This window comes from Ancylobacter polymorphus (genome assembly GCF_030813495.1).
Taxonomy (GTDB): domain Bacteria; phylum Pseudomonadota; class Alphaproteobacteria; order Rhizobiales; family Xanthobacteraceae; genus Ancylobacter; species Ancylobacter polymorphus.
Genome location: NZ_JAUSUI010000001.1, coordinates 382,009 through 493,889 on the forward strand (window position 1 = coordinate 382,009; position 111,881 = coordinate 493,889).

Sequence of the window (111,881 nt, forward strand, 5' to 3'; positions counted from 1 at the left end):
TCGTCCTGCGGCGCGCGCCCATCAAGGGCCGGCTGCGTTGCGAATTCATCGGGGATGCCGAGCGGCGCCGGTGCCGGGTGTGGGCGATCCTCGACGACGGCACGGACGAGATCGTCGAATACACCTCGCCCGACATCGGAAGGATCCCGGTCAAGAACTCGCCCCTGTGGAAGGGCGACCCTGACCAGCAGCTCTTCTACTACTCCAGCCGCGCGTTCGCTCGACGCCATTTCCCCGATGTCATCCTCGGCATCTACACGCAGGACGAACTCTACGACCGCAATGACGTGCGCACGCAAGCCCCGGCTGCGCGCCCGGACATGGTCGAGACGCTCGACCTCCTTGCGGCGCAAGGCCCGGCCGACGAAGCGGTTGAGCTCGCCGCGAAGCCGTCCGAACCTGAGAAGCCCAAGCGCGAGCGCCGCCAGCGCAGTGCGGCCCGCGAAGACGCCGATGCCAGCGTGCCGGCTGTTGCTGCTGAGGCCTCCGGCGTTGTCGATGTGGTCGAGACGACCACTTCCGGCAGCGTTGCCAATGTATCCGGAACGCCGGCCGTTGCCGAGGCGGACGTCGTCGACGACGACCCCTTCGCCGAAGGGGCTGAGGAAGTGGCGGCTGAGGCGCCGTCCGCTGACGACGAGGCCGAACGGATCTTCACGAGGATGGAGAACCTCGATGTCGCACCGCGCGGTATCGACCAGAGCGACGTCGAGCAGTGCAGGCTCTTCCTGGAAGGTCACGATGCCGCCCATGCGAAGCATCCGCGCACCGTTCCGCCTGACCTGAAGCGGCGCTGGATCGAGGATAAGGACGAGCGCGCCCGCACCCTCGGCATCTGCTGGATGAAGGGCCACGACAGCGTGACGGGGTTCACGCCTCCGCCGCCGGCCTCGAAGGCATGACGCAATGTCGGCAGATCTTCACGCCGCCATCAGGACCGCCGTCCGCGACCATGTGGTTGCGGGCGGGATGTCCACCGAGGCCGGGATCGTCTTCGACGCAACCGAGGTCGCTGACGCCCTGATCGAGGTGCTGGCCGAGGTGATCGTCTCGGGCCCGCCGGACCATCGCTGGAGCTTCGTCGCTTCGATCCACTCCGCTCTCGACCAGGCTGTCGTCACCAAGGCGTCCATCAGTCAGGTCGCCTATCCCGTCCTTCCGTCATGAGCGCCGAGATCCTCAAGGCCCGTATCGACCATGCCGTCGCGCAGTGGATCGAGGAATTCGGGGACGGGCCCAACCTAGCGGTGCCGGCCGACCTCGTGCTCGGGGCCGCGGTGCAATCGCTGGCGGACCTCCTGCTCGCCATCGAAGACACGGCTCTGCGCACGGCTCTGGCGCGCGGCACGCACACCTTTCTCGACCTCTGCCTCGCCGCCGGCGAGCCCGTCGATTTCGCCGCGTCGGCGACCGTCATTCCTCTGAGGGCAAGATGATCATTCGCTGTGTCGACTTCGAAACGACGGGCACGCCGACCGAAGATCAGCGGCACGCCCTCTGCGAAGTCGGGTGGTGCGACGTCGCGTTCGAGGAGACGGACCTGGCCGATGGCTTCGCGGTGCCGATCCTCAGCGAGCCGAAGGGATTTTTGGTGAACCCCGGCCGGCCGATCCCGCCGGAGGCGAGGGCAGTGCATCACATCTCTGACGCGGATGTCGCCGGCGCGCCGGGGCCGGATCGTGCGTGCATGACACTCGCAGCCGGCGGCGCCGCCTACTACGCCGCGCACAATTCCGAGTTTGAGGCGAGCTTCTTCGGCAGCGAGGTGACGTGGATCTGCACGTACAAGGTGGCGCTCCGGCTCTGGCCGGACCTTCCTTCCCACGGGCTGCAGTATCTCCGTTACGCCCTGCCGCTGGATCTCGACCAAGCCCTCGGACTTCCGGCGCATCGTGCCGTTCCGGACGCCTATGTCGGTGCCGTGCTGCTGGCCCGGATCATCGAAGAGGGGCGGGCCTCCCTTGCCGAGATGGTCCGTTGGTCGAGCGGAAGGGCGCTTCTGCCCCGGTGCCCCCTCAAGAAATACCGCGACAAGCTTTGGGCCGACGTGCCCACCGACTATCTGGTCTGGATCGTCGAGAACATCAAAGACAACCCCGATGTCGTCGCCAACGCCAAGCATCATCTGAAGCAACGTGACGCGTTGAGGTAGATTGTCTCACCCAGAGTTCGGGCTTCACGAATGTCAAATGAGTTACCTCTTAACCACTACATCCGTCGATTAATGGACTAAAGCAAGTACCCCGTTACGTAAAACCAACTTGACGTCGTAGACTTGGATTTTGCACCTCTTCAATTCGTCTGATGGGAACGAATACATGCCAAACTCAAGAATGCGACAGGACGAAAGCAACGTCTGCAACGAAACGCTCGGACAGGCCGCACGGGACGACATTCGCGCCAAGGCCAAGGCCCGGGCGCTGCTCAAGATGACCGAAGTCGAATGGGAAGCACATCGCATCGCGACCGGGGACCCCGTGCGCGCCGATGTCCTCATGGCCTTCGGCGAAGACAGTACGGAGAACGAAGAATGAGCATCAACCGCGTCACACTTCTCGGCCGCTTGGGTGCCGACCCCGAAATTCGCCGGCTTAACAACGGCAAACTGGTCGCGAACCTACGCTTGGCCTGCGAGGAACGGTGGAAGGACAAGTCCACTGGCAATTGGGAAAAGCGCACCGAGTGGATGCCGGTGGTCATTTGGGTCGAGCACCTGGTCGAGCTCGTCGAGCAGTACGTGAAGAAGGGGGACGCCCTCTATGTGGAGGGTAAGTTCCAGACCCGGAAATGGCAGGACCAGAGCGGCGCCGACAAGTACGTCACCGAAGTCGTTCTGCAGGGCTTCGACGGCAAGATCGAGTTGTGCGGCCCAGGCCGAAAGGGCGGCTCGCGTGACGACGGCGACCGCGACGATCGACGCGGCGGCGGGGGTGACGACCGTGGATCTGGCGGCCGGTCCTTCGGCGGCGGATCCGGTGGCGGTTCCCGTGGTCCTCGCAGCATGACGGACGATCTGGACGACGAGATTCCGTTCGCTCCGGAGTTCCGCTGATGAGTTGGTCGCCCCAGCAGGAAGGCGCGCGCCGAGAGGTTGCCGCTTGGCTCCGCGATCAGGCCGGGGCGCAGGTCTACTACCTCGCCGGCTATGCCGGCACCGGGAAGACCACCCTCGCCAGAGATCTGGCCGGCGACGCCCGTGGCGAGGTGCTCTATGGTGCCTTCACCGGCAAGGCCGCGCTGGTTCTCCAACGGAAGGGCTGCATCGGCGCGTCGACCATCCACTCGATGATCTACAAGCCCCGCCGCAAGGCCGGCGGCGTAGTGGAGTTCGTCCTCAACCCTGAGAGCGCGGTTAAGAAAGCGGGCCTCGTGGTGATCGACGAGTGCTCGATGGTCGACGAGGCGCTCGGCAAGGATCTCCTGTCATTCGGCACCAAGGTGCTGGTCCTCGGGGATCCCGCGCAGCTTCCGCCCGTGCGCGGTGAAGGGTTCTTCACCAGCCGGCGCCCGGACACGATGCTCACCGAGGTGCATCGCCAGGCACAGGACAGCCCGATCATCCGGATGTCCATGGACGTGCGGGAGGGCAGGGGGCTCGCCTACGGCGCCTACGGCTCCAGCAAGGTCATTCCTCCGTCCCAGCTCGAGCAGGCCGAGGTGCTGGAAGCCGAGCAGATCCTCATCGGCCTTAACAAGACGCGGCGCCGCTACAACGGCCGCATGCGGGAACTGCGAGGGTTCACGGGTGACCGGCCAAACATCGGCGAGCGCCTCGTCTGCCTCAAGAACCGCCACAGCAAGGGGCTGCTGAACGGTGGGCTCTGGAGCGTCATCGACCACATGCGGTCGGATGACCCCGACTATGTCGAGATGGTCGTTGAACCGTCCGACGCCGGCGCCGCGCGGATGCCGGTCGACGTCAGGGTCCACCGCTTCTATTTCGCCGGGCGCGAAAGCGAGCTCGAGTTCCATCAGCTCAAGGGCACAGAGCAGTTCGACTACGGCTACGCCCTGACCGTCCACAAGAGCCAGGGCTCGCAATGGGACAGCGTCATCGTCTTCGATGAGAGCGACGCCTTCCGCGAGTCCTCCGCCAAGCACCTCTACACCGCCATCACCCGCGCCGCAGAGCGCTTGACCATCGTGAGGAGCCAATGAGCAAGATCGTGAAGCGGTCGATCGTGATCGCCGGACACAAGACCAGTATTTCGCTGGAGGCCGAATTCTTCGCGGCATTCAAGGCCATTGCCGCCCGCCGGTCGAAGACGCTTTCGGCGCTGACTGCCGAGATCGACGGTGCGCGATCGGGCGGCAATCTGTCGTCGGCAATCCGGTTGGCCGTGCTGGCGGACCTCCAGGCCCGCGCTGGTCGCGCCAATGGATGAGCACAAGTGCCCGGTCTGCCTGGTCGCGCTCGAGCCCAGCGACGTGTGCGCCACGGACTATGAGATGGGCATCTGCCACGCCGCATGCCTGGCAGATGCGCCCATCGTGGATCTTGAGACGGGGCTGCCGGCGCCCGTCGGCGCCGAAGTGGACACCTACCTGTTCAGCGAGGTGTGCGACGACTGCCGGTCGCGAAGCCCGAAGGAAAGGGAGCGCGATGGCTATCACTGAGAGCGCCGAATATCTCTCCGCCCAGGACATCGCCACGATCACCGGCGTGCATGTCGCGACCGTCTGGGAGTGGGCGAAGCAGCCGGAGTTCCCGGCGGCGTTCCGGCTGAGCGCGAAGGCCACGCGATGGCGACGCACCGAGTTGGAAAGCTGGTTGGAGACAAAGAGGGCGCGTTAGGCGCCCTTTTTCTTGTGGTACGATGCGTCGTCCGATTGGAATGGAGAACGGCTGTGTATTTCGAGAAGCTTGTGACAAATCACAAGATCGACATGAAGCGCCTGAAAGCCGCCTTCTTCGCCGAAGACGACATCGGTGCGGTTATTCGCTGCCATTACGAAGCAGAGCGTGCGCTAATTCACGCCCTCGATAAGCTCACCAGCGGTCGAGCTACGAAAGATAAAAAGAAGAACAAATATTTTGCAGATTCGCTGAACATTCTTTTTATATTGGGAGTGGCGGATCAAATCATCAAGCCTATGGAAATATTGAATAATGTCCGCAATGGCTTTGCCCACAAAGGACACGAAACAATAGACGATAAGGCCATCACTGAACTCCAAGCAGCCGTTGCGACATTCACGGATACGCCGCTGGAGACGTTTATTATAAAATTTGAGGGGGGAAAGACTTTCGAAGAGAGCTACGATAAGCTCTCAAAGCGTCAGAAATTTGTGGTCTGCGCAACAATCGCCACCGGCATGCTCGCGGCCTCTCCTGATGCCTATAAACAAGCAAGTGATAAGCTCACCACGCCGAATACGTAGGCCCGAGAGTGAGTTGCAGAAATAAATAATGTGGGGTCATGGAGGTGGCTATCGACGCAACAGCGCAAAATATCCACTTCTTTCTCAAGTAGTTAGAGGGCGTCTTCTATAGACACCCCTTCCGCCATTTCAGTCCCGAACTGGGCACGCCGAGCCTAGCCGTTTTCCCTTCTGAGACGGCAGCAAGCGTTCGAAGCCGGTCGCCTTTCGATCCGATGCTGCGGACTTCCCTCGCTCCGGCCTCCACGCATTGAGCCAGGGCGCGCGAATGATCGCGCCACCGCCGCCGCCTTCCATACGCATGCGCTTGCGGGCGATGTCGGCGAAATGCGCGGCCATAGCCGGTGTGACGGCGTCTTCGCCTGAGGTCGTGAGCGATGTTTGGGCGCGGGCGGCATCGGCTTGGTCGCGGATCGCCCTGAACCCCTCTGTCCGCTCCTTTGATCGCCGGCTCCCATATGCTTTGCGCGAAGCCGCATAAGGCCGTTGTGTGGAGGACGGGCCGGAGATGAACTAGCTTGAACCTGTGTTTGACGGGTGCCTGACGCGCCGGCGGGAACTCAGCCGCGGTGCGAAACGCTCTTCGCCGGGGAAAGAATGCCGTGCGCCGACTCTTCTTGGCGCTTCAGCGAGCCCTTCGCGAGCCGGGCAGCCGGATATGCGTCCATCCACCCAGGCGCGGGAAACGGAACATGCGTATGAGCTGCTCTTTCACAGGTATCGGCCTCGCCGCTGCGCTCTCGACCTATCTGGCGGGTGGGGCAATCGCCTCCGCCTGCAGCCTCATTCTCTGGAACACCAACCCCCAGGCGGTGGTCGCCGCCCGCACCATGGATCTCTATATCGACGACCAGCCCCGCCTCGTCTTCCTGCCGCGGGGTATCGCCCGGCGCGGGCTCTCGGACGGCAATGCCGTTCAGTGGAGGTCGACATACGCCAGCACGGTCCTGACCGCCCTGGATTTCGCAACCAGCGACGGCATGAATGAGATGGGCCTCAGCGCCCACCTGCTCTATCTGCACGACGCCGAGCACGAGCCGGCCGACCAGCGCCCGGGCCTGTCCAACCTGCTCTGGCCGCAATTTGTGCTCGATAACTTCGCCACCGTCGCGGAGGCGCTGGAGGGCCTGAAGAAAGTCCGCATTGTTTCCGTGCCGGCCCACGGGCGCGAGTGGCCACTGCACCTGTCGATTGCGGATGCGAGCGGAGACAGTGCGGTCATCGAGTTCGTAAAGGGCAAAACCGTGATCCACCACGGCAAGGACGTGACCGTGATGACAAACGAGCCTCCATTGGAGGAGCAACTCGCAAATCTGAAGCGCTATAAGCTGTTCGGCGGCACGCTTGCGATGCCCGGCGACATCGATCCGATGAGCCGCTTCGTGCGCGCCTCCTCCTATCTGAAGACGTTGCCGACGCCCGTCGACACTGCGGAGGCCATCGGTCATCTGGCCGGCGTGGTGCGCAACGTCGCCGTGCCCTTCGGGGCGGTCGATACGTCGGGAGGGGACTCGGCCGATGCCTGGCCGACGCGCTGGGCCTCGGTGTCAGACCACAGCCATAAGGTGTATTATGTGATGCCGGTGAACAGCCCGAACGTGTTCTGGCTGGAGTTTTCCAAACTGAATCCGGAGGGAACCGAGATTCTCGCCTTGACGCCCTCCGAAGCCGGGCTGAGCGGAGACGTCTCGGCGAAGCTGACGCCGCTCGGTCCTGTTGGCGAGGCCTTTCCACCCACGCTGTGAGCGCAGGACAAGGCTGGCCTGAGGCGCCTCGGAGATCCGCCGGCGCCCGGTGTCCACCCCGGTCTTCTTCGGCATGATCGGCGCCTCGACCTTCGGCATCCTGGTCATTCCCATGCTCTATGTGCCCAGTCCGCCCGCGAATGGGTCAAGACGAGGGGCCGGAAGCCAGGCTGAAACCCAGGCGGGCGCCCCTCATCCCGCTCAATCGGCTGGAGTGCGCGCGTCCGGGGCGCCGGTCGGCGGATGGCCGAAACAGCGTGCGAAGGCGAGCGAGAAGTTGCTGGCATGGGCATAACCCAGCCGGTGCGCCACCTGCTTCACGCTGAGATCTCCGCTGCGGAGCCACTGGCGGGCCAGATCGAGCCGCCATCGCACCAGACACTGCAGCGGAGACGCACCGAACACCTCCTGGAACACTTCGTTCAGCCGTCTTTGCGACACCCCGACTTCACTGGCGACATCCTCGATGCGCGGAGGTCTGGCGGGGTCCGCGAGCATGATCTCGCGGGCCGCAAACGCATGGCGGCGCGCCCGCGCACCAGGGTTTGGAGGGGCCTCGTGATGGAAGACGGACAGGCATTCCGCGAGCATCTCGAAGGCCTTGCCTTCAAGAAATACCGCCTCCATCGGCCCCTCATAGGGGTTGCGGGCAATCTGCGCCGCGATGGTCCGCATCGCTTGGGTGGGCGAGGATGAGCGGATCGACGGGTCGAACGCGCCCGTGACGAAGGCCGATATGAACCTTTCGGGCAGCTCGCCCTGCAACATCTCGTCGAGCCGCGCAGGCGTCACCGCCATACCCGACACTCGATGGTGTCCTCCCACATAATGAAAGGTGCTCAGCGGGTCGCGCAGCATGGCGAAATGGCTGCTGGCGGGAACAATTTCACCCTCCAGCCCCCCGTCATGCACATAGGAACTGCTGCCGGAGATGTTGAGCGCGAGCCAGAGATAGGGCTCACCGGACAGCACTTCATAAGTCAGGTTGACCGGCGACCTGATCTTGGCATCGAAGGTGTAGACTTCCAGTCCCGGCCGGAGGGAAAACTGCGGGTAGGTGAGTTCCGCCACGCTATCGGGCAGGGTGCGCTGATCTGGCGGGAGTTCGAGGCTGTCGAAGCCATTGGGAAGAAGCCATCGGCTCTGCGATGCGATACCCAAGGTCGCCGCGCTTGCGGCTTGAGATGGATCCGACACGCGAGCCCCCACCTGCGATCGGCAAACGATAGCATGAATTTGACGGCGCGCCCCGCATTTCGAGCCCGATGAGTCCAGCCTCGCCGCAAGTGCCATCTCCAGAGAGACCGCGGGGCCCATCGGATGTGAAAGTGCCGCTCGTGGTCATGGCGACATCCCCGTCGGGGCGATCCCGCCGTTGCGGCAATGATCGGCGACCCCGCCCGCATCCGATGGATCGCCCGCACAGCCAGCCACCGAGCCCAACTGGCGCTCGCCCGTGCAGGGCTTGGCAGTGCTGTCGTTCAAGTTCCTACGGTCGCGACACTGGCGCAAGCCTGCGCCACCTCTGTCGGGCCGGTCATTCCCCGGCTCCCGCAAACAGAAAGCCCGGAACCGTTTCCGGTGCCGGGCTCTGCTCTCGGGCCGTGCCTCTCCGGACGCTGGCCGCATCGTCGAGGGGTGCCGTCCGGGAGGCCCCGCCGCGTCAGGCGGCGCGGCTGATCGCCAGATTGACCTCGCCGCGCACCTCGACCTCGATTTCGAGGATCGACATCGGCGTCCCGCGCTCCAGGCGGACCTTCACATTGTCCTGCTCGCAGGGCACATGCCGTGCCACGACGGCGAGGATGTCCTCGCGCAGGCGGGAGAGTAGATCGTCGCCGCCCAGAACCTGGCGCTCATGCGAGAGGAGGATCTGCAGCCGCTCCCGTGCCTGCGGGGCGCTGCCATGCGAGAACAGGCGCTTCCACAAGGTCATGCTGCCCTCCGCAGGAGCTTGCTGAACAGGCCGCCGCGCGCACGCGGCGTTTCCATGGCGATGTTCTCGCCCTTCAGCCGCAGCGCCGCGTCGTGATAGGCGCGGGCCGGGGCGCTGTTGGGATCATGGATGGAGACCGGAACGCCCATATTCGACGCCTTCAGCACGTCCGGGCTCTCCGGCACGATGCCCAGCAGCGGCAGGGACAGGATTTCCAGCACGTCCTCGGTCTTCAGCATGTCGCCACGCGCCGCGCGGACGGGGTCGTAGCGCGTCAGCAACAGGCGCTTGTCGACGGTCTCGCCGCGCTCGGCCCGCAGGGTCTTGGCGTCGAGAATGCCGACGATGCGGTCGCTGTCGCGCACCGAGGAGACTTCCGGGTTGGTGACCACGATGGCGATCTCGGCATGGCGCATGGCCAGCGTCGCACCGCGCTCGATACCGGCGGGGCTGTCGCAGATCACCCAGTCGAAATGCTGCGACAGCATGCCGATGACGCGGTCGACGCCTTCCTCGGTCAGCGCGTCCTTGTCGCGGGTCTGCGAGGCCGGCAGCAGGAACAGCGATTCCAGCCGCTTGTCCTTGATCAGCGCCTGCGGCAGGCGGGCATCGCCCTGGATGACGTTGACGAAATCGTACACGACCCGCCGCTCCGCCCCCATGATGAGGTCGAGATTGCGCAGCCCGACGTCAAAATCGACGACGACGACCTTATCGCCGGTGCGGGCCAGGGCCGCGCCGATGGCGGCGGTCGTCGTCGTCTTGCCGACCCCGCCCTTGCCCGACGTGACGGTGATGATCTTGGCCATGACTTGCTTCGCTCCTAAAGCGCGGTAATTCGCAGGGTCTCGTCTTCGGTCGACACGCGCACCGCCGTGCCGCGAAAGGCGTCGTCAATGTCCTCGGCCGTGCGGTAGATGCCGTCCACGGCCAGCAGCTCGGCTTCCAGCTTGCTGCAGAAGATCTGCGCGGCGGAGCCGAAGGTCGCGCCGGCGATCGCCCGGCCGGCGAGCGTGCCATAGACATGGATCGAGCCGCCGGCGATGATTTCGGCGCCAGCGCCGACCGAGCCGATGATGGTCACGTCGCCTTCGAGGCAGACGATGGACTGGCCGGAGCGCACGCGCCGCTCGACGATCAGGTTCACCGGTTCGACCGGCTTGCGGGGTTCCGGGGCCGGTTCCGGCGCGGCCACGTCGTTGATGGCGAGCGTGGCGTCGCGGCCGCCGCGCAGGATGGGCGGCATGGCGGCGTCGACAAGGCTGGGGCGCACGCCCTCCAGCCCGACCAGCCGAACGCCGCGCGTCGCGAGTTCGCTGATCCAGCCTTCGACCTCGGCCTTGCTCTGCGCCGTGCCGGCGAGATCGAGCACGACGGTACGGCCGGTGAAGAAGCCGGGGGAACGCTGCAGCCAGACATCGAAATCGGCCAGCCAGGCCGACAGCGGCACGTCGGCCACCAGCGTCATCGCCATGAACGAGCGTCCACGGAAACGGATGGAGGGGCCGGTCTGACTGACTGCGTTCACGGGTCGAATCTCCCTAAGTGATGGATAGATTCAGTTAATTTTGGTTAACGAGTGGTTAATTCCGGCACGTTTGGCGCCGAGGGCAGGCGCCTTGTCCCCGGCCATGCACGCGCGCGGAAACTGCCCGCCGATTGGGCACGCCGAACGGGCGCGCCAGCGTCGCTCAGGGCTTCGAGCGGTTCCGGTATCAGAGGCTGGTGAGGAAGGCCGGGAGCAGTTCGCGCTCGCTGGTGATGTCCAGCTTGTCGTAGATGCGCAGCTTGTGGTTCTTCACCCCGCCGACCGTGATGTCGAGCTGGCGGGCGATGGAGGCGTTGTGGTGGCCATCGAGCGACAGCCGCACGATCTGCTTCTGACGCTCGGTCAGCCCGTAGAGCCGGGCCAGCCGGTCGAGGCGGCTGGCGAAGTCCTGCGCCTCTTTTCGCAGCACGAACACCTGTGCGTCGCGCAGAAGCGGGTCCGTGCCCTCGCTCGCCGGCCGCAGCAGGCACCAGCCGCCATTGCCGAGAATGACCCGGCGGTCGCCCCGCAGTACGTGATCTGGCACGCTCGGCCGGTCGAAGGCCTGACGCGCCGCCTCTCCCCAGCCTTCGGACTGGAACAGGCGGGTCCCATCGGCGCTGAGGATCAGGATCTCGGCCGGCGCGTCGCCCGCCAGGCTCGATGTGCGCGCGACCTGCCGCTCCACGGTGAGGGCCACGTGCTGGCGGTGCATTTCCAGCAGGATATCGAGCATTTCCGAGGCGAGGCGCAGTTCCCCGTCGTCGAACGCCTCCCGGTGCCGGTCGAGGCACAGGGCGAGGAAGCTGCGCTCGTTCAGCGGCAGCAGCAGCGCCAGTTCGTCGGCGATGCCGAGATCGACATCGAGATAGCGGGCATAGCTGCGGTCGAGCGGGCCATGCGCGCACAGGTTCCGCAGGCTGATGGCGCGGTGACCATCGGTGGCGAGCGGGGTGGAGGCCAGCGGATCGAACCGCCACAGCCTGTCCGCATAGGCGGATTTGGCGCGCGCGGCCATGCCGGATTCGGAGATGATGCAGGGCTTCGCCGCCTCCTCGTAGCGGGCCATGATCCAGAAATCGCACGGGATCAGCGGGGCGATGGCGTCGATGACGGTTTCATAGAAATCGTCGCGGCCCATGCGTGACAGCACGCGCGCCATGGTCTTGCCGAAGCCGGCCGGCAGATCGTGAACCCGTTGGTGGCGACCCATGCCGGCCTTGCTTTCCTGCTGCTCGATCGTCGCTCAAAGGCAAGAATCATGCCCTGTGCGCCCGGCGCGGCAGCGGTGCGGTGACTGCAGTCACTATCGGAGGACCGTCCCGCGCGGGGATATACATTTTGACATAAACAGCGGTGGTCGTCCTCCGCGCCAAGAGGGAATGGTCGCATGTCCGGATCGCGTTTTCTTACCCCGCCTCGCCCCAGCCGCCGCGACGTGCTGCGCTTCGGCGCGCAGGCGGCGATGTTCGCGACCATTGCCAGCCAGGTGGATTTCACGCGCCCCGCCTATGCGGGCGAGGCCAAGCTCACGGGTCCGCTCAATGTGCTGGCCTGGGCCGGCTATAACGACCCGGAGCTGATGCGCGGCTTCACCGAGCTGACCGGCGTCGAGCTCAACATCAAGGAAGCCGAGAGCAATGGCGCGCAGCTGAGCCTCGTGCAGGCCGGCACCACCAAGTTCGACGTAATCAACCCCGACGCGGTGTGGACCTCGAAATTCGCCGCCGCCGGCCTCACCTTGCCGATCGACACCGCCAAGCTGCCGTCGCTCGACGAGACGCTGCCGGCATTCCGCAACCGGCCGGAGACGATGTTCGACGGCAAGGTCTACGCCATCCCGACCCGCTTCGGCGTCAACGGCTTCGTCTACTGGCCGGACAAGATTTCCGCCGCCTCCGCCGCCGATGCCGAACTCGCCTGGGACCCGGCGCTGAAGAACCGGATCGAGATCATCGACTGGCCGGAGCTCTATCTCTGGATGACCGGCAAGTGGATCGGTCAGGCAAAGCCGGAAGACGCGACCGGCGAGGCGCTGCAGAAGATCCTCGACAAGATGATGGCCTTCCGCCCCAACATGCGGGCGCTGCAGGCCGATATGGGCACGGTGAAATCCGATCTCACCAACCGCGAGGCGTGGATGGTGTGGGGCTCGTCGAGCGACAATGTCCGCACCACGGCCCGCCTCGCCGGCGCCGATGTCGAGCTGTCCATTCCCAAGCAGGGCGGCGCCATGTGGATGGAGACGCTGCAGATCGTGCGCGGAACCGAGCATCTCGCCTCCGCCATGGCCTATCTCGACTACATGACCAGCGCCAAGGCGATGAAGCAGATGGCCTAGGGCGCGGACAAGTTCGCGGTGACCAATGCCAAGGTGAAGGACCTCCTCACGCCTGAGCAGGTAAAGGCGCTGGGCCTCGACAAGATGGAAGAATGGGTCGCCAACTGCCAGATGAGCCTGGCGCCGGTCGACGAGACCGCCTGGGCCGACGCCTGGCAAACCTTCAAGATGGGCTGAGGCGCGGGTCGATGCATATACGTGTGATCGTGCCGGTGCTGGATTCCAAGGAGCTGGTGGGCAAGGCCGAGGCCGAGTACCGCTCCTTCGCCGGCGAAGGCGTCGAGATTTCCGCCGTGCCGCTGCGGCGCGGCACCAACTCCATCGAGGCGGAGTTCGACTCCGCCCTCGCGGCGCCGGAGGTGATGCGACTCGCGCGCGAGGCCGAGGCGGATGGTGTGGATGCCTGCACCATCGCCTGCTTCACCGATCCGGGCCTGGCGGGCGCGCGCGAGCTGGTCTCCATCCCCATCGTCGGGGAAGGCGAGGCGGCGCTGCACATGGCGGCGATGCTCTCCAACCGCTTCACCGTGTTCATCACCGAGAAGCCGCTGTTCCCGCTCATCCGGCGCGTCGTGGCCCGGTATGGGCTGGAGCGGAACCTCGCCTCGGTACGGGCGGCCGGCGCGAGCGTGCTGGCGCTGGACGAGAGCTGCCTCGCCCATATCATTGCGGAGAGCATCGACGCGGTGGAGCGCGACGGGGCGGAAGCCTTCGTCATGGGCTGCACCGGTACCGGCTTCGACATGGCGCAGGCGGTGGAAGAGGCCCTGCACCGGCATTTCGGCGTCGCCATTCCGGTGATCGACCCCGGCAAGGTGGCGCTGCACTTTGCTCGCGCCATGGTGGCGACCGGACTGCGGCCGTCCAAGCTCGCCTATCCCACGCCGGCCTTCGCCCGCGACGAATATGCCTTCGCTTCATGAGCGCGGCGCATGACATCCCACGGCGCCGGCCGCTTCTTAGGGCGGCGCTGCCGGCGGCCGGGCTGCTGCCACTGGTGCTGTGGCAGATCGTGTTCTTCGTCGTGCCGGTGGCGTTGATCTTCGGGGTGAGCGTCTGGCGCACCCAGAGCTACCGCCTGATCCCCGCTTTCACCTTCGACAACTACATCGCCATCTTCGCGCGCCCGGCGATCTGGCGCGCGCTGCTGCTGTCGGTGGAGACGGCGGCCTTCGTCACGGTGGCCTGCGCGGTGCTGGCCTTCCCCGTCGCCTATTTCATCGCCAAAAAGGCGGGGCGCTGGCGCGGGCTGCTGCTGGTCGCGGTGATCGCGCCGTTCTGGATCAGCATCGTCATGCGGGTGGCGGCGTGGCGGCTGCTGCTGGGCGAGCGCGGCGTCATCAACCAGGTGGCGATGACGCTCGGCCTGACCGATGCGCCGATGAGCTTCCTGCTCTATTCGCCGGTCTCGACCGCCATCGGGCTGATCTACGCCTATCTGCCGCTTTATGTGCTGCCGCTCTACGCTGCCATCAGCAACATCCATGACAACTGGATCGAGGCGGCGCTGGACCTCAACGCCAGCCCGGCCCGCACCTTCTTCGAAGTGATCCTGCCGCTGTCGGCCCCCGGGCTGGTGGTGGGCGCGGTGTTCTGCTTCGTGTTCGGGCTTGGCGAATTCGTCACCCCCGCGCTGCTCGGCGGCGGCAAGCAGCTGATGTTCTCGCAGGTGATCCAGGACGAGTTCCAGCGCCGGCTGGACTGGCCGAGCGGGGCGGCGATGGCCGTGGTGCTGCTGGTCCTCGTCTTCGCCGCGCTGGCGCTGTCGATGAAATGGATCCGCCGCGCCAGCGGGGAGACGGGCCTATGAACCGCCTCTCCTTCGGCTGGACGCTGCCGGCCTATTCGGTGCTGCTTTACGCCTTCCTCTATCTGCCCATCGTGGTGATCGTGCTGTTCGCCTTCGACGCCAAGGCGATTCCGGGCCTACCCATCGACGCCTTCACCACCGACTGGTTCAGCGCGAGCCTCGGCGATACGCGCCTCGTCGGCTCGCTGCTCACCAGCATCCGCCTCGCGCTGATGGCGGCCGTGCTTTCCACCGCGCTCGCCATGCCGGCGGCGATGGTGCTGGCCTGGCGGCCGGTGCGGATGAAGTCGCTGGTGCTGTGCCTCGTTCTCGGGCCGGTGGTGCTGCCGCAGCTGGTGCTCGGTCTCGGGCTGGTGGTGCTGTTCCGCGCCGCGCCCGATCTGATCGGCGCTCCGGCCATCGTGCTGGCGCACACGACGATGACATCGAGCTACGCGACGCTGATGCTCTATTCGCGCTTCCTCGGTTTCCGGCGCAGCTATATCGAGGCGGCGATGAATCTCGGGGCGGATGAGTTCACCACCTTTCGCGAGGTGGTGCTGCCGCTGGTCGCGCCGTCGCTGATCGCCGTGCTGCTGCTCGCCTTCACCGATGCGTTCGGCGAGTTCGTCGTGGCGTGGTTCCTCGCCGGTTTTACCGAGACCCTGCCCATCGCCATCTGGACCTCGCTGCGGCAGGTCATCTCGCCCAAAATCTACGCGCTCTCCGCCCTGGTGATCCTGGTCACGCTGTTTGTCAGCGTTTCGGCGCAGGTCTGGATCCTCGGCCAGAGCCGCCGCGAATGTGAGTCCTGAGTGATGACCGAGCGATCCCCCAATGCCGTCGAACTGCGGGCCGTCAGCAAGGTCTATGGCGCGTCGGCGGCTGTGCGCGATGTATCGATGGAGATTGCGCGCGGGGCCTTCGTCACCATTCTCGGGCCGTCCGGCTGCGGCAAGTCCACTCTGCTGCGGATGATCTCGGGTTTCGTCACGCCCTCCTCGGGCGATGTGCTGATCGACGGCGTGTCGGTCCTCGGCGCCGCTCCTTATGAGCGCGACACGGCGATGGTCTTTCAGGACTACGCGCTGTTCCCGCATCGGACGGTGGCGCAGAACCTCGCCTTCGGGCTGCGCATGCGCAGGATAGCGAAGGACGAGATCGCCCGCCGGGTCGAGGCGATGCTGGAGCTGGTGAATCTCAGGGGCTTCGGCGACCGCCGGGTGAGCCAGATGTCGGGCGGGCAGGCGCAGCGCGTGGCGCTCGGCCGGGCGCTGATCGTGCGGCCGGCGGTGCTGCTGCTCGACGAGCCGCTGGGCGCACTCGACCTCAAGCTGCGCAAGCAGATGCAGGCGGAGCTGAAGACCATCCACCGCGACCTCGGGCTCACTTTCGTCGCCGTCACCCATGACCAGGAGGAGGCGCTGACGCTCTCCGACCGGATCGCCGTGATGAATGGCGGCGCGCTGGAGCAGTTCGACACGCCGGAGAATCTCTACCGCCGGCCGGCGACGCGCTTCGTCGCCGATTTCGTCGGCAATGCCAATCTGTTCGACGCTCGTATCGGCGGCGGGGGCCGCGTGGCGGCGGACTCGCTGCCTTTGACGCTGGACCTCAGCGCCGCGCAGCGCGGCGGGCGCGGCGAGGGGACCCGGGTGGCATTGGTCGTTCGCCCGGAAACGATCGCCGTGGGCGCGGCCGCTCCCGCGCACCATGATTGCCGCGTCGAGGCGCGGGTCGACGAGATCATGTTCTCCGGCGCGGTGCAGCAGATCACCGGCCACCTGCCGGACGGTACGCGCCTGACCGCGCATCAGAGTGCCGCGCTGCCAGCGCCGGAGCGCGGCGCCACCGCCATTTTCTCCTGGCCGGGCCAGTCGGTCTGGCTGGTCGACGGCTGAGGCCGTTCAAGGGCTTTTTCCATGCGTGAACTCGACTATGACGAACTGGAGGCGCTCGCCATCGGTGCGGGCGTGCTCGGCACGGGCGGGGGCAACCACCCCCATCTCGAACTGATGTGCGCGCAGGCGGACTACCGGCGCGGCCGGCGCATCCGCCTGATCGACCCAGACGAACTCGCCGACGACGCCCGCGTCGCCGTGGTGTGCATCATGGGCGCGCCGCTGGTGACCAAGGAACGCCTGCCGGAGCCGCAATCCATCTGCCGCGCCGTGCGCCGCATGGAGGCGCATACCGGCCAGCCCTTCGACGCCATCATGTCGATCGAGATCGGCGGCGAGAACGCCTTCTTCGCCATGCTGGTCGGCATGGAACTCGGCCTGCCGGTGGTGGACGCCGATACGATGGGCCGCGCCTTCCCCGAAGCGCAGATGGCGAGCTTCGCCATTCGCGGGCTGGAGGTCGCCCCCTTCGCCATTGCCGACATACGCGACAACGAGATCCTCATCGCTCGCGCCGAGAGCCCGACGCGGGTCGAGCGTATCGGCCGGCGCATCGTGGTCGAGCTCGGCTCCATCGCCGGCACCTGCACCGCCCCGCGCTCGGGCGCGGAGGTGAAGGCGCACGCGATCCTGCGCTCGGTCTCGCGCGCCATCGCCATCGGCCGCTCGATCCAGGCCGCCAAAGCCGTCGGCCGCGATCCCGTCGCGGCCGTGGTCGAGCGCGCGCTGGCGCGACTGGTGTTCACCGGAAAGGTCGAGGACGTGTCGCGCCGCACCGAAGGCGGCTTCGTGCGCGGCACTGTCCGCCTCACCGGCACGGGCGCCTGGCAGGGGCGGGAACTCGCCATCGCGTTCCAGAACGAGTTCGCGGTCGCCCACCGGGACGGGGCGCTCGTCGCCAGCGTGCCGGACCTCATCACCGTGCTCGACGAGGAAAGCGCCGAGGCGATCGGCGCCGAGGTCATCCGCTACGGCCAGCGCGTGGCGGTGATCGTGCTCGGCGCCGACCCGATCATGCGCAGCGCGGAGGGGCTCGCCGTCGTGGGGCCGCGCGCCTTCGGCTACGATTTCGACTACCGCCCCTTCGAGGAGCTGACCCCATGAAGCGCATCGGCATCGATGTCGGCGGCACCAATACGGACGCGGTTCTGCTCGACGGCAGCCGCATCCTGCGCGCGATCAAGAGCCCGACCACGGCGGATGTGACGAGCGGGGTGCGGGCCGCGCTCGCCCATGTGCTGGCCGACAGCGACGGGACGACGCCCGATGTGCGCGCGGTGATGATCGGCACGACCCATTTCACCAATGCGGTGATCGAGCGGCGCGGCCTGTCCAAGGTGGCGGTGATCCGCATCGGCCTCCCCGCCGCCTCCTCCATCGAACCCATGGCCGACTGGCCGGAGGACCTGCACCGCGCGGTGGCCGGGCCGGTCTTCCTGCTGCACGGCGGGCATGAGTTCGACGGCCGGCCCATCGCCGCCTTCGACCGCGACGCCATGCGCCGGGCGGCGGAAGCGATCCGCGACAGCGGCATCGCGGCGGCGGCCATCACCGCCGTGTTCTCCCCGCTCATCGCCGATTGCGAGCGGGAAGCCGCTGCCATCCTCGCCGAGGTGGCGCCCGGCGTGTCGGTCACCCTGTCCAGCGATCTCGGCCGCATCGGGCTGATCGAGCGCGAGAACGCCACCATCCTCAACAGCGCCCTGCACGGGCTGGCACGGCGCACGGTCGCCGCCTTCCGCCAGGCAATTGCCGAAACCGGCCTCGCGGGCCCGCTCTACCTCACCCAGAATGACGGCACGGTGATGCGGGCCGAGGAGGCCGAGCGCTTCCCGGTGCTGTGCTTCGCCTCGGGCCCGACAAACAGCATGCGCGGGGCGCATCTTCTGTCCGGTCTCGCCGACGCCGTCGTGCTCGATGTCGGCGGCACCACCACCGATGCCGGCATGCTGCAGGCCGGCTTCCCCCGGCAGGCCAATACGCAGGTGGATATTGGCGGCGTGCGCACCTTCTTCCGCATGCCGGACGTGGTGGCGATCGCGCTCGGCGGCGGCACCGTGGTGCGCGAGGCGCCCTTTTCCGTCGGGCCCGACAGCGTCGGCTTCCGGCTGCTGGAGAAGGCGCGCATCGCCGGCGGCGACACACTCACCCTGACCGATGTCGGCGTGCGGCTGGGCCTGCTGGAACTGGGGGATGCCCAGCGGCGGAACGCGATCCCGCTCGACCTCTCCGAGGCGGCGCAGAACTGGATCGGCCGCCGGCTCGCGGAACTCGTCGACCGGATGAAGACCAGCGGCGCCGATCTACCCGTCATCGCCGTGGGCGGCGGGGCGTTCCTGGTACCGGACCATCTGCCCGGCGTCTCTCAGGTCATCAAGGTGGAGAATGCCGGCGTCGCCAATGCCGTGGGCGCCGCCATGTCGCAGGTCAGTGGCGAGAGCGACCGCGTGTTCTACGGTGTGCCCCGCGAGGAGGCGATTGCCGAGACGCTGCGCGCGGCCCGCGAGCAGGCGGTTGCCGCCGGCGCGGCGCCGGATACGCTTGCCGTGCTCGATGTCGACGACACGCCCATGTCCTACATTCCCGGCGACCCGCTGCGGGTGAGGGTGCGCGTGATCGGCGATCTCGCGGGCTAGACACGGCGGCAGCATCGAACGGACCACATCAGGGGAAGGCGCATGGCCATCTCGGCGCAGCAATTCGCGAGCGACAATTATGCCGGCATCTGTCCGGAAGCCTGGGAGGCGATGGCGCGCGCCAATGCCGGGTCGTGTGTCGCCTATGGCGACGACGAATGGACCGCCCGCGCCGCCAATGCGTTTCGCGACCTGTTCGAGAGCGACTGCGAGGTGTTCTTCGTTTTCAACGGGACGGCGGCGAACTCGCTGGCGCTGGCTTCGCTCTGCCAGTCCTATCACAGCGTGATCTGCGCGGCCTCCGCCCATGTCGAGACGGATGAATGCGGCGCGCCGGAGTTCTTCTCCAATGGCTCGAAGCTGCTGGTCGCGCCGTCGAGTTCGACCAAGCTGACGCCGCAGACCATCCGCGCGCTGGCGACCAGCCGTTCCGACATCCACTTTCCCAAGGCGCGGGTGGTCACGCTCACCCAGCCGACCGAGACCGGGCTCGTCTACAGCCTCGACGAGATCGCCGCGATTTCGGCACTGTGCCGCGAACTCGGGCTCAAGCTGCACATGGACGGTGCCCGCTTCGCCCATGCCTGCGCCAGCTTGGGCTGCACGCCGGCCGAGATGACCTGGAAGAGCGGCGTCGACGTGCTGTGCTTCGGCGGCACCAAGAACGGCATGGCGGTGGGCGAGGCGGTGATCTTCTTCGATCGCGTGCTGGCAGCGGATTTCGACTATCGCTGCAAGCAGGCCGGTCAGCTCGCCTCCAAGATGCGCTTCCTCTCCGCCCCCTGGGTGGGGCTGCTGGAAAGCGGCGCCTGGCTCGCCAATGCCCGCCACGGCAATGGCTGCGCGGCGCGGCTTGCCAACGCGCTGAGCGGCTGTCCGGGCGTGGAGCTGCTGTTCCCGGTCGAGGCCAATTCCGTGTTCCTGAAGGCGCCGGAGCCGGTGCTGGAGGCGTTGCGGCGGCGCGGCTGGCGCTTCTACACCTTCATCGGCGGCGGCGCCCGGTTCATGTTCGCCTGGGACGCGAGGCTCGACCGGGTGGATGAACTCGCCGCCGACATAGGCGCGGCGGCGGCGCTTCACGCCGGAACGAACTAGACCCGCTACAGCAGCGGCTCCAGCCGGCGGGCGAGCGCGAGGAGCGCCGCGTCCGCGCCGGGTTTGCCCGTGAGCTGGAGCCCCACGGGCAGCCCGCTCTCCCGGCGGCAGGGCAGGGAGAGGCCCGGCGCGCCGGTGAGATTGGCGTGGGTCAGGGTGAGAATTTCGTCGTCGCCCTCGGCGCTGAGGGCGGGATCCGTGTCCGGCGCGACGAAGGGCACGGTCGGGCTGATGATGGCGTCGACCGCCTCGAACAGCGTCCCAAGCTCGGCGGTCCAGTGCTGCTGGTGCCGCTTGGCGTCGAGATAGCGCACGGCCGGCAGGACAGCCCCGGCCTCGATCTGCGCGGCGGTTCCCGGCGCATAGCCGGAGGCCGCGTCGCGATAGGTTTGCGCATGCACCAGGGCGGCCTCGGGCAGCAGGATATCGAGCAGCGCGGCAGTCATCCGCTCCGGTGAGGGCAGGGCGACATCCACCATCGTCACGCCGGCACTCTTGAGCCGGCCAAGGACGGCATTCCCGGCCAGCCGCACCTGCGGACGCAGCGCCGGCGAATCCCATTGGTTGCGGCAGACGCCGAGACGGATCGACGCCAACTCACCGACACCGGCGGCTGGCAAGGGCGCCAGCGCGGCAAGGCCCAGCGCCACATCCTCAACGCTGCGGCCGAGCAGGCCGAGATGATCGAGGCTCGGCGCCAGCGGATGGACGCCCTCCAGCGACAGCCGGCCGAAGCTCGGCTTCAATCCGACGATGCCGCAATAGGCCGCGGGCGCGCGCACCGAACCGCCCGTATCGGTTCCCAGCGCCAGAGGCACGATGCCGGCCGCCACCGCCGCCGCCGAGCCCCCGCTGGAGCCGCCGGCGGTGCGGGAGGGGTCGCACGGATTATTGGTCTGGCCGAAGGCGGGATGGGCGATGCCATAGGCGAATTCCAAGAGATTGGTCTTGCCGAAGAGGATGGCCCCCGCCTCCCGCAGGCGCCGCACGCAGTCCGCATCGCGGGCGGCGCGGCGCGGGGGCAGCGCCCGCGTGGCACAGCTCGTCTCCACGCCTGCCACGTCGATAATGTCCTTGATGGCGACGGGGATGCCGTGCAGCGGGCCCTTGTCCTCGCCCCGCGCCAGCGCGCGGCTGGCCTCGTCGGCCTGCCGCCTCACCTCGTCCGTCATCGGGTCGATGAAGGCGTTCAGCCTCGGCTCCCACTCGCTCAGCCGCGCCATCGCCTGCGCGCAGATATCGCGCGGGGTGAAGCGGCCGGCGCGGTAGCCTTCCGCCAGTGCGGTGACAGACAGGAAGGATAAAGCGTCGGCCATGTCGCGCACTCCGGCTGAATGCCGCCACAGCTAGGACCGTCCCGAACGGCACGCAATGAGGACCGCAGTCACCAGGGACCGGCGCCGCTTCGGGGCAGGGCGGCCGCCCAGATCACGAACGAACGACGTTGCACCGACATTGCTTAATATCGCCATGTCCGCCAGCATCGACACATGGATCAAGAACCGGCCCTGCGGGCTATGCCGCCATGGATGTCATCGTCTATCACAACCCGGAATGCGGCACGTCGCGTAACACGCTGGCGCTGATCCGCCATGCCGGCATCGAGCCGCATGTGATCGAGTACCTGAAATCGCCGCCGGCCTCCGCCCTGCTGGTGCAACTGGCGGAGCGCATGGGCTGGAAGCTGCAGGCGCTGCTCCGCGAGCGGGGGACACCCTTCCGCGACCTCGGGCTGGACGCGCCTGACGTGGATGACGCCCGGCGGCTGGAAGCCCTCGCCGCCCATCCGATCCTGCTCAACCGGCCGATCGTGGTGACGCCGCTCGGCGTGAAGCTGTGCCGCCCGTCGGAGACGGTGCTGGACCTGCTGCCCATCGTCCCGCGCGCCGATCTCGACAAGGACGATGGCAGTCCTTTCCTGCGCGACGAGCAGGTCGCCGCCGCCGAGCCGCGCCTCGCCAAGGCGCTGCGCGCGGCGGGCCTGCCAACCGATGACCTGCGAGCGTCACCCGGCCGCTTCTACAGCTACCGGACCCTTGGCGGCACGCTGGTCGGCTATGCCGGCTTCGAGCGGCATGGGGAAGACGCGCTGCTGCGCTCGGTGCTCGTCACACCCGCCGCGCGCGGCAGAGGGATAGGCCGCAACATCGCCCTGCTGCTGATGAGCCGCGCGTTCGACATGGGCGCGCGACGCGCCTGGCTGCTGACCGAAGGCGCTTGCGCCTTCTTCGAGCGCATCGGCTTCGCCGTCACGCCGCGCGAACAGGCGCCCGACGCCATTCGCCAATTGCCGCAGGCGACCGCGCTGTGCCCGTCCACCGCCTCTCTCCTCACCCGCCGCATCGCACTCTGAGGCACCCTGCCGACGTTCGAACGGGAAGGGCCGGTACTGCCTCACGCCTTGCGCGGAAAGCGGGTGCGGAATTCGTCGGCGGTGGCGTAGGAGCGTTGCGTGCCGCGCCGCGTGATCGAATCCGCCGCATAGGTCGCCGCCTCGCCCAGCGCCTCGAACACCGGCAGGCCCTGGGTGTGAAAATGGGCGAAGGCCCCGATGAAGGCGTCGCCCGCGCCGGTCGTGTCGACCGGCTCCACCTTGACCGGCGCGACGCGGCGTACCTCCTCGCCCGACACCAGCAGCGCGCCGCGCCCGCCCATCGTCACCACCACCGTGCCGATGCCGCGCGCGGTAAGCGTCTTCGCCGCCGCCTCCACCTGCGCCTCGGTCTCGACCGGCAGGCCGGTGAGGGTGGCGAGTTCGGTCTCGTTCGGGGTGAGGAAGGCGAGATCCGCCAGCCGCGCGACATCGAGATCCGGCAAGGCCGGCGCCGGGACCAGCAGGGTGGGCACGCCCCATTCTTTCGCCCGCTTCACCGTGTGGTAGACGGTGTCGACCGGGATTTCGAGCTGCATCAGGATCAGCGCGCAGCCCTTGAGCAGATCGGCGGCGGCGTCGACATCCGCCGGGGCGAGGTGTGCATTGGCGCCCTTGACGATGAGGATCGAATTCTCGCCCGAGGGCTCGACGAAGATCGGCGCCACGCCGGAGGGCGCGCCGGGCGTGCGCAGCACATGGGTGGTGTCGATGCCGTTGCGGGCGAAATTGGCGAGGGTAGCGTCGGCGAAAGTATCCTCGCCCACCCTCGTGACCATGACGACGGGGGAACCGAGCCGCGCGGCGGCAATGGCCTGGTTGGCGCCCTTGCCGCCATGGCCCATCTCGAAGCTCGGCGCCTCGACCGTCTCGCCGCGCAACGGCATGTGGTCGACATAGGTGATGAGGTCCATCATGTTGGACCCGACGACGGCGATCTTCGACATTTCAACCTCTCCCGCCGTCCCCTGCCGGAACGGTCATTTCCGTTTCAACCGCGCAGGCTCGGCGCGAGCGCGGCGCATTCGGCCGCGTCGAGATGGCCGAGCTCGACGCTGTAGCGCGCCGTGGCCCCGGCCGGCAGGCGGATGACATTGCCCTTGGCCTTCTCCGCCGTGTAACCCTCCGGCTCGCAGGTGGCGGGGAGGGCGAAGGCGCAGACCGACTGATCGTGCCCGGCCAGAATCCAGCGCACGGTCTTGGGAAATTCCGCCGGGCGGTAGCGGGCGAGGAAGGCGTCGCCCTCCGGGCGGCGCAGCAGCATCGTCGTCGCGCCCTGCGCATCGGCGGCGAGACCGGTGAGATAGAACACCTGCTCCGGGTCGAATCCGTCCGCCTGGCGGACGACGCGACTGCCGGAGGGATCGGTCGCGAGCGCCTCGATGCGTGCGAGATAGGTCGGGTTCGGTGCCACATGCGCCGGCACGGCGCGGCGCACCGCCGTATGGGTGGCGTCGTAGGGCGCCTGCTGCAGGATTTCGCCGCCTTCGACAAAGGCGTAGTTCACATGCGCCATATACATGAGGTCCATGGCGTCGCCGGCGGAGAGGTTGGTCACCTCCATTGCCATGTCAAAGCGGGCGTCAGTGGCGTGCAGCGTCACGCTCGGCCGGGCCATGTAATGGGCGCCGAAGCCCATCGCATATTCATAGGCGCCGAACAGCCGCATCCACGGCCCGCGCGCATCCGTGCCGAGTTCGATGCCGGCGCTGTCCATCGGCGCGCAGGGCATCTCGCCATGGGCGGGATGGGTATCGGTCGGGCCGGGCACGCCATTGCGCAGCAGGCCGGAATGAAAGGCGAAGCAGCCATAGGTCTCCGCGATGGTGCGCACCGGGCGGGGCGCCTTGAACATGCTGCGCATGGTCAGGTCGACGCCGTCGAAGGCGGCGGACCAGATCATCTGCCCGAGATAGGGCAGCACGACCAGCGCGCCGCGTGCATTGGCGAGCCGGACCGCCTCCACGCCGGTGGGGTAGCGGAACAGGCTGGCGGTCAGGCCCTCATGCTCCACGGCCAGCCGTTCCGTGTCGCCGAAGCTGCGGCGGTCGAGATGAATGCGGGTCATGCGCGATTCCTGAAAGCGTTCAGCACCATGACGAGCAGCAGGAAGCCGCCCCAGATGAAGTCGATCAGATGGTTGGAAAAGCGCATCATCTGGAAGCCCGAGGCCAGCAGCATCAGCGCGATCACCGCGATGGAAATGCCGAGCACCGTGCCCTTGCCGCCGGCCGGATTGGTGCCGCCGAGCACGCAGATGAGCACCGCCTGCAAGAGGTAGGACGTGCCGTAATCCGACTTCGCCGCATTGGTGCGGCCCGAGAGCATGATGCCCGCCAGCGCTGCCAGCGTGCCGCTCAACATGTAGGAGGCCAGCACCATGCGGTCGCTCTTCAGTCCCGCGAACACCGCCGCGCGCGGATTCGTGCCGATGAGGAACAGGTTGAGGCCGAAGGAGGTGCGCGTCAGCATCACCGCGATCACCATGGCGACAGCGACGAAGATCAGCAGCGGAACCGCGATGCCGAACAGCTTGCCATTGCCGATCAGCCCCCAGTAAGCGGGGAAGCCGACAATGGCGGGCCCGCCGGTGAGCACCATGCACAGGCCGGTGAACACCTGTCCCGTGCCGAGCGTGGCGAGGATGGGGGTGATCTTCGCCCGGGTGATCAGCAGCCCGTTCAGCGCGCCCGCGATCAGCCCGACGCCGAGTGCCAGCATCACCCCGGCGGCGACACGGGCGATTTCGCCCGCCGCGCCGGCCGTGGGATCGCCGGGGAACAGCTTGGTGAAGAACACGCCGGCGAGGATGCCGGCAAGGTTGGCGATGCCGATCACCGACAGGTCGATGCCGCCGGTGAGCATGGCCAGCATCATGGCGATGGCGACGATGCCGAGCTCGGGAAAGATGAAGCTGATCGACTCGAAATTGTAGTAGCGCAGGAACTTGGTGGGTTCGAGCCAGCTCATCACCGCAAAGATGACGACCGTGATCAGAACCAGTTGCAGGATGTTGTTGTCGCGGTTGATGAAGCGCGAAAGGTCGAGACGCTTTTCCATGGTGCCCATTCCCCTCACGCCAGCGTCTTGCGGTCGCGCCAGGCGGTGAGCGCGGTGGCGACGACGATGACGCCGCCGACGACCACGCCCTGCCAGGTATTGTCCACGCGCATGATGATGAGGCTGTTCTTGATCAGCACCAGCAGGAACACGCCGAGCAGCGTGCCCAGCACCGAGCCGCGTCCGCCGAAGATGGAGGCGCCGCCCAGCACGACGGCGGCGATCACGTCGAGCTCATAGCCGACGAAGTCGCGCGGATTGGCCAGCCAGATCATCGAGGCGTGCAGCAGGCCGGCGAAACCCGCCAGCGCGCCGGCGAGGCCATAGGCGACATAGACCGTGCGCCGGGTGTTGAAGCCAACGCGCTTGGCCGATTCCGCATCGTCGCCATAGGCGAAGATCGAGCGTCCGGTCAGGGTGCGGCTGAGGAACAGCCAGACCGCGCCGGCGATGGCGAGATAGACGAACACCATCACCGAGAGCTTGGCGCCGCCAATATCGAGGCTGGAGCGGCCGAAGGCGATCAGCGCCGGCGGCATGCGGTCGATATTGACGATCGACGTGCCGACCAGCCCGAGCAGGAGGCCACGCACCACCGAGGCGGAGCCCAGCGTGACGATCAGCGGGATCATGCGGAAGGTGTGAATGAAGAAGGCGTTGGCGAGGCCGCAGATGAGGCCGATCAGCGTCGCGCCGATGAAGGGCAGCATCACGCCCTCATGGCCATAGGCGTTCATCGCCAGCACGGTGAGATACATGGCGGCGGCGGCGAAGGCCGGGAACGACACGTCGATGCCGCCGGAGATCATCACCACCAGCACGCTGAGCGCCATAATGCCTATGATGACATTGGCGCGCAGCAGGTTGAACAGATTGTCCGCCTGCCAGAAAGCGGGATTGATCAGCCCGATCACCACCATGATCGCGGCGACGATGAGGAAAACCGCCGTTTCGGAGCGGCGCATCAGCTTGGCGAGGGTCATCATCAGCGCAGCGTCTTCAAGCGGGAATGGATGTCGTCCTCCTCAAGACCGCGCGGGTCGAGATCATCGAGGATCGCGCCGCGGTGCATGAGGAGAATACGGTTGCAGTTGTGCAGAAGCTCCGGCACGTCGTCCGAGATCATCAGCACCGCCAACCCGTCCTTAACCGCGAGTTCGCGGATGCGCCGGTGGATCTCCGCCTTGGAGCCGACATCGACGCCGACGGTGGGCCCGTTGAGGATCAGCACGCGCGGCCCGGTGAGCAGCCAGCGGCCGATGATGACGCGCTGCTGATTGCCGCCGGAGAGCTTGCCGACCTCCTTCTCCACATCGGTGGTGGCGATCTTCATATCGGCGACGGTGCGCTCAGCCAGCGCGGTCATCGCGTCGTCGGAGAGGAAAGGCCCGCGCGTCGCCCGCTCGATGGCGCTCGCCACCACATTGCGGGCGATGGACTGGCTCATGAACAGCCCTTCGGACAGGCGATCCTCCGGCACATAGGCGATGCCGGCCTCCACCGCCTCCGGCACGCTGGCGAGGCTGAGCGGCGTGCCGTCGAGCAGCACCGTGCCGCGATGCTCCGGTTCCATGCCGAACAAAGCGAGGGCGAGTTCGGTGCGGCCCGAGCCGAGCAGACCGGAAAGGCCGACAATCTCGCCGGCGCGCAGATCGAACGACACGTCCCGCACCGCCTCGCCGACGCTGAGGCCGCGCACGCGCAGGCGCGGTTCGGCCGCCGCGTCGCCCGTCCAGCCATAGCGCTCATGACCGAGGTCCTGCCCGGTCATGGCGCGGGTGATGCGGGCCTCGGTGAAATCGGTCGTCGGGCCTTCCTCGACCTTGCGGCCGTTGCGGAACACGCAGATGCGGTCGGAAATCTCCAGCATCTCCCGCATCTTGTGGCTGACGAACAGCACGGCGATGCCCCTGGCCCGGATTTCACGCACGAGGGTGAAGAGCCGCTCGACCTCGCGCCCGGTGAGTGCGGTGGTCGGCTCGTCCATGATCAGCAGGCGCGTCTCGCTCATCAGCGCCCTGGCGATGGCGACGATCTGCCGGTCGGCGGTGGAGAGATCGCCGACCCGCGCGTCGAGGTCGATGGCGACATCGAGCCGGGCGAGCGCCTGCGCGCCGAGGCGGCGGCATTCGGCAGGGCTGACGAGCCGGCGCCCCTCGCTGAGCAGCCGGCCCATGGCGAGGTTCTCCGCCACGGTCAGGCTCGGGAACAGCGAGAAATCCTGATAGATGACCTGGACACCGGCGGCGATGGCCGCGCGCGGTGAGAAGCCGGACACGGGTACGCCGTCGATCAGCAGCGTACCTTCGTCAAAGGCGTAGACGCCGGAGACGATCTTGATCAGCGTCGACTTGCCCGAACCGTTCTCGCCGGCGAGGCAGAGGATCTCCGCCGGGGCGATGGCGAAGTCGATGCCGTCCAGCGCCTTCATGCCGGGGAAGCGCTTGGTGACGCCGCGCAGTTCGATCAGGGGTACGGCCATGGGATGCGCCCGTCGGGAAGGGAAGGCCGGCACAAAGCGCCGCCCGCCCACGCCTTTGTCAGCGAAATGAGGGGACCTTCGCAAGCCGGGGAGGGGCGCCGGCGCCCCGCCACGGCTCGCCCTGCGGTGGCGGCGCGGGACCTCAAGGACCCCGCGCCAACCGCCGTCAGAACTTGTACTGGTCCATGTTTTCCTTGGTCACGCCGACCCAGCCCTGCCCGTAGAGCAGGTTCGGCGCGGCGCCGGCCGGGGTGGTGAGGTTCTCATAGCCCTTGAGGCCGAGATTGAGGCCAGCCTTGATCTGGTCCTTCTTGCCCGAGAGCGCCATCACGGCCAGCTCGTTCATGGCATAGCCGGCGACCGCCGGGTCCCAGAACTGGATGTACTGAATGTCGCCGTCCGCGAGGTACTTGCCGGCGACGGAGGGCAGGCCGGTGCCGGAGAAGAACACCTTGCCCTTCAGCCCGCGCTCGGCGATCAGACGGCCGGCGCCGGCCGAGGTCGGCATCGGGCCGCCGATGATGCCGTTCACGTCCGGATAGGTGGTCAGGGCTTCGGAGAGGCGGTTATAGTCGGTGTTGGCGTCGTCATAGGTCTCAAGGCGCTGGGTGGCGAGCGCCATGTCCGGAAAGTGCTTCTTCTGGTACTCGATCGCGCCGTCGATCCATTCATTCTGCGACTGCGAGGTCAGGCTGCCCACGGTGGCGAGGTACTTGCCCTTGCCGCCGGTGTATTTGCCGAGCACCTCCATCAGCTGCGCGCCATAGGCCTTGTTGTCGAAGGCTTCCAGGATGTAGTCGGCGTTCTTGAGGTTCGAGGCCTCATGGGCGATGACCACGATGCCGCGGTCGCGCGCCTTCTTCAGCACCGGCTCGACCGCTTCGACCGAGAACGGGACGATGCAGATGGCATCGACGCCCTGGGCGATGAGGTTCTCGATGAGCTGCACCTGGGCGGCGGCGTCCGCCTGGCTCGGGCCGACCTGCCACACATCCATCCCGGTGTCAGTGCCGAACTGCTTGACCCCGTCGCGCATGCGATCGAACCAGGCGATGCCGTCGACCTTCACTACGGTGGCGATGGAGAACTTCTTGCCGGTGGCGGCGGCGGTGATGTCCTTCGGCACCTGGCTGGTATCCACCACGCCATCGGCGAAGGCGGGGGCGGCCAGCAGCGACAGGCTCGCCGCGAGGGTCAGTAGCGTCTTTCTCATGGATGTCCTCCCAGACATTCGTTGATTTTGATGGCGTTGGCGAAGGGCAGAGGGTGCCCCGGTAGCAAACCGGCCGGAACGGCTCAGTAGCCGGCATTCGCCGCCGGGGCGGCGCCCGCGACGATGGCGATGCTGGCGCTGGCGCCGATGCGGGTGGCGCCGGCGTCGATCATCGCCCAGGCGGTAGCGGCATCGCGCACCCCGCCGGACGCCTTAACACCCATGTGCGGCCCGACGACCCGGCGCATCAGCGCGATGTCGGCCACGGTGGCACCGCCGGTCGAAAAGCCTGTCGAGGTCTTGACGAATTCGGCGCCGACCTTCTGCGCGAGGCGGCAGGCCTCTTCCTTCTGGGAATCGGTGAGCAGGCAGGTCTCCAGGATCACCTTGAGCACCGCGCCGCGGGTGGCTTCGCGGACACTGGCAAGGTCGGCGCGGCAGCGGGCAAGGTCGCCTTCGATCAGCGCGCCGATGTCGATCACCATGTCGATTTCCTGCGCCCCGGCGGCGATGGCCAGCCGTGCCTCGGCGGCCTTGGCCTCGGCCCCGCCGGCCCCCAGCGGGAAGCCGACCACCACGCAGGTCTTCACCGGCGTGCCGGCGAGTTCATCGGCGACAAAGCCGGCATGCACCGCGTTCACGCACACCGAGGCGAAGCCATGTTCGCGCGCTTCCGCGCAATAGCGGGCTACTTCGGCGCGCGAGGCTTCCGCCTTGAGAAGGGTGTGATCGATGAGCCCGGCCAAAGAGCGGGTATCGCGCAGAGCTGGTGCGGTTTCTGCCATGAGACGTTTTCACCCGGTCAGTTTTGTTATGATTATCACAAGATTTGTTGCGAACATTTCACGGCACACTTGACGAGTCAAGGCGGACCGCCAATGAAGGTGGGGGGATGGGGAGCGACGTGAAGAAACCCGAGCGAATCCGGCGGCTGGACGAGCGGCTGCGCGCCGTGGGCGTGCTGCACCTGCGCGACGCCGCCCAACATCTCGACGTGTCGGAAATGACGGTGCGTCGCGATCTCGCGAGCGCGCCGGAGCTGTTCAGCTATCTCGGCGGCTATATCCTGCCCGCCGGGAGCGAGCGCGCCTCAACCTACCGGCTCGATGCGGAATTCGACGCCCATGCCGAGGCCAAGGAGGCGGCCGGCCGCGCGGCGGCGCGTCTTGTCGAGCCGGACGACACCATCTTCATCGACTGCGGCACGACCACGCCGCGCATGATCGAGCATTTGCCGGTCACGGGCCGGCTCACCGTCATCACCTATGCCATGAACATCGCCGCGCGGCTCGCCGGGCGGCCGAACACCAGCCTCATCCTGCTTGGAGGGCTGTTCCACGCCTCGTCGCAGAGCTTTTCCGGCGAGGAGGCGCTGCGCAGCCTGGAACGGCTCGGCATCAGCAAGGCGTTCATTTCCGCCGGCGGCGTCCACGCCCAGCATGGCGTCACCTGTTCCAACTTCCATGAAGTGCCAGTGAAGCAGGCGGCGCTGGTGCGGGCGGCGGCGGCCTATCTCGTCGTCGACTCCAGCAAGCTCGACAAGATCAAGCCCGCCTTCTTCGCCCGGCGCGAGCAGTTCGCCCGCCTCATCACCGAGGCGGACGCGCAGAGCTGAAGTAGCCGCTAGAAGCGGTAGGTCGCGCCCAGAATGGGCCCCTGCATCAGCACGTCATAGAGAAACGCGCCGTTCTGGTAATCGACCGACAGCGCGCGATAGCCGGCGCGCAGGGCGAGATTCTCGTTCCACTGGTAGTTCACCGTGGCAATGGCCTGCCAGGTGAGCTTGGAGCCGACATCGAAACCGCCAATATCGCCCACCAGCGTCAGGCTCCACGGCCCGCCAAGCTGGGCGAGCACGCGGGCGGCGATGACCGGATCGATCCAGCTCTCGGCCTGGCTGTATTCGAGTCCCGCCGGCAACAGGCCGGGATCAACCGTGAGCCGGTTGTTGAGGTGCCAGTAGCGCAGGCCCGCGCCGGCATCGACATCCAGCGTGTCCGATTCGTAGAGGCGATAGAGCACGTCGCCCTGCAGCGTCAGGCTGCGCGAACGGATTTCGAAGCCGGCGTTGTAGGGACCGGGCAGGGTGCCGGAGGGCGTCACCTGCGTGAACATCAGATCGGCGAGAAAGCCCCACCGTCCCACCCGCATCTCGCCCGAGCCCATGACCGCGCCATTGAGGTCCTGCAACACGTCGCGGAAGCTGAGGTCGATATTGGCGGCGGGCAAAGGCGGCAGGGTGGAACTCGTGCCGTGCAGCGCACTGGCCCAGAGATACATCGTGGCGGAGAAGGTCGGTGCATCCGCATCGACGACGGGCGCGGGCAGGCTCACCGCCGGCGGCGTCGGTTCAAGATCGGCGGCACCGGCCGGCGCGCCGCCGACAAGGACCAGTAACGCCGCTGCAAAGAACGGTGCGGCGGCGGCGGAAGGGCCAAGGGCCCGCAGGCGGGGCTCGCGCATCAATCGTTCTCCAGGCCCATCTCGTAGAGCGCTTCGCCGGGCTGCGCCAGCGGCGCGGAAAGCGTAGCCTTCAGCGCCGCGCTGTAGAAGAGCGGCGGTGCCATGGTGCGGGCGAAATCCACCACACGCTGCTGCAACTGCGCCACCTTCTCGGGGTGAGCGGTGGAAAGGTCCGTCGTTTCAGACGGGTCCTTCGACAGGTCGAACAATTCGACCTTGGGCGGCAGCGCGACATGCCACACCAGCTTCCAGTCGCCCTCGCGCACCGCGCCCTGGGTCGGATCGACATTGTAGAGCAGTTCCGCGCGTCCGGGCTGACCGGCCGCCAGCACCTGCCAGACATCGCCGCCATCGAGCGGCTTCGCCTTGCCGAGGCTGGCGCCGGCGAGCTTCGCCAGGGTGGGGAGCATGTCCACCACATGCATCACGCCTTCCGCCGCGCCCGGCGCGATCCGGCCGGGCCAGTTGGCGAGGGCGACGACACGGGTGCCGCCCTCATAGAGCGTGCCCTTGCCTTCGCGCAGCGGCGCGTTGCTGGGCGGCAGGTCACCGGCCACGGCGCCCTCGCCGGCGAACATCTTGTTGCGCGTGCCGCCATTGTCGCTGTGGAACACGATCAGCGTGTTCTCGCGCAGCCCCCGCGCATCGAGCGCCGCCACCACCTTGCCGATCTGCTCGTCCATGGCGGTGATCATCGCCGCATAGGCCCGGCGCTGGGGATCGGCGATGCCCGCATAGGCATCGAGATAACGCTGCGGCGCCTGATAGGGCGTGTGCGGGGCGGTGAAGGCGAGATAGAGGAACAGCGGTGTCTTCGGATCGTGGCCGGCGATCTGCCGGATCGCGTCGGCACCGAACAGTTCGGTATCGTAGCCCTCTTCCTTCAGCTGCGTGTTGTCGCGGTACCAATCGGTGACGCCGTGCGCCTCATGCTTGAAGTGGTCGATCTCACCGACCAGCGGCCCGTAGAAGTAATCGAAACCGCGCTGGCGCGGCCAGTATTTGCGGTCGGCATGGCCGAGATGCCACTTGCCGACCAGCGCGGTGCGATAGCCCACCTCCTTCAGTGCCTGCGGCAGCAGGAACTCGTCGGTGGCGAGGCCGTAGCTTGCCCCGGAGGGGATGACGCCCACCTGCAGCCCGTAGCGCAAGGGATAGCGCCCGGTCAGGAGGGCCGCGCGGGTCGGCGTGCACATCGGCTGGGTGTAGAACTGGCTCAGCGTCGCCCCCGTCGCTGCCAGCGCGTCGAGATTCGGGGTGCGGATATCCGAGCCCCGGAAGCCGACATCGGCGAAACCGAGATCGTCGGCGACGATGTAGAGAATATGCGGGCGCGGCGCGGTCTCCGCCCGCGCACCGGAGGAGAGCAGCGACAGGCCGGAAACGGCGGCCAGGAAGCCGGCGCTGCCGGCCAGCACATCGCGGCGGCTGGGCGCGCGGGCGGGCGCGGCGGGGGGGAGGTCACGATCAGTCACGGCAGTTCCTCGGCTTCGGCTCGTCAGAGAGGGCGGGCATCAGGGGCGATACGGCGGATGCAGCGGAAACCGATATGCACCGAGGCCGTGTCGAGGGTCTGGGGTTGGCGGGCGGCCGGGCGGTAGCGCCGGCAATAGCTGGGCGCGCACAAATGCGAACCACCCTTCAGCACCTTGCGCGGCGCGAGTGCGCCCGCCTCGAGCGGATCGACGCTGTCCTCGCGCCGGGCACCGCGCGGGTTGCGCGAGACGCAACATGCCTTTGCCGAGGGGAGGGACGCGGCATGGGTGGCGGCGTACCAATCGTCGGTCCACTCCCAGACATTGCCGATCATGTCGAAGACGCCATAGCCATTGGCAGGATAGGCGCGGACCGGCGAGGTGCCGGCATAGCCGTCCTCGGCGCTGTTTTCCTGCGGGAACGCGCCCTGCCAGGTATTGGCGCGGTGGACGCCGCCCGGCACCAATGTGTCACCCCAGGCGAATTCAGCCCCCTCAAGCCCGCCGCGTGCGGCAAACTCCCATTCCGCCTCGCTCGGCAACTGCTTGTCGCACCAGCGCGCATAGGCGAGGGCGTCCTCATGCGCGACATGGACCACGGGATGATCCTCCAGCCCTTCAACAGTGCTGCCGGGCCCCTGCGGATGACGCCAGTCCGCGCCGGGCATGAAGCGCCACCACCGCGTCCAGTCCTCATGTGACACCGCATGCTCAGGCGCGATGAAGACGAGCGAGCCGGGCACGAGCAGGCGCGGATCGGCATCGGGGTAATCCGCGGGGCAGGGGTCCCTCTCCGCCAGCGTCCGGTAGCCGGTAGCGTCGACGAAGGCGGCGAAGGCGCGGTTGGTGACCGGAGTCGTGTCGATGAAGAACCCGTCGACGCCGACGCGGTGCGCCGGCGCTTCCTCGGGATAATGCCGATCCGAGCCCATGGTGAACGTACCGGCGGGGATCCACACCATGCCGGGCGCCGTCAGCGCCCCGGCATCGGCATGCCCCTCGGCCAGAACTGTCAGCTGCATCGCGGCTCCGCTGCCTTCCCGCCGGCCCCCTCCTCGCGGGGCCAAGCCGGCGTCGCGATCCGGAAAGACCGCGGATCAGGAACCTAGCACCGCCCCGTCGCCCCCCTCAATTGCCATTTCGCGCCAGATGGACCGGCGCCAATGGAGCGGCGCGGTGCCTTCCCAGCGATGGAAGGCGCGGATGAAATGGGCGGGATCGCTGTAGCCCAGCTGCCGGGCGATGGACGCGACGGGGAGCCGGCTCCCGGCGAGGCACTGCCGCGCCTGCCTCTGCCGCCACTGATCGACCAGAACCTCGAAACGCAGGCCGAGCGAGGCGAGACGCCGCTGCAGCGTGCGCGGCGACAGACCGAGGCTACGCGCGGCATCGATCAGGGACAGCGTGCCGGCGAGCGCCGAGGCGGTGATGATTCGTTCCAGCGCAGCGACCAGCGCGGCATCGTCGTGCCGCTGATACAGCACGACCGGCGTCGCGGCGCCGTCGAGTTGCACCCATGCGCCGCCGAACAGCGGGTTCGGGCGGTCGAGCCATGCCGCATCGAAACCGATGACGAGCCCCTGGCCGTTGCCGAAAGCGACATCGGCGGCCAGTGCGTCCTCATAGGCGCGGACCGGCGCGCGCGCCTGGTGCGGAAGGCTCACGCGCAGCGGGCCGGCCTCGGCGCCGGCAAGGGCGCGCAAGGCCCGGACCATAAAACCGGCCACCCCGTCATTGAGCACGGCGCTGTGGCCGGGATCGCTGTCCTCGAAACTATGACGCCAGAACGCGCGGCCGGCATCTTCATCAAGTTGGAGACGCACCCCGCCCTGAAGTGTCGGCATATGCCGGGCATGGGCGGCGAGGCTTTCGCGCAGCGTGCGGCCGGAGAACAGCGCCCGCCCGGAGAGGCCCAATCGTGCCGGCTGCGCGCTGGCGGCAAGGGCGAGACCCAGCGTCGGCTCGCCCGCCCGCCGCGCGGCCTCGTGCAGCACGGTCGCGATCTGGCCGCGCGCGACGATATCCTCGCCACCGAGGGCGCCCACTATGCCGGCCCGGTCAAGCAGCGGCGCGAGTTCCAGACCTTGCGCCTGCGCGACCTGCGGCAGCATGTGCAGCAGAGACAGACGGATCGGATGCCGGTCCCACATCAGCTCGGTTCCAACGCCCGTCCTTACCGGAGACGGGCTCCAGTTCCGCCACCCAGCGGCCGAAACTACCATCCCCATTAGCCGCTTGCCTAGCGCGGGGGGAGGGAGGGCGCCGCTCCCTCACCGGGGCGCGGTTTCGGAGTCGGGCCGTTCGGGAGAATTCACGGCCTCGACAGCTTGGTACCGGTGATCGGGTCCGGTTCGGGGCAGGTATCGACGGGCGAAAGCCGACTTGCGCGCGGCTTCAAGCGCCCCTGTCCGATACGTACGGTTCAAGAGCCGCGCTCATCCGTCTCGATTCCAGCCCGGACGCCGCCGCGCGCCACGGAGCGGGCGACGCAGCATGCGGTAGCTTGCCAGCCGCTATTTCGGCGCACCCGCCCGGCGCTCGTGACGGTTGAAGGCATTTCCTTCCGCCCATTCACCGTCGTCGAGATAGGGAAACTGGTCATGGATCGGGCGCCCCATCTCGACCTTCGGCTCGATCGGCGTGCGCGGGTCGAGAATGATGTCGAGCAGCCGGAGCCCTTCGGGGGCCAGCATCTCCGGGCGGATGTCGCTGGGCCGTTCGATGCGGTGGTAGTCGATGCCATAGGCGGCTGCGATACGGCCGAAATCCGGCTGACTGTACCCGGTGGCTGTCGCGTGATGGCGACCGGCGAGATAGGCGTCCTGAAACTGCTTGATGATGCCGTAGCCGGCATTGTTCATGACGATGATGGTCATGTCGGTGCCGTAATGCACCGCGGTCTGCAGTTCCTGCAGATTGACCTGGAAGCCTCCGTCGCCGGTCATGCAGACCACCTGCCGCTCCGGCGCCGTCAACTTGGCACCAATCGCGGCGGGTAGCGCGTAACCCATGGGCGAGTTGCCGCCCGCGGTGAACAGCGCCTGTCCGGTGCGATGGAACGCCTGGAATGCCCAGCAGACGGCGGCGCCGGTATCGTTCACCACCACCGCGTCGCGCGCGACAAGCGCATTGATCCGACGGATCGCCTCATAGGGCGACTGGCTACCGTTCGCCTCGGCGAATGTGCTGCGGCATTTGCCGACATAGCGCTCCTGCATCAACCCCACATGATCGAGCCAGGCGTTATTCGCCTCGGGCAAGGCGACCTGCCGCAGCACGGCCGGCAGGTGCTTGAAATCGAGCTGCTCGCAGACATAGCCGTCGGCCGCGTATTTCGCGAGCTCCTCGGCGTCGACGTCCAGCACGATCACCCGCGCGTCGGGGGCGAAGGTCGCCGGGTTCCCGGTGCGCTGACGGTTGTCGAGCCGGCTTCCGAGCACGAGCAGGGCGTCGCAATTCTGGATCAGGAAATTCCCGCCCCGATTGCCGTAGACCCCTACGGTGCCGCAGAAGCCGGGAAGATCGTGGTCGATAGAGGTGGCGCCCGCCCAGCTCGACACCACGGGAAGGCCGCTCGCGCGGACCCACGCCTCCACCTCCCGCTCGACCCCGGCCAATCCGACGCCGGCGCCCCAATAGAGAAGAGGGCGCCTGGCGCCTTCCAGCGCCCGCGTCACCGTCGCGGCGATGCGGGCCAGTTCCTCCTCATGTGGCGGAAGGGAAGGAGGTGATGGCAGGGGAGAAAAGGCACCCATCTCGGCCTGCTGCAGGTCCATCGGCACGTCGACGAGAACCGGCCCCATCCGCCCGGTCGTCGCCTCGCGATAGGCGACCTCCAGCTCGCGCCGAAGGTCCTCGGGGGTATGAACCTGCACCGCGTATTTGGTGACAGGCCGGGCCATCTCGACGATCTTCGTCTCCTGAAAGCCGACCTGACGGGGAGCCGCACTGCCGAGGCGCCGGCTCTCGCGCAGATTCACCTGCCCGGTGATGTGCAGCGACGGGATGGAATCGAAATAGGAGCAGGCGATGCCCGTCAGCAGATTGGTGGCGCCGGGGCCCGATGTGGCCATCGTCGCCCCCACCGTGCCGTTCACCCGCCACACCGCGTCCGCCGCCATGGCCGCCGCCTGCTCATGCTGCATGCAGACATAGTCGATGTCGTCGCGTCGCCCGATGGCGTCGATCATGAAGGTGGCGGCGCCCCCGGTCATCAGGAAGACATGGCGTATGCCCTTGCTGGCGAGGAAAGCGGCGATGTACTCGGCTCCGGTCATGGCTCGCTCCCCGGATGGGCCGGCTGATCTGTCTTTGTCCCGCCCGCTGCGGCGACAGCCTCGCCGAAATTGAGGCGCTCCCGCTCGAAAACCACGGGTTTCTGGCGCACGCGGGCATAGATCGCCAGCACATATTCGCCGATGAGCCCCATGAAGAACAGCTGGACCCCGCCGAAAAAGAACAGCGCCACGATCAGCGTGAAGATGCCGGGTTCGGCGAGCCGCTGGTAAAACAAGAGGCCGACTAGGAGGTTGACGATGGAATAGAGGACGCTCAGCCCGGCGAGAACAAAGCCGGCGAAAAGCCCGATCCGCAACGGCGCGGTGGTGAAAGAGGTAATCCCGTTCATGCCCTGGTCGAACAGGGCGGACAGGCGGTTCTTCGAGAGGCCGCGCTTGCGCGCCCGCCAGCGATAGGGAACGCCCACCGCCCGGCCGCCGCATTCAAACGTCATCATGCGCATGAACGGATAGGTGTCGTCGATGCGCCGCATCGAATCCACCACGCGTCGGTCGACCAGCTGAAAATCGCCAACCCCCGGGGGTATGTCGAACTCCGAGAAGCGCGTCAGCGCGCGGTAATAGACCTGACGAAGAGTGCGCATCGACCAGCTCTCGTCGCGGGTCGCCCGGATGCCATAGACGATCTCGTAGCCCTGCTCCCACAGACGTACGAACTCGGGCAAGAGCTCAGGCGGATCCTGGAGATCGGCCGGCAGGAAAATGAGCACCGCATCGCCGGACGTCGCCATGACGCCGTTATAGGTGTTACGGAGCGGCCCGAAATTGCGGGCGTTGACGATGACCCTGACGGACGGATCCTCATCTGCCAACCGGCGCAGGATCTCTCCCGTCGCATCGGTCGACGCATTGTCGCAGAAAATGTGCTCCCGCTCATAGCCGGGCAGATGTTCGTCGAAGATGGCCCGCACGGTCGCATAGCATTCGGCAACGTTGTCTTCCTCGTTGTAACAAGGGGTGACGACGGAGATCTTCATGGGGCCCCCCGGAAGACGACAAGACGGTTCCCTAGGAACGAGAGAACCACGACCGCAGGCAAAACAAGCAATTGCCCCAACAGCGGCGCCACGCCCGCCGCGACCAGCAGTTCGAGCGCACCGAGATTGAGTGCGAAGGTCAGAGCATAGAGGCCGACGAACAGCGGCAGGCGGCTCCACCGACGGTTTGCGAAGACCAATCGGCCGGTCGTGACGAAATTGAACAGCACGCCCAGAACGGTCGCGATCAGCAGGGCGAGCCTGTGGTCGCCCGACAGCAGGAAGAGCACGGCGAAGAGCGAATAGCCGACCAGCGTGTTGAGCCCACCGACGAGCACGAAGCGGACGAACTGCGCCAGCCTTCCCTGACGCATTGCGGCGGAGGCAGACGGGAAGTTGATGTGCCGGAACATGCTCATCGTCGGCCTCATCCGTTCCGTGAGTCGACAGCGCAATGGTCAGGCCCTTGTGAGCTGTACCACCGCAGGGTGGAGGACAGCCCCTCCGCCAGGGTCAGGCGCGGCCGCCAGCCGGTGGCGCGGTGGAGGCGGCCGATGTCCGCCTGCAGATGCATGACTTGTTCAGGCCGGAAGGGCAGCGCGCCGAGATCGAGCGGCAAGGCGGGATCGATGAGGTCCCGCAACAGCGCCACCGTGTCCACGAGTGGCGGCGCCTCGCCCGAGCCGAGATTGAACGGCCCGGCTGCTGCCTGCGCCGCAGCCACGGCGACAATCGCGGCGGCCGCATCGTCCACGTGGAGAAAGTCCCACTTCTGGGTGCAGGCGGTGAGGGGAGGGCACTCACCCGCCAGAAGGCCCCGCATCAGGGTGGGGATGAGAAAGGAGGGATTGTCGCGCGGGCCATAGGCACAGAACAGCCGAATCCACGCCCAGCGCACGCCGGCGCGGACACAAATCTGTTCCGTTGCGAGCGCGGCGGCCAGCTTCGCCACACCGTAGAGCGAGGTCGGACGGGTGGGATGGGTCTCGTCGGCCGCCCCGGTCATCGGACCATATTCGGCCTGCGAGCCGATGCCGATGAAGGCACCCGCGCCGACCTCGGACGCCAGCATGGCGAGATCGGCGGCGAACACGGCATTGCGCAGCTGCGCCGGAGTGTCCCGTCCCGCACCGCTCACATCCGACCACCCGGCGTGAATGACGACTTCCGGCGCAAAGGCGGAAAGCGGCGCGCGCAGGCTGTCCACATCCTCAAGCGATCCATGGATCGGCGTAAGTGAGCCCGCCACATCCCCCAGGCGCGCGCGGTCCGTGGCCGGCCGCACCAGCGCTGCGACCTCGTGGCCGGCAGCGACGAGCTGGCGCGCCGTGGGCCGGCCGAGGAAGCCGCTTGTGCCGGTCATGAAGACGCGCATGGCCGATGCCACCTAACCTCGCACGAAGCTGCGGATGGTATCGACCATATAGTCGATGGCGGGATCGCCGAGCCCCGGATAGACACCGACCCAGAACGTCCGGTTCATCACGGCGTCACTGTTGGCAAGGGACCCGACAGCGCGATGCGGGCGCCCCGCCATATAGGGTTGCCGCAGCAGGTTGCCCCCGAAAAGCTGCCGCGTGCCGATGCGGTGCGCATCTAGGTGCATCACCAGCGCCCGTCTGTCGAAAGGCGCGCCTTCCCGAACCGTGAGAGGGAAGCCGAACCAGGAAGGATCGGAGTGGGCCGTGGCCTCGGGCAGAATGAACACGTCCTCAAGCTCGGCGAGCCCTGCCTTGAGGCTGTTGAAATTGTGCCGGCGACTGGCGATGAAATCGTCCAGTCGATCGAGCTGCGAGAGGCCCACGGCAGCCTGCATGTCGGTGATCTTCAAATTATAGCCGACATGCGAATAGATGTACTTGTGGTCATAGCCGTGCGGGAGGTCGCCAAGCTGCCAGTCGAAGCGCTTGTGGCAGGTATTGTCCGCCCCCGGCGCACAGTAGCAGTCACGCCCCCAGTCCCGGATCGACTCCATCGCCCGACGGAGCCGAGCATTGCCGGTGAAGACCGCGCCGCCTTCGCCCATCGTGATATGATGAGCGGGATAGAAGCTCAACGTGCCGACATCACCGAAGGTCCCGACCGGCTGGCCACGATAGGTGGCGCCAAGAGCATCGCAGCAGTCTTCGACAACCCAGAGATTATGCCGACGGGCGATATCCATGACCGCATCAAGGTCGAACGGGTTGCCGAGCGTGTGGGCCACCACGATGGCACGCGTCCGCTCGCTGAGCGCCGCCTCGATCTGATCGGGTTCGATATTGTAGGTCGGCAGGTGGATATCCACGAAGACCGGCACCAGGCCGTTCTGTAGCACCGGGTTGATCGTCGTGGGAAAGCCGGTGGCGCAGGTGATCACCTCGTCGCCCGGCTTGAGCGCCCGCTCCCCCAGCAGTGGAGAAGTCAGCGCCGAAACCGCCACGAGATTGGCTGACGAGCCGGAGTTCACCGTGAGCACATGTTTCCTCTGCACCACCTTGGCCAGCCGCGCCTCAAAGGCGGTGTTGAAACGCCCGGTTGTCAGCCAGAAGTCCAGCGCGCTGTCGACGAGGCTCTGCATGTCCCGCGCATCGAACACACGCCCCGAAACCGGAACCGGCGATCGGCCGGCCGCGAAGGGCGACGGGGCGTGTCGTGCGTCGTAATAGGCCTCGACCAGCGCCATGATCTGCGCGCGCAATTCCTCGGCGGTCGCAGCCGGCGTTTCGCTCACCATTCACCCAATCCTCATTCCGGTCTGCCGTTGCGACACGTCACGCGGCCCGTCGCGCGGCGGAGTACGCGTCGATTTGGGCATGCGTGAACGCTCGCATGTCCGCTCCCGCCCGGCACGCCTTGAACCAGTCCACGGTCAGCGCCACCGCCTCGGCCAGATCGAGGGCCGGCTGCCAGCCCAACTGCGTACGCGCCTTGGTACAGTCGAGCGTCAGGGTTCGGGCCTCATGCAGGCCGGTCGTGTCACCCTCGACCCGCCACGCCGCCCCTTCACCCCAACGCCGCACGAGTTCGTCCGCCAACCTTGATACCGGCACCTCACTGTCGGTCGCAGGACCGAAATTCCATGCCTGCGCGAAGTCCGAGGCGCGCGGACCCAGCAGCGCGTCCGCCAGCATGAGATAACCGAACAGCGGTTCGAGCACATGCTGCCAGGGCCGCAGCGCCGCAGGATTGCGCACCGCCAGCGCACGTCCCTGGCTGAAGGCGCGAACCGCATCCGGCACCAGACGATCGACGGCCCAGTCGCCGCCACCGATCACGTTGCCTGCCCGAACCGTCGCCAACGCCGTACCGCCCGCCTTGAAATAGGAGGCGCGAAAAGCCTGAGCGACCAGTTCCGTACAGCCTTTGCTGTTGCTGTAGGGGTCGTGGCCGCCCATGGGATCGCTTTCGCGATAAGCCCACATCTGCTCACGGTTCTCGTAGCATTTGTCGCTGGTCACGATGACGGCAGCCCGCACGCCCCCCCGCCGGCGGATGACATCGAGCACATTCGCCGTCCCCATCACATTGGTCGAGTAGGTTCGCAGCGGATCGTCATAGGAGGGACGAACCAGCGATTGCGCCGCCATATGGATGACGACCTCCGGCGCGGCCCGATCAAACGCGGCTTCAACGGCCGCGAGATCGCGAACATCGCCGATGATGCTGTCGAGCGTGCGGGCGTGGGAGAGGTGGGCAAACAGGCTGGGTTCGGTCGGCGGCTCCAGCGCGAAGCCGGTGACAATGGCGCCCAGTCGCTCCAGCCAAAGGCCGAGCCATGCTCCCTTGAAGCCGGTGTGCCCGGTGAGCAGCACGCGGCGTCCCCGCCATGCAGCATCGAGGCTCATGCCCACACCTTCCAGGGAGCCGCGCCGGACGTCCAGCGCTCCTGCAAAAGCCGGCGGTCGCGCGGCGTGTCCATAGGTTGCCAGAAGCCGTCGTGAAGGAAGGCCTTCAACTCGCCCTGCGACGAGAGAGACTCAAGGGGTTCCTGCTCCCATGCCGTGGAATCGTCCGAAATCAGGTCGAGAACCTTGGGCGACAGCAGGAAAAAGCCGCCATTGATCCGGCCCACCTCGTTCGGTGGCTTCTCGCGGAACGAGGCGACACGCCCATCGGCGTCGATCTCAAGGACTCCGAAGCGGCTTGGCGGCGTCACCGCCGCGATCGTCGCGAGCCGGCCATGGGCCTGATGAAAGGCCAGTTCCGCCTTGAGGTCGATGTCGGCGACGCCGTCGCCATAGGTCATGGCGAAGCACGGCTCGCCACGCAGATAGGAGGCCACCCGCTTGAGCCGGCCTCCGGTATTCGTGCCGTCGCCGGTATCAACCAACGTGACGCGCCACGGCTCTGCGGTTTCCCTGTGCACCTCCATCGAATTTCCTGCCATGTTGAAGGTTACATCGGACATGTGCAGGAAATAATTCGAAAAATACTCTTTGATGACGTAGCCGCGATGGCCCAGACATATGATGAACTCATTGAAGCCGTGGGCAGAGTAAATCTTCATGATGTGCCACAGGATCGGGCGCCCACCGATTTCGATCATCGGCTTCGGCACGACCGTGGATTCGTCGCTGATGCGCGTGCCAAATCCTCCTGCGAGTATAACGACCTTCATCAGGCACAAATCCCTTCGATAGCCTGCACGAGTTGCCTGCGCATCGTCTCACGGGAGAAGTGCTCCTGCGCAAAGGCCTGCTGCGCGCTCGCCTGCCTTGCCCACAGATCGCCATCCGTAGCGAGCTGGCGTACCGCCTCTGCCAGTTCCGCAGGGTTCGCGGTGACGGCACAGATGGTCTCCAGCCCCGGCATGCCTTGGGCCCCGACCGGCGTCGTAACCAGGGGCAACCCATGCTGCAGCGCTTCCACCACTTTGGATTTAACCCCCGCTCCAATCCGTAACGGCACAATGGCGACGCGAGAGGTCCGGTAATACCGCGTCAGATCTTCGGCGCTTACCCAACCGCGAACGGTCACGCGCTTGGAGGCGAGAGCCTGAACCTCCGCGGTCGGATATGAGCCGACAAGCGACAGGTGCAAATCGGGCATGACTTGCCAGATCAGCGGCATCACCTCCTTCACGAGCCATATGGCGGCATCGACATTCGGCGAATGCGCAAAGCCGGCCACGAAGAGCAGCCCCTCCCGGGTCTCGAAGTCGGGAGTCTGTGTTGGCAATTCGACGATGTAGGGAGAGACAAGCTGAACGGGAGTGGAAGGCTCCATAGCCTTCACCACCGCCACCTCGTCAGCGGAGGGATAGAGCACGCAGTCCATCTGCGACCAGATCCACCGCTCCTCCTGCTCCTGCGCCTGTGCCGCCGCAAGGTCTTCCGGCTGTCCCGTGGCCTGATGGGCAAGCCGGAGCCTGCGATGATGCAGGTCGTGCCCGTAATAGACCGAGCGGGCCCTGGTATTGTTCCGGACGGTGTCCATGTATTTCGCGGTGATGTGGGGCCGGCTGAACAGCACGGCGTGCAACTGCCCGCCAAACTGCTTCATCCACTCATTGAAACCTGCCAGTGTGGCGAGCGGCCCGTAGAGAATCTCGATGCCCATGTCCTGGATCAGAGGGGCGTAGTCAGGGTGCAGATAGCCGTTCTCAGTCAGGAACTTCACCACATAGCCGGCGCTTAGAAGCTCGGAGAGGAACGCCACCATGGTTCGTGAACCGGCGTCTCGGTCCGGTTCCGGCAGATAGTGATCGATGACCAGCACGACCCTGCCGGTAAAGTTGCGTTCGCGGGCGCGAAACACATTCACCGCGTTGGGATAGTGGCGGGCTTCCAGCTCCGCGCGCCACCGCTCGACCAGCCGTTGCTGGTTCCGAACCTGATAGGACTTGATGCCTTCGGACGTGTCGGTGCCGTGGGAGACACCCTCATGGTGGATGACGACCGAGCGCGGCTGGTACAACACCTTCCGAGACGCTGCCCGCGCCTTGAACGCCAGATCGGAGTCCTCGCAATAAGCCGGCGCGTAGGCGATGTCGAAGCCGCCCTGGTCTCGGAAGAACGCCGCGTCGACGAGGATCGAGGCGCCGGAACAATAGTCGACCTCGCGGGTGTAATTGTACTTGGGCAGCGCCGGATCGTCATAGCGCCCGAAATTCCAGGCCGAACCATCCCGCCAGACGATGCCGCCGGCTTCCTGCAGACGCCCGTCTGGATAGACCAGCTTGGAGCCGACAATGGCCGCCGAGGGGTGCAAAGCGAAGGTGCGAAGCAGCGTGTCGAGCCAGCCCTCGGTCACCTCCGTGTCGTTGTTGAGGAAGTGAAGGTAGCGTCCGCGCGCCTGGCCGGCGGCCTTGTTGCAATTATTGATAAAGCCCAGATTGGTCTCATTTTCCAGAAAGACCAGGCCGGGAATACGGCGCAGCAACCCCAGCGCCGGGTCTTGAGAGGCGTCGTCGATGACAATCACCTCGTAGGTCGCCGCGGGCCGGAAACGGTGCATCGACGCCAGGCAGCGCAACGTATAGTCGACTTTGCCATAGGTCGGGATAATCACCGAGACGAGAGGTGTGTCTTCGCCAATGCCGAAGTCGAGTCCTTCTGCCATCGGCAGCAAATCGACCCCCAGTCCGGCCGCCATCGCCGGCCGCGCGGCAGGCGACGTGCGGATCCTGAAAGCCGACTTCGCCTGCCCACGCAGTGCCCGAAGCCGCGGCTTCACCGCGCGGTACACTGCCGTCCTGCGAATCCGGTCTCTCATCCAGCGCCTCAGCGTGCGCAAGGGCCGCCGACGCATCTCCTCGATCTGGCGCGCATAGGACGCGTGGAGCTCATTCAGCGAACTCAGATGCGCGGCTTCAAATTGCTCGCGCTCAAATCTGCGGTCGCCCTCAAAACGCGCAAGGTCGGCCCTGAGGCGCGACGCTTCCGCCCCTTCATTCTCCTGTGCGCAAGCGAGTTCAGCCTTCAGGCGGGCGACCTCTGCCGCAGCCGTCTCCCGCGCATGGACGAGTTGGGCTTCAAGACGCACCGCCACTGCGGCACCGACCGCTCGCGTATGGGTGAGTTCGGCCGTCAGGCGGGCAATCTCAGCCTGAGCCGCCGCCTGCGTCTGTAGCAGATCGGCGCGAAGTCGCTCGATCTCGGTCCCCTCAAGAGACGGCGGGCTGTTTTCGGCCGCCATCGGTGCCGCCGCACCCGCACGCTGGTCCCTGAACTCGGCGTTGAGGCGGTCAATCTCCGCCTGCCCCGTCCGCCGCGCATCGGTCAGTTCGGCATTGAGCCGGTCGATTTCCGCCTGCCCAGCCCCACGGACGGCGGCGAGTTCAGCGTTGAGGCGGTCAATCTCTGCCTGCCCCTTGCGACGAACGTCGGTAAGCTCGTCGTTCAGCCGACCGATTTCGGACACGCTGGCCCGCACGCTTTCCTCGGCGCTGAGGCGGGCGCCTTCGAGGGCGCGAAAGTGGCTCGGCGAATGGAGCACGCTGTGGCTCAGGGCCGGCAATTTTTCGTTTGAAGCGAGCGCGATCAGATAGGGCGCCTCGGGCACGCCCGTGCAGGAGGAGAAGCAGGTCCCATCATCGCTAATGAAGCCGGCGACACCCCGCGCCCCCGTCGCCTCGTCGCCCAGGATCACCGATCCCCACAAGGCACGCTGTTCGAACAGCGCAATATGCGCAAAACGCGTCGCCAACAGGTCGCGCAGTTCCTGGCGGTCCAGTTCACGCACGTGGAAGTCATTCTTGAAATCCCGCTTCTCCGAATAGGTGACGCGGTCCGGGGAAGAAATCACCAGCATCCCGCCGGGGCGCAGGACACGGAGGACCTCGCCGACGAAGGCCGGCTGGTCCTCAAAGTGCTCCAGCGTCTCGAAGCTGACGACAACATCGACCGACTGCGCCTCAAGCGGCAGCGCCTCGGCCTTACCCTCGCGGAACGATACCCTCGCCGTCGCATGGTTGCGCGCCGCGAAAGCGACGGAAGCGGCGTCAATATCGACCCCCACCACGGAACGCGCGACCTGGCCAAGGAGATGGCTTCCATAGCCCTCTCCGCTCGCCACATCGAGAACGTCTTTGCCGCTGCAGAACTGAAGGGCGAAGAGATACCGGTGATAGTGCTCGTGCTGAATCTCACCCACCAGACCGGAAACATAGCGCTCCCCGGTGAAAGCCATGCTCTCGTCGGGAGACGGGAACCGGAACGTGGGAGGTCGGTGGGAAGACTCGGTCATGGATGCAATTCTAGATAGCGAGTGCGGAGTATTCGGACACAGGAGTCGCCTGCCATCCAGCAACTATGGATCGTCAGCGGGCATCAGCCTAGCGTCGCCCCCACGCCCATCCGACCCGAGCCGCGACATGGATTTCGACGTGTTGGCATCCACAACACCATAATGACGCAACGGCACCAACACATCAGTCTTCAGGCCGAGGACGCTGCCGCCCCCTTCGCCGACGAAGACACATCCGAATTTTCCCGACGCCAGTTGCCGGAGCATCACGTCGCGATCTTCGACCGTCAGCATCTCCACATAGCCGGGCCCCTTCAGCGGCGACCGTCCCTGGGCAGACGCCTAGTACAAGCCCTGCCGCTGCGCAAGGATGACCCATTCGTCCCCCGGCCGCGGTTGGCGGCGAATGAAGTCCAGCTCGTCTGCCACGAGAGGCGAGGGAGGCGGACCCGGCCGTCGAGCATCCGCACGGCATCGCGCCAGAGCGGGCCGATGTTCTGGATGAACGGAATGCCGCAGAACATGAGAACCGCCAACGTCAGCGCGGGCATGGCGAGTTGGACAGGACCCAGCTCGCCGGCGCGTACCATTCGACCCGTTCGGTCCGGCAAGACGGTCGCGATCGCCAGTGCCGGCCAACACATCGTGACGCGATTGAAGATGTGCGAACGGCCCTGATAATAGACGAACAGCCCCCATCCGAGCGCGCTGAGATAGAACACGACATCCACGCACGGGGAGTTCGCCCCCGGCGCCATTCGGTCAGCGCAAACAGCAGGCCCAGAAGAGGGGAAGCATGTTCATGCCTAGACGGTAGAAGAGGTTGGGATAGGTCATCAACCACTGTCCGTGAGGCGCCTGTGACGAGACGGCCGTGAAATAGATGGCAGTGGCCGCGATCGTCAAAGACAGCACCGTCAGGAGCAGGAGCAGCGCCCGCATTTCGGGAGAGCTGCGTCTCCCACCGCCCTTGGCGCTGCCGGCCGCCGAATCGCTTTCGCCGCTAGCCGACACAGACGTGTCGGGCGAACTGTCTGCCTTAGAGCCATAGTCCATGGCCGAGTTCATCAGCCCCCGTTTGCGCAACCTGCTTTCCTTCCCATGGGCGGGCTCGGACGGCTCTCCTTCAGTCTCTATCTCACGCATTTCCCGATCATGTTCACGATTGGCATCGCCCTCTTCCTTCAGCTGGAGGCATGGCTCGGCTATATGCCGGCGGCGTTGATCGCGAGCCAGACTAGCATCGGGATCAGCCTTCTGGTTGCGATACACTTTGAGCGCTACATTGACCGCCCCTCGCTTCGCTTGTCCCACAAAGTGGGTGGACACATGACCATGCCGGCAGACCTTCCCGCCCAGCAGGCTGCCTGACTTGATTGATCAGGCCGTCATCCTCTGCGGGGGCATGGGCACCCGCCTCGGCGCGCTGACCGAAGCGACGCCCAAACCCATGCTGGAAGTCGCCGGGCGCCCCTTCCTCTTTCACCTCATCCAGGAAGTGGCCCGCTATGGCGTGAAGCACATTGTGCTGCTCGCCGGCCGTTTCGGTGAGCAGATCGTGACGGCGTTCCATGGACGTCGGCTGTTCGGCGCGCAGGTCGAGGTGCTTGTGGAGCCTGGACCACTCGGAACGGGCGGCGCGTTGCGTTTCGCGGCCGATCGTCTCGCGCCGCAGTTCCTGCTGTTGAACGGCGACTCCTGGATCGATGCCGACCTCGCACGCTTTGGACTTGGCTGGCACAAGGCAAGGGAGCGGGATCCAGAGGTCAAGGCCCAGATGCTGCTTCACCGCGTGCCCGACACGGCGCGTTTCGGCCGGGTCACGCTGAAAGCAGACCGGGTCGTCGGGTTCGAGGAGAAGGGCGCCCCGCTCGCGGATGCCTCAGGCCTCATCAGCGCCGGCGTCTATGCAATCGACCGGGCGATTCTTGATTTGATCCCGCCCCATGCCGCCTGCTCCCTGGAGCGGGACGTACTTCCACGCCTCGTGGCGGAGGGACGCGTCGTCGCCTCGCAGGCGCGCGAGGGAGCGTATTTCGTCGACATCGGGATTCCCGAGACCTTCGCGCAGGTACAAGTGGATCTTGTCGCCGCCCGTACGCGTCCGGCCGTATTCTTCGACCGGGATGGGACGCTCAATCGCGATGGCGGCTACACGCATCGAGTCGAGGATCTCGTCTGGATGCCGCAGGCACGGGAGGCCATCGCTCACATCAACGAGCTTGGCTATTTCGTCTTCGTGGTCACGAACCAGGCTGGCATCGCCCGCGGCTATTATGACGAGAACGCGGTTACGGCCTTTCATGACGCCATGCAGGTCTCCCTGGCCTCTGTTGGCGGCCATGTGGATGCGTTCGAGTGGTGTCCGCACCATCCCGAGGCCGTTATTCCCGCCTACCGCCGCGATTGCCCGCGCCGTAAGCCCGGCCCGGGTATGCTCCTCGACCTGATGGCGGCCTGGCCGGTGGATTCGCAGCGAAGCTTCCTCATCGGCAACAGCTCCGCCGACATGGAAGCCGCACGTGCTGCGGGCCTCCGCGCGCTGCGTTACGAAGGCGGCTCTGTCGTCGACATCGCCGCCCAATTGCTGTAAGTGGTACCTGAATGTGGATTAGTAAAACTCCCCTTCGCGCCAGTTTTTTTGGCGGCGGCACCGACTACCCCTCCTATTTTCGCTCCAGTCCGGGCGCCGTACTAGGTGGTACCATCGATAAATATATCTATATCCAGGCGCTTCCTCTCTCGCCGATCGCTGAGCAGAGGTTTCGCGTGACCTACCGCACGACGGAGAGTGTGCAGCGGATCGAAGACATCCAGCATCCGGTGGTCCGCGAAAGCCTGAAGCTCTACGGCTGGGAGTGCCCGCTGAACATCGCGACCATGTCGGATTTGCCAGGCAATACGGGACTTGGCAGTTCGTCAGCCTTTACTGTCGGCTTCATCAACCTGCTTCACCGCATGCGCGGTGTCCAACTGACGCGCTATGAACTGGCGCGGCAGGCCATTCGCATGGAGCAGGACATTCTCCAGGAAAATGTGGGCGTCCAGGATCAGATCCACGCCGCCTTCGGTGGCCTCTCGCGCTATGAGTTTTCCGGTGAGACCATTGCCATCGAGCCGCTGACGCTCACCACGAGCCGTCTGGCGACCCTGAATGCCTCGCTGCTGCTCGTCTACACCGGCGCGCAACGTCGTGCCGTGGATGCGCTTGAGAGCCAGCACAGGCGCACCGTCAGCGGCGACAATGCCGCCTATCTCGCTGAAATGTATGAGATGACGCGCACGGGCACGCGCCTGTTGGAAGAAGCCGGCGATGACATGGCGAGTATCGCTCGCTTCGGCCATCTCCTGGACGAAGGCTGGCGCCTGAAACGCAAACTGGGGGAGGGCGTGACCAGCCCGATCATCGACGAGTTGTATCGTCGCGGGAAGGAACTCGGCGCGCATGGCGGCAAGCTCCTGGGCGCCGGCGGCGCCGGCTTCATCCTCCTTATCGTCGAACCCGGCCGCCACCCTCTGTTCGTGGAGCATTTCGGCGCCGGCAATGTCATTCCGATTTCGCTTACCGATGGCGGATCGACAGTGTCACATTTCGCCTGACCGCTCGCCTGCCGTCACGCACGTATTTCCACGCCACGCAGATGCCTTCGAGCGTAAAGCCTGCAGGCGCGCGACTATCGACCGGGCGGGCAAAGCGCCGCTTCGGCGATGCCGCACATCACGTGCCCGATCGCGATATGAGCCTCCTGGATATGGCTGGTCTGTTCATGCGGCACGGCCACCAGCACATCCGCGAGCGCGCCCAGCGCACCGCCGCTCGCCCCGGTAAAGGCGACGCCTGTGATGCCCATCTGCCGGGCGGCCTCGAAAGCCTTCACCACATTCGCGCTGTTGCCACTGGTGGACAATCCGACCAGCACATCGCCCTTGCGGCCGATGCCACGGACCTGGCGCGCGAAGACATGCTCAAAGCCATAGTCGTTGGCAATCGCCGTCAATGCCGACGTATCCACGGTCAGCGCCAAGGCCGGCAGAGGAGCGCGATCCGAGAGGAATCGCCCCATCAGTTCGGCCGCAAGGTGCTGCGAATCGGCTGCCGAGCCCCCATTGCCGCAAAACATCACCTTGCCACCGCTCGACAAGGCATCGATCCAGGTGTCGGCCGCCCTGCGGACATCGGCCGCCATGGAGTCGAGACGGCCTAAAAGTCGAGCGGATTCAGCAAAATAGGCGCGGATGCTGTCGGTCGAATTGATCATGGTTGTGGCTCGGAAATGCAGCGACGATGTCCGCCCGCTACCGTCCCGACCGAGGGCAAGTCGATGGCTGGCTCAGACCGCGGGCAGACTTAGGAGGTCAACCCGCGACTGTCCACACGAACAACGGTCACTGGCCGAACAGGCTGGCGTCCGACGCCTCCCAATGCAGCCGCAGGTTGGTACCGATCGTCACATCGTCGGCACGTGCCAGGCTCGCGGGCATGCGCATGTTGACGCTCGCGCCCCACCCCGTTGTCAGCACGAAGTGGTAGGTTTCGCCGATGAAGGTGGCATCGGACAGAACCACGTCGATGCCGGGCCCATTCTCACCTCGGAGCGGCGACAGACGGAGCCGATCCGGCCGGATCATCAGGCCGCCGCGCCCGCCGGCCCTGGCGTCGCCATGCACCGCGACGCGCTCCAGCGCGCTGCCATCCGGAAGCGTGATGTCCGCGAACCCGCCGTGGCTGCGGGCGATGGTACAGTCGAGAAAATTGGAATGACCGATGAAGTCGGCGACGAAGCGGGTTCGGGGCGCCTCATAAAGCTCGCGACCCTTGCCGAGTTGCTCGATTTTGCCGTGGTTGAACAAGGCGATGCGGTCGGAGAGGCTCAGCGCCTCCTCCTGGTCGTGGGTGACATAGAGGATGGTCACGCCCGTTTGCCGGTGGATGCGGCGAATCTCGTCCTGGATTTCCTCGCGCAGTTTCTTGTCCAGCGCCGAGAGCGGCTCGTCCATCAGCAGCAAGGGTGGGTTGTAGGCGAGCGCGCGGGCGAGGGCGACGCGCTGCTGCTGACCGCCGGAAAGCTGGGCGGGCATGCGGCCGGCGAAACTCTCCAGCCGCACAAGCGCCAGCATCTCCTCGACCTTGCCGGCGATTTCCGCCGCCGGGCGGCGGCGCACGCGCAGCGGAAAGGCGACATTCTCCGCGACGGACAGATGCGGGAACAGCGTGTAGCGCTGAAACACCATGCCGATATTGCGCTTGTTCGACGGCTCGGAAAGGATGCTGCGCCCCTCCAGCCGCACATCCCCGCGCGTCGGCTCGAAGAAGCCGGCGATCATGTAGAGCGTCGTGCTCTTGCCGGAGCCCGAGGGCCCGAGAAAGGTGACGAACTCGCCGCGCGCAATCTCCAGCGACACGTCGCTGACGGCGGTGACATTGCCGAATGTCTTGGAAATATTGGCTATTTCCAGAAAGCTCATGAGCGGTCGTCCTTGCGAAGGAGGGCGGCGGCCGCCATGAGGGCGGCGGTCAGGGCGATCAGCAGCGTCGAGACGGCGGCGATGACGGGGGAGAGATCCTGCCGCAGCGTGCCGTAAATGCGCACTGGAAGCGTCTGGAGATCGGGGCTCGCCATGAAGATGGCGATCACCACCTCGTCCCAGGAGGCGAGGAAGGAGAAGATCGCCGCGCTGATGAGGCCGAGGCGGATGCCGGGCAGGGTGACGCGGATCTTGGCTTCCAAAGGGCTGGCGCCGCAGACGATGGCGGCGGTTTCAATATCGCGGTCAAACCGTTCCAGCGCATTGGAAATCGCGATGATGGAGAAGGGCAGCGCGATGACGAGATGCGCGAGAACGAAGCCCAGAAACGTGCCGTTGAGATGCAGCCGCAGGAAGAAGGCGTAGAGCGCGACCGCGAGCACCACCACCGGCAGGATCATCGGGGTGAGAAACAGCGCCCGCAACGCTTGCCGGCCGCGAAACGTGCCGCGTGTCAGGCCGAAGGAGGCCATCAGGCCGATGCCGACCGACAGCACCGTCACCACGGCGGCGATCTTGAAGCTGGTGAGGAAGGAGGCGATCCATTCGGGATCGTCGAACAGGTCCTCATACCAGCGCAGCGTCCAGCCGGGCGGCGGGAATTGCAACCATTGCGAGGAGCCGAAGGACAGGGCGACGATGAGCAGGATCGGCAGCAGAAGATAGGCGCCGACCAGCAGGGCGATGAGGCTGAGGGCGACGCGCCAGGGGCCGAGACGGGCGAAATCAAGCAGCATGGCGCCTAGCCCCTCGCCTGACCGAAACCGAAAAAGCGAAGCTGCACCATATAGATGGCGAGCGTGATCACGAGGAGCACCAGCGCCGCCGCGCCCGCCAGCCCCCAGTCGAGCAGCGACTGCACCAGCTGCGCGATCAGTTCCGCCAGCATCATATTGGCGGTGCCGCCGAGCAGGGCCGGGGTGATGAAATAGCCGAGCGACATGACGAACACCATCAGCGCGCCAGCGGCGATGCCGGAGGCGGTGAGGGGGAGCATCACCCGCGTGAAAGCCTGAAAACGGCTGGCGCCGCAAAGGGATGCGGCCTGGAAAATGGCGGGGTCGATGGAGCGGATCGTGGCGTGCAGCGGCAGGATCATGAAGGGCAGCATGATGTAGGTCATGCCGATGGTGACGCCGACGAGGTTGTTAATCAGCGGCAGCGGCTCGGAAATCAGGCCGAGATTCATCAGCGTGCGGTTGATGACGCCGGTGCGCTGGAGCAGCACCATCCAGGCATAGGTGCGGGCGAGCAGGTTGGTCCACATCGACAGGATGACGATGGCGAACAGCAGCCGCGACCAGAAGGACGGCGCGATCGCCAGGAACCAAGCCACGGGAAACCCAAGGAGAACCGTCACCACCGTGACCGTGAAGGCGACGAGGAAGGTGTTGCCGAGCACCTTGAGATAGGTCGTCGAGCCGAAGAAGGTGGCGTAGTTCTGCAGCCCCGGCGCCGGTTCCAGCACGCTGCGCAGCAGCAGGGCCAGCACCGGAATCACAAATACCAGCACAACCAGAGCGAGCGCCGGCAGCACGGGCGCGAAGCCCCGTCCGCCCCGCCGGGCGGCTGGGGACTGGGGGGCCATCGGTACGTCGGTCACGGTCATGAGGGCTCGACCACGGCGGTTCGATGAGTGCAGTGAGGTGGACGATGAGGCCGAGGAGGCCGGAACGGTGCGCCCGTCCTTGGCCGGCGCCTTTCCGCGCTCCCTTGTGACGGGGAGCGCGGATCGCATCCGGCGGTGGTCCGCCGGCTCACTCCGCCTGCCAGGCGTACCAGCGCTTGCCGATCTCGTCGCGATGGGCGGCCCAGTAGCTCATGTCGAGATTGATCTGCGAGGCCGTGTGCTTGTCGGGCAGGTTGGCGGCCACGTCCTTCGGCATCAGCGCGGCGGACTTCACGTTCACCGGCGCATAGCCGCTCTCGGTGGCGAAGCTCGCCTGTCCCTCGGGGCTGGTGGCCTCGGCGATGAACTTCATCGCCGCTTCCTTGTTCTTCGACCCCTTGGGCACGACCAGCATATCGGCGGCGGTCAGATTCTGCTCCCAGGACAGGTCGACCTTCTCGCCGCTCTGCTGCAGGGCGAAGATGCGCCCGTTCCAGAACTGGCCGATCGGCGCCTCGCCGGAGGCGAGCAGCTGCTGCGACTGCGCGCCGGTGCCCCACCAGACAATGTCCTTCTTGATGCTGTCGAGCTTCTTGAAGGCGCGGTCGAGGTCGAGCGGGTAGAGCTTGTCGGCCGGTACGCCGTCCGCCAGCAGGGCGATTTCCAGCACACCCGGCGCCGACCATTTGTAGAAGGTGCGCTTGCCGGGGAAGGTCTTGGTGTCGAACACATCCGCCCAGCTCTTGGGCGTCTTGCCCTTCAGGCTCGCCGGATTGAAGCCGAGCACGAAGGAATAATAGAAGCTGCCGACCGCATGGTCGGTGACGAAGCGCGGATCGATCTCGTCGCGCTTGACGATGGAAAAGTCGATCGGCTCGATCAGCCCGTCCTTGGCGGCGGCGGCGGCGAAATCGGCCTCCACGTCCACCACGTCCCAGGAAACGTTGCCGCTCTCGACCATGGCTTTCAGCTTGCCATAGTCGGTCGGGCCGTCCTGCTTGACGGTGATGCCGGTTTCCTTGGTGAAGGGCACGGCCCAGCTCTTTTTCTGGGCGTCCTGGGTGGTGCCGCCCCAGCTGGTGAAGACGATGGAACCCGACTGCGCCACCGCGGCGCCGGCAAGGCCGGCGGCGAGGGCGAGGGCGGCAATTCCGAGAGCACGGGATGTGCGCGACATGGTGGTCCCCTTTGGTTGGCGTTCGGTGTGGAAGGCGGCGCGTTGGGCGCTCGGTTCGTTCAGGGAAGGCGTGGCGGCGGGGCGAGGCCCGGCGTCAGCCCAGCGGCGAGAACGCCGTCGGCAGCAGAATCTTGTTTTCCATAGTCTCGATCAGCGCCTGGATCTTCGGCAGGAAGGTGAGCCAGGCCGGATCGGCGTTCAGCCGCGCCCGGCGGGCGGCGCGGTCGTCCAGGCTGGCATAGGCCCAGATATGGACGATCTCGTTCAGCGGGCCGATCTCGCTGGTGAAATAGCCGACCAGCTGGCCGAGATGGCTCTTTTGCAAAGCGATGCCTTCCTCCGCCACCAGCTTCACATAGGCGGGGACGGCGCCGGTCTTCAGCCGGTAGGTACGCATCTCGTAAAGCATGGCGGGCCTCAGCGCATGACGAAGGGATCGTCGATCGGCGCGTCGGAGGTGCGCAGCCAGACCGATTTGGTGCGGGTGTAGTCGCGGATCGATTCCGCCCCGCCCTCGCGCCCGAGGCCGGACAGGCCATAGCCGCCGAAGGGCACGATGGGCGAGACGGCGCGGTAGGTGTTGACCCAGACGATGCCGGCGCGCAGCTTTCGGATCAGCCGGTGGGCGCGGGTGAGGTCGCGGGTGAACACACCGGCGGCGAGGCCGAACGGGCTGTCATTGGCTTTCGTGATGGCGTCGGCCTCGCCATCGAAGCCGATGACGCTGAGCACCGGGCCGAACAACTCTTCCGCCGCACAGGGCACTTCATTGCCGGCGCAGGCGAGGATGGTGGGGGCGTAGTAGTTGCCCGAGGCCAAGCCCTCCGCCCGCTGCCCGCCGGTCACCAGCGTCGCACCGGCCGCAAGGCTGGCGGCGACCACCTGCTCGATATGCCCAAGCTGGCGCGCGGTGGCGAGCGGGCCCATTTCCGTCGCCGGGTCCTGCGGGTCGCCGATGCGGATGCGGCGGGCCTTCGCGGTGAGGATGGCGAGCAGCTTGTCGCGCACGCTCTCCTCGACGAAGAGGCGTGAGCCGGCGACGCAGCTCTGGCCGGAGGCGGCGAAGATGCCGGCCACCACCGCATTGGCGGCACTTTCCAGATCGGCATCGGCGAACACCAGCACCGGCGACTTGCCGCCGAGTTCGAGCGTCGTATAGGCGAGATTTTCCGCCGTGTTGCGCACCACATGGCGCGCGGTCGCCGGCCCGCCGGTGAAGGCGACGCGGGAGACGAGCCTGTGGGCGGTGAGCGTCCTGCCGCATTCCTCGCCGAAGCCGGTGATGATGTTGACGACGCCGGGGGGAAAGCCGGCCTCGTGCACGAGCTTGGCGAAGGCGAGCAGCGGGGCGGGGCCTTCCTCCGACGCCTTCAGCACAATGGTGCAGCCCGCCGCCAGCGCCGGGCCGAGCTTCACTGCCGAGAGAAAGAGCTGCGAGTTCCACGGCACGACGGCGGCGACGACGCCGATCGGTTCGCGGCGCAGCCAGGCTTCCATATCCGGCTTGTCGACGGGCAGATGGGAGCCCTCGACCTTGTCAGCGAGGCCGCCGAAAAAGCGATAATATTCCGCGACATAGCCGATCTGCGCCCGCGTCTCGCGGATGATCTTGCCGGTATCGCGGGTCTCAAGCTCCGCAAGCTCCTGCGCATGGGTGGCGACGAGATCGCCGAGCCGCATCAGGAGCTTGCCGCGCTGGGTGGCGGTGAGGTTCGCCCATTCCGGCGCGTCGAAAGCGCGGTGGGCGGCTTCCACCGCGCGGTTCACGTCCGCCGTCGTGGCCGCCGGCATCACCGCCCAGGGCTGGCCGGTGGCGGGGTCATAGCTCTCGAAGCTCGCCCCGCCCGTGACGAAGGCGCCGTCGATATAGAGCCGGAAATCGTCGCGCAGGGCGGTCATCGCTTCATCCTCACGCAAAGGCCGGCATCACATGGCGGATGAAGCGGTCCAGCGACTTTGCCTTGCGCTCGTGGCTGATGCCGGCGTCGATCCACAGCGAGAACTGGTCGAAGCCGAGCGCCTCGTAGCCCTTCAGCCGGGCGATCACCTCGTCGGGCTCGCCGATGACGAGATTTTTCCGCACGACCTCCGGGGCGAAGTGCGGGGCGGCGGCGCGCTCCTCCGGGGTCAGCGGCGCCATGATCGCCTGATGGATCGGCCGCTTATTGGCGAACCAGGCACCGAACAGCCCATACCAGGCGGAAAGATCGTCGGCGAGCTGGTCGGCCTCATCAGGGGAATCGGCGACGAAGCAGTGCTGCAGCAGCATGATCTTCGGGCGCGGCACGGCGGGATGAGCGGCGACAGCAGTGTTGAACCGCTCCATCAGGCTCGCCACCTCGCCATCGCCCGAAGCGAGCGGCGTCACCTGCACATTGCAGCCATTGGCGACGGCAAAAGCGTGGCTGTTGGGGTCGCGCGCGGCGATCCAGATCGGCGGGCCGCCGTGCTGCACGGGCTTGGGCGAAGCGGTGGAGGTGGGGAAGCTCCAGAACTGGCCCTCATGGGCATAATCGCCCTCCCACAGCTTCTTCACCGCCGGCACCAGCTCGCGCATGCGCAGCCCCGCGCCCATGGCGTCGAGGCCGGGCAGCAGGCGCTCATATTCGAAAACATAGGCGCCGCGCGCGATGCCGAGATCGAGCCGGCCCTCGCAGGCGATATCCATCATCGCCGCCTCGCCGGCCAGCCGTATCGGGTGCCAGAACGGGGCGATGACATTGCCGGTGCCGAGGCGGATGGTCCGGGTCTTGGCCGCGAGATGGGCGAGCTGGATGAAGGGGTTGGGGGCGATGGTGAAATCCATCGCGTGGTGCTCGCCGATCCACACCGTCTCGAAGCCCGCGCCCTCGGCGGTGAGCGCCAGCTCCTCCAGCTCGGCGAACAGCCTTGCATGGGGAATGGCGGGATCGGTGCGCTCCATATGGACGAAGAGGGAGAACTTCATGGCGGTGATCCCGGTGTCTCAGCCGTGCGGCGCGGGGGTGGCGAGGGGATGGACGACGCCCTGCGCGGCATCGCCGACATAGATGCCGAACGCGTCCTCGCGGCGCTCGCGCAGATAGCGCGCGAGCATGGAGCGGGTGGCCTCATCCGGCAGGCGGGAGAGATCGACCGCATCCAGCGGCACAAGCACGGCGCCCGCCGCCGCGGAGGGCACGCCCTCGAAGCTGCCGCGGTAATAGAGCGAGACGGTGGGCGGGCCATCGCCGGCGGCTGGCGTCTCGAACACCGCGAACAGGAAGCCGAGCCGTCCCTCGACGCCGAGCCGGGCCAGCGCGCCGCGCAGGCTGCGCGGATTGGCGGCCGGCTCCAGGCAGGAGCCGGTGGGCAGCGACAGGCCGCCCTTGCCGTCTTCCACCATCAGCAGCGCGCCGTCCGCTTCCAGAATGGCGCCGACGCGGGCCGGCTCGTCGCGCTTGGCCAGCGCCTGCAGGCCGAGCGAGACATCGACATAGGCGCCGCGGCAATAGCCGAGCGGGGCGACATCGCGCGTGCCGAAGCCGCGGACATGGCCGATCAGGATCACATGGTCGCCGGCTTCCACCACCTCGTGGCGCGTACAGTCGAACCATGCCGCCGCGCCTGAGATGACCGGGCTGCCGGCCGGGCCGAGCTGCCAGGGCGCGCCGACGAATTTGTCCGGCGATTTGGAGGCGAACAGCGCCGACACGTCCTTCTGCTCCGCCGCCAGCACCGAGACGGCGAAATGCGCCGCCGCCGCGAATACCGGGAAGCTCGACGCGGTTTTCGCCAGGCAGACGAGGATCAGCGGCGGATCGAGCGAGACGGAGGAGAAGGAATTGGCGGTGAAGCCGCGCATCTCGCCCTCTTCCGTTCGCGTCGTCACCACGGTGACGCCGGTGAGGAAGGCGCCGAGCGCGCGGCGGAAGGCTTTCGCATCGAAGGGCGCGGCCGGCGCGTCGAGGAAGGCGAGGAGCCGCGCATTCACCGCGCCCGGATGAGTCAGCGTCATCATGTGGCGGGCGCCGTCCAGCACCTCGGCCACGCCCTGCGGGGCCAGCGCCGCCATCGCTCGCGACATGGCGGGGGTGGAATTGGGATCGCCCTCGGCGGTCATGAACAGAGCCGGCATGGCGAGGCTCGCGAGCCGGTCGCGATGGGCGTCGTCCGAGGCGGCGAACAGCGCATAGGTGCGGGCATAGCCGACGGGGTCGCCGGACGCGAGCAAAGCGGATACCTGCGCCGCGCTCGGCGCCAGTTCCGCCGGCACCGGCGCGCCGAACCAGCGCGCCACGGCGGCTTCATGCGAGGCGGCGCGGCCTTCCGCCTCCAACGAGCCTGCGCGGGCGGTGACGACCGCGCGCTGTTCCGGCGTGCGGCAGAACACGGCATTGAGCGCGGCGACGGCACGCACCCGGGCAGGGTGCGCCAGCGCCACCTCCAGCGCCACCAGCGCGCCCATGGAATGGCCGACCAGCGCCGCCGAGGGCAGACCCAGCCCGTCCATCAGCGCGACGACCTGATCGGCGTAGTCCGACAGGCGGGCATCCTCCGGCGGCAGGCTGGAGCCGCCATGGCCGGGCATGTCGAGCGCGATCACGTCATGGCCCGCGGCCAGCGCGTCGATCTGCGGCGCCCACACCTCGCTCGCCATGCCGACGCCATGGATCAGCACCACCGGCGGCGCGCCGGCCACGCCCGCGCGGCGATAGGCGACCCGCGCGGCGGCGCCGTCGCGGCCGGCATAGGCGAGGATGCGAGCCTCAGCCATGGGAGACGTCCGCCGGGGCGGCGTCGAGGCCCTGGGTGGAGCCGAGTTCCTTGAGGTCCTGATAGCGGTCGCCAATGCGGTGATGCGGGCGCCCGCCAATGGAGGCGCCGAGCGCGACGACGATCTCGTCCGGGGCCGGGGCGTCGTTGATGGCGAACTGGATGGTGAGGTAATGCGAGCGGCGCCCCTCATCCAGCTTGTCCATCAGCGGAATGGCGATGGCGGCATTCGGCCCGCCGCGCGTGTTGGTGAAGGCGAGATAGCTCTTGGCGCCGACCGCCTTGCGGTAGTGATTGCCGAAGCGCAGCGTGTGGATCAGCGCCGAAGCGTGCTCGACCTCGCCCGACGTGCCGACGATCGCCGCCTTGCCATAGCCCTCCACCGCCTCGCCCGAGCCGGCCATGCGCAGGATTTCCTCGGTCAGCAGCGCGCCGAGCTGGGGGGCGATGTCGTGAATCTCCGGCTTCAGGTCCTCGACGAAACCGCGCCCGGCCCAGGGATTGGTGAGCACGGCCGCCGCCGCATAGAGCCGCAGCGGCGTGGGGGCCGCGCGGCCGCCCTCGATGAAGGTGGTCTCGGCATAGGTGACGAGCTTGCGCAGCTGCAACGGCATGATCTGTCTCACGAAAGACGGGCTGAGCGGCGCCGTGCGGGCAGTCGTTCAGCGACGATGGCCTCAAGTTCCGTATGATGGTATACCATAAGACAATCGAGTCAATTGTCATCCCGCGCCGCTCGGGCGACAAGAGGCGGGAACGGAGACAGCCATGGTCGCGACAACCGAATCCAACGCTGCCGGCGAAGAGATGAAGGTCGAGCGCAGCGTGCCCACGCTGCGCAGCCTGACGCTGGAAAAGATGCGCGACGCCATTCTCGATTTCCGCTTCAAGCCCGGCGAGCGGCTAGTGGAGCGCCAGCTATGCGAAAGGCTGGGGGTGAGCCGCAGCGTGGTGCGTGAGGTGCTGCGGCATCTGGAGGCCGAGGGGCTGGTGGAAACCATTCCGCATCAGGGCCCGGCCGTAACCAAGCCCGACCCGGCGCAGGCGGCGCAGATCTACGAGATCCGCGCGCTGCTGGAGAGCGAGGCGGCGCGGGCCTGCGCGCTCAACGCTCCCGAGGCGGCGATTGCCGAGCTTGGCGGGGTGATCGACGAGATCGACGCCGCCTTTCGCACCGGCAGCCCGCGCGAGGTGCTGCGGCGAACGACGGAATTCTACGAGAAGCTGTTCGTCGCCGCCGGCAAGGAGGTGGCGTGGGATGTGGTGCGCTCGCTCAATGCCCGCATCAACCATCTGCGCTCCATGACCATCGCCCAGCAGGGCCGCCACGCCGACGCCATCGCCGAGATGCGGCGCCTCCACGCCGCGCTGATGCAGCGGGACGGGGAGGGCGCCTATGAGGCGAGCCGCGCCCATGTCGCCACCGTCGCCCGCCTGGCCGGGGCCATCCTCGCCCGCATCTGAGCGCGCCCCGCCCGAACGCGACGGCTTGCCAGCCGTGCCGCGCGCCGGCTATCTGCCCCGGCCCGCGCGAGGGCAGGGGAAGAAGGGCGGCACGAATGGACCCGATCAACCGCGTACTCGGCAGCCTGCCGGCAGAACTCATCGTCACCGACCCGGATGTGGTCGCGCGCTATCTCACCGATTTCCGCCACTTCCGCACCGGCGCCGCCCGCGCCGTACTGCGCCCGCGCTCCACAGCGGAGGTGCAGGCCATCGTCGCCCTCTGCGCCGAACACCGCGTGCCGCTGGTGCCGCAGGGCGGCAACACCTCCTATTGCGCCGCCGCCACCCCCTCAACCGACGGCGGGGAACTGGTGCTGAGCCTGGAGCGGCTGAACGCCGTGCGCGCGATTGATGCCGCCAATCTCTCGCTCACCGCCGAGGCCGGCTGCGTGCTGAGCGTGCTCCAGGACGCCGCCGACGACGCCGGGCTGATGCTGCCGCTCGATCTCGGCTCGCGCCAGTCCTGTCAGCTGGGCGGCGCACTTTCCACCAATGCCGGCGGCATTTCCGTGCTGAAATATGGCATGGCCCGCGACCTCGTGCTGGGGCTGGAGGCGGTGCTGCCGGACGGGCAATTGCTCAACGTGCTGCAGCCGTTGCGCAAGAACAATACCGGCTATGACGTGAAGCAGGTTCTGCTCGGCGCCGAAGGCACGCTCGGCATCATCACCGCCGCCTCGCTGAAGCTGGCGCGCAAGCCGGCGCAGACGGTGACCGCCTTCCTCGCCATTGACGACATCGCCGCGCTGACCACGCTGCTCGCCCGGGCGCAGACGCTCACCGGCGAGAACATCACCTCGTTCGAATATGTCTCCCACCATTCGCTGAGCCTTCTGCTCGCCGCCCAGCCGGGGCTGCGGCATCCGCTGGAGACGGCGGGGCCGCATTATGTGCTGATGGAGGCGCAGAGCTGTTCGCCGCTGCTCGGGCTTGAGGAGGCGATGGCCGCCTTTCTCGAAGAGGCGATGGGCGAGGGCTGGGTGAGCGACGGCACGCTGGCCAATGGCGGCCAGCAGCGCGACCAGCTCTGGTACTTACGCGAGCATATTCCCGAGGCGGAAGTCGCCAATGGCGGCTCGCTCAAGCACGATGTTTCCGTGCCGACCTCGGCGCTGCCGGCCTTTATCACGCGGGCCAGCGCGCTGGTGGAGGAACAGGGCGCCGGCGGGCGGCTGTCCATCTATGGCCATGTCGGCGACGGCAATGTGCATTTCAACGTCGTCGCCCCGCTCGGCGCGGAGCCGGCCGTCTACAAGCCGTGGTTCGAGCGCGAAGTGTCGCCGCGCCTCTACGATCTCGCCGTGGCGATGGGCGGATCCTTCGGGGCGGAATATGGCATCGGCACCGTCAAGCTCGACCTGCTCGACCGCTATGGCGACAAGGCCAAGCTCAGTGTGATGCGTGCGCTGAAAGCCGCGCTCGACCCGGCCAATCTGATGAACCCCGGCAAGGTGGTGCGGAACTAGGTGGGCGTCCCCGCGCCGGGCTGCCAGTCGGTCATAGCAAGCACATGGCCGCCGAGCTTCTGGAAGGCGCGCTGGCGGCAGGAGAAGACGATGATCTGCTGGTCGCGCGACTGGCGGTGCAGCGCGTCGAACATGCGCTCGATGCGGTCATCGTCGGAATAGACCAGCGCGTCGTCGAGAATGACCGGCGCCGGCCGCCCATCCCGGGCGAGCAGCCGGGCGAAGGCGAGGCGGGTCAGCACGGAGAGCTGTTCGCGCATGCCCCCGCTGAGCCGCTCCACCTCCTCCTCATGGCCGTTGCGGCGCAGCGTCTGCGGCAGCAGCGTCCGGTCGTCGAAGGTGATGGCGGCATCGTCGAACAACAGGCCGAGCAGCGGGGAAAGTTCGGCCATGACGGGCCTCAGATAGAGATCGCGCGCCTGCGCCCGCGCCGCTTCCAGCGCCGAAGCGAGGCGCTGGAGCACCCGCACCTCGGCCTTGAAACCCTCGGCACGGGCGGTGGCGGCGGCGAGCGCCTCTTTCGCCTCGCCCCACATTTCCTCCACCGCCTCGTCCGAGCGGGTACCGATCTGCGCATTGAGCCCGGCAAGGGTCTCGCGCAGCGTCGCCGCCTCCCGGGTCGCAGCCTCCTCCACCGAGCGGGCACGGCGCAGCGCGGCCTCGGCCGTGGCGAGATCCACCGCGCCGGCGCGGTGGCGCTGCATCTGCGCCTCGGCATCCGTGAAGAGGCGTTGCAGCTCGTCGCGCCGGCGCGCCAGTGCGTCCGCGCGCGCCGGGCGCGCGTCCTCCGGGCCGAGCAGGGCCTCGATCTGCGCGTGTTCGGCCTTCAGACCGGCCAGCGCCGTCTCCGCCTCGACGAACGCCTCGTCGGCGCGGGCGCGCAGCGGCTCGGCCGCCCGCAGCGCCTGCCGGGCGAGGGCGCGCCGTTCCTCCGCCGCCGCGAGGGCGGCGCGCAGCGCGGCGGGGTCGTCCTCGGGCTCGGGCCGTTCAGCGCCGAGCCCGGCACCCGCGGCCACCTCCGCGCGCAGCCGCGCCAGCCCTTCCGGGGCGAGCACAGCGAGGCGGGCCTGGCCTTCGCGCCGCTCGGTCTCGATCTGCTGCGCCCGCATCTGCCGGGCGCGGGCGGCGGCGAGGTCGTCCACACCCAAGCTGGCGAGCAGGGCACGGTGGCGCGCCTGCGCCTCTTTGAGCCGGCTGTCGGCCGGCGCGGCGCGGTTGGAGCGCAGAGTGAGCGTGCCGAGGCCGGGCAGGGTGAGCCGCGCCTGCCCGTCATAGCCGCGCTCCTCGCCCTCGCCCAGCGGCACGGCGTCCATGAGGATGGGGGCGGCGCCGGGGGCGTATTCGATGGTCACCGAGGGGCGCGCCGCCTCCTCCACCGCGCGGCGTTTGGCGATGTCGATCTCCAGCGCCTGCAACTCGTCGAGGCTGCCGGGCGGCAGCCTGGCGAGCGCCAGCGCGGCGTCGGCGGCTTCCAGCGCCTGCCGTGCGGCTTCGGCGGCGGCGAGCCGCTCGGCCAATGCCGCCTGCCGCGCCCGCGCCTCGCGCGCTGTCCACGCCGCCTCGGCACGGGCGAGGCGCTGGCGCGCGGCCTCCTCCGCCGCTTCCGCCGCGATGAGCTCGGCCTGCGCCCGTTGCAGCTCCGCCCCGGCGGACTGGCGCCGCGCCACCGCCGCCGCGCGCCGCTGCTCGGCCTCGCCCCGCGCCGCCGCATGCGCCTGCGCCGTGGCGAGCACGTTGCGATAGGCGGTGAGTTCGCGCTCGGCGGCGTCGCGGCGCTCGCGCGCCAGCCCGGCCTCGGCCTCGGCGGCGCGCAGCGCCTCGCCCTGCGCCTTGGCGGCGTCGAAGGCGGCCTGTGCGCTCTCCACCGCGCGGTGCCGCGCCTGCCGCTCCTCCTGCTGCTCCAGCTCGGCAAGCCGCTTGAGCGCCTGCGCGCGGCGGTCCAGCGCCTCGCGCAGCGCCCGCACATCGGCTGCCAGCCGCTGCTCCTGCTCGATCAGCGCGTCGCGCGCGTCGAGCGCGGCGGCGTAGCGCCCGCCCGCCTTGGGCCGGCCGGTGGCGGTGACGAGGTCGGCCAGCGCCGCCTGCGTCGCCGCCATGATCTCCGCCATGCGCCGCCCACCGGTGACGGCCTCGACCTCGCCCTGCACCGATTCCAGCAGGCTGGCGCGCACCTGCTTCTCGCTGTCCTCTTCCGATTTGCTGCGCTTCTCGATGCCGGTGAGCCCCTGCCGCACCCAGAGCAGCCCGGCCGGGCCGGCCGTGCCGCCCCGGATCAGCCCGGCGATGAAGGCCTCCGCCTCATCCGCCTGCGCCAGCAATCGGCCGGTGGCGAGATCGGTGACGCGGGCGAAGCGGCCGCCATAATATTGCTTGGTGAGACGGTAGCGCCCCGCGCCGGTCGAAATGTCCGCCTCCACCAGCGGGCTGCCGCCGCTATAGGGCCGCAGCCGCTGCACATCGCCCGGCGTGCCGGAATGCGGCTGGAAGAACAGCGCGTGCAGCGCCTCGAAGCTGGTGGACTTGCCGAATTCGTTCACCGCGCACAGCACGTTGACGCCGTCGCCGATCCCTTCGATGGCGACGCCGCGACCCGCGAAGCGCTTCACATTGAACAGCCGCAGCGCGGAAATCTTCATGGTGCGCTCGCCTGTGCCAGGGAATAGAGCCGTGCCAGCGCGGCACGGGCCACTTCGCGCTCCTCGGCCGAGCGGGCGAGGTCGCCGGCCTCCGCCAGCAGCGCATCGGCCGCCGCGCGCAGCGCGCCGCCCCGGTCGATGCGGTCGAGATCGTCCGGCGCGCAGGCGGTGGCAAGGCCGGCGGCGTCGAGATCGAGAAAGGCGAAATCCGGCGCGGCGGCGGCGATCGCGCGCTCCAGCGCGGCGCGCCCTTCCAGCCTTGTGCGGCCGGTGGCGACGAGGCGGGCCAGCGTCTGCCGGCGCGCCCTCTCTTCCGGCAGCAGCGCCGCCAGCGCCGAAAGGGGGTCGTCGCCCTCCAGCAGATGCAGGTCGAGTTCGCGCCAGGCGAAGCTCGCCGTCGGCAGGGCCTGCACCTCGGGTAGCGCCTCTGCGCCGGCGAGGCCGACCGCCAAGGCCGTGCCCGGCGCTTCGTGCTTGAAGCGGTCCGGCTCCGGCGTGCCGCTATAGCGGGTGCGGGAATCGACCTCCACCGCCCCGTGCCAGTCGCCGAGCGCGAGATAGGCAAGGCCGGCGCGGCGGGCACGGTCGGGGGCGATCACGTCGCCCGCCACCGCGTCCTCGGAGAAGCTGCGAATGGCGCCATGGGCGAGGCCGAGGCGCAGCGTGCCCTCCGGCGTCGGGTGGGCGTCCATCCATTCCGTGAGGTCGCGGCCGGGCCGGCGCGTGGTGCAGGGGGCGGGCAGCAGCACGACGCCCGGAGCGAGATCGAGCGGCCGGGGCTCGGTGGCGAGGATCACATTATCAGGCGCTTCCGCCTTCAGCGTTGCCCAGAGCGGCGCGGCCTGCAGCGAATCATGATTGCCCGGCAGCAGCACCCAGGTGAGCGGCGCGTGGTGGCGCATTTCCGCCAGCGCCTGCCGCCGCACCTCCGGTGCCGGCGTCTCGGTGTCGAAGCTGTCGCCGGCGAGCAGGATGGTGCCGGCGCCCTGCTCGCGCGCGTGCTGCGCCAGCCGGGCGATCACCCCATGGCGCGCCTCGCGCAGCCGGCCGGGCAGGTCGCCGGCGAAATGGCCGAAGCGCTTGCCCAGATGCAGGTCGCTGGAATGCAGGAAGCGGAACATGGAGTGCCGGGTGCAAAGAGGGATGCGGACAACCGGGGTCCCCCAGCGCGCCGCCCTTGTCAAGCGGCGGGACGGCAACCCGGCCGCCCCTAAAGGCGACCGGGCCGCGCGCCGCTCAGGCGCGGCGCTGGTTGTACACGTCGAGGCAGACGGCGCCGAGCAGCACCAGCCCCTTGATCACCTGCTGGTAATCGATGCCGATGCCGAGAATCGACATGCCGTTGTTCATCACGCCCATGATCAGTGCGCCGATCACCGCGCCGCCGACACGGCCGACGCCGCCATAGGCCGAGGCGCCTCCGATGAAGCAGGCGGCGATGACGTCGAGTTCGAAGCCGAGGCCGGCCTTCGGCGTCGCGGTGTTCAGCCGGGCGGCGAAGACGAGGCCCGCCAGCGCCGCCAGCACGCCCATATTGACGAAGGTGAGGAAGGTCAGCCGCTCGGTCTTGATGCCGGAGAGCTTCGCCGCCTTCTCATTGCCGCCGACGGCATAGATCTGCCGGCCGATGGTGGTGCGGGTGGTCACAAACGCATAGAGCGCGATCAGCGCCGTCATGATGACCAGCACATTGGGCAGGCCGCGATGCGAGGCGATGAGATAGGCGAAATAGAGAATGACGGCGAACAGCAGCGCGTTCTTGGCGAGGAAGAAGCCATAGGGCTCGGTGTGGATGTGGTGCGCTTCCTGCCGGGCGCGGCCGCGGAAGTTCAGCCACACCATCGCCAGCGCCAGCGCCGCGCCGATGGCGAGCGAGGTGGGGTAGAGGTTGCCGGCATCGGGAATGAGTTCCGGGATGAAGCCGGAGGACAGCTTCTGGAAGGTGGGCGGGAACGGGCCGACCGACTGGCCGGCGAGGATGGCGAGCGCCAGCCCCTTGAACACCAGCATGCCGGCCAGGGTGACGATGAAGGACGGAATCTTGAAATAGGCGACCCAATAGCCCTGCGCCGCGCCGATCAGCCCGCCCAGCGCCAGGCAGATCAGCGTCGCCGGGATGAAATGCAGGTCGAACTTCACCATCAGCACCGCCGCCACCGCGCCGATGAAGCCCGCCACCGAGCCGACGGACAGGTCGATATGGCCGGTGACGATGACGAGCAGCATGCCCAGCGCCATGATGACGATGTAGCTGTTCTGCAGCACGAGATTGGTGAGGTTGAGCGGACGCAGCAGCGTGCCGTTCGTCACCACCTCGAAGAAGATCATGATGGCGAAGAGCGAGATCAGCATCCCGTATTCGCGCAGATTGTTTTTCAGGAAGCCGGCGTGGCTCGCCTTGTCCTTGAGAGCGGTGTCGCTCATGCCAATGCCTCCATGGGGCGTTGCTCTCCCTTGCGCATGATGGCGCGCATGATCTTCTCCTGCGAGGCCTCCGCGCCGGGGAACTCGCCGACAAAGGCGCCCTCGTTCATCACGCAGATGCGGTCGCAGATGCCGAGCAGTTCCGGCATCTCGGAGGAGATCACCACCACGCCCTTGCCGGCATCCGCCAGCTCGTTGATGATGCAATAGATTTCATATTTGGCGCCGACATCGATGCCGCGCGTCGGCTCGTCGAGGATCAGCACCTTCGGGTCGGTGAACAGCCATTTCGACAGCACCACCTTCTGCTGGTTGCCGCCGGAGAGCTTGCCGGTTTCCTGGAACACGCTGTGGCAGCGTATGCGCATGCGGGCGCGGTAGTCCGAGGCGACGCGCAGTTCCTTCATGTCGTCGATCACCCGGCCCGGCGCGACGGCCGGCAGATTGGCGAGGGTGACGTTCTTGCGGATATCCTCGGCCAGCAGCAGGCCGAGCTGCTTGCGGTCCTCGGTGACATAGGCGAGGCCGGCATCAATGGCGCGGCGCACGGTGGAGAGGTCGACCTCGCGTCCCTCCATCTCCGCCCTTCCGCTGATCTTCTGCCCCCAGGAGCGGCCGAAAATGCTCATGGCGAATTCGGTGCGGCCGGCGCCCATCAGCCCGGCAATGCCGACGATCTCGCCGCGCCGCACCTCGAAATCGACGTTGCGGATCACCTGCCGGTCGGAATGCAGCGGGTGATAGGCCGACCAGTTCGTGACCTTGAAAATCGGCCCGCCAATCTTCGGCTCGCGCTTGGGGTAGCGGTGTTCGAGATCGCGATCGACCATTTTGGAGATGATGCGGTCTTCCTCCACCGCGCCCTCATGGCAGTCCAGCGTGTCGACGGTGCGCCCGTCGCGCAGCACGGTGATGCGGTCGGCGACCTTGGAGACCTCGTTCAGCTTGTGCGAGATGAGGATGGAGGCGATGCCCTGCGCCTTGAACTCCAGCAAGAGGTCGAGCAGCGCGGCGCTGTCCTTCTCCGACAGGCTGGCGGTGGGCTCGTCGAGGATGAGCAGGCGCACCTTCTTCGACAGCGCCTTGGCGATCTCCACCAGCTGCTGCTTGCCGACCCCGATATTGGTCACCAGCGTGTCCGGGGACTCATCGAGCCCCACCTTTGCCAGCAGTTCCTTCGTGCGCTTGTGCACCGCGCCGCGGTCGATGATGCCGAAGCGGCCGGGCGGGTTGGCGATGAAGATATTCTCGGCGATGGAGAGCAGCGGAACCAGCGCCAGTTCCTGGTGGATGATGATGATGCCCAGCGCTTCGGAGTCGGTGATGTCGCTGAAGCGGCGCTCCTCACCGTCGAAGACGATGGCGCCCTCATAGGAACCGTGCGGGTAGACCCCGCTCAGCACCTTCATCAGCGTCGACTTGCCCGCGCCGTTCTCGCCGACAAGGGCATGGATCTCGCCGGGCCGGACGGCGAAGGTGACATCGCTCAGCGCCCGCACACCCGCGAAGTGCTTGCTGATGCCCTGCATTTCCAGAAGAGCGTTCATGGATCGGTCCAAAGGCCGGGGCCGCGCCGGCGGGGTGCCGGCGCGGCGTTCGGCAGGTAGGGGGATCAGTTGATCTGGCCGGGCTTGTAGTAGCCGGAGCCGATCAGCACGGCTTCCCAGTTGCTCTTGTCGACGACGACGGGCTTGAGCAGGTAGGACGGCACGACCTTGACGCCGTTATTATAGGTCTTGGTGTCGTTGACCGTCGGTTCCTTGCCGGACAGGGTGGCGTCGACCATGTCGGCCGTCACCTTGGCGAGTTCGCGCGTGTCCTTGAAGATGGTGGAATACTGCTCGCCGGCGAGGATCGACTTCATCGACGGCACCTCGGCGTCCTGGCCGGTGACGACGGGCATCTTCATCTTGCCCGAGCCATAACCCACGCCCTTGAGCGAGGACAGGATGCCGATGGACAGGCCGTCATAGGGCGAGAGCACGCCGTTGAGCGTCTTGTCGGAGTAGTAGGCGCTGAGCAGATTGTCCATGCGGGCCTGGGCGGTGGCGCCGTCCCAGCGCAGGGTCGAGACCTTGTCCATGCCCATCTGGCCGGAAGCGACCTTGAGCGTGCCGTTGTCGATCAGCGGCTTCAGCACCGACATGGCGCCGTCATAGAAGAAATAGGCGTTGTTGTCGTCCGGCGAGCCGCCGAACAGCTCGATGTTGAACGGGCCCTTGTTCTCGGGATAGCCGAGGCCCTTGAGCAGCGACTGCGCCTGCAGCACGCCGACCTGGAAATTGTCGAAGGTCGCGTAATAGTCGACATTCGGCGTCTCGCGGATCAGGCGGTCATAGGCGATGACCTTGATGCCCTTGTCATGCGCCTGCTTCAGCACATCCGACAGGGTGGTGCCGTCGATGGAGGCGATCACCAGCACCTTGGCGCCCTTGGTCACCATGTTCTCGATCTGCGAGAGCTGGTTGGGGATGTCGTCCTCGGCATATTGCAGGTCGGTGTTGTAGCCGCGCTCCTTGAGCACCTTCACCATGTTGTCGCCGTCGGCGATCCAGCGGGCGGAGGATTTGGTGGGCATGGCGATGCCGACCGTGCCCTTGTCCGCCGCCGAGGCGGGGAGGGCGAGGGCCAGAGCGCCCAGCGCGAAGGCGGTTGCGGAGAAAAGCGTCGTCAGGCGTTTCATCGTCAGCTCCTTGAGCGTTTCAGCTTGAGTGTTTTCAACGGCCGCCTTGGGCGGTCCGGATTTTTGGCGGGGAAGCCCGCAGGAAGGCGCGCGGGTCATCCGCCACCTCGTGTCTCGATCGGGAAGGCCGCGTCATAGGCCGCGACCATGGCCCGCGCCTTCGCCCGCACCTCGGCGGCGGTGGCTCCGGGCCGGTAGAGGCTGGAGCCGAGGCCGAAGGTGCGAATGCCGGCGGCCGCATAAGCGGCGAACTCGTTCTCGCCGACCCCGCCCACCGCGCCGACCACCGTGCCCGGCGGCAGCACCACGGAAATCGCCTGGATGATCGCGGGCCCAAGCAGATTGGCGGGGAAGAATTTGAGCCCCGAGGCTCCGGCCTTCAGCGCGGTGAACGCCTCGGTCGGGGTCAGCACGCCGGGCATCGTCACCATGCCGTGGCGGGCGGCGCGGGCGATCACCGCTGCGTCGACATTCGGGCTCACCATCAGCCGGCCGCCGGCATAGTTGAGCAGGTCGACCTCCTCGACGTTCAGCACCGTGCCGGCGCCGATGAGCACGCCCTTTGGGGCGAGGCGCGCGGCGGTCTCGATGGAGGCGAAGGGATCGGGCGAGTTGAGCGGGATCTCGATCGCCTCCAGCCCCTCCTCGATCAGCACACCGACAATGGCTTCCGCCTCCTCCGGGCGGATGCCGCGCAGGATGGCGACCAGCCCGCGCCGCAGCTGCGGCCAGGGCACGCGGGGGGCGAAGGGGGCGTTCATGCGGTGATCCTTTCCAGCCGGAACGCCTTGAGGGCGACGGCGTGCAGCCCGGCGCGCACGCAGTCCTCGGCGTCGTGGAGGGTGACGGCGGCGAACCCGGCGCGTGTCATCGCGGTGCGGTAGAGAGCCGCCGCCGCGCCGGAGGCGATAAGCGCGACCGGGCCCGTCCCGGCGACGCGGGCCGCGCCGGCGAGTTCCACGCCGATCAGCAGGCCCGACAGCCGCGCCAGCGTCGCGTCCGGCGACATGCCGTCCAGCAGCCAGCCGGCGCGCAGGCGGAACAGGTCGCGCCCGAGCAGCTCCGGCGCGGCGAGGCCGTCCTCGACGCCGCGCGCAAAATCCGCCGAGGCGGGGTCCACCGCCGCCGCCCCCTCCACCGCCGGCGCGACGACGGAGGCGGTGCGCAGCAGATGGAACAGTTCGCCGGTGAGGAAGGTGGCGAAGCCGGCGACCGCGCCGCCTTCCACCTGCACCCATTTGGAATGAGTACCGGGCAGGCAGGCGACGCCTTCGAAGCCGTCGCGGATCAGCGGCAGCAGCTGGGTCTCCTCGCCGCGCATGACATCGGCCCCCGCCGCCCCGCGCTGGGCAATGCCGGGCAGGATGCGGATGAGGCGCCGCGCGGAGGGCACATGCGCCGCTTTCTCGGTCAACCCGTCCAGCCCGGCGGGGGTGGCGACATAGGCCGCCTCCACCCAGCCGGCGCGCGAGCCGACCATGCCGCACATCATAACAGGCACGCCCTCGGCGATGCCGAGCGCGTCGAGATGGGCCTCCAGCACGCGCTCGAACCCCTCCGCCCCCGAGGCGGCCAGCCCCTGGGCGCTGCGCCGCTCGGCCCGCACCGCGCCGCCGAGGTCCAGCGCCCATAGGCGAAAGCTCGACGTGCCCCAGTCGACGACAATGTGCGAGACCTCGTCCATCACAGCGCCCCCAGACGGACGCGCGGCTCGGCGCGGCCCTTGGCGCCGATGTCGAGAAGGAAGGTGCGCCCATGCTCCGGGTCCGCCGCACGGGCGTCCGCATCCATGTGCTGCCAGGCCGAGGTGACGAGCACGCGGTCGAAATGCGCGCCAACAAAGACCGGGCAGCTGGTCTGGTGCGCCGGGGTGGGCACGCTGCGGACGAGATCGCCCGCCGGCGAATAGGCGTTGAGCCGCGCCCCGCCCCAGATGGCGCACCAGATCAGCCCCTCGGCATCGGTGACGGCACCGTCGAGCCCGCCCGCGCCGGCATGGCGGTGCAGCAGGGTGGGCGCTTCCAGCGGCAGGCCGGAGCCGGGGTCGAGGCGCACACGGTAGAGCTCGCCCATCGCCGTGTCGGCGAAATAGCCAATCGTCCCATCCGGCGAAAAGCAGATGGCGTTGGGAATGGTGACGGCGGGAAATAGCGGGATCACCGCGCCGGCATGGAAGGCATAGACGGTGCCGGCGCCGGTCTCGGCGTTGCGGCCCATGGTGCTGAACCAGAAGGTGCCGGACGGGTGGACCCGGGCGTCGTTGGAACGGGTGCCGGCCTTGTCGGCCTCCACGGCGGCGAGCGTCTCCAGCCGGCCGCTGGCGACATCGCGCAGCATCAGCCCGGCCTCGGTGGCGAGCAGCTGGCGCTCGGCATCGACCATGGCCAGCGCGCTCGCCATCACCGGCAGCGCGTGCACGGTGATCGCGCCCGTGCCGAGCGGCGCCTCATAGAGCCGCTTCTCCACGATGTCGAACCACCAGGCGGTATCGCGCGCGGCGTCATAGGCCGGGCCCTCGCCGAGATGGCAGCGCTCGGGGCAGATGAGGGTGATGGGGGCTGCCTCGGGAGCGGGCGCGCTAATGGTTGTCACGCGGCATCCCCTTGGTCTGGGCGATGCGCTGGTAGCGCACGGCGTTTTCCAGCACGGCGCCGGTTTCCAGCTGGCCGACCAGCCCGCGCTGGATTTCCTGCCACGGCGTCTGGCTGGCGGGGTAGGCATAGCCGCCGGCCGCTTCCAGCTCGGCGCGGCGCCGGGCGAGTTCGTCCTCCGCCACCAGCATGTTGGCGCTGTTGCGCTTCAGATCGATGCGCACGCGGTCGCCGGTGCGCAGCAGCGCGAGACCGCCGCCGACCGCCGCTTCGGGCGAGGCATTGAGGATGGAGGGCGAGCCCGACGTGCCGGACTGGCGCCCGTCGCCGATGCAAGGCAGGGCATGCACGCCCGCCTTGATGAGGTAGTCCGGCGCCCGCATGTTCACCACTTCCGCCGCACCGGGATAGCCGATGGGGCCGGCGCCGCGCATGAACAGGATGCAGCCATCGTCAATGGCGAGCGCGGGGTCGTCGATGCGGGCGTGGTAGTCCTCCGGCCCGTCGAACACGATGGCCCGCCCCTCGAAGGCGTCCGGGTCGTCCGGGTTGGAGAGGTAGCGCACGCGGAATTCGGCGCTTATGACGCTGGTCTTCATGATGGCGGAAGAGAACAGATTGCCGCGCAGCACGCGGAAGCCGGCCTTTTCCTTCAGCGGCTGGTCATAGGGGCGGATCACCGCCTCGTCCTCGATGCGCGCGGAGGCGCAATTGGCGCCGAGCGTGCGCCCGTTCACCGTGAGCGCGTCCTCGGCGATGAGGCCCTGGCCCATCAGCTGGTTGACCACCGCCGGCACGCCGCCGGCATGGTAATAATCCTCGCCGAGATATTCGCCGGCGGGCTGCAGGTTCACCAGCAGCGGCACCTCCTCGCCATAGGTCTGCCAGTCGTCGATGGAGAGTTCCACCCCGACATGGCGGGCCAGCGCGTTGAGATGGATCGGTGCGTTGGTCGAGCCGCCAATGGCCGAATTCACCCGGATGGCGTTGAGGAAGGCGTCGCGGGTGAGGATGTCGGAGGGTTTCAGATCCTCATGCACCATCTCGACGATGCGCAGGCCGGTGCGGTAGGCGATTTCCTGCCGGTCGCGATAGGGCGCGGGAATGGCGGCGGAGCCGGGCAACTGCATGCCCAGCGCCTCGGCGAGCGAGTTCATCGTCGTCGCCGTGCCCATGGTGTTGCAATAGCCGGTGGAGGGGGCGGAGGACGCCACCAGCTTGACGAAGCCGGCATGGTCGATCTCGCCGGCCGCCAGCAATTCGCGCGCCTTCCACACGATGGTGCCGGAGCCGGTGCGCGCGCCCTTGTACCAGCCGTTCAGCATCGGCCCGACGGAGAGCGCGATGGCGGGAATGTTCACGGTGGCCGCCGCCATCAGCAGCGCCGGGGTGGTCTTGTCGCAGCCGATGGTCAGGACCACGCCGTCGAGCGGGTAGCCGTACAGCACCTCGACCAGGCCGAGATAGGCGAGGTTGCGGTCCAGCCCGGCGGTGGGGCGCTTGCCGGTTTCCTGGATGGGATGCACCGGAAACTCGATGGCGATGCCGCCGGCCTCGCGAATGCCGTCGCGCACCCGCTTGGCGAGTTCGAGATGGTGGCGGTTGCAGGGGGAAAGGTCCGAGCCGGTCTGGGCGATGCCGATGATCGGCCGGCCGCTCTGCAACTCCTCCTGGCTGAGGCCGAAATTGAGGTAGCGCTCGAGATAGAGCGCGGTCATGTCGATATTGTCGGGGTTGTCGAACCAGGCGCGGGAGCGCAGGGGCCGGTCGCGAAGGGGTGCGTCGCTCTTGCTGGCTTTGCCGTCCATGCGTGTCTCCTCAGGCTCAGTCGTGGAACGGCGCGACATCGAGGCGCCGGCCCAGCAGGAAGGCGTCGGCGACCAGTTGCAGCGGGGCGAGGTCGACATCCGATCCCCCCGTCTGAACGAGTTCGACGAAGCGCCGGTAGATGTTGCGATATTCCGCCTCGGGCTGGGCGCTCAGCACCTGCCCGTCGAGCGAGAGTTCGGCCCCGCCCTTGGCGAGCAGCAGCGTGCCCCGGTCGGTGTCGACTTCGATGTCCCAGCTCTGCGGCCCGGTCTGCAGGAAATCAAGATCGGCCTGCACCTTCAGCCCGTCCGCATCCGCGAAAGCGACCGTGGCGGCGATGGGCGCGGCACAGTTGGAGGGGAAGGACAGTTCCGCGCCGGTGACGAACACCGGGCGCGGCAGGATGGCAGTGAGGATCGACAGCGCATTGATGGCGGGGTCGAACACGCCGAGCCCGCCCGGCTCCCAGATCCAGCGCTGGCCGGGATGCCAGACGCGCACATCCTCCTTCCATGTCACCCGCACCCCGCGCGGCGCCACCTCGGCGAGGAAGGCGCGGGCCGGCTCCACCGCCGGGGCGAAGCGCGAATGCCAGGTGGCGAACAAAGTGCGTCCCGACGCCTGCGCCGCCGCGACCAGCGGGCCGAGCTCGCTCACCGTGGCGCCGGGCGGCTTTTCCAGCAGCACATGCTTGCCGGCCATGAGCGCCTGCGCCGCGAGGTCGTGCCGCCCCTGCGGCGGGGTGCACAGCGCCACCGCGTCGATCGCCTCGCCGCTCGCCAGCAGATCGGCGAGCGTCGCGAAATGGGCGACGCCGTCGAGGCGCGCATTGCGGCTGGCCACGGCGACGAGGTCGATACCCTCCGTCGCGGCGATGGCGGGGAGGTGCTGGTCGCGGGCAATCTTGCCGAGGCCGACCAGGGCGAGACGGATCGGGTTCATGGGCGCGTCTCCCCGATCGAGGCCGGCGTGCCGTCGACGAGGCGCGGCAGGCCGAGCGGATTGCCCGCCTGCACCGCGGCGGGCAGCAGCGCGTCCGGCAGGTCCTGGTAGCAGACCGGGCGCAGGAAGCGGCGGATGGCGAGCGTGCCGACCGAAGTGGAGCGCGGGTCGGAGGTGGCGGGGAACGGACCGCCATGCACCATGGCGTGGCAGACCTCCACGCCCGTCGGCCAGCCATTGGCGAGGATGCGTCCGGCCTTGTCCTCCAGCACCGGCAGCAGCCGGGCGGCGAGGGCGTGGTCCGCGGCCTCCAGATGCAGCGTCGCGGTCAGCTGGCCTTCCAGAGCGGCGGCCACCGCCGCCATCTCCGCCTCATCCGCGCAGCGGATCACCAGCGAGGAGGCGCCGAACACTTCGTGCGACAGCAGCGGCTCGCGCAGGAAGGCGGCGGCGTCGGTGACGAACAGCGCCGGACGGCAGGCATTGACACCGCCCTCGCCGCCATGGGCGAGTTCGGTGACCTCCGGCTGCTCCGCCAGCGCCGCGACGCCCTTGCCATAGGCGCCGGCAATGCCGGGGGTAAGCATGGTCGCGGCCGGCGCGGCGGAAACCGCCGTGGCGGCCGCCGCGATGAAGCGGTCGAGCGCCGGGCCGGCCATTGCGATGACGAGGCCGGGATTGGTGCAGAACTGGCCGGCGCCCATGGTGAGCGAGCCGACAAAGCCGGCCGCCAGCGCCTCGGCGCGCGCCTCAAGCGCGGCGGGCAGCAGGAACACCGGGTTGATGCTGCTCATCTCGGCAAAGACCGGGATCGGCTCGGGCCGGCTGGCGGCGATGCGGCACAGAGCGAGGCCGCCGCCGCGCGAGCCGGTGAAGCCCACCGCCTTGATGCGCGGATCGGCCACCAGCGCACCGCCGAGCTCGTTCGACGTGCCGGTGAGCAGCGAGAACACGCCTTCCGGCAGGCCGGCCTCGACTACGGCCGCGCGAATGGCGCGGCCGACGAGTTCCGAGGTGCCGGGATGAGCGGGATGACCCTTGACGATGACCGGGCAGCCCGCCGCCAGCGCCGAGGCGGTGTCGCCGCCGGCGACCGAGAAGGCCAGCGGAAAATTCGAGGCGCCGAACACCACCACCGGGCCGAGGCCGATATGGCGCAGGCGCAGATCCGCGCGCGGCAGCGGCGTACGCTCGGGCAGGGCGCTGTCGAGGCGCGGCTCGTCGGCCCCGCCCGCCCTCACCCAGCTGGCGAACAGCCGGAGCTGGCCGGTGGTGCGGGCGCGCTCGCCGGTAAGCCGGGCGACGGGCAGGCCGGTCTCGCGCGCCGCACGGGCGATCAGCGTGTCCCCCAACGCCTCGATCTTCCCGGCGATGGCGTCGAGAAAGGCGGCGCGCGCCTCCGGCGTGGTGGCGCGGTAGAGCGGGTAAGCCTGCGCCGCCAGCGCCGCCGCTTGCCCCACCTCGGCCGGGCCGGCCTCGAAAAAGGCCGGTTCCAGCGCGGTACCGGTGGCGGGATCGATTGCCTGGAAGGTCGCCGCGCCGGTGAGATCGCGGGACCCGAGAAGAGCGGCTCCGGTAAGGTTGGTCATGTCCATCGCGCTCACTTACCCCACCTCAATACCAGCGGATCGAGCCGCCGGGCAAGTTCCAGCAGCCCGGCCCGCGTCGCCGGATGCACCGGCGGCAGGGGCGCGCGCAGCGTGTCGTGCTTGATGACCCCGCCTTCCTGCATCAGGATTTTCGCCGTGGCGAAACCGGCCTGCCGGTTCTCGTAATTGATCAGCGGCAGCCAGCGCTGATAGGCGTCGAGCGCCGCTTCGCGGTCCCCGGCGACATAGGGGTCGATGATCTCACGGATGCCATCGGGGAAGCCGCCGCCGGTCATGGCGCCGGTGGCCCCCGCATCGAGATCGGCCAGCAGCGTGATCGCCTCCTCGCCGTCCCACGGGCCGACGATGGACTCCCCGCCGGCCTCGATCAGCGCCCGCAGCTTGTTCGCCGCCTGCGGCACCTCGATCTTGAAATAGGCGAGGTTCTCGATTTCCTGCGCCATCTTCGCCAGGAACGGCACGGAGAGCGGCGTGCCGGCGACGGGCGCGTCCTGCACCATGATCGGAATGTCGATGGCGTCGGACACCGCCTTGTAGAAGGCGTAGACGGAAGGCTCCGGCACGCGGAAGGTGGCGCCGTGATAGGGCGGCATCACCATCACCATCGCCGCGCCCGCCTCCTGCGCGCGCTTCGAACGCTCGGCGCAGATATGGGTGGCGAAATGGGTGGTGGTGACGATGACCGGCACCCGCCCCGCCACATGCTCCAGCACCGTGGTCATGACGCGGTCGCGCTCATCATCCGCCAGCACGAACTGCTCGGAGAAATTGGCGAGGATGCACAGGCCGTGCGAGCCCGCATCGATCATGAAGTCGATGCAGCGCTTCTGGCCGTCGAGATCGAGCCGGCCATCGGCGTCGAACACGGTCGGCGCGACCGGGAACACGCCCTTATACGGGCCGGCGGCAGAAAGGCTCGTCATGCTGCACCTCAGTGATTGTCGCGGGGAACGGGCGAACCCGAACGCCCGACCAGAAAGTCGAAATCCGCGCCGCGGTCGGCCTGCAGCACGTGGTCGATGTAAAGCCGCTGGTAGCCGCGCGCGGCGTGCGGTTCCGGCGGCACCCAGGCGGCGCGGCGGGCGGCCATTTCCTCCTCGCTCACATGCAGGTGCAGCGAGCGGGCGGGCACGTCGAGGGTGATGAGATCACCGTTCCGCACCAGCGCCAGCGGCCCGCCGGCAGTGGCCTCGGGTGCGACATGCAGCACCACGGTGCCATAGGCGGTGCCGGACATGCGGGCGTCGGAAATGCGGATCATGTCCCGCACGCCCTCACGCAGCAGCTTGGCGGGAAGCGGCATGTTGCCGACCTCCGCCATGCCGGGGTAGCCCTTCGGGCCGCAATGCTTCAGCACCATGATGCAGGAGGCGTCGATATCCAGTGCCTCGTCATTCACCGCATGGTGCATCTCCTCGACGCTCTCGAACACCACGGCGCGGCCGGTGTGCTGCATCAGTTCCGGCGAGGCGGCGGAGGGCTTGATGACCGCGCCATCCGGCGCGAGGTTGCCGGTGAGGATGGCGATGCCGGCTTCCGGCTTGAACGGCGCCTCGAACGGGGTGATGACCTCGGGGTTCCAGTTCGGCGCCTTTTCGACATTCTCCCACAGCGTGCGGCCATTCACCGTGCGGGCGTCCTTGTTCAGCAGGCCGCGCTCGCCCAGCGCCCGCAGCACCGCCGGCAGGCCGCCGGCATAGTAGAAATCCTCCATCAGGAAGCGGCCCGACGGCATCAGGTCGACGAGGCAATGGATGTCGCGCCCCAGCCGGTCGAAATCCGCCAGCGTGAGGTCAACGCCGACGCGCCCGGCGAGCGCGAGCAGATGCACCACCGCATTGGTCGAGCCGCCAATGGCGGCCAGCGCACGGATGGCGTTCTCGAAGGCTTCCCGCGTCAGGATGTCGGAGGGCTTGAGGTCCTCGTGCACCATGTCGACGATGCGCCGCCCGGCCAGGCGCGCCAGCAAATTGCGGCGGGCGTCGACGGCGGGAATGGCGGCGTTCTCCGGCAGGCCGATGCCGAGCGCTTCCACCATCGAGGCCATGGTGGAGGCGGTGCCCATGGTCATGCAGGACCCCGACGAGCGGTTCATGCCCGCTTCCGCCTCATGAAACTCGGCCATGGTGATCTCGCCGGCGCGCAGCTGCTCGCTCATCGAGATGATGTTGGTGCCGGAACCGATGATCTGGCCGCGATAATTACCGCGCAGCTGCGGCCCGCCGGACACGCCGATGGCCGGCAAATCGGCGGAGGCCGCGCCCATCAGCAAAGCGGGCGTGGTCTTGTCGCAGCCCATCAAGAGCACCACGCCGTCGAGCGGATGGGCGCGGATCGCCTCTTCCACATCCATCGAGGCGAGGTTGCGAAAAAGCATGGCGGTGGGGCGCATCGTCACCTCGCCGAGCGAGGAGACCGGGAATTCCAGGGGATAGCCGCCCGCATCCAGCACGCCGCGCCGCACATGCTCGGCGAGGTCGCGGAAATGGATGTTGCAGGGGGTGAGTTCCGACCAGGTATTGCAGATGCCGATCACCGGGCGGCCGTCGAAACGGTCCTGCGGCTGACCGGAATTCTTCAGGAAGGAGCGGTAATAGAACCCCATCTTGTCCTGCCGGCCGAACCAGGCCTGGCTGCGCAAAGGCTTCTTGTTGTCGTTGGTCGATCCGTCATCGCTCATTTCGGCACCCGGTCAGCCGGCCGCGCCGTGGCGGCGCAGGCCGTTGAAAATCACATTGGTCATGGCGGCGGCGGCAGCCTCGCCATCGGCATCGGCGATCGCCTCGACGATGCGCTCATGCGCGGCCACGGCGATGTCGTGCTCGCGCGCGTCGGCAGGGGCGGAGAGCACGAAGGAGGCGCGCAGCGCCGCCTCGATCACCGCACCGACCGAGCGCATGAACGGGTTGCCCGAGGCGGTGGCCACTTCCACATGCAGCGTCAAATCGGCCTCGGCGAAGCCCTCGGAGGCGCCGGGCTCGTCCTTCATCTGCGCGACGGCGCGGCGCATCACCGCGAGCTGTTCCTCGCTGCGGCGCTCGGCGGCCAGCGCGGCGGCGCGCGGCTCCACCGCAAGGCGGATTTCCGAGAGATCGCGCAGGAAGCGCTTGTCGATGCCGGAATCGAGATGCCAGGCCAGCACATCGGCGTCGAACATGTTCCAGGCGGCGCGCTCGCGCACCACCGTGCCGACCCGCGCCTTGGTGGAAAGCAGGCCCTTGGCCACCAGCGTCTTCACGCTTTCGCGCAGCACCGGCCGCGACACGCCGAAGAGCAGCGTCAGCTCGGCATCGCCCGGCAGTTTGGCGCCCTCGCCATAGCGGCCGGCAATGATGTCGATGCCGATGGTGCGCGCCACTTCCGCATGGTTGGAATGCGAGCGGCGGGTGGGGATGACGATGATCTGCGAGGTGTTGGGCGCGCTCATGGATGGGCTCCGGCCGGGGCGCGCCGCGAGCGGCGGGCCAGGTGCAAGGTGAGCTGCTGGAAGGCGATGAAGGCGAACAGCAGGAGCCCGGTGGCGATCTTGGCCCACCAGCTCGACAGCATGCCGTCGAAGCTGATGTAGGTCTGGATCAGGCCCTGGATCATCACGCCCAGGAAGGAGCCGAAGATGAAGCCGTACCCGCCCGAGAGCAGCGTGCCGCCAATCACCACCGCCGCGATGGCGTCGAGTTCGACGCCGACGGCGGAGAGCGAATAGCCCGACGAGGTGTAGAGCGAGAACACGATTCCCGCGAGCCCGGCCAGCACGCTGGAGAGGGTGTAGATGAGCACCGTGGTGCGCGCGACATTGATGCCCATCAGCCCCGTCGCGGTGCGCGAGCCGCCCAGCGCATAGACATTGGCGCCGAAGCGCGTGAGGTGCAGCAGCACCATGCCCGCGAGCACCACCGCGATCATGATCATGGCCGGCACGGTGAGGCGCGCGCCGCCCTCGAAGCGCAAGGCATGGTCGGAGAGGTGGGCGTAGAGATCGGCGGTGATGGGGAGCGATTCCGTCGACAGAAGGAAGCTTGCCCCCCGCGCCAGGAACATGCCGGCCAGGGTGACGATGAAGGCCGGCAGCTCGAAATACTGGATGATCGCCCCCATACAGGCGCCGAACAGCGCGCAGAGCACGAGGATCAGCACGAAGGCGGCGAGCGGGGGGATGCCCCAGCGCTCGATGGCCAGCGCCAGGAACACGGTGGTGAAGCCGATGACCGAGCCGACCGAGAGGTCGATGCCGCCGGAAATGATGACGAAGGTCATGCCCACCGCGACGATGACGAGGAAGGCATTGTCGGTGAGCAGGTTCATCACCACCCGCAGCGAGGCGAAGTTGGGGTAGATGAGCGAGCAGACCACAAATCCGGCAAGGAATACCGCAGCGGTGGCGAGCACCGGCGTCAGCCGGCCAAGGGAGCGGATCATCGGCGCGGGCCTCCGGATGTCGCGCGGCTGAACAGCACGCCGAGCCCGGCCAGCGCGCCGCCGAGCCGGGGCGACTGGGCGAGCAGCACGGCGAGCACCACCACCGCCTTCACCACCAGATTGGTCTCCGGCGGAAAACCCGAGAGCAGGATGCCCGTGTTCATCGCCTGGATGATGAGCGCGCCGACCACGGCGAGCAGGATGGAAAAGCGCCCGCCGAACAGCGAGGTGCCGCCGATCACCACGGCGAGGATGGCGTCGAGCTCCAGCCACAGCCCGGCATTATTGGCGTCGGCGCCGAGAATGTCGGCGCTGGCGACGATGCCGGCCAGCGCGGCGCACAGGCCGCTCCACACATAGACCGCGACGGTGATGAGCTTTGTCCCGATGCCGGCCAGCGCGCTGGCGCGGGGATTGCCGCCCGTCGCCTCGATCATCAGCCCGAGCGCGGTGCCGCGCACCACCAGCAGCGTCAGCGCCATCATGCCGAGCGTCAGCACGACGGGCGTCGGCAGGCCGAGCACCGAACCGCCGCCGAGAAAAGCGAGCTGTGGCGAGGTGAAGGTGACGATGCGCCCCTCGGTGATGAGCTGGGCGATGCCGCGCCCCGCCACCATGAGGATCAGCGTCGCGACAATCGGCTGGATGCCGAGCACGGCGACGAGAAAGCCGTTCCACAGCCCGCACAGCAGCCCGGCGCCGAGCGCGGCGGCGAGCACGACGGGGAGGGCGTGACTGTCGGCGAGGCTGGCGGCGATGGCGCCGCAGATCGCCATGACCGCGCCGACCGAGAGGTCGATGCCGCGCATGGCGATGACCAGCACCATGCCGATGGACAGCAGCGCCACCGGCGCACCGCGGTTGAGCACGTCGATCAGACTGCCGAACAGCCGCCCGTCCTGCACGCGGATGTCGAAGAATTGCGGCGAGACCATCCAGTTGGCGAGCAGGATCACGCCGAGCGCGAGGAGCTGCGAGGTGCCGAGACGGGGAAAACGCATGGCCATGGTCCGCCCCTCACGCCGCCGCCGGCGGGGCGGCGGGCGCCTCGGCGATGGCGGCGAGGATGGAGGCCACGTCGATCTGCTCCCCGCCGAGCCGGGCGACATGGGCGCGGTCGCGCAGCACGATCACCTCGTCGGCATAGGTGACAAGCTCTTCCAGCTCGGAGGAAACGACCAGAAGCGCCATCCCCTCCGCGCACAATTCGCGGATCAGCCGGATGATCTCGGCATGGGCGCCGACATCGATGCCGCGCGTCGGCTCGTCGAGGATGAGCAGGCGCGGCGCGGTGGCGAGCCAGCGGGCGAGCAGCGCCTTCTGCTGGTTGCCGCCCGAGAGCAGGCCGATGGGACGTTCCGGGTCCGGGGGGCGGATGTCGAGCAGGCGGATGAACTTCGCCGCAATGGCGTCCTGCTCGCGTCGCGACAGCGGGGAGAGGGCGCCGCGCCGGGCCTGCAGCGCCAGCACGATGTTCTCGCGCACGGTGAGATCGGCGACGATACCCTCGGTCTTGCGCTCCTCCGGGCAATAGCCGAAGCCGAGCGCCATCGCCTCGCGCGGCGAACCGATGGACGCGGCGCGACCCGCGACTTCCGCCGTGCCGCAATCGGCGCGGTCGGCGCCGAAGACGAGCCGCACCGTCTCCGTCCGCCCGGAGCCCAGCAGCCCGGCGAGGCCGACGACATGGCCGGCGCGCAAAGTGAGGTCGAAGGGGGCGACCATGCCCTCCTTGCCGAAGCCGCGAAAGGCGGCGACTTCGGCGGCCGGCGCGTCCTCGGTGCGCGGCGGGCGCTCGGTCGTCGCCTCGCTCAGCTCGCGCCCCAGCATCAGCCGCACCAGATCGAGCCGCGGCATCTCCGCGATGGGGGCGCTGCCGGCGAGGCGGCCATTGCGCAGCACGGTGATGCGGTCGCAGATGGCGTAGACCTGATCGAGGAAATGGGTGACGAAGACGATGCCGATGCCGCGCGCTTTGAGCTGGCGCATCACCGCGAACAGCACCTCCACCTCATGCGCGTCGAGGCTGGCGGTCGGTTCGTCGAGAATGAGCACCCGGGCCGACTGGTCGACCGCGCGGGCGATGGCGACGATGTGCTGCACGGCGACGGAATAGCTCTCCAGCGGCGCGGCGACATCGATGGACAGGCCGAATTCGGCGAGCAAAGCGCGGGCGCGCCGGCGCATCTCGCCCTCGCGCACGAGGCCGAAGCGGGTCGGCTGGCGGCCGAGAAACAGGTTCTGCGCCACGGAAAGGTTGGGCGCGAGATTGACCTCCTGATAGACGGTCGCGAGCCCCATCCGCACCGCCTCTTCGGCCGAGCGCGGGGCGATCTCGACGCCGTCGAGCCCCATCGTCCCGGCATCGCGCGTCACGACGCCGGTCATGGTCTTGATCAGGGTGGACTTGCCGGCGCCGTTCTCGCCCAGCAGCGCATGAATCTCGCCCGGGCGCAGGGTGAAGTCGACGCGGTCGAGCGCAACGAAGCCGGCAAAGGACTTTGAGAAGCCGGTCACGGCCAGCAGCGGGCGCGGGGGCGTTTCGGTGGCGTGCATGGACGGCCTCGGAAGCGGCGGGAAAGCGGCGCGAGCCGGCCGGAGGAGGAGCCGGCCCGCGCAGGGCAGGGGCTGCGGGCGAGGACCGCAGCGGCACCTGCTGGAGGATCGAGCAGAGCCTGTCCTGTGCGCGAAAGTCTGCCCCCTTTCACGCGCAAAGCTCAGTAACCGAGGTCCTTCTTGGATTCGTAGACTGCCATCGGGTTGTCGGCCTGGGTGTAGAGCTTGGATTCCGTCTGGATCCACTTCGGCGGCACGGTGCCCTTTTCCTTGAAGGCGATGACGGCGTCGAAGGCGGGGCCGGCCATGTTGGGGGTCAGTTCCACCGTGGCATTGGCTTCGCCAGCCGCCATGGCCTTGAAAATGTCCGGCACGGCGTCGATGGAGACGGTGAGGATCTCGGTGCCCGGCTTCAGCCCGGCTTCCTTCATCGCCTGGATGGCGCCGACCATCATGTCGTCATTATGGGCGTAGACGGCGCAGATGTTCTTGCCGCCGCCTTCCGCCTTGATGAAGCTCTCCATCACTTCCTTGCCCTTGGCACGGGTGAAGTCGCCGGTCTGGCTGCGCACGATCTTGACGTTGGAAGCGCCGGCGATGCCGTCCTCAAAACCCTTCTTGCGGTTGGTGGCGACGGAGGCGCCGACCGTGCCCTGAAGCTCCACCACATTGCACGGCTTGCCGGCGACGGTCTTCACCAGCCACTCGCCGGCGACCTTGCCTTCATGCACGCTGTCGGAGGTGACGGCGGTGAGGTAGAGATCCTTGCCCGAGGGGTCGATGTCGCGGTCGAGCAGCACGACCGGGATCTTCGCCTCCTTGGCCTCCTTCAGCACCGAATCCCAGCCGGTGGCGACCACGGGCGCGAGGAAGATGGCGTCCACGCCCTGGGCGACGAAGGCGCGGATGGCCTTGATCTGGTTTTCCTGCTTCTGCTGGGCGTCGGCGATCTTGAAATTGATGTTCCGCTTCTTGGCCTCGGCCTTGGAAACGGTGGTCTCGGCGGCGCGCCAGCCCGATTCCGAGCCGATCTGCGAGAAGCCGATGGTCATGTCGGCCGCCTGCGCGCCGACCGAGAACAGCGCGCCGGACACGGCGGACGCGAGCAGCAAGGCCCTGAAATTCATTGGCGTTTCTCCCGTGAGGTCTCACCGTCGCGCCACTTGCGGGCGCTTGCCGGCGGGGAATCTATGCCACAGTCTCGAACGACTGAATAGTCATACTGTTTGACTTTTTAACATGCCACTTCGTCACCCCCGAACGGACCGGGCGGGAACGGGCAGGGGACCGGGAAGTTGTTCCCTCAGCCAAGCTGCTTTGGCAGGAGGAACGCCATGAAACTGTTCGCACCTACCGCCATTCTCACCCTCGCGGGGGCGCTGACCCTCGGTGCCGGCGCCGCCGTCGCCGGACCCTGCACGGACCGTCTCGCCCAGTTGGAGAAGAAGGTTTCCGCCAGCGACGCCGGCTCCGGCCCGACCAATCTGCCGGCGGCCGGCACCACCGCCCCCGATGCGGCCACGCCGCGCGCCGGCGAGGCGCCGGGCACCGGCGGCACCACCGGCATGAACGAGACGCTGGCCGGCAAGGCCGCTTCGCCCGCCGATGTCCGCGCCCAGACCTCGGGCCAGAAGACAGCGGCGGAAGGCGGCGCCTCCACCGCCGGCCAGCTCGACGACGCCATGGCGCGGGCGCGCACGGCCGACGCCGCCGGTGACGCAACTGCCTGCGGCAAGGCGCTCGACGAGGCGGAAAAGCTCATCCCGGGCTGACGATAACGGCCGCCCCCCATGGGAGGCGCCCGCATTTTCGATCACGGAGCGGCGGGATCAGAGCGCCGGCCCTTCCATCACGTCCTTGGCGTCGAGGGTGAGCGGGCGCGGGCTGCCGGCCTCGCCCATCCTGCGCAGCGCCGCCGCCTCGATGCGCAGGCGGTGCTGCTCGAACCGGGCGAGACGGTCGGCGCGGCTGGCGAGCGGGCTGTTCTCCAGCCGCTCCAGCGCGTCCCAGCCGACGAGGCATTCGACGATGTCGTCGTCGCCCCGGAAGAAAAAGCGGATCACCTTCTGTTCGGTAATATCTTCCGCTGGCTTGGCCGAATGATGAAGTGTCATGACTTCCTCCTTGCTGACAAGGACAACCCGGCAGGACGGTAGAAGTTCGAGGGCACTTCGGCGCGCGCACGGCTTTAGATCACGTTAGCGAATGTTGGCCATCATGCCCCCACAATGGCATTTCATATCCGGATGCCTCGGGCACGGAATGAGAACGATGCGATGATTTCGCCAAGCGATGTGACGCCAAACGACCTGACGCCAAGCGACGTGACGCCAAGCGACGTGACACGACGGATCGCCGAGACGGTGGAGGCCCGCCTCGGCCGCATCGACAACCGCGATGTCGGCATCTATCCCGTCGAGGCGCCGGGCGACGCTCCCAATTGGGCCGCCCGCATCGCCCGCTCGGCCGGCGGCGGCCCGGCCTACCGGCAATGGCGGCATGACCAATTGCGCGCCGCCGTCCATGCGGTCCAGCGCGAGATGCCGCGCATCAACTGGGAAGGGTGAGCGGGGCGGTTCAGCGCCCGCCGGGCACCGCGATCAGATTGCGCGGGCTGGTGCCGACCTTGATGCGGCCGAGAACGGCGCTTGTGCCGATGTCGACCACCACCACCTCGTCCTCCGCCCAGTCCACCGCCGCCGCGCGGGTGGGGGAGGCCACCGCGATGCCTTCGGGAAAGCTGCCGAGCCGGGGCAGCGTCGGCGCTATCGCGCGCGTGCCGGCATCGAGCACCGCCAGCCGGCCGCTCTGCTGGTTGCTCACCAGAACGCGGCTTCCATCCGGCGTCACCGCCACCCCATAGGGCATGAGCCCGACCTTGACCCGGGCGATCTCGCGCGGCGCGACGCCGGTGTCGAGGATGGAGAGATCGCCGCTCTGCACATTGGCGACATAGAGCCGGTCCCCCGCCGGGGCCAGCGCCAGAGCGAAGGGCGCGCGTCCCACCGGCACGGTGGCGACACGGCTCATATCGGCGACCCGCACCACGCTGACCTGATTGCTCTCACGGTCCGCGACATAGGCGAGGGCGCCGGCCGCATCCAGCACCAGCCCCGCCGGCGCCTTGCCGATCGCCACGCGGCCGGTCTCGGCGCCGGTGGCGGCATCGAGCCGGATCAGGGCGTTGCCGCTCCAGTCGCTCACCAGAAGGGCACGTCCGTCCGGCGTGACAGCGACGCCGAACGGCTCCAGCCCGGCCTTGAACGTCGCCGTCACCCGGCGCGCCGCGAGGTCGATGCGGCTGACGAGGCTGAGATCGGGGTGGGTGACATAGAGCGTCGCCCCATCCGGGCTGGCGGCGAGGCCGGCGGGCACGGCGGCGACGCCAATCACCGCCCGCACCGCCCGCGCGTCGATATCGACCAGCGCCACCTCCGCCGCCTTCTGCGACACCACCGCCATGAGCGGGGAGGGCGGCTCGGCCCGTGCCGCACCGGCCGCGGCAAAGGGCAGGGCGAGCGCGGAGATGGCAAGCGCGAGCCGCGCCAGGGCGGCGCGCCGGGACAGCGCCCCCGCCCTCGCCGCGCCGCCCTCGCGCGCGCCGCTCACTTGCCGGTTACCTTGGCCTGCAGCCCCTTGAGGCCCTGCTTGATGAAATCGGTCATCGCCGCCACGGCGGCCTCGTCGTTGCGATCCTCCGGCGGCTCGTTGGTCGTGTCGGCCCGGTAGAAGCGGGCATCCCACGTCACCAGGCTGCCGGCGCCGTCCGGCTTCACCTCGATGGTCTGGGTGTAGAAGCTGACCGGGATCGCCTCGGCATTCTCGGTGAGCAGGCGATAGGAGATGCGGCGGGCGGCGGGGTCGATCTCGTCCAGCCCCTCCTTGATCTCGCCCTTCTCCAGCGTCACCACGCGCTCGGCGCCGGACGCGTCGCCGCCGGTGGCTTCCAGCTTCTTCACCAGCGGATGCCATTCGCCGAGGCTGCCGAAGCGGGAGAGCACGGCCCACACCGCCTCCGGCGGGGCGGCGATCACCAGCGTCTCGTCGGCCCGCTGGGGCGTCGGCCCATGGGCGAAGGCCAGAGCGGGGGCGAGGAGCAGCAGGCAGAGCGCAAACGCACGTCGTTGAAGCATGGTCGTGTCCTTTAGCGGGTGGGAAGGCGGTCGGGCCGCCGCGAGGTGGTAGCGCCGAGGCCGAAGAGCAGCGCGAGGCAGAACAGCGCCAGCGCGGCGGGAATGGCGGCGGTGTCGACGCGCATTTCCACCGGGCGCGGCCGCGTGTCGGCCTCGACGGCGGCCAGGAGTCCGCCGCCGGCGCCGAGCGCGACGAAGCCGAGCCCGGTCTGGGCGGCGAGCGCGCGCAGATGCTCCTCGCGCATCGCGCTCAGATGCTCCGTCCCGGTGGCGGCCTCCCCGCCCCAGGGGGCGTTGCGCGGATTCCAGCCGGCGCGCGAGGCGGCATCCTCCGGCGGCGGGCCCATGCGGTTCTCCTGCGGCACGTCCTGCTCCTCGTAGAAACCGACCTCGCGCCCGTCCTGGTCGAATTTCGGGATCGGGGAGGGGTCCGCGCCGCCAATGCCGACAAGGAGCCCGGCCACCTCGCCGGGCTTGCCGTCGAAGCTCGGCAGCGCGCCGCCGGGCAGAGGCGGAGCCTCGTGCCCGTCGGTCATGAAGATGAGATCGGCCTTGAGCCCGGCGGCCAGGTCGATGCCCGAATGCACGCCGCGCCCGACATAGCTGTCGCCCTCCCAGGCCATGCGCCAGTCGAGAGCGTCGATCGAGCCGGCGATGGCGGCGAAGTTGCCGCAGACTTCCGCCGGCTCGAACAGCAGGAAGCTGCGCCGCTCGGTGAAGATGGCGAGGCCGAAGCGCGAGCCGCAGGGCAGGCCGGCGAGGATGTCGCGCGCCGCGCCCTTGGCGGCGGCGAGGCGGGTGGCGGGCCGCCCCTCGCTCAGCGCATCGCGGACATTCATGCTGCCGGTCACGTCGATCACCACCAACACGTCGCGCACGGTGCCGGTCTGGACGATGCGCGGGGCGAACAGCGCGGCGAGGATGGCGAGCAGCGCCGCCAGCAGCAGCCAGAACCGCCAGTCACGACGGTGGCCGAGGCCATAGCCGCCCGCCCCGCCCACGCTCGCGGCAGCCCTCATGGCAGCCCTCATGGCAACCCCCGCGGCAGGCCGGGAAGATCGGTCCACAGCTTCTTCACCGCCTCGGGCGGCAGCTCCTCGCCCTCCAGCTCGATCTGCGGAAAGTCGCGCACCAGCCGCATGGCGATATCGAGATTGTATTTCGCGTCCCAGAAGCCGGGATCGAGGGTGAGGGCGCGGCGGTAATTGTCCTTGGCGAGCCGCACCAGCGGAATGGCGGGGTCGATGCGGCTGGATTCGAGATGGTTGAAGGCCACCCGCAGCCGGGCATTGGCCATGTCGTAGAGCGCGGCGACGGCAAGGCGCCGGTCCGGCCCGCCGGCGAGCTGGTTGAGCAATGGCTGCGCCTCGTCCAGCCGGTCGCGGGTGGCGAGGAAATGCAGCCGGGCGAAAACGAGTTCCGGCGGGTCCTCGGCGCTGATGGCGAGGTCATGGCCGGCATTGAGCGACGCGATGAGACCGTTGTCGCGCTCGACCACGATGAGCCGGGCGCCGAGCCAGGAGGCGGCGGCGAGGCTGGCGAACAACACGGTCCCGGTGGCGAACAGCGTCAGGCGTCTCAGCCTCATGCGGCCCTCCTCAGATCGGCGGCGGGAAGCGGCGTCGCGCCTGCCAGGCGGCGGCCCGCCGGTCTGAGCTGCCGCTCGGCCAGCTTGGCGGCCAGCAGCAGCGCGACGGCGAGGGCGGCGATGAGAAAGGCCGGGCGGGCGAGATCGCGGCGGGGAATGCGCTCGGCATAGCGGATCGGCCGGGTTTCCTGCCGGTCAATCTCGCTGATCGCCTGCGCCACCGCTTCCGGGCTGGTGGCCTCGAAGGCGCGGTAGGGCAGGCCGAGGCTCTGCAGGAACAGGTGGAGATGCCGCTCGGGATTGGCCTGCGCGGAATCATCGCCCGAGGCCGGCACGTCGTAAATGCCCTGCGCCCCGCGCGTGCGCAGGAACAGCCAGTAGAGATGCAGCGGCGTGCGCGCCGCCGCGTCGCGCAGCGCCTCCTGCACCCGCCGGTCGATCAGCGCCGCGCCGTCCGACACCAGCAGCACGGCACGCGAGGCCTCGTCCGTGTCGTCGGCGAAGGAGGAGAAGGCGAGCGCCAGCCCGCGACCGACATCGGTGAAGGCGAGGCCCGGACGGTCGATGGCGTCGATCGCCGCGTCCACCACTTCGTGATGATCGGTCAGCGGCAGCACCGGCATGGGCGAGGTGGAGAAGGCGGCCACCGCGATGCGGTCATGCGGGCGGCGGGCGACGAATTCCGCCAGCAGGCGCTTGGCGGCGGCGGATTTCGATTCCTGGTCGCCGGTGGGGGCGCGGCCGGCGAAGCTGTTGTCCATGCTGGAGGAACGGTCGAGCAGCAGCACGAGATGCGCGCCGGTGCCCTCGCGCTCGACGCTCTGCTCGCGCCGGTGCAGCCCGGCAAGGCCGAGCACCAGCGCCACCATGGCCACAATGCCGGCCAGCCGCAGGCCGGCGCCCAAGAGGCGCGAGAGCGGATCGTCCGGGATCAGGCTGGCGGCGGCGATGCCACGCCGTCGGAAGGGCGTGGCGAGCAGCGGCAGCACGGCGAGCAGCAGCAGCGCCAGCACGGCGGGGTGATCGACGCCCCAGCCGCGCGTCAGCCCCTCCCAGACGGCGCCGGCGGCGTTCATGCCGTGCCCCGCTCGACCGCGCGCAGCCGGCGCGACAGCGCCACCAGCTCGGCCGGCGGCAATTCGCGCTGCGCCCCGGCGGGGTCGGCCCCGAAAAAGGCGCGGCGCGAGGCGGCGAACAGCCGGCGCACCTCCGCCTCCGCCGCGCGGAAGGCGGCATGGCGCTCGAAGAAGCCCGGCAGGTCCTCGGCGAACACGCCCTTGCCGTCGGTGGCGTCGAAGGCCCGGTGCAGCGCCTGCAGCGCGCGGGCATAGCGCGAGGCGGCGAGCGCCGGATCGGCGGCAGGCGCGGCCAGCGCCGCCGGAATCGCCCGCGCCGCCCGCGCGAAGGGGCGCGACCGGCGTCGGCCGAAGGGCCCCCAGCCCATCTGCCAGGCGAGAAGCAGAAGGGCGAGCAGCGCCACGCCGAGCGCGAGCAGCAACCCGCGCATCAGCGGCGCCGTGGGCAGCAGGCGCGGGGCGATGTCCGGACGCAGCGCCATGGCCGGGCCCGGCCCGGTGGCGACGATCTCGCGCAGCGGCGACATCAGGAACGACCAGCTGGGCACGTCCACCGCCACCCGCCGCTCGCCATCGACGGCGAACAGGGCGACGGCGGGGATGGTGAGCCGGCGCGGCTCCAGCGGCGCATAGAAGGTCTGGTAGACGAGATCGAGCGTGTAGCGGTGGACGCCGTCACGGACGCCCTGATCCTTCACCCGCACATCCCTCAGGTCGAGCCAGTAATTGAGCGCGCGCGGGGTGGGCAGCGAGGCGGAATCGAGCCGGAAAGGCGCGTCGAGCGCGATGTCGGCGGTGAGGGTCAGCGTGTCGCCGATGACATGGCCGAAGCCGCGCGGGGCGTAGAGTTCCACGCCGCGCAGCTGGGCCAGGGCCGGGGAGATGGACAGGGCCAGCAGAACCAGCGTGGCCAGGATGCGCGCGCGCCACCCCATTCAGCCCTCCATCAGCCGCTGGGCCAGCGCGTCGGTGTCGAGCGCGTCCTTGAGCGTGACCGGGCGCAGGCCGCGACGGGCGAACAGCCCCGCCAGTGCCGCCTGCCGCGCGCGCGCCGCGCGCAACCAGCGGGCGCGCAGGGCCGGGCGCATGAACACCAGACGGGCCGCGCCGGTCTCCAAATCGCCGAGTTCGATCAGCCCCCAGCGCGGCAGGTCTTCTTCCAGCGCGCCGTCGCGCAGCACGACGGGGACCACATCGTGCCGCCACAGCGCATCGAGCAGCCGCTCGATCTCGCCCGCCGGCATGAGAAAATCCGACACCAGAAACACCAGGGAACGACGCCCCGGCAGGCGGCCGGAGGCCTCGAACAGGCCGGCCGCGCCGGCGCCGCGCGGCCGGGCGGCCATCAGCCGCTCGCGTACCTCCGCCTCCAGCCCGCGCCGGCGCGACAGCGGCAGGCTGGCGGCCTCGTTCACGCCGTCGTCGCAGCCGAACAGCGCGAAATTGTCGCCGGAGCGCACGGCGGACAGCGCCAGCAGCGCGCCGAGTTCCGCCACCGGACCGGCCACCGCCGCGCCGAAGCGCATGGAGCCGGAGAGATCGACCAGCATCGCCACCGGCACGGCGCGGCGCGGCGCGAACTGGCGCACATGCAATTCGCCATAGGGATCGCGCAGCGAAACGCGCAGATCGATCCGGCGCGGATCGGGCTGGCGCAGCAGCGAGACATGGCGGCGGAACTCGCCCTCCGCGCCCTCGCCCCGCCCGGGATGGGCGCCGGGAAAGATGCCCTCCGGCCGCCAGCGCAGGCGATAGGGAAGCGGGCGCAGATCGTCGGCCGTCGGCGTGTCGCGCGGCGTCGCCGTCATGGCGCCGGCACCCGCGCGAACACGCCGGCGATGAGCGCGGCGACGATGGGTTCGCGGCGCATCTCATAGACCGGATCGGTGAAGATGCGGTGCGCCATGACTTCGGGGAACACGGCGCGCAGATCCTCCGGCACCACCATGTCGCGCCCTTCAAGCCACGCCCGCACGCGGGCGGCGCGGATGAGGTAGCTCATGCCGCGCGGGCTGGCGCCGCCCTGCACCACCCGGTCCATCGCCACGCCCTCGATGGTGAGGCCGAGCCGGCCGGGATGGCGCACGCCTTCCCACAGCGCCAGCGTATAGGCTTCCAGCGCCGGGCTGGTGCGCACGCCGATCTGGATGGCGCGGGCGACGGTGCCGAGCGCCTGCGGGTCGAGCACGCCGCTCTCCACATCCATCAGCAGCGTATCGACATCGTGGAAACGCGGATCGAACACCAGCGCGCGCCGGGCCTCCTCCGCTTCCGGCATCGCCACCTGCACCTCCATCAGGAAGCGGTCGCGGGCGGCGGCGGGCAGTTCGAAGGTCTCCTCGCGCTCCACCCGGTTGCGGTCGGCGAAGACCTGTACATGCGGGAAACGGTATTCCCGGTTGAAGGCCGAGACCGAGCGCTCCGCCATCAGCCGCAGCAGCAGCGAATGCACCTGCGGGCGGGCACGGTTGATCTCGTTGAAGAAGAAGATGGAGAGGTCCTCGCCCTGGCGCAGCAGCGGGCCGGGGTCGATGCGCGGCTTGCCGTCCTCGCCGAGATGGGCGTGGTAGACGAGATCGCCCGGCATCAGGTCGATCGTGCCCTCGATGCGCTCGAACGCGCCGCCGATGGCGCGCGCCATCGCCCGCAACAGCGTGGTCTTTCCGACACCGACATCGCCTTCCAGCAGCACATGGCCGCGCGCGAAGGTGGCGATGGTCAGCAGGCGGATCACCCGCTCCTGCCCCAGCACCACCTTGCCGATTTCGCGCTCGAAGCGCAGCGCGTGGGCGTGCCAGTCCGCCAGCACGGAATCGGGATCGCGGACGAGATGCATGGGGGGAGCCTCTCAGGCGGCGGGCGCGGGCCGCTTGTGCCGGAAAAGGGCGCGGCCCACGCCGGACGGAGAGGACCCCGTTCGGCGTCGGCCGCGCCAGTTGCCCACAAACCGGGCGGCTTGCCCGGAGGATCGCGGGGCGGACAGGAGAATATCGTCCGCCCGCAAGTGGGTTCTCGAAGAACAGAGCCGTGCGGCCGGGGGTCAGTTCGGGATCTTGCTCACGTCATAGACCCACTTGCCGGTCTTCTCGAAATTGGCGACGCGCTGGGCGTTGCGCGCTTCCATCGCCTTGATCGATTCCGACTGCTTGTTCAGTTCCTTGGGGTCGTGCTTGGGATCGTATTTGGAGCCCGCCACCTTGTCGGGATAGCCGGGCTTGGGTTCCCAGCAATTGCCGGGCGCCTTGCAATTGGTGCCGTCATAGGCGCTGGCGCCGCCCACCAGAGCGAGGGACAGCACGCCGGCACCGGCGAGGGTCATGGCGAAGGTGAGGCTGCGGTCGATGATGCTCATGTCAGTCTCCTGGTCGTTTTCCACCCGTCATCAACCGACCGGTTCAGCCGGCCGGCCCGCCGCACGCCGCGGGCAGCTCTTCGGCTGGCTCAACGTGCTTGGCGTTCGCGTCGAAGGGCTTGAACTTGCTGCGCTGCTCATCGGTGAGCCACACGGCGCCCTTCGGATCGTCCTTGTAGAGATGCCGGACCCAGGCCATGGCGAGGAGCATCTCGTTCATGTTCAGCGCGCCATACATCGGGCCCATCTGGCCGTTGGCGCCGCCGAAGATCGTTTCGAACAAGCCCTGGTCGGTCTCGTTCTTGGGATAGGTCCAGTAGGAATCGTTGAGGCCGGGGCCGATCTTGCCCTCGCCATAATGGCCGTGGCAGCCCGAGCACATGGACAGGAAGATCTCATGCGCCTTGGGCAGGCAGACGGGATCCTCGTTGTAGATGTTCTTGCCCGTCTCCAGGAAGACCTTCACCGCCTTGGTGTCGCGTCCCTCTTCCGGCGCCTCGGAAAGGTCGAGCGGCTGCCCGGTGACGGTGTTGCTGAGCATGATCGCGGCACGGGCACCGAACCCGACCACGCCGGCTCCGAGCGCTCCGGCGAGCAGCAGCGTGGCCGCCTTCTTGGTGAAAATCGTCTTCGTCATCGAACCTTGTTCACATCCAGAGATCAGGGGCGCACCGCGGCCCGGCAGACACGCGGTGCGTCGGAAGCCATGGTCAGGTATTCGGCTCAAGCAGCGGAATGCCTTCCTGGGTCAGGATCTGCTCGATCTGCGGGCGCGCCTTCTCCAGCGCTTCGTTGATCTGCTTGACCAGTTCCGGGTCGTTCTTGCGCACGCCGATGGCCTGGTCGTAATGCATCGGGATCGGCGCATCGTTCGGCCGGTCGATGTCCTTGGTGATGACCGTGATCCGCAGCGGGGTGGACGACGCCTTCACATAGCGCGCGACTTCCGGCGCGAAGGCGATGCCGACATCGGCCTCGCCGCTGGCGACCTCGGAGACGATCCGGTCGCCCGGCACCTGGACCCACTGGTTGCGGCGGGATTTGAAGTTGACCAGCGAGTACATGTAGGCCGCGTTGTCCTCGAACCGGCCGATGCGCTTGAGCATGGTTTCGGCGGGCGAATAGAAGCGCACCGCGAAACGGGCCTGGTCCTTGATCTGCTGGTCTTCCCAGTCACTGGCGGTGATGTTGCGGTCGGCCTTAGTCACCAGCACATAGCCGGTGCGGTAATAGGGCTTGGAGGCGAGCACGCGCTCATCGCCGACATCGACGCCCATCACCACGTCGCAGTTGTTCTTGTCGAGCTGATCGCGCACGAGATAGATGCCCGGCTGGTCGGTGCGCACGAACACCGGCTTGCGGCCCATGGCCTGCGCCAGCACGATGGCGATGCGGTCCTCGAAGCCGCTATTGTCGGCGGCGGAGAACGGCGCTTCGACGTTCGAGGCGCAGATGCGCAACTCGTTGGGATTGCGGCCGGCGGCCTTGTCGGCCTCGACGGTCGCGGCGCGGGCGAGCCCGGCAAAGGCAAAACCGGACAAGGCGAGACCGGCGGCAAGGGCGAGCCGGCTGACGACCTGTCGTGTGGACATCGGGGAGCCCATGGCGAGTCCTCCTGGACGGGATTTCGGGTGCGAGAGGTGCTGTAAGGCAGGGGCGGGCAGGGGACGCGGCACCGGCGGTGAGCCCTTGTCGGTGCGCGTCCCCGTTCCTTGGGCGACCGGCGGCGGGGCAGCCGTCGGTCGCCCGGCCTTCGGAGACAGCGCCGCCCGCCGCGCTGGGCGGCCGGCGGCGTGTCAGGCGAAGGATCAGCCGCCGCCCTGGATGACGTTGGTCGAGTATTCGCCAACGTTCGGGTCGCTGTAGGGGCCGTCGCCATTGAGCGAGAACACCATCACGCCGCCACCCATCTGGGTGTAGTGCTGGAGCTGCTTGAAGGCGCCCACCGAGCCGAGGCCGGCGGTCGGGTCGTTGAGGTCGAACACCAGGCCGACGCCCGGCCAGCCACCGACGCCGTAATAGATGGCGACGTACTGCTTGCCATTATGGGTGTAGGTCATGGGGTGGCCGATCACGCCGGAGGGAAGCTTGAACTTCCACAGCAGCTCGCCGGTGTCGCTGTCGCGCGCCTTGATGAAGCCGTCCAGCGTCCCGTAGAACATCACGCCGCCAGCGGTGGCGAGCGTGCCGCCCCAGGCCGCGAAGCGTTCCATCACCTGCCACTTGAACTTGTTGTTGATGGCGTCATAGGCCTTCACCTGACCGAGACCTTCATAGGTCTGGCGGTCACCCTTCGGGCCCGGATACATCCACAGGGTCGCGCCGACGAAGAACTGGCCGGCACGGTAGGGAAGCATGAAGGGCTCCCAGTCCATGCAGATGTGGTTGATGCCCATGAAGAAGGACTTGCGCTCCGGATCGTAGGAGTCATGTCCCTGGTTGTGGTAGCCCATGGCCGAGGGGCAGATGTCGCGGCCCTTGTGGTCCATGCGCGTGCCGAATTCCGGGTCGCGCTCGGGCAGGCCGGTCTTCAGGTCGACCTTCTTCACCCAGTTGACCGTGTCGTCGATCTTGTCGGCCGAGACGAGGTCGCCATTGGTGCGGTCGAGCGTGTAGACGATGCCGTTACGGTCGGGATGGGTGAGAAGCTTGCGCATCTTCCCTTCCTTGTCCTGCTGCTCGGAAAGCATCATGACGTTGACGCCGGCATAATCCCATTCGTCGTGCGGGGTCTTCTGGTAGCCGAACTTGGCGTTACCCGTGTCGATGTCGCGACCCCAGATGGTCATCGTCCACTTGTTGTCGCCCGGGCGCATCGTCTCGTTCCACGGCGCCGGGTTGCCCGAGCCGTAGTAGAAGAGGTTGGTGCCGGGGTCGAAGGCGTACCAGCCCCAGTTGGTGCCGCCGCCGATCTTCCAGGCCTCGCCTTCCCAGGTCGCCTTGCCGAGGCCCTTCTGGCCGTATTGCGGGTTGGCGCTGTTGAAGTCGTCGGCGAGGCGCACTTCCTCGTCCGGCCCGGTCGCATAGGCGCGCCACTTCTGGGCGCCGGTGGGGATGTCATAGGCGGTGACATAGCCGCGCACGCCGAGTTCGGCGCCCGAGGAGCCGATCAGCACCGAATCCTTGACCACGTAAGGCGCGATGGTGAGCGTCGAGCCGACCTTGATGTCGGAGTTTTCGAGCTTCCAGTACTCCTCGCCGGTCTTGGCGTCGAGCGCGACCACATTGCCGTCGAGCTGGGTCTTGATGATCAGCGGGCCGACCTTGCCATTGCCCGGCCAATAGGCGAGGCCGCGATTGACCACGTCGCAGCACGCCACCGCGCGGGCGGTCGGGTTCTGCTTCGGCTTGTGCTGCCAGAGGATCTTGCCCGGATCGTCCAGCCCGACCGCGAAGGTCGTGTTGGGGAAGGGCGAGTGGATGTACATCACGCCGTCGACGACGAGGGGGGTGCCCTCATGGCCGGACAGCACGCCGGTGGAGAACGACCAGGCAGGACGCAGCTGCTTGACGTTCGCCTTGGTGATTTCCTTGGCTTCGCTGTAATTGTTGGCGTTGTAGTTCTTGCCGGTCATCGGCCAGTTGTCGGTGCTTTTCGACAGCTCGACGAGCTTGTCGTTGGCCACCGCCGGCGCCGAGGCGCCGAGGCTCATCGCGGCCGCCATGACGGCGGCGACTGAGAGCGCAGACACCGAAGTGTACAGTCGGCTCATTGGGTCTTCCCTCGCGTTTCCTACTTCCCAAGCCGCCCCGCTGCGCCCCGGCTTTGCCGTCGACGTGCGGGTCTCTTTTATCCCTCGCCGCGCCCCCTCATGCGTGGGCAGTTCCATGAGATTGTCTTAGGGAACGGCGGAGAATTCTTATGATTTTCTAAGAACATTGACTGTTCTGGGAGTATTGTTCGCCGCGCTCGGATTTATTGTCTTTAGGCAGAATGGAAATTCGGGGCGGGAACTTTTTCCCGTTCCCACAGATAACTCACCCAGCACTGCCGGAAGCCTTGCCCAAATTGCACGAAAATGCTTCTCTGACAGCGGGTTGAAGCCTTATGCTGCACCCCGGACGCAGGCTTTGCCGATGATGCTGGCGCCGGCACCGCCGGAGCGGTACTGTTACGAAGCGCTGTTTGTGGCCGCCCTCATAAGAAGTTCATAAGTATAGATGAGCAGCTCGCCCTTTTCCCTTCTGCGCCTGTCGCTGAGCGCCGTCCTCGCTCTCGGCCTCGCCGGCTGCCCGGGCGAGAGCGAGCCGGAAACGCGCGAGCGCGTCGCTGCGCCGGAGGCCAGCGCCATCGCCCGCAAGACCTGGCTTCAGCCGACCGACGACACCGATCCGGAGGTCTGGCTCGCCAGCCGCGACGCGGGGGCGGATGTGGCGGCGAACGCACCGGCGGCGAAGGCGTGGCACGATGTGCTCGACGCCGCCGATGATCGCTTCGGCGAGACCGGGCGGATGATCGCCAACCGTTCGGTGCAGCTGGAGACCATGCTGTCGGAGATCGGCATCAGGGAGACGGCGCGCGAAATCATCGCCGATTTCTCCACATTGGCGGGGAAGGGCTCCCGCGCCGGCTTCAGCGATCTGTGCCAGCATTATTACAATCTGCGCAAACAGGGCCTCGACCGCACCGCCGCGCTGGCGGCGCTGGCCGAGCAGCCCGCGCTGAAATCCGGGAACCCTGCACCGTGACCCCCTCCGGCGCCGCCGCACCTCTCCCGCCCTCCTTCGGCCTATGGCAGCGCCGTTCGCTGCGCTGGCAGGTGCTGGCCGCCATCGTCGCCATCAATCTGTGCGCGGCGCTGGTCGCGGTGGCGGTCATCATCGCCAATGCGCGCCGCGCCACCGAGGCGGAAATGCTGTCCTCGCTCGCCGTGGCCGAGCGCTTCGTGCAGGAAACGGTGGAGCGCCTCGCCAGCGAACAGGGCGCCACCGGCTCGCTGGCGCAGCTGCCGCTGCACATTAGCGGGCTGCGCCATGTCCGCATCCGCATCGAGGACCGCGCCGGCACGGCGCTGGACATCGCCCCGGCGGAGAGCGAGCCGCATGAGGGCGAGGTGCCCGGCTGGTTCACCTGGCTGGTCTCGGCGGAAGGGCAGGAGGTGGTGGTGCCGATCGTCGAGAACGGCGCCACGGTGGGGCAGGTGAGGGTCGCCGGCGAAGCCTCCGACGAGATCGCCGAAGTGTGGGAGGACATGTCCGACCTCGCCCTGTTGGCCGCGGCGGTGAACATCGCCATTCTCGCCGCGCTCTATCTGGTGCTCGGCCGGCTGCTGATGCCGCTGCGCACCTTGTCCGCCGGCCTGTCGGAGCTGGAGGCCGGCCGCTTCGAGCACCGGCTCGACCCGCCGCGCATCCGCGAGCTGGCGGTGATCGCCGAGCGCTTCAACGCGCTGGGCGCGGCGCTGAAGGTGGCGCGGGAGGATAATGGCCGGCTCAATGAGCGGCTGGTGAGTGTGCAGGATGACGAGCGGCGGCAGATCGCCTCCGATCTGCACGATGAGCTCGGCCCCTGCGTGTTCGGGCTGCGGGCCAACCTCGAGTCGATCGAACGCCTCGCCCTCCGCGCCGAGCCGGCGCTGGGCCAGCGCATGGGCGAGCGCATCGCCACCATGACGGAGATTCTCGACCGCATTCAGGGGCTCAACCGCCGCCTGCTGCGCAAGATTCGCCCCATGGCGCTCGGCCATGTGCCGCTGGCGGCCGTGCTGGCGGATCTCGTCGCCGATTTCGAAAGCCATTCGCCCGGCCGGCGCATCACGCTCTCCGCCGAGGGGCTGGCGGAGCGCTATGGCGACAGCGTCGACATCACGCTCTATCGCTGCATCCAGGAAGCCGTCACCAATGCGCTGCGCCATGGCGCTGCGCGCAACATCGCCATCACCGTGCGAGCCGACCGCCGCGCCGGCCGGATCGACCTCGCCATCGAGGATGACGGCACCGGCATCGCCGCCGGCGCCCCGCACGGCTTCGGGCTGATCGGCATGGAAGAGCGCATCAGCGCGCTGGGCGGCACATGGCGTATCCTGCCCGTCGTGCCCAGCGGGACGCGAATCGACGTGACGATTCCCGCCCAGCCCTATCAATTCGGCCTGTCGGCCGCTCCGGAAAGGCTTGCCGCCCAATGACCTGCGCACTCGTGATCGACGACCACCCCATCGTGCTGCAGGGCTGCCGCCGTCTGCTGGAAGATGCCGGCGTGGAGCGGGTGCTGGAAGCCAGCACCGTGCTGGCCGGCTATCGCCTCTTTCGGCGCGAGCGGCCGGATGTGGTGATCGTCGACCTCGCGCTGCAGGGCAATGGGCTCAGCGGGCTGGTGCTGGTGCGGCGCCTGCGCATGCAGGACCCGCGCACGCCGATCCTCGTCTTCTCCATGCATGGCGACCCCGTCATCGCCAGCCGCGCGCTGGAAGCCGGCGCCAATGGCTATGTGCTGAAAGACACCTCCTCCGGCGCGCTGCTGGAAGCCTTCGAGCGGGTGCGCAAGGGCCAGCCCTATATGAGCCACGACCTCGCCCTGCAGGTGGCCATGCTCGGCTCGCGCAAGACCGCGCCGCTCGCCGACATCACCCCGCGCGAATTGCAGACACTGTCGCTGCTCGCCGAGGGCAAGGACTACACCCTCATCGCCGACGAGCTGGGCATCAGCTACAAGACCGTCGCCAACACCTGCTCGGCGCTGAAAGCCAAGCTGGGGGCGAACAGCCTGCCCGAGCTGGTGCGCTGTTCGATCCAGTATCTCTCGACCTCGCCCGTCGGCGCCAGCGGCCGGCCCCGCATGATGTGAGGGCCCGGTGAACCGCACGACATGACGGTTTCGTAATGTGCCGGGGCCGAACTGTGGCGGGGGTGCCTTGGCACCGATGGCGGCGGTGCCGGAATGTCGTTGCCGCTTCGTCACTTACACTTCGTTCACCATGCCGAGCGATGCGCCGCATTTTCGCCCCACTCGGACAGCCTCCTGAGAGACACCAAGTCGGATCGCCGCTATCTTGCCGGAGATCTTGAGTGCAGCGCGTCGGCCTTCGCCGGGATTCTCCCGCCGAAGACGGCGCTCACAGACGGTTCGGGGTGAATGGGGACATATCCTGCTCTTGCCGAGGCCTGCCGCCGCCGCGTGGCGGATCGGGCCTTTGTCCGGTTCGGCCGGGTCGCCGCCCTGTGCGGCATCGGCCTGCTGGTGGCCAACTGCACGGGCGGACCCAGCCTGACGAGCAAGATCGATCCGAAATACGGCGTCTCCGCAAGCCCGCGCGTGGTGCAGCCCGGCCAGCCCGTGCCCAAGGGCGGCGGCACCTACCGTGTCGGCAAGCCCTATGTCGTCGCCGGCAAGACCTATGTTCCCACCGAGCCGGACAAGTACAAGGCCGAAGGGCTCGCCTCCTGGTATGGCGACGATTTCCATGGCCGCCTGACCGCCAATGGCGAAGTCTTCGACATGAACTCCATCGCCGCCGCGCATCCGACGCTGCCGATGCCGTCCTATGTCCGGGTGACCAATCTCGACAATAAGCGCTCCATGGTGGTGCGCGTGAACGATCGCGGGCCGTATCACGACAACCGCGTCATCGACGTGTCGCACCGCGCGGCCGATCTGCTCGGCTTCAAGAATAACGGCACCGCCCGCGTGCGTGTGGAATATGTCGGGCGCGCGCCGCTGGAAGGCTCCGACGACATCCAGCTCGCCTCCACCCTGCGCATGAACGGCAAGCCCGCCGATGCCTCGACCGTCATGGTAGCGTCCGCCGGCCCGCTGCGCGGCCTGACCGCCGCCAATGTGCCGGTGCCGCCGAGCCGCCCGTTCGATCTCGGCGAGCCTGTGGAAGAGCAGCAGGTGGCCGAGGTGGCCACGCTCTACCAGCCCGTTCCCGCGCCGGCCGCGCCCGCCCGCGTCGCCGCTGCGCCGCGTCCCGCCGCCGCGCCCCGCCCGGCGGTGGTCGCCGCCGCCCTGCCGGCCCCGCGCCCGGCCGCGCCGGCCAAGAACGTGGCGACCAAGAACGTGGCGACCAAGAACGTGGCGGCGAACAGCGCCGCCTCCAAGACCGCCAAGCCCGCCGCCGCGCCGGCAGGCGCGGTGCAGGTGGCAAGCCTGCAGCCGGCCCGCACCGCGCCGGCGCCCGCCACCGGCGCGCCCGCCGGCTGGATGGTCGGCCCGCAGCCGGTGATGGGCTATGCGCCGTCCGACGGCAGTGGCCCGGCCGATATGGGTCGCGGGCTGTACTGACGCCCTCCGGGCGCCTGCGTTCCGGCAAGGCCGCATCGCTGCCGCATTGCGGTGGCGACCTCCGGCTGTTAACTCTGCCCGGAGCCGGGGAGGACCGACCGTGAAGCTGTTGCGCATCCTGTTCCCGCGCCGCCATCCCGTCCAAGGCGGACATGCGACCGGCGGAATCGCCCCCGCCCTGCTGGTTGCGCTCCTCCTTGCCGCCGGCTTTTCCCCCGCTTCGGCGCAGACCGCGCCTGACATCGCGGCCCCGCAGGCGATTCTGCTCGACTATGACAGCGGCTCGGTGCTGTTCGAGCGTGCGGCCGACACGTCGAGCGCGCCCGCCAGCATCACCAAGCTGATGACCATGGCCGTGGTGTTCGGCGAGATCACCTCCGGCCGGCTGTCGCCCGATCAGGAATTCAAGGTGAGCGAATATGCCTGGCGGCGGGGAGGGGCCCCATCGGGCGGTTCCACCATGTTCGCGGCCGTCAACAGCATGATCAAGGTCAGCGACCTGCTGCGCGGCGCCATCATCCCCTCGGGCAATGACGGGGCGATCGTCCTGGCGGAAGGCATTTCCGGCAACGAACTCGCCTTCACCGTGAAGATGAACCAGGAGGCCAAGCGGCTCGGCCTGACCGGCTCGCTGTTCGTCAACGCCAGCGGTCTCGCCGATCCCGACCAGAAGACCACGCCGCGCGACATGGCCAAGGTCGCCGTCCACATCATCCGCGACTATCCCGACCTCTATAAGATCTACAGCGAGCCGGATTTCCTCTGGAACAAGATTCGCCAGAACAACCGCAACCCGCTGCTCGGCATGAGCCTGGGCGCGGACGGCTTCATGACCGGCTACCAGAAGGATGCCGGCTTCAACCTGGTCGGCTCGGCGATCCAGAACGGGCAGCGGCTCGTCGTCGTCATCATGGGCGCCAAGAGCGAGAAGGAGCGGGCCGAGGATGCCCGCAAGCTGCTGGAATGGGGCTTCCGCTCCTTCGAATCGCGCACCCTGTTCGAGGCCGGGCAGATCGTCGGAGAGGCAACGCTCTATGGCGGCGAACGCAATGGCGCCCCGCTGACCAGCGACACGCCGATCCGGGTGCTGATTCCGCGCAATGGCGACGAGAAGCTGGTGGCGCGCATCCGCTTCGAGGGGCCGATCCCGGCGCCGGTGGAGAAGGGCGAGGTGCTGGCGCGGCTCATGGTCTATCGCGGCGAGCAGCTTTCGCTGGAAGTGCCGCTCGTCGCCGCCGAAACCGTGCCCGCCGGGCCGCTCTGGCGCCGGGCGATGGACGGTGCCTATGAACTGATGGTGAGCCTGCTGCGCCAGGGCTACGCCAAGATCACCGGCTGAGCATGCCGACCCGCACGCCCCCGCACGCGCCAGATTCCGCCGAGAGCACCGAGAAGGCGCCGGCCAATCCGCCGGCCAAGCCCCGCCGCACGGCGAAGCCGAAGACGGTGGAGGACACATCTGCCGCCAAGCCCGCGCCCGCCGCCCCAAAGGCGAAGAAGCCGCCGGCCGCGCGCAAGGCCGCCACGCGCGCCAAAGCCGCGGCACCGGCCACTGGGCGCTTCATCACGCTCGAAGGCGGGGAGGGGGCCGGCAAGTCGACGCAAGTCCGCCGGCTGCTGGAGCGGCTGCAGGCGGCCGGCATCGACGCCGTCGGCACGCGCGAGCCGGGCGGGTCCACCGGCGCCGAGATCATGCGCCATCTGATCCTGTCGGGCGCCGCCAAGCCGCTGGGGCCGCTGGCCGAGGCGACGCTGTTCGCCGCCGCCCGCGCCGACCATCTCGACGCCACCATCCGCCCGGCGCTGGCGCGCGGTGCCGTGGTGGTGTGCGACCGTTTCGCCGATTCGACCCGCGTCTATCAGGGCGCGCTCGGCAATGTCGATCCGCGCCTGATCGCGGCGCTGGAACAGGTGACCGTCGGCGAGACGCGGCCGGACCTGACGCTGATTCTCGACCTGCCGGCGGAGGAGGGGCTCGCCCGCGCCGCCGCCCGCTCCGGCCAGGGCGCCGACCGTTTCGAGAGCGAGGGCCTGGCCTTTCACCGGGCGTTGCGCGCGGCATTTCGCGCGCTGGCGGAGAGCGAGCCGGAGCGCTGCGTGCTGATCGATGCCAGAGGCACCCCCGAAGCGGTGGAAGAGGCGATCTGGCAGGCGGTTTCCACCCGCCTGAAGCTGCCCTCCCCGCGCCGGAGACGCCGGACATGAAGGACGCGCCCCCGCTGGAAGGCGACCGCTTCGGCACCGCGCCGGCGCCGCGCGAGAGCACGCATCTCGTCGGCCATGAGGAGGCGCAGGCGATGGTGCGCACCGCCTGGGATGCCGGGCGGCTGCCGCATGCGCTGCTGATCGGCGGGGCGGAAGGAATCGGCAAGGCGACGCTCGCCTATGCCATTGCCCGCTTCGTGCTTTCCGGCGGCGCCGCGCCGGCGCATTCCCTCGCCGTCGACCCCGGCCATCCCGCCGCGCGGCAGGTGGCGGCGCTGTCGCATCCCGATGTGATGGTGCTGCGGCGCACGCCCAACGACACCGGCAAGCTGCCCTCGATGATTCCGGCCGAACAGGTACGCCGGGTGCGCAGCTTCTTCGGCTCCACGGCGGCGCTCGGCGGCTGGCGGGTCTGCATCGTCGACACGCTGGACGAAATGAACGCGCAGGGCGCCAATGCGCTGCTGAAGACGCTGGAGGAGCCGCCGAACCGCGCGCTGTTCCTTCTGGTGAGCCACGCGCCGGGCCGGCTGCTGCCCACCATCCGCTCGCGCTGCCGGATGGTGCCGCTGCGCGCGCTGTCGGAAGGGCAGGTGGTGGAGGTGCTGGAAGGGTTGAGCGCCCACATGCCCGGCCTCGACCGCAGCCGCTTCGCGGAGGCGGCGGAAGCCTCGGGCGGCAGCGTGCGCGAGGCGCTGACCCTGATGGAGGGCGACGGGCTCGCCGTGCGCAACGCCACCCGCGTGCTGCTCGACGCCCTGCCCGATGTCGATCCCAGATCGCTGCATGCGCTCGGCGAGAAGCTCACCGGCGACCGGGGAGGGGCGTTCCAGAGCTTTGTCGGCACGGTGGAGGGCTGGATCAGCGACCATGCCACCGGGCGCCGCCAGACCGCCAGCGTTCGTCTTGCACGCCTCCCGGAGGTGTGGGAGAAGGTTCGCCGCGCTGCGGTCGACGCCGATGTCTATAATCTCGACCGCAAGACCCTCGTCTTCCGGATCTTCGCGTCGCTCAACGAGGCCCTGCGCCCCTGATCGCGCGCTGGTCGCTCCGCAGGATACCGCCGTGAGACCCGCCTTCTACATCACCACCGCGATCGACTACCCCAATGGCGCGCCCCATATCGGCCACGCCTATGAGAAGATCGCCTCGGACGCGCTGGCCCGCTTCAAGAAGCTGGACGGCTTTGACGTCTTCTTCCTGACCGGCACCGACGAGCACGGGCTGAAGATGGCGCAGACGGCGGAAAAGCAGGGGCTGACGCCGCTGGAATGGGCGACGAAGAACGCCACCCGCTTCCAGGAGATGGATGCGCTGCTCGGCGTCAATTATGACCGTTTCATCCGCACCACCGACGCCGACCACATCGCCTCCACCCAGGCGATCTGGCAGCGCATGGTGGAGGCGGGCGACATCTATCTCGGCGCCTATTCCGGCTGGTACTCGGTGCGCGACGAGGCCTATTACGCCGAGGACGAGACCACGGTGAACCCCGATGGCGTGCGCCTCGGCCCGCAGGGCACGCCGGTGGAATGGACCGAGGAGAAGAGCTATTTCTTCCGCCTCTCCGCCTATCAGCAGAAGCTGCTCGACTATTACGACGCGCACCCGGACTTCATCCGCCCCGAGGTGCGCCGCAACGAGGTGACGAGCTTCGTACGCGGCGGGCTGCAGGACCTCTCGATCAGCCGCACCACCTTCTCCTGGGGCATCCCCGTGCCGGGCGACCCGGACCATGTGATGTATGTATGGGTGGACGCGCTCACCAACTACATCACCGGCGTCGGCTATCCCGACACGGAGAGCGCCAGCTTCAAGCGCTATTGGCCGGCGAACCTGCACATCATCGGCAAGGACATCATCCGCTTCCACGCGGTGTACTGGCCGGCCTTCCTGATGTCGGCGGGGATCAAGCCGCCGAAAACCGTGTTCGCGCACGGCTTCATCCATAATCGCGGGGAGAAGATGTCGAAGTCGGTCGGCAATGTGATCGACCCGTTCGACCTCGCCCGTGCCTATGGCGTCGATGCGCTGCGCTATTTCCTGCTGCGCGAAATTCCCTTCGGCCAGGATGGCTCCTACAGCCACGAGGCCATCGTCGCCCGCACCAATGCCGACCTCGCCAACGACCTCGGCAACCTCGCCCAGCGCTCGCTGTCGATGATCGCCAAGAATCTCGGTGGCGCGCTGCCCGCCCCCGGCCCGCTCTCGGACGATGACGCGGCGATCCTCGCTGCCGCCGACGCCATGGGCGCCAAGGTGCGCGAGGCGATGGAAGGCCAGCAGATTCATAACGCGCTGGCCGCGATCTGGTCGGTGGTGGCGGACGCCAACCGCTATTTCGCCGGCGCGGCGCCGTGGGAATTGCGCAAGACTGACCCGGAGCGCTTCGGCACCGTGCTGTGGACCACGGCGGAAGTGGTGCGGCAGGTGGCGCTGCTGGCGCAGCCCTTCATCCCCACAAGTGCCGGCAAGCTGCTGGACCTGCTGGCGATTCCTGAAGACGCGCGCAGCTTCGCCAGCCTCGGCGCGGCCGGGCGGCTTCAGGGCGGCACGGTGCTGCCGGCGCCGGCCGGCGTGTTCCCGCGCTATGTCGAGCCCGAGGCGCCGGCGGCGTCATGATCGTCGACAGCCACTGCCATCTCGACTTCCCGGATTTCGCCGCGGAACTCGACGACGTGGTCGCTCGGGCCCGCGCGGCCGGCGTCGGCCGCCTCGTCACCATCGGCACGCGCGTGCGCCGCTCGGGTGAGGTGAGGGCGATCGCCGAGCGCTTCGACGATGTGTTCTGCTCGGTCGGCACGCACCCGCACAATGCCGGCGAGGAAGCGGATGTGACGCTGGAGGAGATTCTGGCCGCCGCCGACCACCCCAAGGTGGTGGCCATCGGCGAGGCCGGGCTCGATTATCACTACGACACCGCCCCGCGCGACGCGCAGGCGGCGGGCTTCCGCCGGCATATCGAAGCGGCGCGGCGCACCGGCCTGCCGCTGGTGATCCACGCCCGCGACGCCGACGAGGATGTCGCGGCGATCCTGGAAGAGGAAAGCGGGAAGGGCGCCTTCGGCTTCGTGCTGCACTGCTTCACCGCCGGGCCGGACCTCGCCCGCCGGGCGGTGGCGCTGGGCGGCTATGTCTCCTTCTCCGGCATCCTCACCTTCAAATCCGGTGCGCCGCTGCGGGAGATCGCCGCCAGCCTGCCGGCCGACCGGGTGCTGGTGGAGACGGACGCGCCCTATCTCGCGCCCAACAGCCGGCGCGGCAAGCGCAACGAGCCTTCCTATGTCGTGGAGACTGCCCGTATACTTGGCGAGGCGCGCGGGGTCTCCTTCGACGAGATCGCCGCGCTGACGACGCAGAATTTCTTCCGCCTGTTCTCCCGCGCATCCTAGAGGCTTCCGCTCCCCATGGCGCTGACCTTCACCATTCTCGGCTGCGGCTCCTCCGGTGGGGTGCCGCGAGTCGGGCAGGGCTGGGGCGTGTGCGACCCGAACGAACCGCGCAACCGCCGCCGCCGCTGCTCCATGCTGGTCGAGCGCCGCGACGACGGCGCCGAGCGGCCGACGCGGGTGCTGATCGACACCTCGCCGGACCTGCGTGAGCAATTGATCGATGCCGGCGTCGACCGGCTCGACGCCGTGCTGTTCACCCATGAACATGCCGACCACACCCATGGCATCGACGATCTGCGCCCGCTGACCATCCTCAACCGCCGCCGCATCGATGTGCATGTCGATCCCGAGACCTCGGCGATGCTGCACCAGCGCTTCGGCTACTGCTTCGAGACGCCGCCGGGCAGCGACTACCCGCCGATCCTGACCGAGCACCGCTTCCACGCCGGCGACACCATCCGCGTCGAGGGGCCCGGCGGTACAGTCGAGGCGCAGGCGTACCGCCAGTACCACGGCAACATCATCTCCTATGGCTTCCGCATCGGCGGGCTGGCTTATTCCAGCGACCTGCACGACCTGCCGGAAGAAAGCCTGGCTTATCTCGCCGACCTCGATGTGTGGATCATCGACGCGCTGCGGCCCAAGCCGCACCCGACGCATCTGTCGCTCAGCGAGGCGCTGGCCTGGATCGAGCGGATGCAGCCGCGCCGCGCCGTGCTGACGAACCTGCACACCGATCTCGACTACGCCACGCTGTCGCGGGAATTGCCGGACGGCGTGGTCGCTGCCTATGACGGCATGAAAATCACGCTCTGACAATCATTTAACGTGCCTTTCTCACCCTTGCGACCTCCCCCGCCCATGAGATTGTTTTCCATAATATGTCTTCTGCGAATCACTCGGAGGCGGAATTGACGCCCTCCCGCGACATTGAGCGCCTGCTGGAGATCATGGCGGCGCTGCGCACGCCGGAGACCGGCTGCCCGTGGGACCTCGCGCAGGACTTCGACACGATCGCGCCCTACACGATCGAGGAAGCCTATGAGGTGGCCGACGCCATCGCCCGCGGCGATCTCGACGACCTCTGCGACGAGCTCGGCGACCTGCTGCTGCAGGTGGTGTTCCACGCCCGCCTGGCGCAGGAGCGCGGCGCCTTCGATTTCGGCGCTGTGGTCGAGGCCATCACCGCCAAGATGATCCGCCGCCACCCGCATGTGTTCGGCAACGCGCGCGGCCGCGACGTGGCGGCGGTGAATGCGGCCTGGGACGCCATCAAGGCGGAGGAGAAGGCGCGGCGCGCGGCCCGGCGGACGGCGCGGGGTCTGCCGCCGGAGCCGGGGCAGGGCCGCACGCTGGATGGGGTGCCGGCCGGCGCCCCTGCCCTCACCCGCGCGGTGAAATTGCAGGACAAGGCGGCGAAGGTCGGCTTCGACTGGCCGGAGGTGCGGCCCGTGCTGGCCAAGATCCGCGAGGAGATCGACGAGGTGGAAGCCGAGATCGTCTCGGGAGACCGCAAGGCGGCGGGGCAAGAAGTCGGCGACCTGCTGTTCGCGCTTGCCAATCTCGCCCGCCACCTCGATGTCGACCCCGAAGCGGCGCTGCGCGGCACCAACGAGAAGTTCACCCGCCGCTTCGCCCATATCGAGGACCGGCTGGCGCAGGCCGGGCGCACGCCGGCGGAGGCGGGCCTCGATGAGATGGAAACGCTGTGGCAGGAGGCGAAGACGGCCGCGCCGAAGGAGTAGGGCGCTCGCCCCTGCCCGCCTTCCCCGCCTTCGCATCCCGGCCGAAGCGCAGCGTAGAGCCGGGATCGCTCGTCCCGCCGCCACGATCCCGGATCGGCCTTCGGCCGCCCGGGATGACGATGGGTCGTGGCGCCTTAACCCCGGATCCGCCGCGCGCCGAAGCGACGCTCGATCTGCTCGGCACGGTCCGGCGGCACGCGCACGGCGAGGTGCAGCCGCCCTTCCGCGTCCTGGCGCCGCTCCAGCACCTCGCTGTGGCGGTAGAGCCAGCTGAGATTGCCGCCATCGGCAGCGTCAAGATCGACGGCGAGGCTCACCCGCTCGCGCGAAAGACGCTGCGAGATGGTGGCGAGCAGCGGCTCCATGCCCTCGCCGGTGAGCGCGGAGACCGGAATCGGGCGGGCATCGCCCTCGCGGCGGGCGGCGGCGTTGAACAGCCCTGCCCTCGCCTCCGGCTCCAGCCGGTCGATCTTGTTCCAGACCTCGATGACGCGGTGATCGTCCTCGGGGTCGATGTCGAGATCGGCCAGCACGCTTTTCACGTCATGCGCCTGCGCATCCGCGTCCTCATGCGCCATGTCGCGCACATGCAGGATGAGATCGGCCTCGATCACCTCTTCCAGCGTGGCGCGGAAGGCGGCGACGAGCTGGGTCGGCAGATCGGAGATGAAGCCGACCGTGTCGGATAGGATCACCTTGTCGCCGGTGGGCAGCTGCACCGCCCGCAGCGTCGGGTCGAGCGTGGCGAAGAGAAGGTCCTGCGCCATGACGTCGGCGCGGGTCAGCCGGTTGAACAGGGTCGACTTGCCGGCATTGGTGTAGCCGACCAGCGCCACCACGGGATAGGGCACCTTCTTGCGGCTGGCGCGGTGCAGGGCGCGGGTGCGCTTGACCTGTTCCAGCTCGCGCTCGATCTTGACGATGCGCTCGCCGATCAGCCGGCGGTCGGCCTCGATCTGCGTCTCGCCGGGGCCGCCGAGAAAGCCGAAGCCGCCGCGCTGGCGTTCTAGATGGGTCCAGGAGCGCACCAGCCGGCTGCGCTGGTAGTTGAGATGGGCGAGTTCGACCTGCAGCACGCCTTCCTTGGTGCGCGCACGCTGGCCGAAGATTTCCAGAATGAGCGCGGTGCGGTCGATCACCTTGGCGGCGAACGCCTTTTCGAGGTTGCGCTGCTGCACCGGGCTGAGCGGGGCGTCGACGAAGACCAGCCCCGCCTCCTCCGCCTTCACCAGCTCGGCGATTTCCTCGACCTTGCCGCTGCCGAGATAGGTGGCCGGGCGCACCTGCGACAGGCCAACCAGCGCGCTGCCGACAAGCTTAAGATCAATGGCGAGGACGAGACCGACCGCCTCGTCGAGCCGCGCCTCGGGCGAGCGGCGCACGCCCTCCTCCCCTGCCCCGCGACGGGTCAGGTGCGGAACGATCACCACCACGCGGGTCGCGTCGCCTTCGGTTTCATGCTCGACAGGCAGGCCGGCGGCACGGCCGGCGGACGACGTGCGGGAGGACTTGAACTCCAAGATCAGCCCTTCTCGCCGGTCTCATCGGGTTCGAACAGCTGAACCGGATGGCCGGGCATGATGGTCGAGATCGCGTGCTTGTAGACGAGCTGCGAATGGCCGT

111 protein-coding genes (2 of these 111 only partly in view) are annotated in these 111,881 nt (G+C 68.0%); 40 read left to right on the forward strand and 71 right to left on the reverse strand.

The annotated features are described in order from the left end of the window. The 12 genes from J2S75_RS02130 to J2S75_RS02185 all read left to right on the forward strand — a co-directional run. Window positions 1–902 carry the 3' portion of a recombinase RecT gene (locus J2S75_RS02130; RefSeq protein WP_307017748.1) on the forward strand. 310 nt of this gene lie to the left of the window's left edge, so the window shows 902 of its 1,212 coding nt (coding positions 311–1,212); its start codon lies beyond the left edge, outside the window; it ends in the stop codon at window positions 900–902. A 4-nt stretch (window positions 903–906) separates the two neighbouring features. Beyond that, window positions 907–1,167 carry a hypothetical protein gene (locus tag J2S75_RS02135; protein WP_307017750.1) on the forward strand — a complete coding sequence of 87 codons (261 nt, stop codon included), beginning with the start codon at window positions 907–909 and terminating at the stop codon, window positions 1,165–1,167. Beyond that, on the forward strand, window positions 1,164–1,436 hold the full coding sequence (locus J2S75_RS02140) for a hypothetical protein (protein ID WP_307017753.1): 273 nt from the start codon (window positions 1,164–1,166) through the stop codon (window positions 1,434–1,436). The genes J2S75_RS02135 and J2S75_RS02140 overlap by 4 nt, the downstream gene beginning before the upstream one ends. Beyond that, window positions 1,433–2,152: an exonuclease domain-containing protein gene (locus tag J2S75_RS02145; RefSeq protein WP_307017754.1), complete on the forward strand. Its 720-nt coding sequence runs from the start codon at window positions 1,433–1,435 to the stop codon at window positions 2,150–2,152. The genes J2S75_RS02140 and J2S75_RS02145 overlap by 4 nt, the downstream gene beginning before the upstream one ends. A 181-nt stretch (window positions 2,153–2,333) precedes the next feature. After that, window positions 2,334–2,534, forward strand: a complete 201-nt coding sequence (locus J2S75_RS02150; protein WP_307017756.1) for a hypothetical protein — start codon at window positions 2,334–2,336, stop codon at window positions 2,532–2,534. Further along, entirely contained in the window at window positions 2,531–3,052 is a 522-nt protein-coding gene (gene ssb / locus J2S75_RS02155; RefSeq protein ID WP_307017758.1) for a single-stranded DNA-binding protein, read from the forward strand. Before J2S75_RS02150 ends, ssb begins: the two co-directional genes overlap by 4 nt. After that, window positions 3,052–4,158, forward strand: coding sequence for an ATP-dependent DNA helicase (locus J2S75_RS02160; protein WP_307017760.1), 1,107 nt, complete (start codon window positions 3,052–3,054; stop codon window positions 4,156–4,158). The genes ssb and J2S75_RS02160 overlap by 1 nt, the downstream gene beginning before the upstream one ends. Next, window positions 4,155–4,385, forward strand: coding sequence for a ribbon-helix-helix domain-containing protein (locus tag J2S75_RS02165; RefSeq protein ID WP_307017761.1), 231 nt, complete (start codon window positions 4,155–4,157; stop codon window positions 4,383–4,385). Before J2S75_RS02160 ends, J2S75_RS02165 begins: the two co-directional genes overlap by 4 nt. Continuing rightward, window positions 4,378–4,617, forward strand: coding sequence for a hypothetical protein (locus J2S75_RS02170; RefSeq protein ID WP_307017763.1), 240 nt, complete (start codon window positions 4,378–4,380; stop codon window positions 4,615–4,617). The genes J2S75_RS02165 and J2S75_RS02170 overlap by 8 nt, the downstream gene beginning before the upstream one ends. Continuing rightward, the gene (locus J2S75_RS02175) at window positions 4,604–4,795 is read left to right on the forward strand and encodes a helix-turn-helix transcriptional regulator (RefSeq protein ID WP_307017765.1); all 192 of its coding nucleotides are present in this window, start codon (window positions 4,604–4,606) and stop codon (window positions 4,793–4,795) included. The genes J2S75_RS02170 and J2S75_RS02175 overlap by 14 nt, the downstream gene beginning before the upstream one ends. Window positions 4,796–4,848: 53 nt before the next feature. After that, entirely contained in the window at window positions 4,849–5,382 is a 534-nt protein-coding gene (locus J2S75_RS02180) for a hypothetical protein (protein ID WP_307017766.1), read from the forward strand. Between the two features lie 692 nt (window positions 5,383–6,074). Continuing rightward, window positions 6,075–7,127 (forward strand): linear amide C-N hydrolase, encoded by a 1,053-nt coding sequence (locus J2S75_RS02185; RefSeq protein ID WP_307017767.1) that lies wholly within the window; start codon window positions 6,075–6,077, stop codon window positions 7,125–7,127. Window positions 7,128–7,328: 201 nt separating this feature from the next. On the opposite strand, the gene J2S75_RS02190 is transcribed toward J2S75_RS02185, so the two are convergent. From J2S75_RS02190 to J2S75_RS02210, 5 genes are all read right to left on the reverse strand, one after another. Then, entirely contained in the window at window positions 7,329–8,324 is a 996-nt protein-coding gene (locus tag J2S75_RS02190; protein ID WP_307017769.1) for a helix-turn-helix transcriptional regulator, read from the reverse strand. 466 nt (window positions 8,325–8,790) lie between these two features. Beyond that, a complete protein-coding gene (gene minE / locus J2S75_RS02195) occupies window positions 8,791–9,063 on the reverse strand; it encodes a cell division topological specificity factor MinE (protein ID WP_307017771.1) in 273 nt (90 codons plus the stop codon). Further along, window positions 9,060–9,872, reverse strand: a complete 813-nt coding sequence (minD, locus tag J2S75_RS02200) for a septum site-determining protein MinD (protein WP_244376553.1) — start codon at window positions 9,870–9,872, stop codon at window positions 9,060–9,062. Before minD ends, minE begins: the two co-directional genes overlap by 4 nt. Before the next feature lie 14 nt (window positions 9,873–9,886). After that, window positions 9,887–10,591 (reverse strand): septum site-determining protein MinC, encoded by a 705-nt coding sequence (gene minC, locus J2S75_RS02205; RefSeq protein ID WP_307017774.1) that lies wholly within the window; start codon window positions 10,589–10,591, stop codon window positions 9,887–9,889. Window positions 10,592–10,778: 187 nt separating this feature from the next. After that, window positions 10,779–11,804: a helix-turn-helix transcriptional regulator gene (locus J2S75_RS02210; RefSeq protein WP_307017775.1), complete on the reverse strand. Its 1,026-nt coding sequence runs from the start codon at window positions 11,802–11,804 to the stop codon at window positions 10,779–10,781. A 177-nt stretch (window positions 11,805–11,981) separates the two neighbouring features. Between J2S75_RS02210 and J2S75_RS02215 the strand changes: the two genes are divergently transcribed. The 9 genes from J2S75_RS02215 to J2S75_RS02255 are packed head-to-tail and all read left to right on the forward strand — an operon-like array spanning window position 11,982 to window position 20,353. Further along, window positions 11,982–12,932: an ABC transporter substrate-binding protein gene (locus J2S75_RS02215; protein WP_307017777.1), complete on the forward strand. Its 951-nt coding sequence runs from the start codon at window positions 11,982–11,984 to the stop codon at window positions 12,930–12,932. A gap of 18 nt (window positions 12,933–12,950) precedes the next feature. Next, complete coding sequence (locus tag J2S75_RS02220) at window positions 12,951–13,109, forward strand: hypothetical protein (protein ID WP_307017779.1); 159 nt, start codon at window positions 12,951–12,953, stop codon at window positions 13,107–13,109. 11 nt (window positions 13,110–13,120) lie between these two features. After that, window positions 13,121–13,855, forward strand: coding sequence for an aspartate/glutamate racemase family protein (locus J2S75_RS02225; protein ID WP_307017780.1), 735 nt, complete (start codon window positions 13,121–13,123; stop codon window positions 13,853–13,855). Beyond that, a complete protein-coding gene (locus J2S75_RS02230) occupies window positions 13,852–14,742 on the forward strand; it encodes an ABC transporter permease (RefSeq protein WP_307017781.1) in 891 nt (296 codons plus the stop codon). Before J2S75_RS02225 ends, J2S75_RS02230 begins: the two co-directional genes overlap by 4 nt. Continuing rightward, window positions 14,739–15,536: an ABC transporter permease gene (locus J2S75_RS02235; RefSeq protein WP_307017782.1), complete on the forward strand. Its 798-nt coding sequence runs from the start codon at window positions 14,739–14,741 to the stop codon at window positions 15,534–15,536. Before J2S75_RS02230 ends, J2S75_RS02235 begins: the two co-directional genes overlap by 4 nt. Before the next feature lie 3 nt (window positions 15,537–15,539). After that, window positions 15,540–16,622 carry an ABC transporter ATP-binding protein gene (locus J2S75_RS02240; RefSeq protein WP_307017784.1) on the forward strand — a complete coding sequence of 361 codons (1,083 nt, stop codon included), beginning with the start codon at window positions 15,540–15,542 and terminating at the stop codon, window positions 16,620–16,622. Between the two features lie 21 nt (window positions 16,623–16,643). Beyond that, window positions 16,644–17,726: an S-methyl thiohydantoin desulfurase family protein gene (locus J2S75_RS02245; protein ID WP_307017786.1), complete on the forward strand. Its 1,083-nt coding sequence runs from the start codon at window positions 16,644–16,646 to the stop codon at window positions 17,724–17,726. Further along, window positions 17,723–19,258, forward strand: a complete 1,536-nt coding sequence (locus J2S75_RS02250; RefSeq protein ID WP_307017787.1) for a hydantoinase/oxoprolinase N-terminal domain-containing protein — start codon at window positions 17,723–17,725, stop codon at window positions 19,256–19,258. The genes J2S75_RS02245 and J2S75_RS02250 overlap by 4 nt, the downstream gene beginning before the upstream one ends. A gap of 48 nt (window positions 19,259–19,306) precedes the next feature. Then, window positions 19,307–20,353, forward strand: a complete 1,047-nt coding sequence (locus J2S75_RS02255) for a threonine aldolase family protein (RefSeq protein ID WP_307018483.1) — start codon at window positions 19,307–19,309, stop codon at window positions 20,351–20,353. Window positions 20,354–20,358: 5 nt separating this feature from the next. Here J2S75_RS02255 and J2S75_RS02260 read toward each other — a convergent pair whose 3' ends face one another. Further along, entirely contained in the window at window positions 20,359–21,669 is a 1,311-nt protein-coding gene (locus J2S75_RS02260; protein ID WP_307017789.1) for an amidase, read from the reverse strand. Window positions 21,670–21,878: 209 nt separating this feature from the next. On the opposite strand from J2S75_RS02260, the gene arsN2 reads away from it, so the two are divergent. Further along, on the forward strand, window positions 21,879–22,706 hold the full coding sequence (gene arsN2, locus J2S75_RS02265) for an arsenic resistance N-acetyltransferase ArsN2 (RefSeq protein WP_307017791.1): 828 nt from the start codon (window positions 21,879–21,881) through the stop codon (window positions 22,704–22,706). A 41-nt stretch (window positions 22,707–22,747) separates the two neighbouring features. Here arsN2 and rbsK read toward each other — a convergent pair whose 3' ends face one another. The 7 genes from rbsK to deoC form a co-directional block, all read right to left on the reverse strand. Further along, entirely contained in the window at window positions 22,748–23,671 is a 924-nt protein-coding gene (gene rbsK / locus J2S75_RS02270; protein WP_307017793.1) for a ribokinase, read from the reverse strand. 44 nt (window positions 23,672–23,715) lie between these two features. Continuing rightward, window positions 23,716–24,792, reverse strand: a complete 1,077-nt coding sequence (locus tag J2S75_RS02275; RefSeq protein WP_307017795.1) for an aldose 1-epimerase family protein — start codon at window positions 24,790–24,792, stop codon at window positions 23,716–23,718. Then, entirely contained in the window at window positions 24,789–25,784 is a 996-nt protein-coding gene (locus J2S75_RS02280) for an ABC transporter permease (protein WP_307017797.1), read from the reverse strand. The genes J2S75_RS02275 and J2S75_RS02280 overlap by 4 nt, the downstream gene beginning before the upstream one ends. Before the next feature lie 14 nt (window positions 25,785–25,798). Then, window positions 25,799–26,770, reverse strand: coding sequence for an ABC transporter permease (locus J2S75_RS02285; protein ID WP_307017800.1), 972 nt, complete (start codon window positions 26,768–26,770; stop codon window positions 25,799–25,801). Continuing rightward, complete coding sequence (locus tag J2S75_RS02290) at window positions 26,770–28,266, reverse strand: sugar ABC transporter ATP-binding protein (RefSeq protein ID WP_307017802.1); 1,497 nt, start codon at window positions 28,264–28,266, stop codon at window positions 26,770–26,772. The genes J2S75_RS02285 and J2S75_RS02290 overlap by 1 nt, the downstream gene beginning before the upstream one ends. Window positions 28,267–28,432: 166 nt before the next feature. Further along, complete coding sequence (locus J2S75_RS02295) at window positions 28,433–29,479, reverse strand: autoinducer 2 ABC transporter substrate-binding protein (RefSeq protein ID WP_307017805.1); 1,047 nt, start codon at window positions 29,477–29,479, stop codon at window positions 28,433–28,435. 83 nt (window positions 29,480–29,562) lie between these two features. Further along, window positions 29,563–30,264 (reverse strand): deoxyribose-phosphate aldolase, encoded by a 702-nt coding sequence (gene deoC, locus J2S75_RS02300; RefSeq protein ID WP_307017807.1) that lies wholly within the window; start codon window positions 30,262–30,264, stop codon window positions 29,563–29,565. A 119-nt stretch (window positions 30,265–30,383) separates the two neighbouring features. Here deoC and J2S75_RS02305 point away from each other — a divergent pair, with 119 nt between their 5' ends. After that, complete coding sequence (locus tag J2S75_RS02305; protein WP_307017809.1) at window positions 30,384–31,094, forward strand: DeoR/GlpR family DNA-binding transcription regulator; 711 nt, start codon at window positions 30,384–30,386, stop codon at window positions 31,092–31,094. Window positions 31,095–31,102: 8 nt separating this feature from the next. Here J2S75_RS02305 and J2S75_RS02310 read toward each other — a convergent pair whose 3' ends face one another. From J2S75_RS02310 to J2S75_RS02380, 15 genes are all read right to left on the reverse strand, one after another. After that, complete coding sequence (locus tag J2S75_RS02310) at window positions 31,103–31,942, reverse strand: porin family protein (RefSeq protein ID WP_307017812.1); 840 nt, start codon at window positions 31,940–31,942, stop codon at window positions 31,103–31,105. Then, window positions 31,942–33,417, reverse strand: a complete 1,476-nt coding sequence (locus J2S75_RS02315; RefSeq protein WP_307017814.1) for an arylsulfatase B — start codon at window positions 33,415–33,417, stop codon at window positions 31,942–31,944. Before J2S75_RS02315 ends, J2S75_RS02310 begins: the two co-directional genes overlap by 1 nt. 23 nt (window positions 33,418–33,440) lie before the next feature. Beyond that, entirely contained in the window at window positions 33,441–34,439 is a 999-nt protein-coding gene (locus J2S75_RS02320; protein ID WP_307017816.1) for a formylglycine-generating enzyme family protein, read from the reverse strand. A gap of 75 nt (window positions 34,440–34,514) precedes the next feature. Next, window positions 34,515–35,567, reverse strand: a complete 1,053-nt coding sequence (locus tag J2S75_RS02325; protein ID WP_307017818.1) for an AraC family transcriptional regulator — start codon at window positions 35,565–35,567, stop codon at window positions 34,515–34,517. A 363-nt stretch (window positions 35,568–35,930) separates the two neighbouring features. After that, a complete protein-coding gene (locus J2S75_RS02330) occupies window positions 35,931–37,694 on the reverse strand; it encodes a thiamine pyrophosphate-binding protein (RefSeq protein ID WP_307017820.1) in 1,764 nt (587 codons plus the stop codon). Next, a complete protein-coding gene (locus tag J2S75_RS02335) occupies window positions 37,691–38,692 on the reverse strand; it encodes a glycosyltransferase family 2 protein (RefSeq protein WP_307017821.1) in 1,002 nt (333 codons plus the stop codon). The genes J2S75_RS02330 and J2S75_RS02335 overlap by 4 nt, the downstream gene beginning before the upstream one ends. Continuing rightward, window positions 38,689–39,111 carry a GtrA family protein gene (locus J2S75_RS02340; RefSeq protein WP_307017824.1) on the reverse strand — a complete coding sequence of 141 codons (423 nt, stop codon included), beginning with the start codon at window positions 39,109–39,111 and terminating at the stop codon, window positions 38,689–38,691. The genes J2S75_RS02335 and J2S75_RS02340 overlap by 4 nt, the downstream gene beginning before the upstream one ends. Before the next feature lie 8 nt (window positions 39,112–39,119). Beyond that, the gene (locus J2S75_RS02345; RefSeq protein ID WP_307017826.1) at window positions 39,120–40,067 is read right to left on the reverse strand and encodes an NAD-dependent epimerase/dehydratase family protein; all 948 of its coding nucleotides are present in this window, start codon (window positions 40,065–40,067) and stop codon (window positions 39,120–39,122) included. Between the two features lie 12 nt (window positions 40,068–40,079). Continuing rightward, window positions 40,080–41,408 (reverse strand): lipopolysaccharide biosynthesis protein RfbH, encoded by a 1,329-nt coding sequence (gene rfbH / locus J2S75_RS02350; RefSeq protein WP_307017827.1) that lies wholly within the window; start codon window positions 41,406–41,408, stop codon window positions 40,080–40,082. A gap of 37 nt (window positions 41,409–41,445) precedes the next feature. Then, a complete protein-coding gene (rfbG, locus tag J2S75_RS02355) occupies window positions 41,446–42,519 on the reverse strand; it encodes a CDP-glucose 4,6-dehydratase (protein ID WP_307017829.1) in 1,074 nt (357 codons plus the stop codon). After that, window positions 42,516–43,292 carry a glucose-1-phosphate cytidylyltransferase gene (gene rfbF / locus J2S75_RS02360; protein ID WP_307017831.1) on the reverse strand — a complete coding sequence of 259 codons (777 nt, stop codon included), beginning with the start codon at window positions 43,290–43,292 and terminating at the stop codon, window positions 42,516–42,518. The genes rfbG and rfbF overlap by 4 nt, the downstream gene beginning before the upstream one ends. Then, window positions 43,292–46,861, reverse strand: coding sequence for a glycosyltransferase (locus J2S75_RS02365; protein WP_307017833.1), 3,570 nt, complete (start codon window positions 46,859–46,861; stop codon window positions 43,292–43,294). The genes rfbF and J2S75_RS02365 overlap by 1 nt, the downstream gene beginning before the upstream one ends. Before the next feature lie 63 nt (window positions 46,862–46,924). Beyond that, window positions 46,925–47,155, reverse strand: coding sequence for a hypothetical protein (locus J2S75_RS02370; protein ID WP_307017834.1), 231 nt, complete (start codon window positions 47,153–47,155; stop codon window positions 46,925–46,927). A gap of 20 nt (window positions 47,156–47,175) precedes the next feature. Further along, complete coding sequence (locus J2S75_RS02375; RefSeq protein ID WP_307017835.1) at window positions 47,176–47,592, reverse strand: hypothetical protein; 417 nt, start codon at window positions 47,590–47,592, stop codon at window positions 47,176–47,178. Window positions 47,593–47,623: 31 nt separating this feature from the next. Next, window positions 47,624–48,190: a hypothetical protein gene (locus tag J2S75_RS02380; RefSeq protein WP_307017837.1), complete on the reverse strand. Its 567-nt coding sequence runs from the start codon at window positions 48,188–48,190 to the stop codon at window positions 47,624–47,626. A 43-nt stretch (window positions 48,191–48,233) separates the two neighbouring features. Between J2S75_RS02380 and J2S75_RS02385 the strand changes: the two genes are divergently transcribed. Then, a complete protein-coding gene (locus tag J2S75_RS02385) occupies window positions 48,234–49,454 on the forward strand; it encodes an HAD-IIIA family hydrolase (RefSeq protein WP_307017839.1) in 1,221 nt (406 codons plus the stop codon). A 176-nt stretch (window positions 49,455–49,630) separates the two neighbouring features. Beyond that, on the forward strand, window positions 49,631–50,461 hold the full coding sequence (locus tag J2S75_RS02390; protein ID WP_307017841.1) for a GHMP family kinase ATP-binding protein: 831 nt from the start codon (window positions 49,631–49,633) through the stop codon (window positions 50,459–50,461). A gap of 74 nt (window positions 50,462–50,535) precedes the next feature. On the opposite strand, the gene J2S75_RS02395 is transcribed toward J2S75_RS02390, so the two are convergent. From J2S75_RS02395 to J2S75_RS02440, 10 genes are all read right to left on the reverse strand, one after another. After that, window positions 50,536–51,120 carry a D-sedoheptulose-7-phosphate isomerase gene (locus tag J2S75_RS02395; RefSeq protein ID WP_307017842.1) on the reverse strand — a complete coding sequence of 195 codons (585 nt, stop codon included), beginning with the start codon at window positions 51,118–51,120 and terminating at the stop codon, window positions 50,536–50,538. Between the two features lie 127 nt (window positions 51,121–51,247). Further along, a complete protein-coding gene (locus J2S75_RS02400; protein WP_307017844.1) occupies window positions 51,248–52,327 on the reverse strand; it encodes an ABC transporter ATP-binding protein in 1,080 nt (359 codons plus the stop codon). Further along, entirely contained in the window at window positions 52,324–53,124 is an 801-nt protein-coding gene (locus J2S75_RS02405) for an ABC transporter permease (protein ID WP_307017846.1), read from the reverse strand. The genes J2S75_RS02400 and J2S75_RS02405 overlap by 4 nt, the downstream gene beginning before the upstream one ends. Window positions 53,125–53,129: 5 nt before the next feature. Next, a complete protein-coding gene (locus J2S75_RS02410) occupies window positions 53,130–53,975 on the reverse strand; it encodes an ABC transporter permease (RefSeq protein ID WP_307018485.1) in 846 nt (281 codons plus the stop codon). 169 nt (window positions 53,976–54,144) lie between these two features. Next, complete coding sequence (locus J2S75_RS02415) at window positions 54,145–55,173, reverse strand: ABC transporter substrate-binding protein (protein WP_307017847.1); 1,029 nt, start codon at window positions 55,171–55,173, stop codon at window positions 54,145–54,147. A gap of 94 nt (window positions 55,174–55,267) precedes the next feature. Then, complete coding sequence (locus J2S75_RS02420; protein ID WP_307017849.1) at window positions 55,268–55,582, reverse strand: NIPSNAP family protein; 315 nt, start codon at window positions 55,580–55,582, stop codon at window positions 55,268–55,270. An 8-nt stretch (window positions 55,583–55,590) separates the two neighbouring features. Continuing rightward, entirely contained in the window at window positions 55,591–57,072 is a 1,482-nt protein-coding gene (locus J2S75_RS02425) for an aldehyde dehydrogenase (RefSeq protein WP_307017851.1), read from the reverse strand. 10 nt (window positions 57,073–57,082) lie between these two features. Further along, window positions 57,083–58,120 (reverse strand): LLM class flavin-dependent oxidoreductase, encoded by a 1,038-nt coding sequence (locus tag J2S75_RS02430; protein WP_307017853.1) that lies wholly within the window; start codon window positions 58,118–58,120, stop codon window positions 57,083–57,085. 18 nt (window positions 58,121–58,138) lie between these two features. After that, window positions 58,139–59,908: an alpha/beta fold hydrolase gene (locus tag J2S75_RS02435; RefSeq protein WP_307017855.1), complete on the reverse strand. Its 1,770-nt coding sequence runs from the start codon at window positions 59,906–59,908 to the stop codon at window positions 58,139–58,141. Then, complete coding sequence (locus J2S75_RS02440) at window positions 59,901–60,521, reverse strand: amino acid synthesis family protein (protein ID WP_307017856.1); 621 nt, start codon at window positions 60,519–60,521, stop codon at window positions 59,901–59,903. Before J2S75_RS02440 ends, J2S75_RS02435 begins: the two co-directional genes overlap by 8 nt. Window positions 60,522–60,675: 154 nt before the next feature. On the opposite strand from J2S75_RS02440, the gene J2S75_RS02445 reads away from it, so the two are divergent. Together J2S75_RS02445 and J2S75_RS02450 are read left to right on the forward strand one after the other, a co-directional pair. Further along, window positions 60,676–61,371: a GntR family transcriptional regulator gene (locus tag J2S75_RS02445; protein WP_307017858.1), complete on the forward strand. Its 696-nt coding sequence runs from the start codon at window positions 60,676–60,678 to the stop codon at window positions 61,369–61,371. 95 nt (window positions 61,372–61,466) lie between these two features. Then, the gene (locus J2S75_RS02450; RefSeq protein ID WP_307017860.1) at window positions 61,467–62,879 is read left to right on the forward strand and encodes an FAD-binding oxidoreductase; all 1,413 of its coding nucleotides are present in this window, start codon (window positions 61,467–61,469) and stop codon (window positions 62,877–62,879) included. On the opposite strand, the gene J2S75_RS02455 is transcribed toward J2S75_RS02450, so the two are convergent. The 18 genes from J2S75_RS02455 to ytfQ all read right to left on the reverse strand — a co-directional run bounded on the left by J2S75_RS02455 (window position 62,876) and on the right by ytfQ (window position 85,673). Beyond that, window positions 62,876–65,515, reverse strand: coding sequence for an AAA family ATPase (locus J2S75_RS02455; RefSeq protein ID WP_307017861.1), 2,640 nt, complete (start codon window positions 65,513–65,515; stop codon window positions 62,876–62,878). The two genes, J2S75_RS02450 and J2S75_RS02455, sit on opposite strands and share 4 nt — an antisense overlap. Continuing rightward, the gene (locus tag J2S75_RS02460; RefSeq protein WP_307017863.1) at window positions 65,512–66,636 is read right to left on the reverse strand and encodes a metallophosphoesterase family protein; all 1,125 of its coding nucleotides are present in this window, start codon (window positions 66,634–66,636) and stop codon (window positions 65,512–65,514) included. Before J2S75_RS02460 ends, J2S75_RS02455 begins: the two co-directional genes overlap by 4 nt. 115 nt (window positions 66,637–66,751) lie before the next feature. Next, window positions 66,752–67,939, reverse strand: a complete 1,188-nt coding sequence (gene mmsB / locus J2S75_RS02465) for a multiple monosaccharide ABC transporter permease (protein WP_307017865.1) — start codon at window positions 67,937–67,939, stop codon at window positions 66,752–66,754. Further along, on the reverse strand, window positions 67,936–69,486 hold the full coding sequence (mmsA, locus tag J2S75_RS02470; protein ID WP_307017867.1) for a multiple monosaccharide ABC transporter ATP-binding protein: 1,551 nt from the start codon (window positions 69,484–69,486) through the stop codon (window positions 67,936–67,938). Before mmsA ends, mmsB begins: the two co-directional genes overlap by 4 nt. A 65-nt stretch (window positions 69,487–69,551) precedes the next feature. Beyond that, window positions 69,552–70,622, reverse strand: a complete 1,071-nt coding sequence (gene chvE / locus J2S75_RS02475; RefSeq protein WP_244376512.1) for a multiple monosaccharide ABC transporter substrate-binding protein — start codon at window positions 70,620–70,622, stop codon at window positions 69,552–69,554. Window positions 70,623–70,717: 95 nt separating this feature from the next. Further along, window positions 70,718–71,383, reverse strand: a complete 666-nt coding sequence (locus J2S75_RS02480; protein ID WP_307017869.1) for a 2-dehydro-3-deoxy-6-phosphogalactonate aldolase — start codon at window positions 71,381–71,383, stop codon at window positions 70,718–70,720. Beyond that, window positions 71,380–72,306, reverse strand: coding sequence for a 2-dehydro-3-deoxygalactonokinase (locus J2S75_RS02485; protein WP_307017870.1), 927 nt, complete (start codon window positions 72,304–72,306; stop codon window positions 71,380–71,382). Before J2S75_RS02485 ends, J2S75_RS02480 begins: the two co-directional genes overlap by 4 nt. Further along, window positions 72,306–73,214, reverse strand: coding sequence for an SMP-30/gluconolactonase/LRE family protein (locus tag J2S75_RS02490; RefSeq protein WP_307017872.1), 909 nt, complete (start codon window positions 73,212–73,214; stop codon window positions 72,306–72,308). The genes J2S75_RS02485 and J2S75_RS02490 overlap by 1 nt, the downstream gene beginning before the upstream one ends. Beyond that, entirely contained in the window at window positions 73,201–75,021 is a 1,821-nt protein-coding gene (locus J2S75_RS02495) for an IlvD/Edd family dehydratase (protein ID WP_307017874.1), read from the reverse strand. Before J2S75_RS02495 ends, J2S75_RS02490 begins: the two co-directional genes overlap by 14 nt. A gap of 16 nt (window positions 75,022–75,037) precedes the next feature. After that, window positions 75,038–75,964, reverse strand: a complete 927-nt coding sequence (locus J2S75_RS02500; protein ID WP_307017876.1) for a Gfo/Idh/MocA family protein — start codon at window positions 75,962–75,964, stop codon at window positions 75,038–75,040. Then, window positions 75,961–77,559 (reverse strand): aldehyde dehydrogenase (NADP(+)), encoded by a 1,599-nt coding sequence (locus J2S75_RS02505; protein WP_307018487.1) that lies wholly within the window; start codon window positions 77,557–77,559, stop codon window positions 75,961–75,963. Before J2S75_RS02505 ends, J2S75_RS02500 begins: the two co-directional genes overlap by 4 nt. Before the next feature lie 5 nt (window positions 77,560–77,564). Further along, window positions 77,565–78,497: a dihydrodipicolinate synthase family protein gene (locus tag J2S75_RS02510; protein ID WP_307017877.1), complete on the reverse strand. Its 933-nt coding sequence runs from the start codon at window positions 78,495–78,497 to the stop codon at window positions 77,565–77,567. A gap of 8 nt (window positions 78,498–78,505) precedes the next feature. Next, on the reverse strand, window positions 78,506–80,254 hold the full coding sequence (locus tag J2S75_RS02515; RefSeq protein ID WP_307017880.1) for an IlvD/Edd family dehydratase: 1,749 nt from the start codon (window positions 80,252–80,254) through the stop codon (window positions 78,506–78,508). Window positions 80,255–80,266: 12 nt separating this feature from the next. Continuing rightward, window positions 80,267–81,001 carry a FadR/GntR family transcriptional regulator gene (locus J2S75_RS02520; protein WP_307017883.1) on the reverse strand — a complete coding sequence of 245 codons (735 nt, stop codon included), beginning with the start codon at window positions 80,999–81,001 and terminating at the stop codon, window positions 80,267–80,269. After that, entirely contained in the window at window positions 80,998–81,990 is a 993-nt protein-coding gene (yjfF, locus tag J2S75_RS02525; RefSeq protein ID WP_307017885.1) for a galactofuranose ABC transporter, permease protein YjfF, read from the reverse strand. The genes J2S75_RS02520 and yjfF overlap by 4 nt, the downstream gene beginning before the upstream one ends. Beyond that, entirely contained in the window at window positions 81,987–82,997 is a 1,011-nt protein-coding gene (locus tag J2S75_RS02530; protein ID WP_307017887.1) for an ABC transporter permease, read from the reverse strand. The genes yjfF and J2S75_RS02530 overlap by 4 nt, the downstream gene beginning before the upstream one ends. A 10-nt stretch (window positions 82,998–83,007) precedes the next feature. Then, the gene (locus tag J2S75_RS02535; protein ID WP_307017889.1) at window positions 83,008–84,546 is read right to left on the reverse strand and encodes a sugar ABC transporter ATP-binding protein; all 1,539 of its coding nucleotides are present in this window, start codon (window positions 84,544–84,546) and stop codon (window positions 83,008–83,010) included. A gap of 161 nt (window positions 84,547–84,707) precedes the next feature. Continuing rightward, complete coding sequence (gene ytfQ, locus J2S75_RS02540; RefSeq protein ID WP_307017891.1) at window positions 84,708–85,673, reverse strand: galactofuranose ABC transporter, galactofuranose-binding protein YtfQ; 966 nt, start codon at window positions 85,671–85,673, stop codon at window positions 84,708–84,710. Between the two features lie 207 nt (window positions 85,674–85,880). Between ytfQ and J2S75_RS02545 the strand changes: the two genes are divergently transcribed. Then, window positions 85,881–86,318, forward strand: a complete 438-nt coding sequence (locus J2S75_RS02545) for a hypothetical protein (protein WP_307017893.1) — start codon at window positions 85,881–85,883, stop codon at window positions 86,316–86,318. Window positions 86,319–86,375: 57 nt separating this feature from the next. Here J2S75_RS02545 and J2S75_RS02550 read toward each other — a convergent pair whose 3' ends face one another. Further along, on the reverse strand, window positions 86,376–86,660 hold the full coding sequence (locus J2S75_RS02550) for a DUF1488 family protein (RefSeq protein WP_307017895.1): 285 nt from the start codon (window positions 86,658–86,660) through the stop codon (window positions 86,376–86,378). A 162-nt stretch (window positions 86,661–86,822) separates the two neighbouring features. Here J2S75_RS02550 and J2S75_RS02555 point away from each other — a divergent pair, with 162 nt between their 5' ends. Next, on the forward strand, window positions 86,823–87,113 hold the full coding sequence (locus J2S75_RS02555) for a hypothetical protein (RefSeq protein WP_307017896.1): 291 nt from the start codon (window positions 86,823–86,825) through the stop codon (window positions 87,111–87,113). Window positions 87,114–87,123: 10 nt separating this feature from the next. On the opposite strand, the gene J2S75_RS02560 is transcribed toward J2S75_RS02555, so the two are convergent. The 12 genes from J2S75_RS02560 to J2S75_RS02615 form a co-directional block, all read right to left on the reverse strand. Next, window positions 87,124–88,155: a YncE family protein gene (locus tag J2S75_RS02560; protein WP_307017897.1), complete on the reverse strand. Its 1,032-nt coding sequence runs from the start codon at window positions 88,153–88,155 to the stop codon at window positions 87,124–87,126. Next, on the reverse strand, window positions 88,152–88,679 hold the full coding sequence (locus tag J2S75_RS02565) for an SRPBCC family protein (protein ID WP_307017898.1): 528 nt from the start codon (window positions 88,677–88,679) through the stop codon (window positions 88,152–88,154). The genes J2S75_RS02560 and J2S75_RS02565 overlap by 4 nt, the downstream gene beginning before the upstream one ends. An 11-nt stretch (window positions 88,680–88,690) precedes the next feature. Further along, window positions 88,691–89,698: a vWA domain-containing protein gene (locus J2S75_RS02570; protein ID WP_307017900.1), complete on the reverse strand. Its 1,008-nt coding sequence runs from the start codon at window positions 89,696–89,698 to the stop codon at window positions 88,691–88,693. A gap of 8 nt (window positions 89,699–89,706) precedes the next feature. Then, window positions 89,707–90,267: a hypothetical protein gene (locus J2S75_RS02575; RefSeq protein ID WP_307017902.1), complete on the reverse strand. Its 561-nt coding sequence runs from the start codon at window positions 90,265–90,267 to the stop codon at window positions 89,707–89,709. Further along, the gene (locus J2S75_RS02580) at window positions 90,264–91,343 is read right to left on the reverse strand and encodes a vWA domain-containing protein (RefSeq protein WP_307017903.1); all 1,080 of its coding nucleotides are present in this window, start codon (window positions 91,341–91,343) and stop codon (window positions 90,264–90,266) included. Before J2S75_RS02580 ends, J2S75_RS02575 begins: the two co-directional genes overlap by 4 nt. Further along, entirely contained in the window at window positions 91,340–92,278 is a 939-nt protein-coding gene (locus tag J2S75_RS02585) for a nonribosomal peptide synthetase MxaA (protein ID WP_307017906.1), read from the reverse strand. The genes J2S75_RS02580 and J2S75_RS02585 overlap by 4 nt, the downstream gene beginning before the upstream one ends. Next, the gene (locus tag J2S75_RS02590) at window positions 92,279–93,151 is read right to left on the reverse strand and encodes a DUF58 domain-containing protein (protein WP_307017908.1); all 873 of its coding nucleotides are present in this window, start codon (window positions 93,149–93,151) and stop codon (window positions 92,279–92,281) included. Further along, the gene (locus J2S75_RS02595; RefSeq protein WP_307017911.1) at window positions 93,148–94,179 is read right to left on the reverse strand and encodes an AAA family ATPase; all 1,032 of its coding nucleotides are present in this window, start codon (window positions 94,177–94,179) and stop codon (window positions 93,148–93,150) included. Before J2S75_RS02595 ends, J2S75_RS02590 begins: the two co-directional genes overlap by 4 nt. A 204-nt stretch (window positions 94,180–94,383) precedes the next feature. Next, window positions 94,384–94,662, reverse strand: coding sequence for a methanol dehydrogenase [cytochrome c] subunit (locus J2S75_RS02600; RefSeq protein WP_370874079.1), 279 nt, complete (start codon window positions 94,660–94,662; stop codon window positions 94,384–94,386). A 76-nt stretch (window positions 94,663–94,738) separates the two neighbouring features. Beyond that, a complete protein-coding gene (gene moxG / locus J2S75_RS02605) occupies window positions 94,739–95,332 on the reverse strand; it encodes a cytochrome c(L), periplasmic (protein WP_244376478.1) in 594 nt (197 codons plus the stop codon). Between the two features lie 73 nt (window positions 95,333–95,405). Next, a complete protein-coding gene (gene moxJ, locus J2S75_RS02610) occupies window positions 95,406–96,287 on the reverse strand; it encodes a methanol oxidation system protein MoxJ (protein ID WP_370874080.1) in 882 nt (293 codons plus the stop codon). Between the two features lie 216 nt (window positions 96,288–96,503). Next, complete coding sequence (locus tag J2S75_RS02615; RefSeq protein ID WP_307017917.1) at window positions 96,504–98,408, reverse strand: methanol/ethanol family PQQ-dependent dehydrogenase; 1,905 nt, start codon at window positions 98,406–98,408, stop codon at window positions 96,504–96,506. 448 nt (window positions 98,409–98,856) lie between these two features. On the opposite strand from J2S75_RS02615, the gene J2S75_RS02620 reads away from it, so the two are divergent. From J2S75_RS02620 to mazG, 11 genes are all read left to right on the forward strand, one after another. Continuing rightward, window positions 98,857–99,384, forward strand: a complete 528-nt coding sequence (locus tag J2S75_RS02620) for a hypothetical protein (protein ID WP_307017919.1) — start codon at window positions 98,857–98,859, stop codon at window positions 99,382–99,384. Beyond that, window positions 99,381–100,820: an ATP-binding protein gene (locus tag J2S75_RS02625; protein ID WP_307017921.1), complete on the forward strand. Its 1,440-nt coding sequence runs from the start codon at window positions 99,381–99,383 to the stop codon at window positions 100,818–100,820. Before J2S75_RS02620 ends, J2S75_RS02625 begins: the two co-directional genes overlap by 4 nt. Beyond that, a complete protein-coding gene (locus J2S75_RS02630; protein WP_307017923.1) occupies window positions 100,817–101,479 on the forward strand; it encodes a response regulator transcription factor in 663 nt (220 codons plus the stop codon). Before J2S75_RS02625 ends, J2S75_RS02630 begins: the two co-directional genes overlap by 4 nt. Before the next feature lie 288 nt (window positions 101,480–101,767). Beyond that, window positions 101,768–102,916 carry a septal ring lytic transglycosylase RlpA family protein gene (locus J2S75_RS02635; protein ID WP_307017925.1) on the forward strand — a complete coding sequence of 383 codons (1,149 nt, stop codon included), beginning with the start codon at window positions 101,768–101,770 and terminating at the stop codon, window positions 102,914–102,916. A 100-nt stretch (window positions 102,917–103,016) separates the two neighbouring features. Next, the gene (locus J2S75_RS02640) at window positions 103,017–104,255 is read left to right on the forward strand and encodes a D-alanyl-D-alanine carboxypeptidase family protein (protein WP_307017927.1); all 1,239 of its coding nucleotides are present in this window, start codon (window positions 103,017–103,019) and stop codon (window positions 104,253–104,255) included. 224 nt (window positions 104,256–104,479) lie between these two features. Next, window positions 104,480–105,121, forward strand: a complete 642-nt coding sequence (gene tmk / locus J2S75_RS02645) for a dTMP kinase (protein WP_307018488.1) — start codon at window positions 104,480–104,482, stop codon at window positions 105,119–105,121. Further along, window positions 105,118–106,155 (forward strand): DNA polymerase III subunit delta', encoded by a 1,038-nt coding sequence (locus J2S75_RS02650; protein WP_307017928.1) that lies wholly within the window; start codon window positions 105,118–105,120, stop codon window positions 106,153–106,155. The genes tmk and J2S75_RS02650 overlap by 4 nt, the downstream gene beginning before the upstream one ends. 31 nt (window positions 106,156–106,186) lie before the next feature. Further along, window positions 106,187–107,743 carry a methionine--tRNA ligase gene (gene metG, locus J2S75_RS02655; RefSeq protein ID WP_307017930.1) on the forward strand — a complete coding sequence of 519 codons (1,557 nt, stop codon included), beginning with the start codon at window positions 106,187–106,189 and terminating at the stop codon, window positions 107,741–107,743. Next, window positions 107,740–108,513 carry a TatD family hydrolase gene (locus J2S75_RS02660; protein WP_307017931.1) on the forward strand — a complete coding sequence of 258 codons (774 nt, stop codon included), beginning with the start codon at window positions 107,740–107,742 and terminating at the stop codon, window positions 108,511–108,513. The genes metG and J2S75_RS02660 overlap by 4 nt, the downstream gene beginning before the upstream one ends. 15 nt (window positions 108,514–108,528) lie before the next feature. Then, on the forward strand, window positions 108,529–109,329 hold the full coding sequence (locus J2S75_RS02665; RefSeq protein WP_307017933.1) for an MBL fold metallo-hydrolase: 801 nt from the start codon (window positions 108,529–108,531) through the stop codon (window positions 109,327–109,329). A gap of 95 nt (window positions 109,330–109,424) precedes the next feature. Then, window positions 109,425–110,258: a nucleoside triphosphate pyrophosphohydrolase gene (gene mazG, locus J2S75_RS02670; RefSeq protein WP_307017935.1), complete on the forward strand. Its 834-nt coding sequence runs from the start codon at window positions 109,425–109,427 to the stop codon at window positions 110,256–110,258. 134 nt (window positions 110,259–110,392) lie between these two features. Here mazG and hflX read toward each other — a convergent pair whose 3' ends face one another. Together hflX and hfq are read right to left on the reverse strand one after the other, a co-directional pair. After that, window positions 110,393–111,784 (reverse strand): GTPase HflX, encoded by a 1,392-nt coding sequence (gene hflX / locus J2S75_RS02675; protein ID WP_370874081.1) that lies wholly within the window; start codon window positions 111,782–111,784, stop codon window positions 110,393–110,395. Next, a protein-coding gene (hfq, locus tag J2S75_RS02680; RefSeq protein ID WP_013166585.1) for an RNA chaperone Hfq crosses the window boundary here: on the reverse strand, window positions 111,781–111,881 show its final stretch. The gene runs 151 nt beyond the window's last position; the window shows 101 of its 252 coding nt (coding positions 152–252); its start codon lies off the right edge, out of view — the gene reads right to left on this strand; it ends in the stop codon at window positions 111,781–111,783. Before hfq ends, hflX begins: the two co-directional genes overlap by 4 nt.

What these genes read in the sequence shown, in the direction of transcription:
- J2S75_RS02135 (WP_307017750.1), top strand. Translation starts at nt 907, where the DNA reads ATGTCGGCAGATCTTCACGCCGCCATCAGGACCGCCGTCCGCGACCAT.
- J2S75_RS02140 (WP_307017753.1), top strand. Translation starts at nt 1,164, where the DNA reads ATGAGCGCCGAGATCCTCAAGGCCCGTATCGACCATGCCGTCGCGCAG.
- J2S75_RS02145 (WP_307017754.1), top strand. Translation starts at nt 1,433, where the DNA reads ATGATCATTCGCTGTGTCGACTTCGAAACGACGGGCACGCCGACCGAA.
- J2S75_RS02150 (WP_307017756.1), top strand. Translation starts at nt 2,334, where the DNA reads ATGCGACAGGACGAAAGCAACGTCTGCAACGAAACGCTCGGACAGGCC.
- ssb (WP_307017758.1), top strand. Translation starts at nt 2,531, where the DNA reads ATGAGCATCAACCGCGTCACACTTCTCGGCCGCTTGGGTGCCGACCCC.
- J2S75_RS02160 (WP_307017760.1), top strand. Translation starts at nt 3,052, where the DNA reads ATGAGTTGGTCGCCCCAGCAGGAAGGCGCGCGCCGAGAGGTTGCCGCT.
- J2S75_RS02165 (WP_307017761.1), top strand. Translation starts at nt 4,155, where the DNA reads ATGAGCAAGATCGTGAAGCGGTCGATCGTGATCGCCGGACACAAGACC.
- J2S75_RS02170 (WP_307017763.1), top strand. Translation starts at nt 4,378, where the DNA reads ATGGATGAGCACAAGTGCCCGGTCTGCCTGGTCGCGCTCGAGCCCAGC.
- J2S75_RS02175 (WP_307017765.1), top strand. Translation starts at nt 4,604, where the DNA reads ATGGCTATCACTGAGAGCGCCGAATATCTCTCCGCCCAGGACATCGCC.
- J2S75_RS02185 (WP_307017767.1), top strand. Translation starts at nt 6,075, where the DNA reads ATGCGTATGAGCTGCTCTTTCACAGGTATCGGCCTCGCCGCTGCGCTC.
- minE (WP_307017771.1), bottom strand. Translation starts at nt 9,063, where the DNA reads ATGACCTTGTGGAAGCGCCTGTTCTCGCATGGCAGCGCCCCGCAGGCA.
- minD (WP_244376553.1), bottom strand. Translation starts at nt 9,872, where the DNA reads ATGGCCAAGATCATCACCGTCACGTCGGGCAAGGGCGGGGTCGGCAAG.
- J2S75_RS02210 (WP_307017775.1), bottom strand. Translation starts at nt 11,804, where the DNA reads ATGGGTCGCCACCAACGGGTTCACGATCTGCCGGCCGGCTTCGGCAAG.
- J2S75_RS02215 (WP_307017777.1), top strand. Translation starts at nt 11,982, where the DNA reads ATGTCCGGATCGCGTTTTCTTACCCCGCCTCGCCCCAGCCGCCGCGAC.
- J2S75_RS02225 (WP_307017780.1), top strand. Translation starts at nt 13,121, where the DNA reads ATGCATATACGTGTGATCGTGCCGGTGCTGGATTCCAAGGAGCTGGTG.
- J2S75_RS02230 (WP_307017781.1), top strand. Translation starts at nt 13,852, where the DNA reads ATGAGCGCGGCGCATGACATCCCACGGCGCCGGCCGCTTCTTAGGGCG.
- J2S75_RS02235 (WP_307017782.1), top strand. Translation starts at nt 14,739, where the DNA reads ATGAACCGCCTCTCCTTCGGCTGGACGCTGCCGGCCTATTCGGTGCTG.
- J2S75_RS02240 (WP_307017784.1), top strand. Translation starts at nt 15,540, where the DNA reads ATGACCGAGCGATCCCCCAATGCCGTCGAACTGCGGGCCGTCAGCAAG.
- J2S75_RS02245 (WP_307017786.1), top strand. Translation starts at nt 16,644, where the DNA reads ATGCGTGAACTCGACTATGACGAACTGGAGGCGCTCGCCATCGGTGCG.
- J2S75_RS02250 (WP_307017787.1), top strand. Translation starts at nt 17,723, where the DNA reads ATGAAGCGCATCGGCATCGATGTCGGCGGCACCAATACGGACGCGGTT.
- J2S75_RS02260 (WP_307017789.1), bottom strand. Translation starts at nt 21,669, where the DNA reads ATGGCCGACGCTTTATCCTTCCTGTCTGTCACCGCACTGGCGGAAGGC.
- arsN2 (WP_307017791.1), top strand. Translation starts at nt 21,879, where the DNA reads ATGGATGTCATCGTCTATCACAACCCGGAATGCGGCACGTCGCGTAAC.
- rbsK (WP_307017793.1), bottom strand. Translation starts at nt 23,671, where the DNA reads ATGTCGAAGATCGCCGTCGTCGGGTCCAACATGATGGACCTCATCACC.
- J2S75_RS02275 (WP_307017795.1), bottom strand. Translation starts at nt 24,792, where the DNA reads ATGACCCGCATTCATCTCGACCGCCGCAGCTTCGGCGACACGGAACGG.
- J2S75_RS02280 (WP_307017797.1), bottom strand. Translation starts at nt 25,784, where the DNA reads ATGGAAAAGCGTCTCGACCTTTCGCGCTTCATCAACCGCGACAACAAC.
- J2S75_RS02285 (WP_307017800.1), bottom strand. Translation starts at nt 26,770, where the DNA reads ATGATGACCCTCGCCAAGCTGATGCGCCGCTCCGAAACGGCGGTTTTC.
- J2S75_RS02290 (WP_307017802.1), bottom strand. Translation starts at nt 28,266, where the DNA reads ATGGCCGTACCCCTGATCGAACTGCGCGGCGTCACCAAGCGCTTCCCC.
- J2S75_RS02295 (WP_307017805.1), bottom strand. Translation starts at nt 29,479, where the DNA reads ATGAGAAAGACGCTACTGACCCTCGCGGCGAGCCTGTCGCTGCTGGCC.
- deoC (WP_307017807.1), bottom strand. Translation starts at nt 30,264, where the DNA reads ATGGCAGAAACCGCACCAGCTCTGCGCGATACCCGCTCTTTGGCCGGG.
- J2S75_RS02310 (WP_307017812.1), bottom strand. Translation starts at nt 31,942, where the DNA reads ATGCGCGAGCCCCGCCTGCGGGCCCTTGGCCCTTCCGCCGCCGCCGCA.
- J2S75_RS02320 (WP_307017816.1), bottom strand. Translation starts at nt 34,439, where the DNA reads ATGCAGCTGACAGTTCTGGCCGAGGGGCATGCCGATGCCGGGGCGCTG.
- J2S75_RS02325 (WP_307017818.1), bottom strand. Translation starts at nt 35,567, where the DNA reads ATGTGGGACCGGCATCCGATCCGTCTGTCTCTGCTGCACATGCTGCCG.
- J2S75_RS02330 (WP_307017820.1), bottom strand. Translation starts at nt 37,694, where the DNA reads ATGACCGGAGCCGAGTACATCGCCGCTTTCCTCGCCAGCAAGGGCATA.
- J2S75_RS02335 (WP_307017821.1), bottom strand. Translation starts at nt 38,692, where the DNA reads ATGAAGATCTCCGTCGTCACCCCTTGTTACAACGAGGAAGACAACGTT.
- J2S75_RS02340 (WP_307017824.1), bottom strand. Translation starts at nt 39,111, where the DNA reads ATGAGCATGTTCCGGCACATCAACTTCCCGTCTGCCTCCGCCGCAATG.
- J2S75_RS02345 (WP_307017826.1), bottom strand. Translation starts at nt 40,067, where the DNA reads ATGCGCGTCTTCATGACCGGCACAAGCGGCTTCCTCGGCCGGCCCACG.
- rfbH (WP_307017827.1), bottom strand. Translation starts at nt 41,408, where the DNA reads ATGGTGAGCGAAACGCCGGCTGCGACCGCCGAGGAATTGCGCGCGCAG.
- rfbG (WP_307017829.1), bottom strand. Translation starts at nt 42,519, where the DNA reads ATGAGCCTCGATGCTGCATGGCGGGGACGCCGCGTGCTGCTCACCGGG.
- rfbF (WP_307017831.1), bottom strand. Translation starts at nt 43,292, where the DNA reads ATGAAGGTCGTTATACTCGCAGGAGGATTTGGCACGCGCATCAGCGAC.
- J2S75_RS02365 (WP_307017833.1), bottom strand. Translation starts at nt 46,861, where the DNA reads ATGACCGAGTCTTCCCACCGACCTCCCACGTTCCGGTTCCCGTCTCCC.
- J2S75_RS02370 (WP_307017834.1), bottom strand. Translation starts at nt 47,155, where the DNA reads ATGCTGACGGTCGAAGATCGCGACGTGATGCTCCGGCAACTGGCGTCG.
- J2S75_RS02395 (WP_307017842.1), bottom strand. Translation starts at nt 51,120, where the DNA reads ATGATCAATTCGACCGACAGCATCCGCGCCTATTTTGCTGAATCCGCT.
- J2S75_RS02400 (WP_307017844.1), bottom strand. Translation starts at nt 52,327, where the DNA reads ATGAGCTTTCTGGAAATAGCCAATATTTCCAAGACATTCGGCAATGTC.
- J2S75_RS02405 (WP_307017846.1), bottom strand. Translation starts at nt 53,124, where the DNA reads ATGCTGCTTGATTTCGCCCGTCTCGGCCCCTGGCGCGTCGCCCTCAGC.
- J2S75_RS02410 (WP_307018485.1), bottom strand. Translation starts at nt 53,975, where the DNA reads ATGGCCCCCCAGTCCCCAGCCGCCCGGCGGGGCGGACGGGGCTTCGCG.
- J2S75_RS02415 (WP_307017847.1), bottom strand. Translation starts at nt 55,173, where the DNA reads ATGTCGCGCACATCCCGTGCTCTCGGAATTGCCGCCCTCGCCCTCGCC.
- J2S75_RS02420 (WP_307017849.1), bottom strand. Translation starts at nt 55,582, where the DNA reads ATGCTTTACGAGATGCGTACCTACCGGCTGAAGACCGGCGCCGTCCCC.
- J2S75_RS02425 (WP_307017851.1), bottom strand. Translation starts at nt 57,072, where the DNA reads ATGACCGCCCTGCGCGACGATTTCCGGCTCTATATCGACGGCGCCTTC.
- J2S75_RS02430 (WP_307017853.1), bottom strand. Translation starts at nt 58,120, where the DNA reads ATGAAGTTCTCCCTCTTCGTCCATATGGAGCGCACCGATCCCGCCATT.
- J2S75_RS02435 (WP_307017855.1), bottom strand. Translation starts at nt 59,908, where the DNA reads ATGGCTGAGGCTCGCATCCTCGCCTATGCCGGCCGCGACGGCGCCGCC.
- J2S75_RS02440 (WP_307017856.1), bottom strand. Translation starts at nt 60,521, where the DNA reads ATGCCGTTGCAGCTGCGCAAGCTCGTCACCTATGCCGAGACCACCTTC.
- J2S75_RS02445 (WP_307017858.1), top strand. Translation starts at nt 60,676, where the DNA reads ATGGTCGCGACAACCGAATCCAACGCTGCCGGCGAAGAGATGAAGGTC.
- J2S75_RS02450 (WP_307017860.1), top strand. Translation starts at nt 61,467, where the DNA reads ATGGACCCGATCAACCGCGTACTCGGCAGCCTGCCGGCAGAACTCATC.
- J2S75_RS02455 (WP_307017861.1), bottom strand. Translation starts at nt 65,515, where the DNA reads ATGAAGATTTCCGCGCTGCGGCTGTTCAATGTGAAGCGCTTCGCGGGT.
- J2S75_RS02460 (WP_307017863.1), bottom strand. Translation starts at nt 66,636, where the DNA reads ATGTTCCGCTTCCTGCATTCCAGCGACCTGCATCTGGGCAAGCGCTTC.
- mmsB (WP_307017865.1), bottom strand. Translation starts at nt 67,939, where the DNA reads ATGAGCGACACCGCTCTCAAGGACAAGGCGAGCCACGCCGGCTTCCTG.
- mmsA (WP_307017867.1), bottom strand. Translation starts at nt 69,486, where the DNA reads ATGAACGCTCTTCTGGAAATGCAGGGCATCAGCAAGCACTTCGCGGGT.
- chvE (WP_244376512.1), bottom strand. Translation starts at nt 70,622, where the DNA reads ATGAAACGCCTGACGACGCTTTTCTCCGCAACCGCCTTCGCGCTGGGC.
- J2S75_RS02480 (WP_307017869.1), bottom strand. Translation starts at nt 71,383, where the DNA reads ATGAACGCCCCCTTCGCCCCCCGCGTGCCCTGGCCGCAGCTGCGGCGC.
- J2S75_RS02485 (WP_307017870.1), bottom strand. Translation starts at nt 72,306, where the DNA reads ATGGACGAGGTCTCGCACATTGTCGTCGACTGGGGCACGTCGAGCTTT.
- J2S75_RS02495 (WP_307017874.1), bottom strand. Translation starts at nt 75,021, where the DNA reads ATGGACGGCAAAGCCAGCAAGAGCGACGCACCCCTTCGCGACCGGCCC.
- J2S75_RS02500 (WP_307017876.1), bottom strand. Translation starts at nt 75,964, where the DNA reads ATGAACCCGATCCGTCTCGCCCTGGTCGGCCTCGGCAAGATTGCCCGC.
- J2S75_RS02505 (WP_307018487.1), bottom strand. Translation starts at nt 77,559, where the DNA reads ATGGACATGACCAACCTTACCGGAGCCGCTCTTCTCGGGTCCCGCGAT.
- J2S75_RS02510 (WP_307017877.1), bottom strand. Translation starts at nt 78,497, where the DNA reads ATGACGAGCCTTTCTGCCGCCGGCCCGTATAAGGGCGTGTTCCCGGTC.
- J2S75_RS02515 (WP_307017880.1), bottom strand. Translation starts at nt 80,254, where the DNA reads ATGAGCGATGACGGATCGACCAACGACAACAAGAAGCCTTTGCGCAGC.
- J2S75_RS02520 (WP_307017883.1), bottom strand. Translation starts at nt 81,001, where the DNA reads ATGAGCGCGCCCAACACCTCGCAGATCATCGTCATCCCCACCCGCCGC.
- yjfF (WP_307017885.1), bottom strand. Translation starts at nt 81,990, where the DNA reads ATGATCCGCTCCCTTGGCCGGCTGACGCCGGTGCTCGCCACCGCTGCG.
- J2S75_RS02530 (WP_307017887.1), bottom strand. Translation starts at nt 82,997, where the DNA reads ATGGCCATGCGTTTTCCCCGTCTCGGCACCTCGCAGCTCCTCGCGCTC.
- J2S75_RS02535 (WP_307017889.1), bottom strand. Translation starts at nt 84,546, where the DNA reads ATGCACGCCACCGAAACGCCCCCGCGCCCGCTGCTGGCCGTGACCGGC.
- ytfQ (WP_307017891.1), bottom strand. Translation starts at nt 85,673, where the DNA reads ATGAATTTCAGGGCCTTGCTGCTCGCGTCCGCCGTGTCCGGCGCGCTG.
- J2S75_RS02545 (WP_307017893.1), top strand. Translation starts at nt 85,881, where the DNA reads ATGAAACTGTTCGCACCTACCGCCATTCTCACCCTCGCGGGGGCGCTG.
- J2S75_RS02550 (WP_307017895.1), bottom strand. Translation starts at nt 86,660, where the DNA reads ATGACACTTCATCATTCGGCCAAGCCAGCGGAAGATATTACCGAACAG.
- J2S75_RS02555 (WP_307017896.1), top strand. Translation starts at nt 86,823, where the DNA reads ATGATTTCGCCAAGCGATGTGACGCCAAACGACCTGACGCCAAGCGAC.
- J2S75_RS02565 (WP_307017898.1), bottom strand. Translation starts at nt 88,679, where the DNA reads ATGCTTCAACGACGTGCGTTTGCGCTCTGCCTGCTGCTCCTCGCCCCC.
- J2S75_RS02570 (WP_307017900.1), bottom strand. Translation starts at nt 89,698, where the DNA reads ATGAGGGCTGCCGCGAGCGTGGGCGGGGCGGGCGGCTATGGCCTCGGC.
- J2S75_RS02575 (WP_307017902.1), bottom strand. Translation starts at nt 90,267, where the DNA reads ATGAGGCTGAGACGCCTGACGCTGTTCGCCACCGGGACCGTGTTGTTC.
- J2S75_RS02580 (WP_307017903.1), bottom strand. Translation starts at nt 91,343, where the DNA reads ATGAACGCCGCCGGCGCCGTCTGGGAGGGGCTGACGCGCGGCTGGGGC.
- J2S75_RS02585 (WP_307017906.1), bottom strand. Translation starts at nt 92,278, where the DNA reads ATGGGGTGGCGCGCGCGCATCCTGGCCACGCTGGTTCTGCTGGCCCTG.
- J2S75_RS02590 (WP_307017908.1), bottom strand. Translation starts at nt 93,151, where the DNA reads ATGACGGCGACGCCGCGCGACACGCCGACGGCCGACGATCTGCGCCCG.
- J2S75_RS02595 (WP_307017911.1), bottom strand. Translation starts at nt 94,179, where the DNA reads ATGCATCTCGTCCGCGATCCCGATTCCGTGCTGGCGGACTGGCACGCC.
- J2S75_RS02600 (WP_370874079.1), bottom strand. Translation starts at nt 94,662, where the DNA reads ATGACCCTCGCCGGTGCCGGCGTGCTGTCCCTCGCTCTGGTGGGCGGC.
- moxG (WP_244376478.1), bottom strand. Translation starts at nt 95,332, where the DNA reads ATGACGAAGACGATTTTCACCAAGAAGGCGGCCACGCTGCTGCTCGCC.
- moxJ (WP_370874080.1), bottom strand. Translation starts at nt 96,287, where the DNA reads ATGTCCACACGACAGGTCGTCAGCCGGCTCGCCCTTGCCGCCGGTCTC.
- J2S75_RS02615 (WP_307017917.1), bottom strand. Translation starts at nt 98,408, where the DNA reads ATGAGCCGACTGTACACTTCGGTGTCTGCGCTCTCAGTCGCCGCCGTC.
- J2S75_RS02620 (WP_307017919.1), top strand. Translation starts at nt 98,857, where the DNA reads ATGAGCAGCTCGCCCTTTTCCCTTCTGCGCCTGTCGCTGAGCGCCGTC.
- J2S75_RS02630 (WP_307017923.1), top strand. Translation starts at nt 100,817, where the DNA reads ATGACCTGCGCACTCGTGATCGACGACCACCCCATCGTGCTGCAGGGC.
- J2S75_RS02635 (WP_307017925.1), top strand. Translation starts at nt 101,768, where the DNA reads ATGGGGACATATCCTGCTCTTGCCGAGGCCTGCCGCCGCCGCGTGGCG.
- J2S75_RS02650 (WP_307017928.1), top strand. Translation starts at nt 105,118, where the DNA reads ATGAAGGACGCGCCCCCGCTGGAAGGCGACCGCTTCGGCACCGCGCCG.
- J2S75_RS02660 (WP_307017931.1), top strand. Translation starts at nt 107,740, where the DNA reads ATGATCGTCGACAGCCACTGCCATCTCGACTTCCCGGATTTCGCCGCG.
- J2S75_RS02665 (WP_307017933.1), top strand. Translation starts at nt 108,529, where the DNA reads ATGGCGCTGACCTTCACCATTCTCGGCTGCGGCTCCTCCGGTGGGGTG.